At 66.8% G+C, this 115343-nt stretch carries 97 protein-coding genes and 1 pseudogene (2 of these 98 only partly in view); 25 read left to right on the top strand and 73 right to left on the bottom strand.

All coding sequences use genetic code 11. The features are described from left to right. The 4 genes from carA to RI032_RS20050 all read left to right on the top strand — a co-directional run. A protein-coding gene (gene carA, locus RI032_RS20065; RefSeq protein WP_010482524.1) for a glutamine-hydrolyzing carbamoyl-phosphate synthase small subunit crosses the window boundary here: on the top strand, positions 1-61 show its 3' end. It extends 1067 nt beyond the left edge of the window; 61 of the gene's 1128 nt are visible here — the last part of the coding sequence; the start codon falls outside the window, past its left edge; it ends in the stop codon at positions 59-61. A gap of 148 nt (positions 62-209) precedes the next feature. Then, on the top strand, positions 210-3452 hold the full coding sequence (gene carB / locus RI032_RS20060; protein WP_322547610.1) for a carbamoyl-phosphate synthase large subunit: 3243 nt from the start codon (positions 210-212) through the stop codon (positions 3450-3452). 8 nt (positions 3453-3460) lie between these two features. Continuing rightward, the gene (gene greA, locus RI032_RS20055) at positions 3461-3925 is read left to right on the top strand and encodes a transcription elongation factor GreA (RefSeq protein WP_026347191.1); all 465 of its coding nucleotides are present in this window, start codon (positions 3461-3463) and stop codon (positions 3923-3925) included. 4 nt (positions 3926-3929) lie between these two features. After that, positions 3930-4847, top strand: a complete 918-nt coding sequence (locus tag RI032_RS20050; RefSeq protein WP_322547609.1) for a phosphoglycerate mutase — start codon at positions 3930-3932, stop codon at positions 4845-4847. 80 nt (positions 4848-4927) lie between these two features. Here RI032_RS20050 and RI032_RS20045 read toward each other — a convergent pair whose 3' ends face one another. Together RI032_RS20045 and RI032_RS20040 are read right to left on the bottom strand one after the other, a co-directional pair. Continuing rightward, the gene (locus RI032_RS20045) at positions 4928-5986 is read right to left on the bottom strand and encodes a DUF1176 domain-containing protein (protein WP_043398985.1); all 1059 of its coding nucleotides are present in this window, start codon (positions 5984-5986) and stop codon (positions 4928-4930) included. Next, positions 5987-7105: a DUF1176 domain-containing protein gene (locus RI032_RS20040; protein ID WP_322547608.1), complete on the bottom strand. Its 1119-nt coding sequence runs from the start codon at positions 7103-7105 to the stop codon at positions 5987-5989. It abuts the gene before it with no gap. A gap of 46 nt (positions 7106-7151) precedes the next feature. Here RI032_RS20040 and recJ point away from each other — a divergent pair, with 46 nt between their 5' ends. Continuing rightward, positions 7152-8909, top strand: coding sequence for a single-stranded-DNA-specific exonuclease RecJ (gene recJ / locus RI032_RS20035; protein ID WP_134959027.1), 1758 nt, complete (start codon positions 7152-7154; stop codon positions 8907-8909). Positions 8910-9054: 145 nt separating this feature from the next. Then, positions 9055-11964 carry a VIT domain-containing protein gene (locus RI032_RS20030; protein WP_322547607.1) on the top strand — a complete coding sequence of 970 codons (2910 nt, stop codon included), beginning with the start codon at positions 9055-9057 and terminating at the stop codon, positions 11962-11964. Positions 11965-12066: 102 nt separating this feature from the next. Here RI032_RS20030 and RI032_RS20025 read toward each other — a convergent pair whose 3' ends face one another. Then, positions 12067-13266 carry an acyltransferase family protein gene (locus RI032_RS20025; RefSeq protein WP_322547606.1) on the bottom strand — a complete coding sequence of 400 codons (1200 nt, stop codon included), beginning with the start codon at positions 13264-13266 and terminating at the stop codon, positions 12067-12069. 175 nt (positions 13267-13441) lie between these two features. Here RI032_RS20025 and RI032_RS20020 point away from each other — a divergent pair, with 175 nt between their 5' ends. The 8 genes and pseudogenes from RI032_RS20020 (at position 13442) to RI032_RS19985 (ending at position 25917) form a co-directional block, all read left to right on the top strand. Beyond that, positions 13442-14302, top strand: a complete 861-nt coding sequence (locus RI032_RS20020) for a LytTR family DNA-binding domain-containing protein (RefSeq protein ID WP_322547605.1) — start codon at positions 13442-13444, stop codon at positions 14300-14302. Positions 14303-14372: 70 nt separating this feature from the next. Next, positions 14373-15498, top strand: a protein-coding gene (gene prfB / locus RI032_RS20015; RefSeq protein WP_097048047.1) for a peptide chain release factor 2 whose coding sequence is annotated in 2 segments (ribosomal slippage) — positions 14373-14447 and positions 14449-15498 — 1125 coding nt in all. Because the reading frame shifts where the segments join, the coding sequence is not laid out codon by codon here. A gap of 153 nt (positions 15499-15651) precedes the next feature. Beyond that, positions 15652-16434, top strand: a complete 783-nt coding sequence (locus RI032_RS20010) for a helix-turn-helix transcriptional regulator (RefSeq protein ID WP_024958346.1) — start codon at positions 15652-15654, stop codon at positions 16432-16434. A gap of 635 nt (positions 16435-17069) precedes the next feature. Further along, positions 17070-18455, top strand: a complete 1386-nt coding sequence (locus RI032_RS20005) for an NAD-dependent succinate-semialdehyde dehydrogenase (protein WP_322547604.1) — start codon at positions 17070-17072, stop codon at positions 18453-18455. 63 nt (positions 18456-18518) lie between these two features. After that, positions 18519-20159 (top strand): acetolactate synthase large subunit, encoded by a 1641-nt coding sequence (locus RI032_RS20000; RefSeq protein ID WP_322547603.1) that lies wholly within the window; start codon positions 18519-18521, stop codon positions 20157-20159. Between the two features lie 176 nt (positions 20160-20335). Further along, positions 20336-21847 (top strand): lysine--tRNA ligase, encoded by a 1512-nt coding sequence (gene lysS / locus RI032_RS19995; RefSeq protein ID WP_043398964.1) that lies wholly within the window; start codon positions 20336-20338, stop codon positions 21845-21847. Positions 21848-22052: 205 nt separating this feature from the next. Continuing rightward, positions 22053-23186, top strand: a pseudogene (locus RI032_RS19990) (HD domain-containing phosphohydrolase); the annotation flags it as partial. 7 nt (positions 23187-23193) lie between these two features. Next, positions 23194-25917: a response regulator gene (locus RI032_RS19985; RefSeq protein ID WP_260364600.1), complete on the top strand. Its 2724-nt coding sequence runs from the start codon at positions 23194-23196 to the stop codon at positions 25915-25917. 12 nt (positions 25918-25929) lie between these two features. Here RI032_RS19985 and rpfF read toward each other — a convergent pair whose 3' ends face one another. From rpfF to betI, 5 genes are all read right to left on the bottom strand, one after another. Further along, positions 25930-26799, bottom strand: coding sequence for a diffusible signal factor synthase RpfF (rpfF, locus tag RI032_RS19980; RefSeq protein ID WP_241873039.1), 870 nt, complete (start codon positions 26797-26799; stop codon positions 25930-25932). 199 nt (positions 26800-26998) lie between these two features. After that, the gene (locus RI032_RS19975; protein WP_010482498.1) at positions 26999-28675 is read right to left on the bottom strand and encodes a long-chain fatty acid--CoA ligase; all 1677 of its coding nucleotides are present in this window, start codon (positions 28673-28675) and stop codon (positions 26999-27001) included. Between the two features lie 171 nt (positions 28676-28846). Continuing rightward, complete coding sequence (betA, locus tag RI032_RS19970) at positions 28847-30529, bottom strand: choline dehydrogenase (RefSeq protein ID WP_010482497.1); 1683 nt, start codon at positions 30527-30529, stop codon at positions 28847-28849. A 101-nt stretch (positions 30530-30630) separates the two neighbouring features. After that, entirely contained in the window at positions 30631-32103 is a 1473-nt protein-coding gene (gene betB, locus RI032_RS19965; RefSeq protein WP_049413280.1) for a betaine-aldehyde dehydrogenase, read from the bottom strand. Positions 32104-32141: 38 nt separating this feature from the next. Further along, positions 32142-32732 carry a transcriptional regulator BetI gene (gene betI / locus RI032_RS19960; protein WP_005409501.1) on the bottom strand — a complete coding sequence of 197 codons (591 nt, stop codon included), beginning with the start codon at positions 32730-32732 and terminating at the stop codon, positions 32142-32144. A gap of 170 nt (positions 32733-32902) precedes the next feature. On the opposite strand from betI, the gene RI032_RS19955 reads away from it, so the two are divergent. Together RI032_RS19955 and RI032_RS19950 are read left to right on the top strand one after the other, a co-directional pair. Further along, on the top strand, positions 32903-34453 hold the full coding sequence (locus tag RI032_RS19955) for a BCCT family transporter (RefSeq protein WP_049453529.1): 1551 nt from the start codon (positions 32903-32905) through the stop codon (positions 34451-34453). Positions 34454-34545: 92 nt separating this feature from the next. Then, positions 34546-34989, top strand: coding sequence for a hypothetical protein (locus RI032_RS19950; protein ID WP_322547602.1), 444 nt, complete (start codon positions 34546-34548; stop codon positions 34987-34989). A 383-nt stretch (positions 34990-35372) separates the two neighbouring features. On the opposite strand, the gene acnA is transcribed toward RI032_RS19950, so the two are convergent. After that, a complete protein-coding gene (acnA, locus tag RI032_RS19945) occupies positions 35373-38126 on the bottom strand; it encodes an aconitate hydratase AcnA (protein ID WP_322547601.1) in 2754 nt (917 codons plus the stop codon). Positions 38127-38427: 301 nt separating this feature from the next. Between acnA and RI032_RS19940 the strand changes: the two genes are divergently transcribed. From RI032_RS19940 to acnB, 3 genes are read left to right on the top strand one after another with little or no spacing between them, the layout of a single operon-like run. Next, the gene (locus RI032_RS19940) at positions 38428-38652 is read left to right on the top strand and encodes an AbrB/MazE/SpoVT family DNA-binding domain-containing protein (protein ID WP_005409505.1); all 225 of its coding nucleotides are present in this window, start codon (positions 38428-38430) and stop codon (positions 38650-38652) included. Between the two features lie 6 nt (positions 38653-38658). Beyond that, a complete protein-coding gene (locus RI032_RS19935) occupies positions 38659-39057 on the top strand; it encodes a type II toxin-antitoxin system VapC family toxin (protein ID WP_010482492.1) in 399 nt (132 codons plus the stop codon). 40 nt (positions 39058-39097) lie between these two features. Beyond that, positions 39098-41689, top strand: coding sequence for a bifunctional aconitate hydratase 2/2-methylisocitrate dehydratase (gene acnB, locus RI032_RS19930; protein WP_228355300.1), 2592 nt, complete (start codon positions 39098-39100; stop codon positions 41687-41689). 160 nt (positions 41690-41849) lie between these two features. Here acnB and RI032_RS19925 read toward each other — a convergent pair whose 3' ends face one another. From RI032_RS19925 to RI032_RS19910, 4 genes are read right to left on the bottom strand one after another with little or no spacing between them, the layout of a single operon-like run. Beyond that, positions 41850-42923, bottom strand: coding sequence for a protein-glutamate methylesterase/protein-glutamine glutaminase (locus tag RI032_RS19925; protein WP_322547600.1), 1074 nt, complete (start codon positions 42921-42923; stop codon positions 41850-41852). After that, the gene (gene cheD, locus RI032_RS19920) at positions 42920-43516 is read right to left on the bottom strand and encodes a chemoreceptor glutamine deamidase CheD (RefSeq protein ID WP_322547599.1); all 597 of its coding nucleotides are present in this window, start codon (positions 43514-43516) and stop codon (positions 42920-42922) included. Before cheD ends, RI032_RS19925 begins: the two co-directional genes overlap by 4 nt. Next, the gene (locus RI032_RS19915; RefSeq protein ID WP_019338555.1) at positions 43513-44382 is read right to left on the bottom strand and encodes a CheR family methyltransferase; all 870 of its coding nucleotides are present in this window, start codon (positions 44380-44382) and stop codon (positions 43513-43515) included. The genes cheD and RI032_RS19915 overlap by 4 nt, the downstream gene beginning before the upstream one ends. A 37-nt stretch (positions 44383-44419) precedes the next feature. Next, positions 44420-46696, bottom strand: coding sequence for a methyl-accepting chemotaxis protein (locus tag RI032_RS19910; protein WP_322547598.1), 2277 nt, complete (start codon positions 46694-46696; stop codon positions 44420-44422). A 631-nt stretch (positions 46697-47327) separates the two neighbouring features. On the opposite strand from RI032_RS19910, the gene RI032_RS20670 reads away from it, so the two are divergent. Together RI032_RS20670 and RI032_RS19905 are read left to right on the top strand one after the other, a co-directional pair. Continuing rightward, on the top strand, positions 47328-47621 hold the full coding sequence (locus tag RI032_RS20670; RefSeq protein ID WP_019338990.1) for a transposase: 294 nt from the start codon (positions 47328-47330) through the stop codon (positions 47619-47621). After that, positions 47618-48451: an IS3 family transposase gene (locus RI032_RS19905; RefSeq protein ID WP_043397638.1), complete on the top strand. Its 834-nt coding sequence runs from the start codon at positions 47618-47620 to the stop codon at positions 48449-48451. Before RI032_RS20670 ends, RI032_RS19905 begins: the two co-directional genes overlap by 4 nt. A gap of 210 nt (positions 48452-48661) precedes the next feature. On the opposite strand, the gene RI032_RS19900 is transcribed toward RI032_RS19905, so the two are convergent. The 58 genes from RI032_RS19900 to RI032_RS19615 all read right to left on the bottom strand — a co-directional run bounded on the left by RI032_RS19900 (position 48662) and on the right by RI032_RS19615 (position 109714). Beyond that, on the bottom strand, positions 48662-51040 hold the full coding sequence (locus tag RI032_RS19900; protein ID WP_071306166.1) for a methyl-accepting chemotaxis protein: 2379 nt from the start codon (positions 51038-51040) through the stop codon (positions 48662-48664). Positions 51041-51141: 101 nt separating this feature from the next. Then, positions 51142-51525 (bottom strand): hypothetical protein, encoded by a 384-nt coding sequence (locus RI032_RS19895; RefSeq protein ID WP_010482470.1) that lies wholly within the window; start codon positions 51523-51525, stop codon positions 51142-51144. Positions 51526-51661: 136 nt separating this feature from the next. Next, on the bottom strand, positions 51662-52153 hold the full coding sequence (locus RI032_RS19890) for a chemotaxis protein CheW (protein WP_010482468.1): 492 nt from the start codon (positions 52151-52153) through the stop codon (positions 51662-51664). Positions 52154-52286: 133 nt separating this feature from the next. Then, complete coding sequence (locus RI032_RS19885; RefSeq protein ID WP_029550863.1) at positions 52287-53060, bottom strand: flagellar brake protein; 774 nt, start codon at positions 53058-53060, stop codon at positions 52287-52289. A 158-nt stretch (positions 53061-53218) separates the two neighbouring features. Continuing rightward, positions 53219-55468, bottom strand: coding sequence for a methyl-accepting chemotaxis protein (locus RI032_RS19880; RefSeq protein ID WP_322547597.1), 2250 nt, complete (start codon positions 55466-55468; stop codon positions 53219-53221). Between the two features lie 386 nt (positions 55469-55854). Then, complete coding sequence (locus RI032_RS19875) at positions 55855-57846, bottom strand: chemotaxis protein CheA (RefSeq protein WP_322547596.1); 1992 nt, start codon at positions 57844-57846, stop codon at positions 55855-55857. Between the two features lie 45 nt (positions 57847-57891). Continuing rightward, a complete protein-coding gene (locus tag RI032_RS19870) occupies positions 57892-58257 on the bottom strand; it encodes a response regulator (RefSeq protein ID WP_005409521.1) in 366 nt (121 codons plus the stop codon). Next, positions 58254-58562, bottom strand: a complete 309-nt coding sequence (locus RI032_RS19865; RefSeq protein WP_014037092.1) for an STAS domain-containing protein — start codon at positions 58560-58562, stop codon at positions 58254-58256. The genes RI032_RS19870 and RI032_RS19865 overlap by 4 nt, the downstream gene beginning before the upstream one ends. A gap of 112 nt (positions 58563-58674) precedes the next feature. Then, positions 58675-59880 carry a chemotaxis protein CheW gene (locus RI032_RS19860; protein ID WP_322547595.1) on the bottom strand — a complete coding sequence of 402 codons (1206 nt, stop codon included), beginning with the start codon at positions 59878-59880 and terminating at the stop codon, positions 58675-58677. Further along, positions 59877-60659: a ParA family protein gene (locus tag RI032_RS19855; protein WP_019338560.1), complete on the bottom strand. Its 783-nt coding sequence runs from the start codon at positions 60657-60659 to the stop codon at positions 59877-59879. The genes RI032_RS19860 and RI032_RS19855 overlap by 4 nt, the downstream gene beginning before the upstream one ends. A 4-nt stretch (positions 60660-60663) precedes the next feature. Next, on the bottom strand, positions 60664-61680 hold the full coding sequence (motD, locus tag RI032_RS19850; protein ID WP_019338561.1) for a flagellar motor protein MotD: 1017 nt from the start codon (positions 61678-61680) through the stop codon (positions 60664-60666). Position 61681: 1 nt separating this feature from the next. Further along, the gene (locus tag RI032_RS19845; protein ID WP_010482457.1) at positions 61682-62422 is read right to left on the bottom strand and encodes a flagellar motor protein; all 741 of its coding nucleotides are present in this window, start codon (positions 62420-62422) and stop codon (positions 61682-61684) included. A gap of 101 nt (positions 62423-62523) precedes the next feature. After that, a complete protein-coding gene (locus tag RI032_RS19840) occupies positions 62524-64356 on the bottom strand; it encodes a chemotaxis protein CheA (RefSeq protein WP_010482456.1) in 1833 nt (610 codons plus the stop codon). 2 nt (positions 64357-64358) lie between these two features. Next, positions 64359-64964, bottom strand: a complete 606-nt coding sequence (locus tag RI032_RS19835) for a protein phosphatase CheZ (RefSeq protein WP_010482455.1) — start codon at positions 64962-64964, stop codon at positions 64359-64361. Next, a complete protein-coding gene (gene cheY / locus RI032_RS19830; RefSeq protein WP_006365466.1) occupies positions 64964-65356 on the bottom strand; it encodes a chemotaxis response regulator CheY in 393 nt (130 codons plus the stop codon). The genes RI032_RS19835 and cheY overlap by 1 nt, the downstream gene beginning before the upstream one ends. A 57-nt stretch (positions 65357-65413) precedes the next feature. Then, complete coding sequence (locus RI032_RS19825; RefSeq protein WP_010482450.1) at positions 65414-66157, bottom strand: RNA polymerase sigma factor FliA; 744 nt, start codon at positions 66155-66157, stop codon at positions 65414-65416. Further along, positions 66154-67041 carry a MinD/ParA family ATP-binding protein gene (locus tag RI032_RS19820; protein WP_010482449.1) on the bottom strand — a complete coding sequence of 296 codons (888 nt, stop codon included), beginning with the start codon at positions 67039-67041 and terminating at the stop codon, positions 66154-66156. Before RI032_RS19820 ends, RI032_RS19825 begins: the two co-directional genes overlap by 4 nt. Next, complete coding sequence (gene flhF / locus RI032_RS19815; protein ID WP_049412716.1) at positions 67028-68656, bottom strand: flagellar biosynthesis GTPase FlhF; 1629 nt, start codon at positions 68654-68656, stop codon at positions 67028-67030. Before flhF ends, RI032_RS19820 begins: the two co-directional genes overlap by 14 nt. A gap of 145 nt (positions 68657-68801) precedes the next feature. Beyond that, positions 68802-70862: a flagellar biosynthesis protein FlhA gene (gene flhA / locus RI032_RS19810; RefSeq protein ID WP_197656317.1), complete on the bottom strand. Its 2061-nt coding sequence runs from the start codon at positions 70860-70862 to the stop codon at positions 68802-68804. Between the two features lie 44 nt (positions 70863-70906). Beyond that, entirely contained in the window at positions 70907-72037 is a 1131-nt protein-coding gene (gene flhB, locus RI032_RS19805) for a flagellar biosynthesis protein FlhB (RefSeq protein WP_057504315.1), read from the bottom strand. Between the two features lie 158 nt (positions 72038-72195). Further along, on the bottom strand, positions 72196-74331 hold the full coding sequence (locus RI032_RS19800) for a putative bifunctional diguanylate cyclase/phosphodiesterase (protein ID WP_322547594.1): 2136 nt from the start codon (positions 74329-74331) through the stop codon (positions 72196-72198). 275 nt (positions 74332-74606) lie between these two features. Beyond that, positions 74607-75398: a flagellar biosynthetic protein FliR gene (fliR, locus tag RI032_RS19795; protein WP_057504317.1), complete on the bottom strand. Its 792-nt coding sequence runs from the start codon at positions 75396-75398 to the stop codon at positions 74607-74609. Positions 75399-75411: 13 nt separating this feature from the next. Beyond that, on the bottom strand, positions 75412-75681 hold the full coding sequence (locus RI032_RS19790; RefSeq protein ID WP_005413254.1) for a flagellar biosynthetic protein FliQ: 270 nt from the start codon (positions 75679-75681) through the stop codon (positions 75412-75414). A gap of 51 nt (positions 75682-75732) precedes the next feature. Further along, complete coding sequence (fliP, locus tag RI032_RS19785) at positions 75733-76512, bottom strand: flagellar type III secretion system pore protein FliP (protein ID WP_010482439.1); 780 nt, start codon at positions 76510-76512, stop codon at positions 75733-75735. A 1-nt stretch (position 76513) separates the two neighbouring features. Further along, positions 76514-76933 (bottom strand): flagellar biosynthetic protein FliO, encoded by a 420-nt coding sequence (gene fliO / locus RI032_RS19780; protein ID WP_010482437.1) that lies wholly within the window; start codon positions 76931-76933, stop codon positions 76514-76516. Then, complete coding sequence (gene fliN, locus RI032_RS19775) at positions 76930-77265, bottom strand: flagellar motor switch protein FliN (protein ID WP_005409543.1); 336 nt, start codon at positions 77263-77265, stop codon at positions 76930-76932. Before fliN ends, fliO begins: the two co-directional genes overlap by 4 nt. Then, positions 77262-78266: a flagellar motor switch protein FliM gene (gene fliM / locus RI032_RS19770; RefSeq protein WP_010482429.1), complete on the bottom strand. Its 1005-nt coding sequence runs from the start codon at positions 78264-78266 to the stop codon at positions 77262-77264. Before fliM ends, fliN begins: the two co-directional genes overlap by 4 nt. A gap of 10 nt (positions 78267-78276) precedes the next feature. Continuing rightward, positions 78277-78792 (bottom strand): flagellar basal body-associated FliL family protein, encoded by a 516-nt coding sequence (locus RI032_RS19765; protein ID WP_057504318.1) that lies wholly within the window; start codon positions 78790-78792, stop codon positions 78277-78279. 173 nt (positions 78793-78965) lie between these two features. Continuing rightward, positions 78966-80111: a flagellar hook-length control protein FliK gene (locus tag RI032_RS19760; RefSeq protein WP_322547593.1), complete on the bottom strand. Its 1146-nt coding sequence runs from the start codon at positions 80109-80111 to the stop codon at positions 78966-78968. Further along, entirely contained in the window at positions 80111-80578 is a 468-nt protein-coding gene (fliJ, locus tag RI032_RS19755) for a flagellar export protein FliJ (protein ID WP_010485935.1), read from the bottom strand. The genes RI032_RS19760 and fliJ overlap by 1 nt, the downstream gene beginning before the upstream one ends. Before the next feature lie 3 nt (positions 80579-80581). Next, a complete protein-coding gene (locus tag RI032_RS19750; protein WP_322547592.1) occupies positions 80582-81967 on the bottom strand; it encodes a FliI/YscN family ATPase in 1386 nt (461 codons plus the stop codon). After that, positions 81964-82605 (bottom strand): FliH/SctL family protein, encoded by a 642-nt coding sequence (locus RI032_RS19745; protein WP_010485931.1) that lies wholly within the window; start codon positions 82603-82605, stop codon positions 81964-81966. Before RI032_RS19745 ends, RI032_RS19750 begins: the two co-directional genes overlap by 4 nt. Next, positions 82602-83588: a flagellar motor switch protein FliG gene (gene fliG, locus RI032_RS19740; RefSeq protein WP_024958226.1), complete on the bottom strand. Its 987-nt coding sequence runs from the start codon at positions 83586-83588 to the stop codon at positions 82602-82604. The genes RI032_RS19745 and fliG overlap by 4 nt, the downstream gene beginning before the upstream one ends. Positions 83589-83595: 7 nt before the next feature. Then, the gene (fliF, locus tag RI032_RS19735; protein WP_010485928.1) at positions 83596-85242 is read right to left on the bottom strand and encodes a flagellar basal-body MS-ring/collar protein FliF; all 1647 of its coding nucleotides are present in this window, start codon (positions 85240-85242) and stop codon (positions 83596-83598) included. A gap of 13 nt (positions 85243-85255) precedes the next feature. After that, the gene (gene fliE, locus RI032_RS19730) at positions 85256-85621 is read right to left on the bottom strand and encodes a flagellar hook-basal body complex protein FliE (protein ID WP_164192053.1); all 366 of its coding nucleotides are present in this window, start codon (positions 85619-85621) and stop codon (positions 85256-85258) included. Positions 85622-86190: 569 nt separating this feature from the next. Next, positions 86191-87696 carry a sigma-54 dependent transcriptional regulator gene (locus RI032_RS19725; protein WP_322547591.1) on the bottom strand — a complete coding sequence of 502 codons (1506 nt, stop codon included), beginning with the start codon at positions 87694-87696 and terminating at the stop codon, positions 86191-86193. Beyond that, positions 87693-88070, bottom strand: a complete 378-nt coding sequence (locus RI032_RS19720; RefSeq protein ID WP_010485922.1) for a response regulator — start codon at positions 88068-88070, stop codon at positions 87693-87695. The genes RI032_RS19725 and RI032_RS19720 overlap by 4 nt, the downstream gene beginning before the upstream one ends. 14 nt (positions 88071-88084) lie before the next feature. Further along, positions 88085-89494, bottom strand: a complete 1410-nt coding sequence (gene rpoN, locus RI032_RS19715; protein WP_322547590.1) for an RNA polymerase factor sigma-54 — start codon at positions 89492-89494, stop codon at positions 88085-88087. Positions 89495-89816: 322 nt separating this feature from the next. Then, the gene (locus RI032_RS19710; protein ID WP_322548283.1) at positions 89817-90449 is read right to left on the bottom strand and encodes a response regulator transcription factor; all 633 of its coding nucleotides are present in this window, start codon (positions 90447-90449) and stop codon (positions 89817-89819) included. Positions 90450-90540: 91 nt separating this feature from the next. Next, positions 90541-91119: a PilZ domain-containing protein gene (locus tag RI032_RS19705; protein WP_322547589.1), complete on the bottom strand. Its 579-nt coding sequence runs from the start codon at positions 91117-91119 to the stop codon at positions 90541-90543. Then, positions 91116-91409, bottom strand: a complete 294-nt coding sequence (locus RI032_RS19700; protein WP_049453785.1) for a hypothetical protein — start codon at positions 91407-91409, stop codon at positions 91116-91118. The genes RI032_RS19705 and RI032_RS19700 overlap by 4 nt, the downstream gene beginning before the upstream one ends. Beyond that, positions 91406-91822 (bottom strand): flagellar export chaperone FliS, encoded by a 417-nt coding sequence (fliS, locus tag RI032_RS19695; RefSeq protein ID WP_005409561.1) that lies wholly within the window; start codon positions 91820-91822, stop codon positions 91406-91408. Before fliS ends, RI032_RS19700 begins: the two co-directional genes overlap by 4 nt. A 128-nt stretch (positions 91823-91950) precedes the next feature. Beyond that, complete coding sequence (fliD, locus tag RI032_RS19690) at positions 91951-93369, bottom strand: flagellar filament capping protein FliD (protein WP_054171704.1); 1419 nt, start codon at positions 93367-93369, stop codon at positions 91951-91953. A 441-nt stretch (positions 93370-93810) separates the two neighbouring features. Then, positions 93811-95046 carry a flagellin gene (locus tag RI032_RS19685; protein WP_054171705.1) on the bottom strand — a complete coding sequence of 412 codons (1236 nt, stop codon included), beginning with the start codon at positions 95044-95046 and terminating at the stop codon, positions 93811-93813. An 86-nt stretch (positions 95047-95132) separates the two neighbouring features. Further along, positions 95133-96365 carry a flagellin gene (locus RI032_RS19680; RefSeq protein WP_235650473.1) on the bottom strand — a complete coding sequence of 411 codons (1233 nt, stop codon included), beginning with the start codon at positions 96363-96365 and terminating at the stop codon, positions 95133-95135. A gap of 72 nt (positions 96366-96437) precedes the next feature. After that, on the bottom strand, positions 96438-97643 hold the full coding sequence (locus tag RI032_RS19675; protein WP_235650474.1) for a flagellin: 1206 nt from the start codon (positions 97641-97643) through the stop codon (positions 96438-96440). 396 nt (positions 97644-98039) lie between these two features. Next, positions 98040-99242: a flagellar hook-associated protein FlgL gene (flgL, locus tag RI032_RS19670; protein WP_322547588.1), complete on the bottom strand. Its 1203-nt coding sequence runs from the start codon at positions 99240-99242 to the stop codon at positions 98040-98042. Beyond that, complete coding sequence (flgK, locus tag RI032_RS19665; protein ID WP_322547587.1) at positions 99239-101119, bottom strand: flagellar hook-associated protein FlgK; 1881 nt, start codon at positions 101117-101119, stop codon at positions 99239-99241. Before flgK ends, flgL begins: the two co-directional genes overlap by 4 nt. An 8-nt stretch (positions 101120-101127) precedes the next feature. After that, entirely contained in the window at positions 101128-102327 is a 1200-nt protein-coding gene (gene flgJ, locus RI032_RS19660) for a flagellar assembly peptidoglycan hydrolase FlgJ (RefSeq protein WP_322547586.1), read from the bottom strand. A gap of 1 nt (position 102328) precedes the next feature. Beyond that, positions 102329-103459 carry a flagellar basal body P-ring protein FlgI gene (locus RI032_RS19655; RefSeq protein ID WP_202909906.1) on the bottom strand — a complete coding sequence of 377 codons (1131 nt, stop codon included), beginning with the start codon at positions 103457-103459 and terminating at the stop codon, positions 102329-102331. A gap of 8 nt (positions 103460-103467) precedes the next feature. Next, on the bottom strand, positions 103468-104160 hold the full coding sequence (gene flgH / locus RI032_RS19650; protein WP_010485899.1) for a flagellar basal body L-ring protein FlgH: 693 nt from the start codon (positions 104158-104160) through the stop codon (positions 103468-103470). A gap of 22 nt (positions 104161-104182) precedes the next feature. Further along, positions 104183-104968: a flagellar basal-body rod protein FlgG gene (gene flgG / locus RI032_RS19645; protein ID WP_005409571.1), complete on the bottom strand. Its 786-nt coding sequence runs from the start codon at positions 104966-104968 to the stop codon at positions 104183-104185. 102 nt (positions 104969-105070) lie between these two features. Beyond that, complete coding sequence (locus RI032_RS19640) at positions 105071-105820, bottom strand: flagellar basal body rod protein FlgF (protein ID WP_019337418.1); 750 nt, start codon at positions 105818-105820, stop codon at positions 105071-105073. 32 nt (positions 105821-105852) lie between these two features. Then, entirely contained in the window at positions 105853-107076 is a 1224-nt protein-coding gene (flgE, locus tag RI032_RS19635) for a flagellar hook protein FlgE (RefSeq protein ID WP_049436368.1), read from the bottom strand. 32 nt (positions 107077-107108) lie between these two features. Next, the gene (locus RI032_RS19630; protein ID WP_010485894.1) at positions 107109-107792 is read right to left on the bottom strand and encodes a flagellar hook assembly protein FlgD; all 684 of its coding nucleotides are present in this window, start codon (positions 107790-107792) and stop codon (positions 107109-107111) included. A 23-nt stretch (positions 107793-107815) separates the two neighbouring features. Next, positions 107816-108223 carry a flagellar basal body rod protein FlgC gene (gene flgC / locus RI032_RS19625; protein ID WP_010485892.1) on the bottom strand — a complete coding sequence of 136 codons (408 nt, stop codon included), beginning with the start codon at positions 108221-108223 and terminating at the stop codon, positions 107816-107818. 3 nt (positions 108224-108226) lie between these two features. Beyond that, positions 108227-108622, bottom strand: a complete 396-nt coding sequence (gene flgB, locus RI032_RS19620) for a flagellar basal body rod protein FlgB (protein WP_010485889.1) — start codon at positions 108620-108622, stop codon at positions 108227-108229. A 147-nt stretch (positions 108623-108769) separates the two neighbouring features. Further along, a complete protein-coding gene (locus RI032_RS19615; protein ID WP_010485887.1) occupies positions 108770-109714 on the bottom strand; it encodes a chemotaxis protein in 945 nt (314 codons plus the stop codon). Positions 109715-109894: 180 nt separating this feature from the next. Here RI032_RS19615 and flgA point away from each other — a divergent pair, with 180 nt between their 5' ends. The 4 genes from flgA (at position 109895) to RI032_RS19595 (ending at position 112579) form a co-directional block, all read left to right on the top strand. Continuing rightward, positions 109895-110551, top strand: coding sequence for a flagellar basal body P-ring formation chaperone FlgA (gene flgA, locus RI032_RS19610; protein WP_010485884.1), 657 nt, complete (start codon positions 109895-109897; stop codon positions 110549-110551). 75 nt (positions 110552-110626) lie between these two features. Beyond that, the gene (gene flgM, locus RI032_RS19605) at positions 110627-110932 is read left to right on the top strand and encodes a flagellar biosynthesis anti-sigma factor FlgM (protein ID WP_019337421.1); all 306 of its coding nucleotides are present in this window, start codon (positions 110627-110629) and stop codon (positions 110930-110932) included. Then, positions 110929-111267: a flagella protein gene (locus RI032_RS19600; protein WP_010485882.1), complete on the top strand. Its 339-nt coding sequence runs from the start codon at positions 110929-110931 to the stop codon at positions 111265-111267. Before flgM ends, RI032_RS19600 begins: the two co-directional genes overlap by 4 nt. Before the next feature lie 91 nt (positions 111268-111358). Then, entirely contained in the window at positions 111359-112579 is a 1221-nt protein-coding gene (locus RI032_RS19595) for an ATP-binding protein (protein WP_010485880.1), read from the top strand. Positions 112580-112596: 17 nt separating this feature from the next. Here RI032_RS19595 and RI032_RS19590 read toward each other — a convergent pair whose 3' ends face one another. After that, complete coding sequence (locus tag RI032_RS19590; protein ID WP_134958116.1) at positions 112597-114369, bottom strand: EAL domain-containing protein; 1773 nt, start codon at positions 114367-114369, stop codon at positions 112597-112599. A gap of 4 nt (positions 114370-114373) precedes the next feature. Beyond that, a protein-coding gene (locus RI032_RS19585; RefSeq protein WP_043395617.1) for a sensor histidine kinase crosses the window boundary here: on the bottom strand, positions 114374-115343 show its 3' end. It continues 1133 nt past the right edge of the window; 970 of the gene's 2103 nt are visible here — the last part of the coding sequence; its start codon lies off the right edge, out of view; the stop codon is at positions 114374-114376.

Genomic DNA, 115343 nt, shown 5'->3' with positions numbered 1-115343 from the left:
GACCGACGTCGGTCCGTTGTTCGACCGCTTCGTGGTGCTGATGGAGCAGGCCAAGGCGTGATCAGTACGCCGCCGGCCCCCCGGTGGCGTCGCGATGGACCGTAAACCCCGCATCGCTGCTGCCCACGGCGCGGCGCTGCGGATCAAGATTCCTGATCGACAGCGTGCGATCACCCCCCTTGTCACGCTGTACTGACTTAGAGAAGAAAATGCCCAAGCGCACTGACCTCAAGACCATCCTCATCATCGGTGCTGGCCCGATCGTCATCGGCCAGGCCTGCGAGTTCGACTACTCCGGCGCCCAGGCCTGCAAGGCCCTGCGTGACGAGGGTTACCGCGTGGTGCTGGTCAACAGCAACCCGGCCACGATCATGACCGACCCGGAGATGGCCGACGCCGTCTACATCGAGCCGATCAACTGGCAGACGGTCGAGAAGATCATCGCCAAGGAAAAGCCCGACGCGCTGCTGCCGACCATGGGTGGCCAGACCGCACTGAACTGCGCGCTGGACCTGGCCGACAACGGCGTGCTGGAGAAGTACAACGTCGAACTGATCGGCGCCAAGCGCGAAGCGATCCGCATGGCCGAAGACCGCGAGCTGTTCCGCGTGGCCATGGGTGAGATCGGCCTGGAATGCCCGACCGCCGCCGTCGCCCACACCCTGGACGAAGCGCTGGAGATCCAGACCCGCGTCGGCTACCCGACCATCATCCGCCCCAGCTTCACCCTGGGCGGCAGCGGTGGCGGCATTGCCTACAACCGCGAAGAGCTGGTCGAGATCGTCAGCCGCGGCCTGGAACTGTCGCCGACCACCGAAGTGCTGGTGGAAGAGTCGGTGCTGGGCTGGAAGGAATTCGAGATGGAAGTGGTCCGCGATACTGCGGACAACTGCATCATCGTCTGCTCGATCGAAAACCTGGACCCGATGGGCGTGCACACCGGTGACTCGATCACTGTGGCGCCGGCGCAGACCCTGACCGACAAGGAATACCAGCGCCTGCGCGATGCCTCCATCGCCGTGCTGCGCAAGATCGGCGTCGATACCGGTGGCTCGAACGTGCAGTTCGGTATCAACCCGAAGACCGGCCGTGTGGTCGTCATCGAGATGAATCCGCGTGTGTCGCGTTCCTCGGCGCTGGCTTCCAAGGCCACCGGCTTCCCGATCGCCAAGGTCGCCGCGAAGCTGGCCGTGGGCTACACCCTGGACGAACTGAAGAACGAGATCACCGGCGGCCTGACCCCGGCCTCGTTCGAGCCGTCCATCGACTACGTCGTCACCAAGATCCCGCGTTTCGCCTTCGAGAAGTTCCCGGCCGCCGACGCCCGCCTGACCACCCAGATGAAGTCGGTGGGCGAGGTGATGGCGATGGGCCGCACTTTCCAGGAGTCGGTGCAGAAGGCCCTGCGTGGCCTGGAAACCGGCAAGGTCGGCTTCGACCCGACCGGCCTGGACCTGGCCAACGAAGAAGACCTGCAGACCCTGCGCCGCGAGCTGAAGGCGCCGGGCCCGGAGCGCCTGTTCTTCGTCGCCGATGCGTTCCGCGCCGGCATGAGCGTGGAAGAGATCTACGCACTGTCGTTCATCGATCACTGGTTCCTGGACCAGATCGAGGAAATCATCGCGGCGGAAGCTGAAGTCACTGCCGGTGGCATCGATGCGCTGGACGCTGCACGCCTGCGCAAGCTGAAGCGCGCTGGCTTCTCCGACGCGCGCCTGGCGCAGCTGACCGGTACCAACGAAGCCGCCATCCGCGCGCTGCGTCGTGCGCACAAGGTACGCCCGGTCTACAAGCGCGTGGACTCCTGTGCCGGTGAGTTCTCCACCGGTACCGCCTACCTTTACTCGACCTACGAGGACGAGTGCGAGGCCGCGCCGACCAACCGCGACAAGATCATGATCCTGGGCGGTGGCCCGAACCGCATCGGCCAGGGCATCGAGTTCGACTACTGCTGCGTGCACGCGGCACTGGCGCTGCGCGAGGATGGTTATGAAACCATCATGGTCAACTGCAACCCGGAAACCGTGTCGACCGACTACGACACCTCCGACCGCCTGTACTTCGAACCGCTGACCCTGGAAGACGTGCTGGAAATCGTCGAGCTGGAACAGCCGAAGGGCGTGATCGTGCAGTACGGCGGCCAGACGCCGCTGAAGCTGGCGCGCGCGCTGGAAGCCAACGGCGTGCCGGTGATCGGCACCAGCCCGGACTCGATCGACCTGGCCGAAGACCGTGAGCGCTTCCAGCAGCTGGTCGACAAGCTGGGCCTGAAGCAGCCGCCGAACCGCATCGCCCGCAACGACCAGGAAGCCCTGCTGCTGGCCCGCGAGATCGGCTACCCGCTGGTGGTGCGTCCGAGCTACGTGCTGGGTGGCCGCGCGATGGAAATCGTCTACGGCGAAGCCGATCTGGCCCGCTACGTGCGCGACGCGGTGAAGGTGTCCAACGATTCGCCGGTGCTGCTGGATCGCTTCCTCGACAACGCCGTCGAGTGCGACGTCGACATCATCGCCGACAAGGATGGCAACGTCCTGATCGGTGGCGTGATGGAGCACATCGAAGAAGCTGGCGTGCACTCGGGCGATTCCTCCTGCTCGCTGCCGCCGTACTCGCTGTCGGCTGAAACCCAGGCCGAACTGCGCCGCCAGGTGGTGGAGCTGGCCAAGGCCCTGAACGTGGTCGGCCTGATGAACACCCAGTTCGCGATCCAGACCAGCGACGAAGGTGCCGACACCATCTACCTGCTGGAAGTGAACCCGCGTGCCTCACGCACCGTGCCGTTCGTGTCCAAGGCCACCGGCATGCCGCTGGCCAAGATCGCCGCCCGCTGCATGGCCGGCAAGACGCTGGCCGAGCAGGGCGCGACCAAGGAAATCGTGCCGGACTACTACTCGGTGAAGGAAGCGATCTTCCCGTTCGCCAAGTTCCAGGGCGTCGATCCGATCCTCGGGCCGGAGATGCGCTCCACCGGTGAAGTGATGGGCGTAGGCCGCACCTTCAACGCCGCCTTCGCACGTGCGCAGGAAGCGGGCGGCATCAAGACCCCGCCGATCGGCAAGGCCTTCGTGTCGGTGCGCGATCCGGACAAGAAGCGCGTGCTGCCGGTGGCCAAGGCCCTGCTGGCGCGTGGTTACAGCCTGGTCGCCACCCGTGGCACCGCCGCGTGGCTGCAGCAGCACGGCATGGACTGCGAGATCATCAACAAGGTGGTCGAAGGCCGTCCGCACATCGTCGACTCGATCAAGAACGGCGAGATCGTCTACATCGTCAACACGACCGAAGGTCGTTCGGCGATCAACGACTCGTTCTCGATCCGTCGCGAGGCGCTGCAGCATCGCGTCACCTACTCGACCACCATTGCCGGCGCCAAGGCGCTGGTGGATTCACTGGAATTCCGCGGCACCGGCCCCGTCTGGTCGCTGCAGGAGCTGCACAAGGAGTTGAATGCATGAGAGCCCCCATCACCATGAAGGGCGCGCAGAAGCTGCGCGACGAACTGGATCACCTGAAGTCGGTCAAGCGCCCGAAGGTCATCGCGGCCATCGCCGAAGCGCGTGAGCATGGCGACCTGAAGGAGAATGCCGAGTACCACGCCGCGCGCGAGGAACAGGGCTTCATCGAAGGCCGCATCAAGCAGCTGGAAGGTGAGCTGTCGCACGCCGAGATCATCGACGTGAGCAAGCTCAATGCCGGCTCCAAGGTGGTGTTCGGCGCCAGCGTGACGCTGGCCGACGTGGAAACCGACGAAGAGAAGAAGTACCAGATCGTTGGTGACCTGGAAGCGGACATCAAGCTGGGCCTGATCGCGATTTCCTCGCCGGTGGCGCGCGCGATGATCGGCAAGCTGGAAGGCGATTCGATCGTGATCGACGCCCCGGCCGGCCAGCGCGAGTACGAGATCGTCAGCGTCAGCTACGTGGACTGACCACGTGGCGACGGCGACCCTGCTGTTGCCTGCACGCAGCCGCTTTGCCGCGGCTGCGCTGCCGGACGATGTGGCGCGTGCGCTCGGCCGTGCCACGACGGTGCAGGTCGCACCGGGGGAACGCGCACAACTGACGCGCCATTTCACGGTTGCCGCGCCGCACTGGCCGGTGGCCGCGTTGACCCGCCAGCGCGACGTCGGCGATGCAGCCGGCGCCAGCTGGCTGCGTGCCGACCCGGCCTGCATGGTGCCGGACATGCACGGCGCGCGGATGATGGCCTACGGCGAGACGCTGCGGCCGACCTTGGCGGACTGCCTGGCCCTGTTGCCGGTGCTGCAGCCGCTGTTTGCCGATGCCGGATTCGTGCTCGACGCACCGGACCCGTCGCGCTGGTACCTGCGGCTTCCGATCGACCTGGCCCTGCCGGACTTCGACAGTCCGGACGAGGTGCTGGGCGATGACCTGTTCTCTCACCTGCCCGAAGGCGAGGGCGGCCGCCGCTGGCGGGCGCTGATGACCGAAGCGCAGGTACTGCTGCACAACCATTCCTGGAACCAGCAGCGCGCCGCGCAGGGACAACAGCCGATCAATTCGCTGTGGTTCTGGGGCGGTGGCGTGATGCCGGTGTCGGTCAGCACGCCGCACGCACAGGTGCGTAGCCGCGATGCCCTGTTGCAGGGCCTGGCCCTGGCGGCTGGCGTCGCCGTGGACGGCGAGCAGGCGGTGGATGCATTGGTGGATCTGCGCCAGCTGCGTTCCCTGCAGCAGCTCGGCAATGAAGCGATCCGTCCGCTGCTGGCCGCGCTGAAGCGTGGTGAGCTGCAGCGGCTGGTGCTGGATTTCGAAGACGGCCTGCAGTTCCAGCTGGACCGTGGACAGCGCTGGCAGTTCTGGAAGAAGCCGCGCCAGCTGCACGATTGAAGCCGACGCTGCGCGCTGCCGCACAGCCACCGGTGCTGCTGATTCCCCCTGTAGCGCCGAGCCCATGCTCGGCTTCATCACTACTGGACTTCTGTAACGTAGGTCGGCAATGACCAGTGCCTGCGGCTCCGGGTTGAGCAGTATTCACCCAGATACGTCGCGCTCAGGACAAGGCGCGAGCCATCCCAGGCCCAGTGCCGGTTCGTGCCGCAGGGATCGGTGTCGGTCACAGAACCTTCTTCAAGGAATACGGCATACGGATAGAGCGGAAACAGCGTGCTCGCGGTGATCAGCGTGGGCGAAAACGGTGGGCGGTCGCGGATCAGCCATGCACCTGCGGACACGATGTAGCGGTCGGTTGCGCAATTCAACAGCGCCAGGACATGGTTGGTATCTACCCGTTCGATACGGAGTTGGCGCGACGACATCCGGTCGCACGCATTTCCCGCAGCGGCCACCGGTTGCAGCTGCTGCAGCAGATCCGACCGCTCGGCCAGCTGCGCGTCGCCTTCCTGTGCTTCGACCAGAAGCGGCGGTGCCTTCAGGGGTGGCGCGGTAACCGCAGCCGGGACCTTCGATTCCGGCTGTGAGCCCTTGCGCACCAGCGCGCCAGGCGTATCCAGCCGACCCTGTACTTCGTCCATCTTCAGCAGCAGCGTGTGGATGCCCCGGTCGGACAGCGGCCACGCGTTGCCCGAAGCGTCGCTCATCTCGACGCGCTTGCCCGCCAGCAGGGCCTCGATCATGGCGGTCACGTAGTGCGTGGGCAGCTCCAGGCCAGAGTCGAGTGCTTCGCTGTGGCCGATGGCACCGAGGTCCTCTCCGTCCACGTGCAGGTGCAACGTTCCTTCGGGTGCTACCGCCGCAGGGGTTGGTGGCACGTCCTCGCCGCCTTCGGCCATCGACAGCCGGGCGGTGACCGCCGCGCTTGGCCCGCCGCTGCGCCCGATCAGCGCGCTCAGCATCAGCGGCGCCAATGGACCGTAGGCTGCCAGCCGGCAGGTGCGGGTGTTGTCGCAGGCCATCACGCCGTCGCCTTCCACGAACGATATGCCAACCGGCTCTGTGGCCGTTGCCGTCGATGCCAGTGTCAGCAACGCCAACAGGAGTGGCGTGCGTAACAGTGAAGATGCGTGCATTCAACGCACCTCGCTGATCAGGGTTGGCAGCATCCAGTGTCCGCCCGGTATGCCGCGACACAGGCCCGTACTGAAAGCGCTGCTGGGCTGGAATCTGCGGCCGTCCCATACCCAGTCCGAGCCGGAAACACAGTCGCCAATGCCACGGCCCTTGTAGCGTGCGTAGAGCGTGCGTTCGGCGCGCGAGAAGCCCTCTGCCTCCAGCGTGATCGTCTGCGGGGCAAACGGCGGCTGATCACGCGCGATCCAGAAGCCATTGCTGTAGTTGTACGCCCCCATCTGGCACAGCGCCTGCACCAGTACATGGTGCTCGTCCAGCCGCTCGATCACCATTTCCGGGGTGCCCGTGTACTCGATCAGGCGCGGACAGTCGTCACTGTCGCCGAGCGTGGCGATCACGGCATCGCGCAGCGCTTCGCTGCTTCCCAGTTCGCTGTCTCCGGAACGTGGCGCCACCAGCGTCGCGCTCACGATCACCGGCTTGGCGTATGCAGCCGGCACTCTGGTTTCGGCGCGCGTGCCACGCCGCACCAGGGCGCCGGGTGTACCGATCCTTCCCTGTGTCTCGTCCATTTTCAGCAGTACGGCGGCAGCCCCACGGTCGGAAATCGGCCAGCGTGTGCCGTTGTTGTCGATGACCTCGATGCGGGCCCGGCCGGGCAGGGCGGCGAGCAGTGCTTCAACCTGCGCGGGACGCAGCGTCACGGCCTCGTCGGCGCCGGTGTCCTGCACCGGGCCCAGATCACGGTCGTTCACCAGCAGGCGCATCGCTCCTTCAGGCATTGCGCTTTCGCCATCCTCGCCCACCCGCAGCCGCGCCTTCACCGGCGTGCCGGGTCCGCCGGCACGTTCCAGCATCAGTCCCAGGGGGCCGTCGGCGCTCTCCGGGCCATAACCCGCGGCACGGCAGGTGCCGGTGTTGTCGCAGGCCAGGAACCAGTCGTGGTGCACGAACTCGATACCGGGTGTGGCCGTCGTGTTTCCGGCATCGGGGGCGAGCGGCAGCAGCAGGCCTACAATCAGTGCGCTCAGCGGGCGGTACATGGCGAATTCCGTTTCAGAAGCGAACAAGCATGGGCGATGGCCGCGCCTGCGCCAAGCCCGGGAAGAGCCGGGCACGCCGAGCGGGTATCATGCGCGGGTCTTCCGTCACCCGGCGATGCCGATGTCCCTTGCCGCCGATGCTGTGCATTCATCCCCTGATACGCCGACGATCCGCCGCCGCGATGCGGTCGCGCCCGGAAGCTGGCCGGAGGGCACGCTGCCGCTGCTGGCGCGCCTGTACGCTGCACGCGGCGCGCATACCCCGGAGCTCGCGCAGCCGAAACTGGGCAATCTGCACGCCCCCGAGCTGCTGACCGGCATCGACGATGCAGTGGGCCTGCTGGTCGAGGCCATCGCCAATGACAAGCGCATCCTCGTGGTCGGCGATTTCGACTGCGATGGCGCCACCGCCTGTGCGGTCGGTGTGCGCGGCCTGCGCATGCTCGGCGCGCAACACGTCTTCCACGCGGTGCCGAACCGCATGGTGCATGGCTATGGCCTGTCGCCGTCGCTGGTGGAGGAGCTGGCCGCGCTGCAGCCGGACCTGCTGGTCACAGTCGACCACGGCATTGCCTGCCATGCCGGCGTGACTGCGGCCAAGGCACGTGGCTGGCAGGTACTGGTCACCGACCACCATCTGCCGGGCCCGCAGCTGCCGCCGGCCGACGTCATCGTCGATCCGAATCTGGACGGCGACGCCTTCCCCAGTAAATCGCTGGCCGGTGTCGGCGTGATCTTCTACGTGCTGATGGCGCTGCGCCGGCAGATGCGCGAAGCCGGTGTCTTTGCCGATGGCAAGGGACCTGACCTGACCACGCTGCTGGACCTGGTGGCGGTCGGCACCGTCGCCGACCTGGTGGCGCTGGACCCGAACAATCGGGCGCTGGTCAGCGCGGGCCTGCGCCGTCTGCGCGCAGGGCAGGGTTGTGTCGGCCTGCGTGCGTTGATCGAAGCCAGTGGCCGTGACGCCACGCGACTGACGGCCACCGATATTGGCTTCGCACTCGGCCCACGCCTGAACGCGGCGGGCCGGCTGGAAGACATGGCGCTGGGCATCGCGCTGCTGCTGACCGAAGACCCACGGCAGGCGCGCGAGATCGCGCAGACGCTGGAGCAGATCAATGCGGAACGGCGCGCCGTGCAGCAGTCGATGACCGACGACGCCGAGCAGGCGTTGACCCGTGTGGTGCTGGACATGGCCGGCCAGCGCCCGGTGGCTGCCTGCCTGTTCGACGCGGACTGGCATCCGGGCGTGGTCGGTCTGGTTGCATCGAAGATGAAGGATCGCCTGCATCGCCCGGTGATCGCCTTCGCGCCGGCCGAACCGGGCGCCGACACCCTGCGTGGCTCGGCGCGCTCGATCCCCGGCCTGCACATCCGTGACGCACTGGCGCTGGTCGATGCGCGCCATCCGGGTCTGATCGAACGCTTCGGTGGGCATGCCATGGCGGCTGGACTGAGCATGCGCCTGGATCACGTCGATGACTTCAAGGCCGCCTTTGTGGCCGTGGTGCTGGAAATGCTCGATCCGGCGGCACTGCAGCAGCAGGTTCTCAGCGACGGCGAACTGGCCGCCGACGAGCTCGATCATCGCCACGCCGTCGCGTTGCGCCTGGCCGGACCGTGGGGCCAGGGCTTCCCCGAACCGTTGTTCGACGGCTACTTCGAAGTGGCCAACTGGCGCGTGCTGAAGGAGCGCCACCTCAAGCTGGAGCTGCGCCTGCCGGGCGTACCCGGCACGATCAACGCGATCCATTTCGGCGGCTGGCACGGCAACGCACCGGGCCGCCACGTGCATCTCGCTTACCGGCTCGCCTGCGATGACTATCGCGGCGGCAGCGCCATCCAGCTGATTGTGGAGCACAGCCTCCCCGCTTGAAGAAAAAGGGACGGAGGGGATCAAGTCGTTCTTGCCTTGTTTGCCATTGCGACTTGATCCCCTCCGTCCCCTTTTTTGGGACCCCGCCAACCCCGTTCCGGCAGCTCGTGCGTTCAACGGTCTAAGATCCCACTGGAGTCCGGTCATGGTCTTCGCCCGATGCTGCACTGTGTTGTTGCTGGCCCTTGTGGCCTGGCCCGCTGGCGCGCAGTCGCCGCCGATCTCCCGGCCGCAGGCCGCCACGCCGCTGCTGATCGCGCCGGCCGCCGAACAACCGGTGCAGCTGCAGCGCGCACGCATCGAGGGCGAAGTCCAGGCGGGCATCGCCCAGACCCGGATCACCCTGGAATTCCATAACCCGAACCGGCGCGTGCTGGAAGGTGAGCTGCAGTTCCCGCTGGGCGACGGTCAGCAGATCAGCGGCTTCGCGCTGGATATCAACGGCGAGATGCGTGACGCGGTGCCGGTGCCCAAGGACCGCGGTCGTCAGGTATTCGAGGAGATTGCCCGCCGCGGCGTCGACCCGGGCCTGCTGGAACAGACCGCTGGCAACCAGTTCCGCCTGCGCATCTACCCGCTACCTGCCGGCGGCAGTCGGCGCGTGCAGCTGGTGATGCGTGAGCCGTTGGCCTTCGACGGCCACGGTTGGCAGTGGACGCTGCCGCTGCAGTTCGCCGCCGGTGCGGCCTCGGTTGAACTGAAGCTGCAGGCGCCTGCCACGACCAGTGCAGGTGCGGCTCCGTTCCGCATCAGCACGGGCCAGCTGCACTGGCAGGGCAAGGGCGCGCAGCTACCGGCGCAGCTGCAGTGGAGCCTGCCCGCAGCACGTCAGGCACAAGTCCAGGTGGCGCCCTGGCAGGACGGCCACTACCTGCTGGCGCAGCTGCCCGTGCCGGTCAGCCCCACGCCACGCGCGATGCCCAGCGAGGTCGGGTTGCTGTGGGATGGCTCCGGCTCAGCGGGCCAGCGCGACCGCACGCGTGAGTTCGCCCTGCTGGATCGGTACTTCGCCGCAATGGGTGACGGCACGGTGGCACTGACCGTGCTGCGCGACCGCGCCGAACCGCTACGGCGCTTCCGTATCCGCGCAGGCAACTGGAGCGAGCTGCGCGCGGCACTGCAGGCGGTGCGCCCGGACGGTGCCAGCGCGCTGGCCCAGTGGCAGCCGCAGCCGAGTGTGAAGGAATACCTGCTGGTCAGTGATGGCCTGCTGACCTATGGGCCGGAGCAATTGCCGACGCTGGCACCGGATCAGCGCCTGTTCGCGATCAGCAGCGCCGGTGCCCGCACCGACAGCACGCGCCTGCGCGGCTGGAGCGAATCCCATGGCGGTCGCTTCGTCGCGCTGGGCAAGGATGTGGGGGCAGCTGCCAGCGCGTTGCTGTCGTCGCCGTTGGACGTGCAGGTCGATGCGGGGCGTGGCGTGCAGGACGTGGTGATCGATCGTCGCAGTGAAGCCCAGGGCTGGCTGTGGCTGCACGCACGACTAGCGGCCGACGGTGTGCCGATGCGGGTGCGCGTGGGTGGCGGCGAATGGCAGGCGCTGCCGGCCACGCAGAAAAGCGATGACGGCGAACTGCTGGCCGGCCTGTGGGCGCAGGCGCGCCTGCAGCAACTGGCCGTCGACCGCCGCAGCAACCGTGAGGCCATGCAGCGCCTGTCCCAGCAGTTTGGCCTGGTGGGGCCGGATACCTCGTTGATTGTGCTGGAGACACTGGAGGACTACCTGCGCTATGCGATCCGTCCGTCTGGCACGCTCCGCACCGAGTACGATGCCCGCTTCGCGAGGCAGGTGAGCGATCGCGCCGCTGCAGATCGCCAGCGCCTGGATGAAGTGGCGGCACACTGGAAGGAGCGCCAGCAATGGTGGAACCGCAGCTGGCCGAAGGGAATGCCGCCGCAGCCGAAGGGCGGGGCACTGGAAGTGGCCTCCGCGGACTACGCGATGGAATCGGCGCCGGTGGCGATGCTCGCCGCGCCTGCCCCTGCGGCACCGCACGCCCCGGCACCGATGGCCGCCGCCGAGCAGCGCATGGAAGCCAGCAGCGCGCGTGCACGTCGCTCGGCGCCTGCATCCAACAAGGCCCTGGATTCAATCACGGTCACGGGTGGCCGTGTCGCTGCGCCCGCTGCCGCCAACGAGGGCGAGCTCGGCATCCAGCTGGCGGCCTGGCAGCCGGACTCGACCATCGCCCGGCGCCTGCGCCAGGGCCCGGCGTCGCAACTGTATGACCGCTACCTGGCCGAGCGCGATGCCCATGCCGACAGCAGCGCATTCTTCCTTGATGTGGCCGACCTGCTGCTGGCGCAGGGTCAGCGCGACCTGGCGCTGCGTGTGTTGTCGAACCTGGCCGAGATGGACCTGGACAACCGCCACCTGCTGCGCGTGCTCGGTTACCGACTGATGCAGGCCGATGCTCCCGCGCTGGCGGTGCCGGTGTTCGAGCAGGTGCTGGCGATGGGCCAGGAGGAACCGCAGAGCTTCCGCGACCTCGGCCTGGCACTGGCGGCGGCCGGCAAGCCGCAGCAGGCGCTGGCGCCGCTGTACCAGGTGGTGGTGCGGCCGTGGGACAGCCGCTTCGATGGCATCGCCCTGATCGCACTGGATGAACTGACCAACCTGGTGGCCCGCAGCACGCCCCGCCTGGATACCACCAGCATCGACCCGCGCCTGCTGCAGGCGATGCCGCTGGACCTGCGGGTGGTGCTGTCGTGGGATGCCGACAACAGCGACATGGACCTGTGGGTGACCGACCCGAACGGCGAGCGCGCCTACTACGGCAACCGCCTGACCTACCAGGGCGGGCAGATGTCGCAGGATTTCACCGGCGGCTATGGTCCCGAGCAGTTCTCGCTACGCAATGCCAAGCCGGGCAAGTACAAGGTGGAGGCGAACTACTTCGGCAGCCGCCAGCAGCTGGTGACCGGGGCGACGACGCTGATGCTGCGCCTGACCACCCACTGGGGCACGCCGAAGCAGAAGGACCAGATGGTCACGATGCGGTTGAAGGACCGCGCCGAAACCGTGCTGGTGGGCGAGTTCGAGGTGCATTGACCGCTCGCACGCCCGTATGGAGTCGAGCGCGCTCGACCACGTTGGTGTAGAGCCGAGCCCATGCTCGGCTCATGGCAGAGGCAGCCGAGCGTCGGCTCGGCTCTACAACTGCGCAGCGTGTGCAGCCGGCGATGCTGGCGGATTCGCACGCAGGCCGAACAGCGGCCGCAGCCAGCGCACGCGTCGGATCAGCAGTTCGTGGATCAGCAGGCAGCCGCCGACGGTGCCGCCCAGCAGTAGCGACGGCTCCAGCCAAGGACCCAGTTGCAATGGCTTGAGCCAGAACAACAGCACGATGATCAGGCTCTGGTGCAGCATGTACCAGGGATAGATGGCCTCGGTGCAGTACGGCAGCCAGCCGAACGGGCGATCGAGGAAGACCTTGCCCCAGCCGAGGATGGCCAGCAGCGCGGTCCAGACATACACCGACTGGCTGGTCCTGCCCTGCAGGTCCCAGAACGTTTCAGGCCATTGCCGCAGCGAGGAGTCAGCCGGCAGCACCTGGCCGAGGATGCGCAACCCCAGATACCAGCCAACCGCCGCCAGCGCCAGCCACAGCGTGGTGCGGCGCAGGGAGACCACGCGCTGCCAGAACACCGGCTCGCGACCGAGCAGGTAGCCGGCCAGGAACACTGTCGCGTACTTCGCGTGCTGGTACCAGTCGCCAAGCAGGGTATTGGTGGACGGATAGACCGGCTCCAGCCAGATCATCCAGGCCAGCAGCAGCGCAGACGGAATTCCGATCAGCAGTATCGGCGAGGCGGCGCAGAACGCGATCGCATGGCGCACCACGGCCGTTCCCAGCAATGGCATCAGCAGGGCCAGGGCCAGCGTGTAGTTCCACAGATAGGCCAGGTACCACAGGTGGTTCCAGGTGATGCCGTATTGCCAGCCGGCGAAACTGCCTTCCGGCCACGGCCGCACCTGCCAGTAGCGCAGCAGGAAATGCCCGAAGCCGGGCGCAACATGACCGTTGGCCACGCCCTCGCAGTAGGGCTGGATCGGCACGATCACGAACATGCCGAACAGCAGGGGCAGCAGCAGCCGCCACGTGCGCAGGCCGGCAAAGCGCAGCAGCCTGCCTTCCGGCCGCATCAGCGCGATGGCGATGCCTGAAATCAGGAACAGCAGCGACATCCGCCAGCGGTTGACGAACAGCATCGGCCACTGCAGCCATTCGGCGGTATGCACGCTCTTGAGGTGGAAGCCCCAGTCGTCCACATAGGCCATGGCGGTGTGGTAGAGGATCAGCAGGGCGAAGGCGAACACGCGCAGGGCGTCGATGTCGTGGCGTCGGGTCATGGTGGAGGTGTGCCGGAAGGTCGAGCCAACGTGACGCCGTCCGGCCTGTGCAGCCACTGCCAAGGGGCCGCCGGAACCCGCGCAGTGACCAATGGCGGGGGTGGCGGGACCAATGGAGCGGCTACCTTTGGTCTCTTGAGGCAGGCTGGAGCACCGCAACAACATGGATGCAGCAATGACCCAGGGCCGACCATCGCGCTGGCGTACTCCAACGCGCCTGCTGGTATGGGCGACCATCCTGTCGGCTTCAGCAGTGACCAATGCGCTGGTGGAAGTGATGGACGCCAGTCGCCGCGGCGCCGATCTCGGCCTGTGGGAACCGATGATCTGGGAGTTCAGCAGCCTCGCCCTGATCCTGCTGACCCTGCCGCTGCTGTGGTGGGGCTGTGAGCGCTGGCCGCTGCATGCCGATACCTGGAAGCGGCGGTTGCCACTGTATCTGCTGGCCAGCGTGGGCTGGTCGCTGCTGCACGTGGTGGGGATGATGGTGCTGCGGCACCTGGCCTATGCGTCGATGGGCTACCGCTACCAGGACGATGCAGGATGGCTGGAGCGTCTTGCCTACGAATACCTGAAGGATATCCGCACCTTCGCGATGTTCGTGGCACTGGAGCACTTCGCCAGCTGGTTCGGGCGGCGCAGGCAGGGTGAGGCGAGCCTGCTGGCCGAGCCTGACGTCGGCCCGCCGGTGGAACCGGTCGAGCGCCCGCAGCACTTCCTGGTGCGCAAGCTGGGCAAGGAGTTCCTGGTCGCCACCGCCGACGTGGAGTACGCCCAGGCGGCGGGGAACTACGTGAACCTGCGGGTACGCGGCCACGACTACCCGCTGCGGATCACCATGGCGGTGCTGGAGCAGCGGCTGGACCCGGGTGAGTTCCTGCGCCCCCACCGCAGCTGGCTGATCCATCGCGGCCAGCTGCGCTCGATCGAGCCGCTGGAGGGGGGCGAGGCCCTGCTGCACATGGCCGACGGGGCGAAGGTGCCCTGCAGCCGGCGCCAGCTGCCGCTGCTGCGGCAGGCGTTGGGGGCCGGATGAGGCCCTCATTCCGGGCATCCCCGGCCTGCGGTATCATTACCAGTCATCTTTTGAATGCATAACCGCCGACATGATCGAACTGAATCCTGTCCGCCAGCGCATCACCGATCTGACCGATCGCGTGCTGTCGCTTCGGGGGTATCTTTGACTACGACGCCAAGAAAGAGCGTCTTGAAGAAGTAACGCGGGAGCTGGAAAGCCCCGACGTCTGGAACAACGCCGAGTACGCCCAGAATCTGGGCCGCGAGCGCTCCAGCCTGGAAAAGACCGTGGGCGGCATCGCTTCGGTGCTCGACGGCTTGGCTGATGCCACCGAACTGCTTGAGCTGGCCGAGTCCGAGCAGGACGAGGACACCGCGCTGGCCGTGGTCGCCGACCTGGACAAGCACCAGTCGCACGTCGAGAAGCTGGAATTCCAGCGCATGTTCTCCGGCGAGATGGACAATGCGGCCGCATTCGTCGACATCCAGGCCGGTGCCGGTGGCACCGAAGCCCAGGACTGGGCCGAGATCCTGCTGCGCATGTACCTGCGCTGGTGTGAATCGCGCGGCTGGAAGACCGAGCTGATGGAAGTCTCCGGTGGCGACGTCGCCGGCATCAAGTCGGCCACCCTGCGCGTGGAAGGCGACTACGCCTATGGCTGGCTGAAGACCGAGACCGGCGTGCACCGCCTGGTGCGCAAGTCGCCGTTCGACTCGGACAACCGCCGCCACACCAGCTTCACCTCGGTGTTCGTGTCGCCGGAAATCGATGACAACATCGACATCACCATCAACCCGGCCGACCTGCGTACCGACGTGTACCGTTCGTCCGGTGCTGGTGGCCAGCACGTGAACAAGACCGAGTCGGCAGTGCGTATCACCCACATCCCGACCAACATCGTTGTGGCCTGTCAGACCGGCCGCAGCCAGCACCAGAACCGCGACAACGCGATGAAGATGCTGGCCGCCAAGCTGTACGAGCTGGAGATCCAGAAGCGCAACGCCGAGAAGGACGCCGTGGAAGCGACCAAGTCCGACATCGGCTGGGGCAGCCAGATCCGCAACTACGTGCTCGACCAGAGCCGTATCAAGGACCTGCGTACCGGCATCGAACGCTCGGATACGCAGAAGGTGCTCGACGGCGACCTGGACGAGTTCGTCGAGGCCAGCCTGAAGGCCGGCCTGGCCGTGGGCTCCAAGCGCGTCGATGCCTGATCGGCGCGCCTGCGCGGATGTCGTCACCCTCGTGCGCAACGCCGAGGGTGGTCGATCACGCGTCCTGTAGAGCTGAGCCATGCTCAGCTGCTTTTCGCGGGGTAGCAGATGCGTCGAGCATGGCTCGACGCTACAACGGGTACGGCGGTAGCGATGATGCGCAGCGAAAGTGAACGCAAGGAACTCGGCGGCTTCCTCAAGGCCTGCCGCGCCCGTGTCGACCCTGCCACGCTCGGCCTGCCGGCCGGGCGCCGGCGCACCCCGGGCCTGAAGCGCGAGGAAGTGGCGCTGGCCATCGGCGTAAGCGTCAGCTGGTACACCTGGATCGAGCAGGGCCGCGAAGTGCGTGCCTCGCCCGAGGTGCTTGAGCGCCTGGCGCAGGTGCTGCGCATGAGCGACGACGAACGCGCCTATGCGTTCGCGTTGTCCGGCTATGGCGTGCCACTGGAATCACCGGACGAAAGCGTGACCGATGGCCTGCGCCAGCTGGTGGAGGCGATGCAGCCGATCCCTGCGTATGTGCGCAATACCCGCTTCGACATCCTGGCCTGGAACCCGGCCATCGCCGAGCTGTTCGTGGACTACAGCCAGCTGGCGCCGCATGAACGCAACACGCTGCGGCTGATGTTCCTGTACCCGCCGTACCGTACGCTGATTCTCAACTGGGAAGAAATGACCCGCGGCCTGCTGGCAGGTTTCCGTGCGGCGATGGCGCAGGCGCCGGACAAGGCGCCGTTCCTGGCGTTGGTGGAGGACATTGCCGCGCACAGCGAGGAATTCCGTCAGTGGTGGCCGGAGCACGACGTGCGGCGGTTCGATGAAGGTGCGAAGAAGTTGAACCATCCCACGCGCGGGTTGCTGGACCTGCAGTACGTGGCGCTGGTGCCGGAGAGCCGGCACGATCTTTCCTTGGTTACTTACCTGCCGCGTAGGTAGGTTGGTCGGCAGGGCTGCGCCCTGCACCCGCAGAGGCCGAAGCAACGGCAACAGCAAAGGCGGGCATTCCGTGGGATGGCGGGGCGGCGTGGGTTGGCAGGACACGCCGTAAACCCATCCATGGGGGCTCGATGGCGCCATCCATGGCGCCAACGGTCCTGCCAACCCACACCGCCCCACCTCTGACAGATTTCGCGCGGCTGTTGGTAGGTGCCTACCTTGGTCGACACATCTGTCAGATATCGAAAGAAATTTCGGGGTCAGATCCGTTTTCCATAGGAAAACGGATCTGACCCCAAGAGTATTTCCGACAGATCGCGGAAAACTGTCGAAGGCGGGGTGGGTCCGGTTGCGGGGGCGTGAGCGCCATGGATGGCGCGACCGAGGCTACATGGACGTATTCACGCCGTCCCCCGCAACCGGACCCACCCCGCCATCCCACGGAATGCAGGCCTTTGACCTTGACGTTGCCCTAGCCTCTGCGGGTGCAGGGCGCAGCCCTGCCGATAACCCCATTCAGGCAGGTAAGTGCAGGTCACAGGATAAGCAGACGCCTTGTTGCTTCCGCCAATCGGGTCCACATTCCTGTGCAGGAGACGGGCCACCGCCCGTTGTCGAGACAACAGGAGCCCTGCATGTCCGCTGCCCCCACCACTGCCATTTCCCGCGATCCGGCCACCGGCCAGCAGATCGCCAGCCACCCCTTCGCTACCGACGCCGAACTGGACGCCATCCTCGATCGCGGCCAGGTTGGCTTCGCCGCCTGGAGCACGAGGAGCCTCGAACAGCGTGCAGACGTATTGCGTGCGATGGCCGCGGTACTGCGCCGCGACCGTGAAAAGCTGGCTGCGCTGGCTACTGCCGAAATGGGCAAGGTCCAGGCCGAATCCCTGGCCGAAATCGAGAAGTGCGCCGTGCTGTGCGACTGGTATGCCGACCACGGTGCGCAGTTCCTGCGCGACGAGCCGACCCAGGTGCCCGACGACAAGGCTTACGTGTCCTACCTGCCGCTGGGCGTGGTGCTGGGCATCATGCCGTGGAACTTCCCGTACTGGCAGGTGATGCGCGCGGCGGTGCCGATCCTGATGGGCGGCAACGGCTTCCTGCTGAAGCCGGCCGAGAACATCGTCGGTACCGCGCAGCTGCTCGATGCCGCCTGGCGCGACGCTGGGTTGCCGGAAGGCACTTTCATCGCCGCCAACATCAGCCGCGACGGCACCAGCCGGGCGATCGCCGATGACCGCATCGCGGCGGTGACCCTGACCGGCAGTGTGGCCGCCGGCCGCAGCATTGCTGCCCAGGCCGGGCAGGCGCTGAAGAAGGTGGTGCTGGAACTGGGCGGCTCGGACCCGTTCATCGTGCTGGCCGACGCCGATCTGGACGCTGCCGTCGATGCGGCGGTGGCCTCACGCTTCCAGAACACCGGGCAGGTCTGCATCGCCGGCAAGCGCATCATCGTTGAAGACGCGGTATACGACCGTTTCGTGGCGCAGTTCTGCCAGAAGGTGCAGGCGCTGACCATCGGCGATGGTCGTGAAGCGGGTAATCGCATTGGTCCGATGGCACGCCAGGACCTGCTGGAACAGCTGGATGCGCAGGTACGCGCCTCGGTGGACGCGGGCGCGAAGCTGCTGGTCGGTGGCCATCAGCTGGATCGCCCGGGCGCGTTCTACGCACCCACCGTGCTGGCCGACGTGGAGCCGGGCATGCAGGCCTTCGATACCGAGACCTTCGGTCCGGTGGCCTCGATCAGCCGCGCTCGTGATGCCGACCATGCGGTGGAGCTGGCCAACCAGAGCGAGTTCGGTCTCAGCGGCAACCTGTGGACCGGCGACCGTGCCCGTGCGATGCAGCTTGCGCGCCGGCTGCAGACCGGCGGCGTGTTCGTCAACGGATTCTCTGCTTCGGACCCGCGCGTGCCGATCGGGGGCGTGAAGAAGAGCGGCTTCGGCCGCGAGCTCTCCCACTTCGGCATCCGCGAGTTCGTCAACGCGCAGACGGTCTGGTTCGACAAGCGTTGACGCGCAGCTTCCATCCTTCCTGCAACGATCCATCATCAGTCCAGCGAAAAGGACGGCATTCCAATGTCCAAGGGTTCAGATCTGCTTGTCGCCGCACTTGAGAACGAAGGCGTCGAGCGCATTTTCGGTATCCCCGGCGAAGAGAATCTCGACGTGGTCGAGTCGCTGCGCCATTCCAGCATCGAGCTGGTCATCACCCGCCACGAGCAGGCAGCGGTATTCATGGCGGCCACCTATGGCCGCCTGACCGGCAAGCCCGGGGTGTGCCTGGCCACGCTGGGGCCGGGCGCGCTGAACTTCACCACCGGCGCCGCCTACGCGCTGCTCGGTGCGTGGCCGGTCATCATGATCACTGGCCAGAAGGGCATCGTGGCCAGCAAGCAGGCACGCTTCCAGATCGTCGACATCGTCAGCACGATGAAGCCACTGACCAAGCAGGCGCGGCAGATCGTCTCGGCGCGCACCATCCCGACGATCGTGCGCGAGGCATTCCGCACCGCGCTGGAAGAGCGCCCGGGCCCGGTGCTGCTGGAGCTGCCCGAAGACATCGCGGCCGATGAGGTCGGGGACGTGGCGCTGATTCCGCCGCACGCGGTGGATCGTCCCATCGCCAGTCCGGAAGCACTGGACCGTGCGGCGGAGATCATCCGCAATGCCAAGCGACCGTTGCTGATGATCGCTTCGGCGGCGTCGCGGCCGCAGTCCAGCGAGGCGCTGTCGGCGTTCGTGCTGCGTGCCGGCATCCCGTTTTTCACCACGCAGATGGGCAAGGGCGCGGTGGCCGGTGGTTCGGGCCTGTACATGGGCACCGCGGCGCTGACCGAGCGCGACTACGTGCACATGGCCATCGACCAGGCCGATGTGATCGTGACCATCGGCCATGAGGTCACCGAGAAGCCGCCGTTCGTGATGCGTCCGGGTGGGCCGACCGTGATCCATATCGGCTATTCGCAGGCGGCCGTGGAGCAGGTGTACTTCCCGCAGGTGGAAGTGATCGGCGATATCGGCCGCTCGCTGACCCAGCTGGCCGACCGCATCGAAGGCGCGGTGCCGAACGCCGATGCGCTGCTGCCGTTGCGCGCGACCATCCTGGAGCACCTGGCCGCCCGTGCCGAGGAGGCCGGTTTCACGCCTCAGCGGCTGGTGCATGACGTGCGCCAGGTGATGCCGCCGGACGGCATCGTGGCGCTGGACAACGGCATGTACAAGATCTGGTTTGCGCGTAACTACCGCACCCAGGTGGCCAACACGCTGCTGCTGGACAACGCGCTGGCGACCATGGGTGCGGGCCTGCCGTCGGCGATCATGGCTTCGATCCTGTATCCGCAGCGCCGGGTGCTGGCGGTATGTGGCGATGGCGGCTTCATGATGAACAGCCAGGAGCTGGAGACCGCCCGACGGCTGGGCCTGAACCTGGTGGTGCTGATCCTCAACGATGGGGCCTACGGCATGATCCGCTGGAAGCAGGCGGTGGATGGCTTCACCGACTACGGCATGACCTTCAGCAATCCCGATTTCGTGAAGTACGCCGAGGCCTATGGCTGCAAGGGGCATGAGGTGACCGCGATCGAGCAGTTCATCCCGACACTGGAGGCGGCGTTCAACGAGGGAGGCGTGCACCTGGTGTCGGTGCCGATCGATTACTCGGAGAACCAGCGGGTGCTGGTGGACGAGCTGCGGCAGGCGTTTCCCGGGAACGGCTGAGGCCGGGCCAGGCGCTGCAGTGGGCGTCCACCTTGGTCGACACACGGACCGCCAACCGAGGTTGGCGGCCATCCGGGCGGGCCCGGCCCGGGGCCGGGGCGGGGCGGTTTTGGTATGCTGTCCAACCGGCTTTGCCGGCGCAGCATCCCCCCTCACTACACGATTCCCGCAGATCCATGAGCGAAGCCACCGATACCCCCCCCGTTGACGAAAACAAGTTGATCGCCGAGCGCCGCGAGAAACTCAAAACGCTGCGTGGGCAGGGCATCGCGTACCCGAACGACTTCCGTCGCGAGGACTTCGCCGGCCGCCTGCAGGAAGAGTTCGCCGATGCCGAACAGTGGACCGCCGAGGCCCTGGAAGGTAACGGCCGCCAGGTGAAGATGGCCGGCCGCCTGATGGCCAAGCGCATCATGGGCAAGGCCAGTTTCGCGCAGATCCAGGACGAGTCCGGTCGCATCCAGCTGTTCCTGCAGGGCACGGTGCTGGGCGATGCCTATACCGCCTTCAAGGGTTGGGACGTGGGCGACATCATCGCCGTCGAAGGCGGCCTGACCCGTACCAAGACCGGCGAGCTGTCGGTCAAGGCCGAATCGATCCGCCTGCTGACCAAGTCGCTGCGCCCGCTGCCGGACAAGTGGCATGGCCTGGCCGACGTCGAGCAGCGCTATCGCCAGCGTTACGTCGACCTGATCGTGACCCCGGAATCGCGCGCGGTCTTCATCAAGCGCTCGAAGATCATCCGCGCCATGCGCGCGTGGCTGGACAACCGCGACTTCCTGGAAGTCGAGACGCCGATGATGCATTACATCCCCGGCGGCGCGGCGGCCAAGCCGTTCACCACCCACCACAACGCGCTGGACCTGGACCTGTACCTGCGCGTGGCGCCGGAGCTGTACCTCAAGCGCCTGACCGTGGGTGGCCTGGAGCGCGTGTACGAGATCAACCGCAACTTCCGCAACGAAGGCGTCAGCACCCGCCACAACCCGGAATTCACCATGATGGAGCTGTACGAGGCCTATGCCACGTACAACGAGATCATGGACCTGACCGAAGGCGTCATCCGTGACGTGGCCAAGGCGGTCAACGGCGGCACCGAGGTGGAGTGGGACGGTGCGAAGATCGACCTGGGCCCGGCGTTCCGCCGCTGGCGCATGGACGAGGCGGTGCGTCACCACAACCCGGAAATCTCCGCGGCCGACTGCACCGATCGCGACGCCCTGCTGCGCCATTGCGAGCGCTTGAAGATCCGCGTCAAGCCGTCCTACGGCTGGGGCAAGCTGCTGCTGGAGATCTTCGAGGCCACTGTCGAGCACACGCTGATCCAGCCGACCTTCATCACCGACCACCCGGTGGAAGTCTCGCCGCTGGCCCGCGCCAACGACAACGATCCGGGCTACACCGACCGCTTCGAGCTGTTCGTCAACGGCAAGGAGCTGGCCAACGGCTTCTCCGAGTTGAACGACCCGGAAGACCAGGCCCAGCGCTTCCAGGCCCAGGTGGCGGCGAAGGAGGGTGGCGACGACGAGGCCATGCACTACGACGCCGACTACATCCGTGCGTTGGAGTACGGCATGGCCCCGACCGGCGGCCTCGGCATCGGCGTTGATCGCCTGGTGATGCTGCTGACCGGCAGCAGCTCGATCCGGGACGTGCTGCTGTTCCCGTACATGCGTCCGGAGCAGTAAGTCGTCTTTTTGACTCCTGTTTGTGCGCGCCGTCGCGAAATGAGACGGCGCGATTGACGCCTCCCGCACTCGGCGTATCGTTAATGCACTACCTTGACGTCTGTTATGGCTTGATCGGCGCCAGGGGGAGTACGCATTGTGGAGAGTCCGCTTCACAATGTGATGACGATCATGAACCGGGACGCATGACACGGGAGTCAGGCCGATGCAGGGTGCGAGCGTTCGCAGCGGCAGGGTATCCTCGCCTGCTGATGATCCAGCATGGTCGAGAAACCAGGCAGAGTACGCGTTGAACATCGTCATTGTTGACGACCAGACGTCCGCCCGGACGATGCTGCGTCACGTCATCGAGGACATCGCGCCCGAACTGAGCGTGTATGACTTCGGTGATCCGCTGACCGCATTGGCCTGGTGCGAGGCGCATCCGGTCGACCTGCTGCTGCTCGATTACCGCATGCCGGAGATGGACGGGCTGGAGTTCGCCCGCCGTTTCCGCCGCCTGCCCAAGCATCGCGACATTCCGGTGATCCTGATCACCGTGGTCGGCGACGAGCCGATTCGTCAGGCGGCGCTGGAAGCGGGGGTCATCGATTTCCTGGTCAAGCCGATCCGCCCGCGCGAACTGCGCGCGCGCTGCTACAACCTGCTGCAGCTGCGCCAGCAGACCGAGAACGTGAAGCAACGCGCGTTGTCGCTGGAACAGCGCTTGCTGGCGAGCATGCACGAGGTCGAGGAACGCGAACGCGAGACCCTGTCGCGATTGGCGCGGGCGATCGAGTTCCGTGATGCCGGCACCAGTGCCTACCTCGAGCGCATGGCGCGTGTGGCAGGGCTGATCGCCGAGCAGCTGGGCCTGCCCGAAGACGACGTGCGCCTGATCGAGATGGCGGCGCCGCTGCATGACATGGGCAAGATCGCCATTCCCGATGCCGTGCTGCTCAAGCAGGGCAAGCTCAACGACGAGGAGCTGGCGATCATGCGCCGGCACCCGCGCATCGGCCATGAACTGCTCAGCGGCAGCCAGAACCGCTTCATCCAGGTCGGCGCATTGATCGCGCTGCGCCACCACGAACGATACGACGGCAGCGGCTACCCGGATGGGCTGGTCGGTGAGGCGATTCCGCTGGAAGCGCGCATCGTCGCCGTGGCCGATGTCTTCGACGCACTCATCTCACCCCGTCCGTACAAGGAAGCATGGACCATGGAAGCCACACTGGCTTATCTGTACGCCCAGCGTGGCCGACTGTTCGACCCGCGCTGCGTGGATGCGCTGATGCGCGGTCACCAGCAGTTGATGGATATCTGCGCCCAGCACTCGACGGCATCGACGCGACCGGGTGGGGGACATGCAGGACCTGTTCGCACGCGTGAGGCGTCGGCTGGCGCAGCGTCCGGATTCGGAACATGGCCAGGCGATCGTGCGGGTGGTGCTGATCTCGCTGATCCTGGTCTATGTACTGTTGTCCGGTGCCCGCCTGCACCGGCTGGACCAGTACCAGGGCGTGCTGGCAACGGTGCTGACCGGGCTGGGCCTGTCGCTACTGCTGTGCGGTTGGCTGCTGTGGAAGCCCGAGCGCTCGGACCCGCGGCGGGTGGCCGGGATGCTGGCCGATTACGGCCTGATCGCGGTCGGCATGATCCAGATGGGCGAGCCACTGGCGTGGGTGTACGCGGTGGTGATGTGGGTCACGGTGGGCAACGGCCTGCGCTTCGGGCCGCGCTACCTGGCCGCTGCCATCGTGCTGGCGATGGTCAGTTTCGGCACCACCGTGCTGTTGACCCCTTACTGGCAGGCCAACCTGGGCCTGGCCATTTCCCTGTGGTTGGGGTTGCTGGCAGTACCGTTGTGCTGCTCCTCCCTGCTGCGCCGAAGGATGCGACATCCGACCATGGATACGACGCCCGCCGCTGGCTCCGACAAGCGCTCGCTGCTGGCCCGCTTCAAGCAGCGCCTGTCCGGGCGCGAGGACAGCGAGCACGCGCAGAACCTGATCCGCATCATCATCACGGCGCTGTTCATCAGCTATCTCGGCTGGCGTTCGCTGAGCGGTGGCGGTGAAGCGCTGACGACGACGTGGCTGATCCTCGCCTTCGAGCTGACCATTTCCGCCGGCCTGCTGACCGCGATCCTGGTCAATCCGGGTGTGTCGCATGTGCGCAGGGTGATCGGCATGCTGACCGACTACACCTGCATGGCCTGGATCATGACGATCCAGGGCGAGCCGGCGGCACCGCTGTATGCGGTGATGCTGTGGGTCACGATCGGCAACGGCATGCGCTACGGCAGCACCTACCTGCGCGTGGCCACTGCCATGGGCTGCCTGGCCTTCCTGTGCACGGTGATGCTGTCGCCATACTGGCGCGGCCACGACTATCTGGGCTGGGGCCTGCTGCTGGGCCTGGGCGCGATTCCGCTGTACTTCGATTCGCTGCTGCATGCCTTGACCCGGGCGGTGGCCGAGGCGCGCCAGGCCAATGAAGCCAAGAGCCGCTTCCTGGCCAACATGAGCCATGAATTCCGCACGCCGTTGAACGGGCTGGCCGGCATGACCGAGGTGCTGGCCACCACCCGCCTGGACGATGAACAGCGCGAGTGCCTGAACACCATCCAGGCCTCGACGCGCAGCCTGCTGGCGCTGGTGGAAGAAGTGCTGGACATCTCCGCGATCGAAGCCGGCAAGGTGCGCGTGGAGTGGCACGAGTTCGCGCTGGCCGATGTGCTGCAGGCGATCAACCTGATCCTCACCCCGCAGACCCGCTCCAAATCGCTGGACTATCGCGTGCAGGTGGACGACAACGTGCCGCCGCGCCTGCTGGGTGATGCCGGGCATCTGCAGCAGATCCTGCTGAACCTGATGGGCAACGCGGTCAAGTTCACCGACAGCGGCTACGTGCATCTGCGCGTGTCCAGCCCCGATGCGCTGGGCAGCGAGCGGATGCGCCTGCGATTCGAGATCGTCGATACCGGCATCGGCGTGCCGATGGCGTTGCGCGGGCGCCTGTTCAATGCCTTCGAGCAGGGCGATGTCGGCCTGGCCCGTCGCCATGAAGGCACCGGTCTGGGCACGGCCATTGCCAAGGGCCTGGTCGAGTCGATGGGCGGGCAGGTCGGCTATGCGCCGAACAGCCCGTGCGGCAGCGTGTTCTGGGTCGAGATCACGCTGGACGTCGCAGACACCTCATCAGCCCCGGCGGTTCCGTCCGAGGTGGCTGAAGCTGGGAATGTCATCGCGTTTTCCAATCCCTTCCTGCGCCATCGTGCACGGGTGCGCAGCCTGCGGGTCCTGGTGGCCGACGACCACGAAGCCAACCGCATGGTGCTGCAGCGGTTGCTGGAGAAGGCCGGCCACAAGGTCACCTGCGTCAATGGCGGCGCCGAAGTGCTGGATGCGTTGGAGCAGGCCAGTTACGACGCAGCGATCGTCGACCTGCACATGCCCGGCATGAGCGGACTGGACCTGCTCAAGCAGTTGCGGGTGATGCAGGCCAGTGGCATGCCTTACGTTCCCGTCATGGTGCTGAGCGCGGACGTCACCCCCGAGTCCATCCTGCGTTGCGAGCAGGCCGGTGCCCGCGCCTTCCTTGCCAAGCCCGTGGTGGCCACCCGCCTGCTTGAAGTGCTGGCCGATGTCGCCGCCAACACCCGCGCCGAGTCCGGCATCCAGTCGGTGCCGGCATTGCCGGTCGGTGACGGCGTGCTCGATACCGCAGTACTGGACGAGCTGGCGTCGCTGGGCATGGGCGATGGCTTCGAACGCAAGTTCATCGACCAATGCCTGGCGGACGTCGACGCGAGCATGGGCCAGCTGCAGGGCTGCGGCGAGCGCCAGGCCTGGGAGGATTTCCGCGAGCATGCACACGCGCTGCGCGGTGTGGCGAGCAACCTGGGGCTTGTCCAGGTTGCCGCCTCCAGTGGCGAAATCATGCGCATGGCGGACTGGCAGCTGAAGGGTGAATGGAGCGCCCGCCTTGGCAGCCTGGCGACCGCCCTGCGCAACGGCAGGAATGCGTTGGCTGCCCGTAGCGCGGGGGCACCGCACCGCGACGACAGCGAGCGCAGCCCGTCCTGACCCGCCAGACGCTCAGGCCGGGTCGCCATTGCGCCGGGCCTGCGCCCGTACCAGCCGATCCATGGTGCGCAGGGACTTCTCGCCGAGCTGCATGGCGGTGTCCACCCAGATCTCGGTGATCCGCATCATTTCATGCAGCGGCACCATGGTGGCGATTTCGTTGACCTCACGCATCGCTGCCCATGCGTGCGGAATGCGTCGGCTTTCCTTGATCACCTGTTCGACCGCGGCAACACCTTCGCCCACCGGCACCACGATGTCGACCAGGCCCATCTCCTTCAGCTGGTTGGCGGTGTAGAGGTTGCCTTCCAGCATGATCTTCTCGGCCAGGCGCGGGCTGATCCGCTGGCACAGGAAGGAGTAGGCGCCCATGCCCGGGAACAGGTCGAACAGCACCTCGGGCAGGCCCATCAGCACGCCTTCCTCGGCGACGATGGTGTGGCAGCTGAGTGCGGCCTCGAAGCCGCCACCCAGTGCATTGCCCTGGACCAGGGCGATGCTGTGGGCACGGGTACCCAGGCCGGCATGGAAGGCATGCACGCCGCGCACGCAGCGCTGGGCATAGTCGAGCAGGCGGGCGCGGTCGCCTTCACGGATCAGGCGGCAGAACAGTTCGAGGTCGCCCCCCAGGTTGAACACGTCGCTGTCCGAGGCAAGAACGACATGGGGTGACAGGGCGTGCGAGGCGCTGAGGCGGTCGCCCAGGTCGCGCTGGTAGTCGACGATGTCATCGACCAGGCGCGAGGCGAAGCACGGCCGGCCTGGCTGGTTGACCAGGTTGGCGTGCATGTGGATCCAGTAGACATCCCGCTCGGGCTCCTCGGTGATACGCAGGGTAGGGTGCTGCGAGGGGCGGGTGATGATGGGGCGTACTGCGGACATGGGAGTTCTCCGTGTGACCGTCCGGCCAACCGCAGAGCGGACGGAGAGGAGTGAGGGGGCGGGCTGAACGTGCGGCGGCGACTGATTCTATGCACCCGTCGTGAACCGCCCGCAAGCGCTGTACCGGCCATGTTCCGGTAACAGAAAGACCCCGCCGTCTCCGGCGGGGTCCCTGTATTGTCCCGTTGCCCGGAAACCCTTACTGGGCGGGCGTATCACGCAGCTCGCGACGGAGAATCTTGCCGACATTGGTCTTCGGCAGCTCTTTTCGGAATTCTACGATTCTGGGGTGCTTGTAACCGGTCAGGTTTGCCCGCGCATGTTCCTTGACCATTTCCGCGGTCAGGTTCGGGTCCTTCTTCACGATCACGACCTTGACCACTTCGCCGGACTTCTCGTCCGGGACACCGACGGCGGCGACTTCCAGCACGCCCGGCATCATCGCGATGACGTCTTCGACCTCATTCGGGTACACGTTGAAGCCGGACACCAGGATCATGTCCTTCTTGCGGTCCACGATGTAGAAGAAGCCCTTTTCGTCCATCTTCGCCATGTCGCCGGTGTGCAGCCAGCCGTCGGCGTCGATGGCGGTGGCGGTTTCTTCCGGCCGCTGCCAGTAGCCCTTCATCACCTGCGGGCCCTTGATGCACAGCTCGCCCACTTCGCCCAGCGCCAGGATATTGCCGTTGTCGTCCTTGATGCAGGCATCGGTGGACGGGATCGGCAGGCCAATGGCACCGTTGTACTCGGGCAGGGTGAGCGGGTTGATGCAGGCTGCCGGCGAGGTCTCGGTCAGGCCGTAGGCTTCGACCAGGGTCACGCCGGTGACCTTCTTCCAGCGTTCGGCCACGGCACGTTGCACCGCCATGCCGCCGCCCAGAGTGAACTTGACCGAAGAGAAGTCGATCTCGTCGAAGCCCGGGGTGTTGAGCAGGCCGTTGAACAGCGTGTTGACGCCGGTGATGGCAGTGAAGCGGGTGCCCTTGAGCTCCTTGACGAAGCCCTTCATGTCGCGCGGGTTGGTGATCAGGTGATTGCAGCCACCGAACTTCATGAAGACCAGGCCGTTCGCGGTCAGCGCGAAGATGTGGTACAGCGGCAGGGCAGTGATGATCACTTCCTTGCCCGGCTCGATGCCCGAGGTGGACAGCCACGCCGACGCCTGCTGCATGTTGGCGATCAGGTTGCGGTTGGTCAGCATCGCACCCTTGGCCACGCCGGTGGTACCACCGGTGTACTGCAGGAAGGCGATGTCGTCGTGGTCGATCTCGACCGGCGGAAGCGCGTGGCGGCTGCCCAGCTTGAGCGCCTGCTTGAAGCGGACGGCGCCCTTGATGTGGTAGTTGGGCACCATCTTCTTGACGTACTTCAGCACGAAGTTGACGATCGCGCCCTTGGCGCCGAGCAGGTCGCCCAGGCCGGTGGTGACCACGTGCCTGACCGGCGTGTCGGCGATGACCTGCTCGACGGTGTCGCCGAAGTTGTCGACCACCACCAGCGCACTGACGCCCGCGTCGACCAGCTGGTGCTTGAGTTCGCGCGCGGTGTACAGCGGGTTGACGTTGACCACGGTCAGTCCGGCGCGCAGCACGCCGAAGGTGGCCACCGGGTACTGCAGGCAGTTGGGCATCATCAGGGCGACGCGGTCACCCTTCTTGAGCTTGAGCTCACCCAGCAGGTAGGCGGCGAACTGGGTGACCAGCGCATCCGTCTCACCATAGGTGAGGACCTTGCCGAAGCTGGAGTAGGCGGGACGGTCGCGGAATTTCGCGACGGAAGCGTCGAAGACCGAGGCGACCGAATGGAATTCGTTGACGTCGATTTCGGCGGGAACGCCTTTCGGATAGCTCTGCAGCCAGGGACGATCCAGACTCATATTCCCCCTCCAGGAATCGTGATGTATTAGGTTCGGCCCTGAGCGTAGCGACAATGGCCGTTCATTGCAGCATACCCCGCCGTAGGGAAAACGCGAAGAGGCCCCGAAGGGCCTCTTTGCTGGGTAGTGCCGGCCGCTGGCCGGCATCTGCGCTCGATCGGGCCGCTTGCGTCAGCCCTGCTTGCGCACCGGTGCGCCGTTGGCCTTGTAGTACGGCGCGGTGCTGCGGGCCAGCGGGGTGCGGCCGCGGATCACGTCGGCCAGCTTCTCGGCCATCATGATGGTCGGCGCGTTGAGGTTGCCGGTCACCACCTGCGGCATGATCGAGGCATCGACGATGCGCAGGCCTTCCAGGCCGTGCACGCGGCCCTGGCCATCGACCACCGCCATCGGGTCATCGGCATGGCCCATCTTGTTTGAGCACGACGGGTGGTAGGCGGTCTCGGCATGCTCGCGCACGAATGCGTCGATCTGCGCGTCGGTCTGCAGCGCGCTGCCCGGCGAGATCTCCCGGCCGCTGTACGGTGCCAGCGCCGGCTGCGCGAAGATCTCGCGGGTGATGCGGATCGCCGCGCGGAACTCACGCCAGTCCTGCTCGTGCGACATGTAGTTGAACAGGATGCTCGGATGTTCGCGCGGATCCTTCGAACGCACATGGATGCGGCCGCGGCTGGGCGAGCGCATCGAACCGACGTGCATCTGGAAGCTGTGCGCCTTGATCGGGTTGGAGCCGTTGTAATTGATCGCCACCGGCAGGAAGTGGTACTGCAGGTTCGGCCAGTCGAATTCGGCATCGCTGCGGATGAAGCCACCGGCCTCGAACTGGTTGCTGGCGCCGATGCCGGTGCCCAGGAACAGCCACTCGGCACCGATCGCCGGCTGGTTGTACAGCTTCAGTGCCGGCGCCAGCGACACCGGCTTCTTGCATTCGTACTGCAGGTACATCTCCAGGTGATCCTGCAGGTTGGCGCCGACGCCTGGCAGGTGGTGCACCAGGTCGATGTCCAGGCTGCGCAGCAGGTCGGCCGGGCCGACGCCCGAGCGCTGCAGGATCTGCGGCGAGGCGATGGCGCCACCGCACAGCAGCACTTCGCGGCGCGCAGTGGCACGCTGCGGCTGGTCGTTGTGCAGCCACTGCACGCCCACCGCACGCTTGCCCGAGAACAGGATGCGGTCGGTCAGTGCGTGGGTGACGATGGTCAGGTTCGGACGCGGCTTGGCCAGGTCCAGGTAGCCGCGGGCAGTGCTGGAGCGACGGCCCTTCGGGGTCACCGTGCGGTCCATCGGGCCGAAGCCTTCCTGCTGGTAGCCGTTGAGGTCGTCGGTGCGCGGATAGCCAGCCTGCACGCCGGCTTCGACCATCGCCGCGAACAGCTCGTTGTTGCCGGCCTTCGGCGTGGTCACGCGCAGGGGGCCGTCGCCACCGTGGTAGTCATTGGGGCCGATGTCGCGGGTTTCGGCCTTGCGGAAGTACGGCAGGCAGTCCAGGTAGGTCCAGTCTTCCAGGCCCGGCATGCTGGCCCAGTTGTCGTAGTCCATCGCGTTGCCGCGGATGTAGCACATGCCGTTGATCAGCGACGAGCCGCCCAGGCCCTTGCCGCGGCCGCAGTCCATGCGGCGGTTGTTCATGAAGGGCTCGGGATCGGTCTTGTACGCCCAGTTGTAGCGCTTGCCCTGCAGCGGGAAGGCCAGTGCCGCCGGCATCTGGGTACGGAAGTCGAGCCGGTAGTCCGGGCCACCGGCTTCCAGCAGCAGCACGCTGACATCGGCATCTTCGGTGAGGCGGGTGGCCAGCACGTTGCCGGCCGAACCGGCGCCGATGATGATGTAGTCGTACTCGTTATGGGTGCTCATGGGTGTCTCCTGCAGGCCGGGGCGCGCTGCATGCAGGCGTCCCGGCGGAATGTCGGATCGGCGCGGTGGCCGGACGAGAGGGCGTGCTCGGGGCGCGCCGGTCAGAACACGCTGGCGTAGTCGCCCAGTTCGACCTGCACCGACTTGATGCGGGTGTAGTGGCCGAGGGTGGAGATGCCGTTCTCGCGGCCGACGCCGGATTCCTTGTAGCCGCCGACCGGCATTTCGGCCGGCGATTCGCCCCAGGTGTTGATCCAGCAGATGCCGGCTTCCAGGCGGTGGATGATGCGGTGGGCGCGGCTGACGTCCTTGCTGACCACGCCGGCGGCCAGGCCGAAGGTGGTGTCGTTGGCGCGGCGCACCACTTCGTCCTCGTCGTCGTAGGCGAGGATGCTCATCACCGGCCCGAAGATCTCTTCCTTGACGATGGTCATGTCATCGCGGCAGTCGGAGAACACGGTCGGCAGCACGTAGGCGCCATTGGCCAGCGCGCCTTCGGTGGCGCGGCCGCCGCCGGTCAGCAGGCGGGCGCCTTCGGTCTTGCCGCTTTCGATGTAGCGCAGCACGTTTTCCATGTGCGGGAAGCTGGTCAGCGGGCCGAAGTTGGTCTCGGCGGCCATCGGGTCGCCGATGCGGATGCGCTTGACGCGCTCGACAACAGCGGCTTCGAACGCGGCCAGCATGCTGCGCGGCACGAACACGCGGGTACCGTTGGTGCAGACCTGGCCGGAGCTGAAGAAGTTGGCCATCACCGCGATGTCGGCGGCACGGTCCAGATCGGCGTCATCGCAGATCACCAGCGGCGACTTGCCGCCCAGCTCCATGGTCACTTCCTTCAGCGACGAGGACGCGGCGCTGGCCATGACCTTCTTGCCGGTGGCGACGCCGCCGGTGAAGGAGATCTTCTCGATCACCGGGTGCTCGGTCAGCCACTGGCCGATCTCGCGGCCCGGGCCCTGCACCACGTTGAACACGCCGGCGGGCACGCCGGCTTCGGTGTAGATCTCGGCCAGCCGGATCGCGGTCAGAGGGGTCACTTCGGACGGCTTGAACACCATCGCGTTGCCCGCGGCCAGCGCCGGGGCCGACTTCCACATGGCGATCTGGATCGGGTAGTTCCAGGCACCGATGCCGGCGACCACGCCCAGCGGTTCGCGTCGGGTATAGAAGAAGCTCGATTCGCGCAGCGGCAGCTGGATACCTTCGATGGCGGTGGCCAGGCCGGCGTAGTACTCGACCACGTCGGCGCCGGTGACGATGTCCACGGTGGTGGTTTCGGCCAGCGCCTTGCCGGTGTCCAGGGTTTCCAGGTGGGCCAGTTCGTCGTTGCGCTCGCGCAGGAGCTCGACGGCACGGCGCAGGATGCGCGAACGCTCCATGGCCGTCATCGCGGCCCACACCTTCTGGCCTTCGGCTGCGCTCTGCACGGCACGTTCGACGTCGGCCTGGCTGGCGACCTGCACTTCAGCGATCACCTCGCCGGTGGCCGGGTTGATGGTCTTGAAGGTCTTGCCGCTGGTGGCATCGACGCGCTGGCCGTGGATGTAGAGCTGTTGGACGGGCAGGGTGGTCATGGGGCGTACTCCTTGGAAGGGGGCGGGTGCTGAAGCGCTTATAGCGCGACAGCCTGCAACTGGAAGTCGATATAGCCGTAAGCGATGCGCCGGGACTTCTCGGCATTGAACTGGCCGCCGACCAGGCTGCCGCGCAGCCACAGGCCGTCAATCATCGCGGCCAGGCCGCGGGCGGCCAGGCGGGCCTGCGGGTGGGGCAGCAGGCGGTTGAACTGGTGGCACAGGTTGGAGAACAGGCGCTGGTCGTTGGCGCGCTGCAGCCGGGCCAGTTCCGGCTGGTGCATGCTCGCGGCCCAGAAGGTGAGCCAGACGCGCATGGCGGTGCCGTTGATCTGGCTGTCGTCGAAGTTGCCATCGACGATGGCGCGCAGCTGCTCGCGCGGGTCGTCGCTGGCGTCGGCGCGGTAGCGGGCGACCGCGTCCTTCAGTTCGCGCAGGATCTGCCGCATTGCAGCATTGAGCAGGCCGTCCTTGTCGCCGAAGTAGTGGGCGACGATGCCGCTGGACAGCCCGGCCTTCTTCGCGATGGTGGCGACGGTCGCATCGGCCATGCCGATCTCGTCGATGGTCTGGAAAGTGGCCCGGATCAGCTGCTCGCGCCGTACCGGTTCCACGCCTTTCTTCGGCATTGTCTCTCCACGGATTGCGACCCGAAGGATCGGGCTGCCCGCCATTATGCTTTTTATTGATTGAACGTTCAATCAATAAACCATAGGATGCGCTCGCGCCCCACGCCATGGGCCCGGTTTACCGGTCCGGCCCCGCCCATGTGCTCCCTCGGACTTGATGAGACGACCCCATGTCTTCCCTGGCTCATCCCAAGCGTTCGCCCCTGCGCTTGAACCGTTTTGTGTTCTTCAGTTCCTCGGTGTCGATCGGCATCCTCGGGCTGCTCACCGTTCTCTATCCCGAAGGCAGCGAGCACTGGCTGCAATGGGCGCAGGCCGAAGTGTCGGCCGCGTTCGGCTGGTGGTACATGCTGCTGATCGTGCTGTGCCTCGGCTTCGTGCTGTGGCTGGCGTTCTCGCCGTATGGCCGCATCCGCCTGGGCCACAACGAGGAATCACCGGCCTTCGGCTACGTCGCATGGGTGTCGATGCTGTTCTCGGCCGGCATCGGCATCGCGCTGCTGTACTACGGTGCCTACGAACCGCTGGACCATTTCCTCAATCCGCCCGGGCAGCCCGGCGGGACTGTGGCCGCCGGCCGCGAGGCGATGGTGCTGACCTTCCTGCACTGGGGCCTGCACGGCTGGGCGCTGTACGCGCTGGTCGGCGTGGCGCTGGGCTACTTCGCCTACCGCCGCGACCTGCCGCTGGCGTTGCGCTCGGCGCTGTACCCGATCTTCGGTGAGCGCATCCATGGCCGCATCGGCGACATGGTGGATGGTTTCGGTATCCTGGCTACGCTGATCTCGATGGTGACCAACCTCGGCATCGGTGCGCTGGTGGTGCAGTCCGGCCTGGTCTATCTGTTCCACATCCCGGATACGCCGCAGGTGCTGGTGGCGATCGTGCTGGTGATGATGGTGGTGGCCACCATCGGTGTGGTGGCTGGCGTGGAAAAGGGCATTGCCTGGCTCTCCAACCTCAACGTGCGTCTGCTGTGCGGTCTGCTGCTGTTCGTGCTGGTCACCGGCCCGACTCTGCACCTGTTCGACGGCCTGATCCAGAACACCGGCGATTACCTCGGCGCGTTCGTGCGCAAGAGCTTCGACATGTACCTCAACGACCCGAAGGGCCGTGAGTGGATGGGTTCGTGGACACTGTTCTACTGGGCCTGGTGGATCGCCTGGGCGCCGTTTGTCGGCCTTTTCGTGGCGCGCATCTCGCGTGGCCGCACCATCCGTGAAGTGATCATGGGCGTGCTGCTGATCCCGCTCGGCTTCACCCTGGCCTGGCTGTCGATCTTCGGCAACACCGCCATCGACCTGGTGCTCAACCATGGGCAGGCGATCCTGGGTGAGGTGGCCCAGCACGATGCGGCGATGACGCTGTTCAAGCTGCTGGAATACCTGCCCGCCGCGCCGTATGTAGCCGGTGCCGCGGTGGTGATCGGTTTCGTGCTGTTCCTGACCCCGGTCGATTCGGGCACGCTGATGATCGCCAATCTGTGCACCCGTCGTGTCGATGACGGCGTCGAGGACGGTCACGACGCACCGATCTGGCTGCGCGTGTTCTGGGCGGCCGGCATCACCGTGGCCAGCGTCGGCCTGCTGCTGGCCGGCAACTTCAGTGCGATGCAGACCGCAGTGGTGCTGTGCGGCCTGCCGTTCTCGTTCACCCTGGCGTTCTACATGTGGGGCCTGCTGAAGGCGCTGCGTACCGACCCGGACGCGCCGCGGCGCTGAGGTCAGGAGGTCGCGATTTCGTTGTTGTCTGAAAGACAGCTGCGCCTGCCGGCTGCAATCATCGCTCGACATTTCGCTGCTGGAGTCGAGTGATGATTCGCACGCTGGGTCTTTCTTTGCTGTTGTCCCTTTCCTGCCTGCCTGCGGCGTTGGCCGCACCTCCGGTGCAGCTTGATTTCCCGGTGCTGGCGCTGGGCGAAACCGCGCCGGTACGCCTGCAACTGGCTCCGCATGCGGGCGGGCTGGCTGCCTACTCGATCCACATGAACAGCAGGTACAGCGCAGTAGTCAGTGGCTACGAGGTGACCAGTGTGCAGTGCCCGCCGGGCTTCCAGTCCAACCTGTATGGCGAAGGCCGCGGCGCGGTCTGCTATCGCACCGAGGACGTGCCGCATGCTGGAGGCGTGATGGTGGTGCAGGTCGTCAACGTCGACGCACCCGATGGACACACCGCCTGGGAAGAGGGGCTGGGCTTCCTGGATGCCCAGGGTCCGCTCCAGAATGCTCCGTGGCATCTCTTTGGTGTGCGACCTTGAGCGTGTAAAGCAGACGGCCGGATCCTTGGATCCGGCCGTCTGGGTAATGCAGGTGGTCGCAGTGGAGCGAGCTCGACTCTACTTGGCTGCCAGCTGGCGTAGCACGTACTGCAGCAGGCCGCCGCGGTGGGCGAGGAGGCGCGCTTGCGAACCACTGGTTCGCGCGTCTCCGCAGCGCCCCCGCGCTGGCGCGGGGGCCGGGCTTCCGCCCGTTGGCACCGGGGGAAGGCTCAGCGACCTGCCAGCTGGCGCAGCACGTACTGCAGCAGGCCGCCGTGGTGGGCGAGGAGGCGCGCTTGCGAACCACTGGTTCGCGCGTCTCCGCAGCGCCCCCGCGCTGGCGCGGGGGCCGGGCTTCCGCCCGTTGGTACCCGTGGGCTGGCTCAGCGACCTGCCAACTGGCGCAGCACGTACTGCAGCAGGCCGCCGTGGCGGAAGTACTCGACTTCCTTCGGGGTCAGCAGCATCACCGACACCTCGAAGGTCTTCTTCGTGCCGTCGGCCTTGGTGGCGGTGACCGTGGCGCGCTTGCTGGCGCCGTCCTGCAGGCCGGTGATGTCGATCACTTCCGAGCCGTCCAGGCCCAGCGACTGCGCGTTTTCGCCGTTGCGGAACTGCAGCGGCAGCACGCCCATGCCGACCAGGTTGGAGCGGTGGATGCGCTCGAAGCTCTCGGCGATGACCGCCTTCACCCCCAGCAGCAGGGTGCCCTTGGCCGCCCAGTCGCGCGACGAGCCGGTGCCGTATTCCTTGCCGGCCAGCACCACCAGCGGCACCTTGTCGGCCTTGTACTTCATGGCCGCATCGTAGATCGCCAGCTTCTCCGGCTGGCCACCACCGGCCGGGTAGTACAGGGTGTTGCCGCCTTCCTCGCCACCGAACATCAGGTTCTTGATGCGGATGTTGGCGAAGGTGCCGCGGACCATCACGTCATCGTTGCCGCGGCGGCTGCCGTAGCTGTTGAAGTCGGCCGGCTGCACGCCGCGTTCCTGCAGGAAGCGGCCTGCCGGCGAGTCCTTCTTGATGTTGCCGGCCGGGGAGATGTGGTCGGTGGTGATCGAATCGCCGAACAGGCCCATCACGCGTGCACCGTGCACGTCGTCGATGCTGCCGGTCTGCATGGTCATGCCATCGAAGTACGGCGGGTTCTTGATGTAGGTGGAGGCGTCGCTCCACGCGTACAGGTTGCCGTCCGGCGAGGCGATGGTGTTCCAGCGGGTGTCACCCTTGAACACATCGGCGTAGTTCTGCTTGAACATCTCCGGGCCGATGGTGGCGGCGATGACATCGCCGATTTCCTTGTTGCTCGGCCAGATGTCGCGTAGGAACACCGGCTGGCCATCGCTGCCGGTCCCCAGCGGCTGGGTGGTCAGGTCGATGTCGGTGGTGCCGGCGATGGCGTAGGCCACCACCAGCGGCGGGCTGGCCAGGTAGTTCATCTTCACTTCGGGGTGCACGCGGCCCTCGAAGTTGCGGTTGCCCGACAGCACCGAGGTGACCACCAGATCGCCGGTGGCGATGCCGGCGCTGACTTCGGTCGGCAGCGGGCCGGAGTTGCCGATGCAGGTGGTGCAGCCGTAGCCGACCACGTAGAAGCCGATCTTCTCCAGCTCCTTCAGTACGCCAGCTTTTTCCAGGTAGTCGGTGACCACGCGCGAGCCTGGGCCGAGCGAGGTCTTGACCCACGGTTGGCGGTTCAGGCCCTTGGCGGCCGCGTTGCGGGCCAGCAGACCGGCACCGATCATCACCGCCGGGTTGGAGGTGTTGGTGCAGGAGGTGATGGCCGCGATCACCACCGCGCCATCCTTCAGCCGGACCTTGCGGCCTTCGGTTTCGATATCGGCGTAGCCCTTGGCCAGCTGCTCGTTGCCGACCGCGGCGCCGCCGCCTTCATTGACGAAGGAGGAGACGTCGTCGCTGCGCTTGTCACGGTTGGCGGTCATGCCGACCAGCGCTTCGCGGTAGTTCTTCTGCACGTCTTCCAGCAGCACGCGGTCCTGCGGACGCTTGGGGCCGGCCAGCGACGGCTTCACCGTGCCCATGTCCAGTTCCAGCGTGGTGCTGTACTGCGCATGTGCACTGTTGGCGTCGTGCCACAGACCCTGCGCCTTGGCGTAGGCTTCGACCAGATCGATCTGCTCTTCGCTGCGGCCGGACAGGCGCAGGTAGTTCAGCGATTCGGCGTCGATCGGGAAGATACCGCAGGTGGCGCCGTATTCCGGGGCCATGTTGCCGATGGTGGCGCGGTCGGCCAGTGGCAGATGCTGCAGGCCGTCACCGTAGAACTCGACGAACTTGCCGACCACGCCCAGCTTGCGCAGCATCTGGGTGACGGTCAGCACCAGGTCGGTGGCGGTGGCGCCTTCGGGCAGCTTGCCGGTCAGCTTGAAGCCGACCACCTGCGGGATCAGCATCGACGACGGCTGGCCGAGCATGGCGGCCTCCGCTTCGATGCCGCCCACGCCCCAGCCCAGCACGCCGATGCCATTGATCATGGTGGTGTGGCTGTCGGTGCCGAACACGGTATCCGGGTAGGCCACGGCCTTGCCGTCCTTGTCCGCGGTCATCACCACGCGGGCGAGGTTTTCCAGGTTCACCTGGTGGACGATGCCGGTGTTGGGCGGCACCACCTTGAAGTTATCGAAGGCCTTCTGGCCCCAGCGCAGGAAGCCGTAGCGTTCCTGGTTGCGCTGGAATTCGATCTTGCCGTTGAGGTCCAGCGCGTCGGGCTTGCCGAACACATCGACCTGCACCGAGTGGTCGATGACCAGTTCGGAGGGAATCTGCGGGTTGATCTGCTCCGGCTTGCCGCCGAGCTTGACCACCGCATCGCGCATCGCGGCCAGGTCGACCACGCAGGGCACGCCGGTGAAGTCCTGCAGGACCACGCGCGCCGGCATGAAGGCGATCTCGGTGTCCGGCTCGGCCGCCGGATTCCAGCGGGCCACCGCTTCGATGTGGTCCTTGCCGACGGTGATGCCGCCGTCCTCGTGCCGGAGCAGGTTCTCCAGCAGGATCTTCATCGAGTAGGGCAGGTGGGAGATATCGAAGCGCTGGCCCAGCGTGGGCAGGCTGAAGTAGTCGTAGGTCTTGCCGCCGACGTTCAGCTGGCTGCGGGTGGAGAACGAATCGCTCATGCGGGGTAACTCCTTCTTGCGGATGGCTTGCAGTGGCCCGCGCATGGGCGGACCTGCTTGCGGTCGCCGCGGGCCTGGTGGCCCCGGAGGTTCCAGTATGAACCCGAAACTGAATGGATTCACCCGGGCCGGGTCCGGCCTGCGGCATCGGTTCCAGACTACAGGGGAAGGTGTATGGCGTATGTCACGTTTGTGGCCGATCCTTTGCGAGGCAAGGGCTGGCGGGTCGCCGGTCCTGTTCAGGGTGGAAGTATGCCCGGGGAAGTATGTATAATTTGTGCATACTCTGGAGGGCCTACCGATGGAAGCCACTGTTGCAGAACGCGGACAGATCACCCTGCCCAAGGCGGTGCGTGATGCCCTCGGCCTGACCAAGGGCACGCTGCTGAAGGTCGAGCTGGACGGTAGCCGTATCATCCTGCGCAAGAGTGTTGACGATGCCATTTCACGGGCGCGCGGCAAGTTCGCGCTGGACGGCTTCGAATCGTCCGACGCAGCCGTACGCGCGGTGCGTGACGAGGAATAAGCCGTGATGATCGCCGTCGATTCACCGGTGCTGGTCGAGCTGCTCAGCAATGGTCCGCAGGCCGATGCGGTGGAAGCCATCCTCCGGCAGAGCCTGGTCGGTGGCCGCGTGGTGGTCTGTGGCGCGACCCTGGCCGAGGTCTGCGCATCGCTGCGCGGCGGCGCCGAGGTGCTCGAAGCGCTGGAAGAAATGGGCGTGCACTTCAACCCGATGGAAGCCAAGTCGGCGTTGCGCGCGGGCGAGATGCACCGCCGCCACCGCCAGCGCAGTGGCAGCCGCCGCAGCCTGGACGAATTCATGGTCGGCGCCCACGCACTGCTGCAGTGCGATGGCCTGATCACCTGGAACGACACGTTTTACCGCGACTACTTCAAGGGCCTGAAGCTGATCGTGCCGCACGCCTGAGCCCACTTTTTTTCAACCTACGCATTACCCGGGAGTTGTCATGTTGGAAGCCTACCGCCACCACGTCGCCGAGCGCGCTGCGCTTGGCATCCCGCCGCTGCCGCTGAGCGCGCAGCAGACGGCCGATGTCATCGAACTGCTGAAGAACCCGCCGCAGGGCGAGGCCGAGTTCCTGCTCGACCTGCTGACCCACCGCGTGCCGGCCGGCGTCGATGACGCCGCCAAGGTCAAGGCCTCGTACCTGGCCGCGATCGCGCTGGGCAGCGAGCAGAACGCGCTGATCAGCCGCGAGCGCGCCACCGAACTGCTGGGCACCATGCTCGGCGGTTACAACGTCGCTCCGCTGGTGCAGCTGCTGGACGACGCCAGCGTCGGCACCATCGCCGCCAACGGCCTGAAGAAGACCCTGCTGGTGTTCGACGCCTTCCACGACGTGCAGGAAAAGGCCAAGGCCGGCAACGCCAACGCCCAGGCCGTGCTGCAGAGCTGGGCTGAGGCCGAGTGGTTCACTGGCAACCCGGAAGTGCCGCAGAGCCTGACCGTCACCGTGTTCAAGGTGCCGGGCGAGACCAACACCGACGACCTGTCGCCGGCGCCGGACGCGACCACCCGCCCGGACATCCCGATGCACGCCCTGGCGATGCTGAAGAACAAGCGCGACGACGCGCCGTTCACCCCGGAAGAAGACGGCAAGCGCGGCCCGATCCAGCAGATCCTCGACCTGAAGGACAAGGGCCACCTGGTTGCCTACGTCGGCGACGTGGTCGGCACCGGCTCCTCGCGCAAGTCGGCCACCAACAGCGTGCTGTGGTGGACCGGCGATGACATTCCGTACATCCCGAACAAGCGCGCCGGTGGCGTGTGCCTGGGCGGCAAGATCGCGCCGATCTTCTACAACACCATGGAAGATGCCGGTGCGCTGCCGATCGAGCTGGACGTGTCGAAGATGGAGCACGGCGACGTCATCGAGCTGCGCCCGTACGAAGGCAAGGCGCTGAAGAACGGCGAGGTGATCGCCGAATTCCAGGTCAAGTCCGACGTGCTGTTCGACGAAGTGCGTGCCGGTGGCCGCATCCCGCTGATCATCGGCCGTGGCCTGACCGGCAAGGCGCGCGAAGCGCTGGGCCTGGCCCCGACCGACCTGTTCCGCCTGCCGGTGCAGCCGGCCGACACCGGCAAGGGCTTCTCGCTGGCACAGAAGATGGTCGGCCGCGCGTGTGGCCTGCCGGAAGGCCAGGGCATGCGCCCGGGCACCTACTGCGAACCGAAGATGACCTCGGTCGGCTCGCAGGACACCACCGGCCCGATGACCCGTGACGAGCTGAAGGACCTGGCGTGCCTGGGCTTCTCGGCCGACCTGGTGATGCAGTCGTTCTGCCACACCGCCGCCTACCCGAAGCCGGTGGACGTGAAGACCCACCACACCCTGCCGGAGTTCATCTCCACCCGTGGCGGCGTCTCGCTGCGCCCGGGCGACGGCGTGATCCACAGCTGGCTCAACCGCATGCTGCTGCCGGACACCGTCGGTACCGGTGGTGACTCGCACACCCGTTTCCCGGTGGGCATTTCGTTCCCGGCCGGTTCGGGCCTGGTCGCCTTCGCCGCGGCCACCGGCGTGATGCCGCTGGACATGCCGGAGTCGGTGCTGGTGCGCTTCAAGGGCAAGATGCAGCCGGGCGTGACCCTGCGTGACCTGGTCAACGCGATTCCGCTGTACGCGATCAAGTCGGGCCTGCTGACCGTGGCCAAGGCTGGCAAGAAGAACATCTTCTCCGGCCGTATCCTGGAAATCGAAGGCCTGCCGGAGCTGAAGGTCGAGCAGGCGTTCGAACTGTCCGACGCCTCGGCCGAGCGTTCGGCCGCCGGTTGCTCGGTGCGCCTGAACAAGGAACCGATCATCGAGTACCTGACCAGCAACATCACGCTGCTGAAGTGGATGATTGCCGAGGGTTACCAGGATCCGCGTTCGTTGCAGCGCCGTATCGAGAAGATGGAAGCGTGGCTGGCCAACCCGGAGCTGCTGGAGCCGGATGCCGATGCCGAATACGCTGCCGTCATCGAGATCGACCTGGCCGACATCCACGAGCCGATCGTGGCCTGCCCGAACGATCCGGACGACGTGAAGACCCTGTCCGAAGTCGCTGGCGCCAAGATCGACGAAGTGTTCATCGGTTCGTGCATGACCAACATCGGTCACTTCCGTGCCGCTGCGAAGCTGCTGGAAGGCAAGCGTGACCTGCCGACCCGCCTGTGGGTGGCCCCGCCGACCAAGATGGATGCCTCCGAGCTGACCAAGGAAGGCGTGTACGGCACCTTCGGCGCCACCGGCGCGCGCATGGAAATGCCGGGCTGCTCGCTGTGCATGGGCAACCAGGCGCAGATCCGCGAAGGCTCCACCGCGATGTCGACCTCGACCCGCAACTTCCCGAACCGCCTGGGCCGCAACACCAACGTGTACCTGGGTTCGGCGGAGCTGGCGGCGATCTGCTCGCGCCTGGGCCGCATCCCGACCAAGGAGGAGTACATGGCCGATGTGGGCGTGATCGCCGCCAGCGGCGCGGAGATCTACCGCTACATGAACTTCGACCAGATCGAGGAATACCAGGACGTGGCCAAGACGGTCGCTGCCTGATGCGGTAACTGAAAACCCCCGGCTCGCGCCGGGGGTTTTTGTTTGCGGGATGCCCTGTGGCGCCGAATCCATGCCCGGCTGCTGTTCGCGCGATCCGCGATGAGTCGAGCGTGGCTCGACTCTACAAAGGCATCCACGCATGGCGTGGATCCACTTCGCGTCAGCTGCGGGCGAGGGCGAGCAGGCGTTCCGCTATGCGTTCCAGTGGTACCTGTTCGTCCGCGGCGCCGAGCTTGAACGCTGCACCGGGCATGCCCCAGACCACACTGGTGGCCTCGTCCTGCACCAGTGTCGGCGCGCCGGCCTGGCGCATCTCCAGCAGGCCGCGTGCGCCGTCATCGCCCATCCCGGTGAGTATGGCACCGATGGCGTTGCTGCCGGCGGTCTGCGCGACCGAACGGAACAGCACGTCCACCGCGGGCTTGTGCCGGTTCACTGCCGGGCCGTCATCGACGCGGCAGCGCCAGCGCGCACCATCGCGGATGATGCGCAGGTGCTTGCCGCCGGGTGGGAGGTAGGCGTGGCCGGGCAGCACCGCTTCGCCGTCGCTGGCCTCGCGCACGGCCATCGCCGAGTGTCGGTCCAGGCGTTCGGCAAAGGCGCTGCTGAAGCTGGCCGGCAGGTGCTGGGTCATCACCACGGCGGGCGCGTCGGCGGGCATGCCTTCCAGCACCACGCGCAGCGCTTCGGTGCCACCGGCTGACGAGCCGATCGCGATCAGGCGATCGGTGGTACGGAACTGCGGTGAGACGGGGCGCATCGAGGGGGCTGCGTCCAGCATGAGTTTCGGGACTGCAGCGCGCACCAGCGGGCGCACCCGCGAGCGCGCCGCCATCTTGACCTTGGCGATGATCTCGTCGGCGTAGCCCTGCAGGCCGCGTGCGACGTCCAGCTTGGGCTTGGAGACGAAGTCCACCGCGCCCAGCGCCAGCGCCTGCAGCGTAGTGTCGGCGCCGCGTTCGGTCAGCGACGAGATCATCACCACCGGCAGCGGGTGCAGGCGCATCAGGTTTTCCAGGAACGCCAGCCCGTCCATGCGCGGCATTTCCACGTCCAGGGTGATCACGTCCGGGGCCAGGCGCTTGATCTTCTCGCGCGCCAGCAACGGGTCGGCGGCGGTGCCGACCACGTCGATGGACGGATCGCTGGACAGGATCTCGGTGAGCATCTGGCGCACGACGGCGGAGTCGTCGACGATGAGGACCCGGCAGGGGGCGTTGCCGGTCAGGGTCATTCGAACAGCTCCACGCCGCCGGTGACCGGGGTCTTGGACAGGCGTGCACGCACCGCCGATTCGGTCGCGGCCACCTCTGCTTCATGGGCGTGCGGCAGGCGCTGCACCACCACGCGGCCGGTATCGGCGAAGAACCAGATCTTGCGCGGATGGATGCCGCACAGGTCCTCGGCGATGATCGGAATATGCTCGGCCTGCAGGTACTGGCGCACGAACTCGGCGTTGCGCGTGCCGACCGGATTGCTGGTGAAGCCCTTGAGCACGTTGGCGCCGCCGAACACCTTGGCTTCGATGCGCTTGCGGTGGGCGCCGCGCTTGAGCATGTCGTTGATCAGCAGTTCCATCGCGTAGCTGCCGTAACGCGCGGGCGCGCCGTCGCCGGCATTGCCCTCGGGCAGCAGGAAGTGGTTCATGCCGCCGATCTTCAGTACCGGGTCGCGCAGGCACGCGGCCACGCAGGAACCCAGCGTGGTGGTCAGCGCGGTGGTGTCGTCCACCACCAGGTACTGGGTCGGCAGCAGCTTGGCCGCGATGGTCTGGAAGCGCGCATCCTGGTAGCGCATCACATCGTCGGTACGCAGCGAGGCGTTCATGCGCCGGCCTTTGCCGCACGGCGATACAGCGTACGGCCGCAGGGCTGGATCAGGTCGGCGGCGTGCAGGTAGTTCTCCGAGTGTCCGGTGTAAAGCAGGCCGTCATCGGCCAGGTGCTGCACCAGGCGGCCGAGGATGGCACGCTGGGTCGGCTTGTCGAAATAGATCATCACATTGCGGCAGAACAGCGCGTCGAATGGTCCGCCGACGTCGTAGCGCGGGGCGAGCAGATTCAATGGGCGGAACTCGATCAGCTCGCGTAGTGCCGGCAGCACGCGGCACTGGCCCTCATTGGGGCCGCTGCCACGCTGGAAATAGCGCCGGCGCAGATCCGGGTCGAGATTGGTGACCCGGTCGATGTTGTAGACGCCACGGCCGGCGGTGGCCAGTACCTGGGTATCAACATCGGTCGCGACGATGCGCACCGGCGGCTTCAGCGTACCGAAGGCCTCACAGGCGGTGATCGCCATCGAATAGGGTTCTTCACCGGTGGACGCCGCGCATGACCACAGCAGCAGCGGCGTGCGGCTGGAGCGCTGCTGCAGTTCCTCGCGCAGCTTGTCGAAGTGGTGCGGCTCGCGGAAGAACGAGGTCAGGTTGGTGGTCAGGGCGTTGGTAAACGCCTGCCACTCGTCGCCGTCTTCCTGCTCCAGATGGTCCAGATACTGCTGGAAGCTGCGCATGCCCAGCGTGCGCAAGCGGCGCGACAGGCGGCCATAGACCATGTCGCGCTTTGCCGGGGCAAGGGCGATGCCCACGCGCTGGTAGATCAAGTCGCAGACGCGGCGGAAATCACGGTCGGCGAACTCGAATTCGCGCGGGCCGGTGACGATGGGAGTGGGACTTTGCACGGGGGACGTGTCCATCGGCAGAGGCGGCGGCCGAAGCCGCCGCGGGTGGGTCTCAGAATTCCTGCCAGTCGCTGTCGCTGGCGACGAAGGTGCTGGCGTTGCTGCCGGCGCGGCGGACCGGTGCCGGCGTTGGAACCGGCTGCGGGCGCGCCACGGCGGCGGCAACACGGACCGGCTCGACACGCGCGGCCACCGCCTTCATTGCGGCGGAGACCTGGTTGTCCAGGCGGAAGATCGCCACGGCGTCGGCCAGCTGGCCAGCCTGTTCTTCCATCGCGCGCGCGGCAGCGGTGGCTTCCTCCACCAGCGCGGCGTTCTGCTGGGTCGTCTCGTCCATCTGTACCACGGTCTGGTTGACCTGCTCGATGCCGGCGCTCTGTTCCTGCGAGGCGGCGGAGATCTCGGCCATGATGTCGGTCACGCGCTGCACCGAGGCGACGATCTCGCCCATGGTGCTGCCGGCCTGGTGGACCAGGCTGGAGCCTTCGGCAACCTTGCCGACCGAATCATCGATCAGGCCCTTGATCTCCTTGGCGGCGGCGGCCGAGCGCTGGGCGAGGGTGCGCACCTCGCTGGCGACCACGGCGAAGCCGCGGCCCTGTTCACCGGCACGTGCGGCTTCCACTGCAGCGTTCAGCGCCAGGATGTTGGTCTGGAAGGCGATCCCGTCGATGACCGAAATGATCTCGGCGATCTTCTTCGACGAGGCTTCGATGGCCGACATGGTGTTGACCACCTGGCCAACCACGCTGCCGCCTTGAGAGGCAACACCCTGCGCGCCGATCGCGAGCTGGTTGGCTTGGCGGGCATGCTCGGCGTTCTGGCGTACGGTGGAGGTCAGTTCCTCCATCGAGGCAGCGGTTTCTTCCAGGTTCGCAGCCTGCTGTTCGGTACGGCGCGACAGATCGCTGTTTCCCGAAGCAATCTCACCGGCGGCCAGGGTGATGCTGGAGGCACTGGCCTGGATCTGGCCGACGATCTGGGTCAGCTGCGCGACGGTTGTGTTGGCGTCGTCACGCATGCGGGCGAACACGCCCTGGTAGTCACCCTGCATGCGCGCGGTCAGATCACCTTCGGCGATGGCCGACAGCAGCTGCGAGAGCTTGCCGAGGTTGTCATCGCTGACCGCCATCATCGCGTTGAGGTTTTCCAGCATCAGGCGAAAATCGTGATCGAAGCGCTGCGCATCGCCACGGCGGCTGAAGTCGCCGGCAGCGGCGGCACTGGCCAGCTGCTTGATTTCGGCGTTGATGCGGCCGAGATTGGCCTTGACGGTGTCGACGGTGGTGGTCATCGCCGCCTTTTCGCCGGGGTAGCGGGCGATGTCGCGGCTCAGGTCGCCGACCGCGTACTGCTGTACCACGTCCAGCACGTCATGCAGGGTCTGCACGTGGCCGCCTACCAGGGCGTTGGTTTCCTGCACCATCAGCCCGTACTCGCCGGGGAAGGCACTGGCGTCGATGCGATAGCTCAGTTCGCCGGCATCGTGGCGGCGGGCCATTTCGCGCTGGCCGCCGATCACTGCGTGCAGCTGCTGCTGCATGCCGGACATGGCGTCCAGCAGGCGACCGGGTTCGTCATGCGCCTGCGGACCGATGTGGCTGTCCAGCTTGCCGCGGGCGATACCCTCGGCGACGGCCGTTGCCTGCTTCAGCGGCACGGCGATGCGGTTGCCGATGAGCCAGCTCAGGGCCAGCACGATCAGTACCAGCACGCCACCGGAGACGGCCATGATGGCGGTGAACACCAGCGCCTGCTTCTGCACGTCGTCCATGTAGACGCCGCTGCTGACCACCCAGTTCCAGGGCGCGAACAGGCCGGCGTAGGCGACCTTCTCGACCTCGCCCTTGCTGCCGGGCTTGGCCCAGCGATAGTTGACGAAGCCACCGCCGGCCTTGGCTGCTTCGACCTGGTCGTAGTAGATGCGCACGCCGTCGTCGGTGCGGAAGTCCTTCATGTCCTTGCCGACCAGATCCTTGCGGAACGGGTGCATCAGCAGGCGGTAGCCGGTGTCGTAGATGTTGAAGTAGTAGGCATCGTTCTCGGCGCGCATCACTTCCAGCGCCTGCAATGCCGCGCTCTTGGCAGCGTCCTCGCTGAGCTCGCCGGTACCGGCCAGCCGGTGATAATGCTGGAGGATGCCGTAACTGAGTTCGACCTGGGTCTTCAGCGCGGTCTTGCGGGTCTCGGTGAGGTCCAGGTACTGCATGCGGGCGGCGATCACCGAGAGCGCGATCACGCCGAGCGCGATGAGCAGCGTCAGCAGGTTGAGCTTGCGCCGGACGGAGAGGTTGCTGAAGTAGTGTTGCCAGCGATGCAGGAGATTCATCGAGCAGGACCAGGTCGAAGCGGGCGGGCGGCGCCGAGCCGGTCAGCGGCGGGACAAGCCGTGACAACCCCGTTATCGGCCGATGGGGCGGGGGATTGAGGCGCAGTGTCCGAACGTATTCAGGTTTCCTTGCAGCGGCGGCTGCGGCGCTGCCTGCGGCAGGCTGGTTTTGAAGCAACAGCAACAGCAACAGCAACAGCGGCTGGTCGGCGCTGGATTGTCAGTAAGTGGCTGGGCCGGGGTGGGCAGGCAGGACACGCCATAAACCCGTCCATGGGGGCTCGATGGCGCCATCCATGGCGCCAACGGTCCTGCCTGCCCACCCCGGCCCAGCCCTCCTGGCATTTTGGTGTCGGACGGCAAGAGCGTTGGGTTTCCAGGTGGAAAGAGGGGTCAGATCCGTTTTCCTGCGGAAAACGGATCTGACCCCGGAAGCAATACGGCTGTTGCTCTTGCTCTTCTTTCTTCAATCCGGGGTGGACGCGCACGGAAAATGTCTGTGGCCGGGAGGGTGGGTTGCGCAGGGGTGTCCGCGGCATGGATGCCGCGGCCAAGCCCCCAGGGACGGGTTGTGGTGGTCTAATCAACTTGGACACTCGATAGGATCAATTTCAAGCATCGAGGTAGACCCATGGCAAAGCAGATCACTCAGGGCATGAGGGACGAGGCGGTTCGCCTTGTGGTTGTGGAGGGGCAGACAGTCAGGGACGTCTGCCAGCTGATGGATGTCGGCCCGACGGCGCTGAGGCGCTGGATCGAGCAATGGCGTCGAAAACATGACCCGCAGGCCGAGGCACCGCCCGTAGATGCCCAGGTCAGAATCGCCGAGCTGGAGGCCCAGAATCGCAGGCTCAAGGAGGAGCGCGACCTACTAAAAAAATCCATCGCCTTCTTCATTCGGGACAGCGATCACCGGAACAGGTGATCCAGGAATTGGGGAAGGTCGCTCCGATCCGGTTGGTGTGTCAGTTGATGGACTATCCCCGTAGCAGCTACTACGCCTGGCTGCACCGGGAGCCCCGGATTGACCGGGAACTGCTGGCCCAGGTTGATCTGGTTCGTCGCATTCATCAGTCCCACCGGGGGAGCTGTGGCTCTCGCAAGATGGCCAGGGAGCTGACCAATCGCGGCCTGCCAGTGGGTCGCTACCGCGCCCGGACGCTGATGCGCCGGGCCGGCGTCAGGGCGCGGCAGCACCGGCGGCACAAGTACCACAGTCTGGGGCCGCAGGCACTGACCGCGCCCAACGTGTTGGAACGCCAATTCAACCCGGAGGCACCCGACCAAGTCTGGGCAGGGGATATCACCTACATCCCGACCCAGCAAGGCTGGCTCTATCTGGCCATCGTGGTGGATCTGTTTGCCCGACGGATCGTGGGCTGGGCCCACTCTCACGAAGGGGATGCCTGGCTGGCCGTCAGAGCCCTGCGTGGGGCTCTGAAACAGCGTCGTCCCAACGGGCGACTACTTTTCCACTCGGATCAAGGTCGGCAGTACACCAGCCATGCCATGGCCGAAATTCTGCGTGACAACGGCATCACCCAAAGCATGAGCAGGAAGGGCAACTGCTGGGACAACGCGGTGGTGGAACGGGTTTTCGCCACCCTCAAAGGGGAATGGCTTTACTCAAAATACCCCACTCGACAGGAGGCTGCAGCAGACATCGAGCAATTCGTGGACTGGTACAACCACCGTCGGCCGCACAGTGCCAACGGCCTTGTGCCACCTGCGCTTTGTGAAGAGCAGGTGGCCTGAACTCCCTTTGGGAGTGTCCAAAAATACTTGACCACCACAGGTTTACGGCGCCCCCTGCGCAACCCACCCTCCCGGCCAGCCCTCAGTAGCCAAGCGCTCTCCGCGACCACCCCGAGGGGCTTCGCCGTTGGCTGGATATCCAGATACCCCGTAAACGAAAACGCCCCGGCGCAGGGCCAGGGCGTCTTCGTGGATCAGGTCAGGCTGGAATCAGAACTCCTGCCAGTCTCCGTCGGCCAGTTCGGTGGCCATCGGGCGACCACCCGCGGTGCGCCGGGCCGGCGGTGCGACCGGTGCCGGAGCGACCGGCGCCGTGGCGCGCGGGGCAGGGGCAGCGACGACGCGCGGGGCGGCCACGACCTCGGCTTCGTCCACCACGAAGATCGACACGGCCTCGCTGAGGTGGCCGGCCTGTTCTTCCATCGCGCGGGCGGCGGCGGTGGCTTCTTCCACCAGTGCAGCGTTCTGCTGGGTGGTCTCGTCCATCTGCACCACGGTCTGGTTGACCTGCTCGATGCCGGCGCTCTGTTCCTGCGAAGCCGCAGAGATCTCGGCCATGATGTCGGTCACGCGCTGCACCGAGGCGACGATCTCGCCCATGGTGGCGCCGGCCTTGTGTACCAGGGCCGAGCCGTCGTTGACCTTGCCAACGGAGTCGTCGATCAGGCCCTTGATCTCCTTGGCGGCAGCGGCCGAGCGCTGGGCGAGGGTGCGCACCTCGCTGGCGACCACGGCGAAACCACGTCCCTGTTCACCGGCACGTGCGGCTTCCACGGCGGCGTTCAGTGCCAGGATGTTGGTCTGGAACGCGATGCCGTCGATGACCGAGATGATCTCGGCGATCTTCTTCGACGAGGCTTCGATCGCCGACATGGTGGTGACCACCTGGCCGACCACTTCACCGCCCTGCGAGGCGACGCCATGCGCGCCGATCGCGAGCTGGTTGGCCTGGCGGGCGTGTTCGGCGTTCTGGCGCACGGTGGAGGTCAGTTCCTCCATCGAGGCAGCGGTTTCTTCCAGGTTGGCAGCCTGCTGTTCGGTACGGCGCGACAGGTCGCTGTTGCCCGAGGCGATTTCGCCGGCGGCCGAGCTGATCGCACGGCTGGACTGCTTGATGCGGGTGACGATCTCGCTCAGCTGCGCGGCCGTGGCGTTGGCGTCGTCGCGCATGCGGGCGAACACGCCCTGGTAGTCGCCATGCATGCGCACGGTCAGGTCACCCTGCGACAGCGCGGCGAGCAGGCCGGAGATCTGTTCGATGCTGCCGGCATTGGCGTCCAGCAGGCCGTTGATCTGCTGGGCCAGCTGCAGGAAGAAGCCTTCCTTGTCGCTGGAATCGATGCGGCCGGACAGGTCGCCGGCGGCTGCCTGGGCGATCACGCGCGCCACTTCGGCTTCCACCTGCGCTTCCTGGGTACGGTCGCGCCATTCCACCACGTAGCCGACGGTGTCGCCGCCTTCATTGCGGATGGTCGAGACCACCTGGGCGAACTGGGCATCGCCGTACTGCATCGGGCGACGGGCCACGCCGTGTGCCTTCAGGTTACCCAGCAGGGTCTGGTCCATTTCACCGCGGTGTTCAAGCACGGTGACCGGCTTGCCGATCAGCGAGGCCTGGGCATCGAAGTCCGGCAGGTCGCGGCGAACTTCGTCCTGGTACTGGCTCAGGGTCTGCTGCAGGGCGCGGTTGCTGTAGACGATGGTGTTGCTGGTGTCGGTCAGGTACACGCCGGTCGAGCTGTAATCCAGCGCCGTGCGGATGCGCAGGTTCTCGCGCGCCACGGCCTGGTCGGTTTCGATGCGCTCGCGCAGGTCGCGCTGCATGCGCTGCATGGCCTGCATCAGTTCGCCCACTTCATCCTGGCGGCTGACGTCGATGTGGCCATCGAGCTTGCCGCCGGCCACGTCGTTGGCAACCGACACGGCGCCGCGCACGCTGCCGACCAGGGCGCGGGCGAACAGCCAGACCAGCACCAGGCCGAGCGCGGCGCCGCCCAGCAGGGCGATCACGGTCAGCACGGCCGAGGCGGAATACGTGGAGGCGGCCTGTTCGCGCGACGCGCGGGCGAGGCGGTTGTCTTCGGCGATCAGCGCTTCCAGCGCCGAGGCGGCCTTGCGGTGCTTGGTGCGGGTTTCGCCGACGAAGGTATCGATGGCGTCGTCCGGCAGGTCCAGTTCCAGCATCTCGGTGACGCTGTCATAGGAGGCCAGGGCGTCCTTCCACTCCTTGGCGAAGGTGTCGAACAGCTTCTTCTGCTGCGCGTTGTCGACCAGGGTCGGATACTCCTTGATCGACTTGTCCATGCTCGCGCGCAGCTCGACGCCCTGCTTGCGTGCATCCGCCTTGACGTCGTCGCTGGCGCGGATCAGCTGCTGGTAGGCGGCGTTGCGGTATTCACCCAGCATGCCGCGCATCTCGCCGGCCATGCGGATGCTCTCCATGCGAGAACCCGCCAGCTCGGTGGTGACATTGTTCAGCGAATGCAGGCCACGATAGGCGACGATGCCCTGCAGCAACATCACCAGCAGGAGGACGCCGAAGGTCAGCAGCAGCTTCGGCATCAGTTTGAGGTTGTTGATCCACGGCATGGGCGTTGCGATCTCCTAAGGCAGACGCGTCCGGGCGTCGGGCCCGGTTGCAGCAGAAACCACGCCGGCACCAGGTCCGGCGTGGTTCGACGGACAGCGGATTACTTGATGTTGGCCAGCTTCAGGCCGGCCGGCGAGCTGACTTCGATTTCCGCGCGCGAGGCGTCGCGCTGGATCTTGCCGATCACGCAGACGGTCTTGCCTTCCAGGGTTTCCAGCGGGAAGGAGAACTTGCCGCGATTCTCGCCGGCGATGCGGGCCGAGAAGGTGTGGCGCGGGAAGGCGCCGCCCATGTACAGGAAGGTCGGCTGGCCTTCGGAACCTTCTGCGTAGCGGGCCTTCTCGACCTTGCCGCAGACCATGCCGTCCTTGCCGACCGAGCGCGGTGCCAGTTCCGGCGGGATCATGTCGGCCGACTGGGCAAACGCGGCGGAAGCGGTGGTGGCCAGGACAGCGGCCGAAACGAACGCAAGCAGGGACTTCATCGAGGTGTATCTCCGGGGATGGTGATGGTCGTTCCGGTTCTGCGCGCTCCTGCGCGACCGGCTTCTGTCCCCCTATCGGCACTGCTGGAGGGAACTGAAGGGTTGTGTGACCAGAACGTGAAGCAGGTCCGCTTGATCAGGCGGCGGCGTCTTCAACGACGTTGGCCTGGCCCATGTCGGCGCTGTCCAGCAGGGTCTCGATGTCGAGCAGGATCAGCATGCGGTCGTCCTGCGTGCCGATGCCGGAGATGAAGCGGGTATCGACGGCGGCGCCGAATTCCGGGGTCGGGCGGATCTGCTCTGCCGACAGCGGGATCACGTCCGAGACGCTGTCGACCACGATGCCGACCACTCGGTCGTCGACGTTCAGCACGATCATCACGGTGAAGGCGTCGTAGCGGGCGTCGTCCAGGCGCAGCTTCAGGCGCAGGTCGATGACCGGGACGATGGTGCCGCGCAGGTTGATCACGCCCTTGATGTAGTCCGGTGCATCCGGCACCCGGGTGACCGCGTCATAGCCGCGGATTTCCTGCACCTTGAGGATGTCCACGCCGTAGTGCTCGGCACCGAGGGTGAAGCTGAGGAATTCGCCACCGGCGCTGGCGGTGGAGCTGGTCTTGTCGTTCATCGAGGGGTCCTGGTTCTGCCGGAAGTCCCGGTGTCAGGCTCGATATCGGCCCCTCGTCGGGGGACTTTAGGTGTGGGCCCCGCGTTGTCGCGAGGTTGCCGGCCAGCGGCCGGCACTACCGGTTGGACGAGCCCTACAGCTCGCCGTTGCGGCGCGCCTTGCGCTGGCGGTCGATGCGGAAGATATAGCGTTGGATGGCGCTGTCGGCGCCACGTGGCAGGATGTCGAAGCGCATGCCCACGCGCTTGATCTCGATGCCGTTGGGTTGGCGCTGCGGCAGCAGGTTGCAGACGACCAGCTCGATCTCCAGGTCCGGGCCGTCGGGCAGCGACAGCACCGCCGGGTAGCGCTTCTGCAGGCTGAACACCGCGCAGTCGGTAGGCACGGCCACCGCCAGGCCGCCACCACTGATGTCAACCACCCGCATCGACAGCGCTTCGGCACGGCTCTCGCCGGCAGGGACCAGCAGCTGGGGCGAATCGGTGACGGGCGTCTCCAGCCGGTACATCTCACGTCGCTGCAGATGGACCAGCTCGTCCGGCAGAGGGGCGCGGAAGGCGACGTGGCCGTCGTTGTCCACACGCTGCAGTGCCTGCAGGCGGAACCGCACCAGCACGCGTTCGAGCTGGGCGAAGCACAGCAGATGATCGGCCTGTTCGGCGGCGCGGTTGGACGCCTCCTGCGGGCTGCCATCGAGCAGCAGGGTGTCTTCGTCCTCGTCGAGCTCAAGCAGCGCGGTCGGGAACGAGCGGTCGCGGCCGTCGATATGCGCATTGATCAGTGATCGCTGGTCGATCAGCGATCGCAGCAGCTGCCGCAGCTGGCGCGGATTGCGGACCAGGAAACGTTCGTCAGCGGCATCAGCCGCGTGGACATCATGCACTGCAGTGTCGTTGCCGTCGGACATGGAATCTACGGTCAGGGGCGGGCGCCAGCACGCGTTGGCGCGAGGCTCGATGGGGATATCGGCCACTGTGCCGGATTATGAAGTGAGAATTGCATCACTTTCCATGCGTCCGGGGTCGGATCCCCTTTCCGAAGGAAAGGGATCCGACCCCGGGTACATCAGAACTCCTGCCAGTCGCCGTCTGCGGCCAGCGCCGGCTGGGCTGTCGCGGTGCGCAGCGTACGCGCCGGGACCGGCTTTGCGGTCGGTGCGGCGGCTGCAACCTGGCGCGGTACCGGTGCCGCCAGCGGGCGTGCCGGGATGGCCGTCGTGCCCTGTGATGCCAGCCGGAAGCGGGCCACGGCTTCACCCAGCTGCACGGCCTGGTCTTCCATTGCACGCGCGGCGGCGGTGGCTTCCTCCACCAGCGCGGCGTTCTGCTGGGTGGTTTCGTCCATCTGCACCACGGTCTGGTTGACCTGCTCAATGCCGGCCGACTGTTCCTGCGAAGCAGCGGAAATCTCGGCCATGATGTCGGTCACGCGCTGCACCGAGGCGACGATCTCGCCCATGGTGCTGCCGGCCTGGTGGACCAGGCTCGAGCCCTCGGCAACCTTGCCGACCGAATCATCGATCAGGCCCTTGATCTCCTTGGCGGCAGCCGCCGAGCGCTGGGCGAGGGTGCGCACTTCGCTGGCGACCACGGCGAAGCCGCGGCCCTGTTCACCGGCACGCGCGGCTTCCACGGCGGCATTCAGCGCCAGGATGTTGGTCTGGAACGCAATGCCGTCGATGACGCTGATGATCTCGGCGATCTTCTTCGACGAGGCTTCGATGGCGGACATGGTGGTGACCACTTGGCCGACGACTTCACCGCCCTGCGAGGCGACGCCATGGGCACCGATGGCGAGCTGGTTGGCCTGGCGGGCGTGCTCGGCGTTCTGACGCACAGTGGAGGTCAGTTCCTCCATCGACGCCGCGGTTTCTTCCAGGTTGGCGGCCTGCTGTTCGGTACGGCGCGACAGGTCGCTGTTGCCCGAAGCAATCTCACCGGCGGCCAGGGTGATGCTGCCGGCGCTGGCCTGGATCTGGCCGACGATCTGGGTCAGCTGTGCAACGGTGGTGTTGGCATCGTCACGCATGCGCGCGAACACGCCGTTGAACTGGCCGTCCATGCGTGCGGTCAGGTCGCCGGCGGCGATCGACTGCAGCAGCTGCGAGAGCTGGCCGAGGTTGCCGTCGGCCACCTGCATCATGCTGTTGAGCTGCTCGATCATCACGCGGAAATCGTGATCGAAACGCTGCGCATCACCGCGCTGGCTGAAGTCGCCGGCGGCGGCGGCCGAGGCCAGCTGCTGGATCTGCGTGTTGATGGCCAGCAGGCTCGCCTTGGCCGCATCCATCGACTCGTGCAGGATCGCGCGGCTGCCGGGCAGGCGGCGTGCATCCGGGGTCAGATTGCCGATGGCATATTGGTTGAGTACTTCAATGGCATCGACGATCGCATCGAGGTGTTCGAAGATCACCGTGTTGATGCCGTTGGCCAGCTGGCCATAGACGCCCGGGAAATCTTCCGGAATGCGGTGGCTGATGTCCGGGCCGGCATGCATCTGGGCCATCAGCTGGGTCTGCTCGCTGAAGCGGCGCAGCATCGCGGTCATCTCCGCGGTGGCGGCCAGCATCTTGCCGGCCTCGTCCTTGCTGGTGGCCTGGGTGCTGACGCTGAGGTCGCCGCGGGAAACGGCCTGGATGGCATGCACGGCCTTGCCCAGCGGACCGGTGACCGCACGCGAGATGACGATGGCCAGCGCGGCGGCCACCAGTGACAGCAGTACGATGCAGCCGATGATGGCGATCATACTGTTGCGATGGGTGGCGTTGGCGTCGGCGATCTTGCCGTCCATCTGCCCGGCGATGTGGGTGCCCAGTGCCTTCATTGCAGCGAACAGGTCGCGACGTGCCGGGCGCGACTGCTCGTCGGAGATCTGCTGCGCCAGGGCGCCGTCACCGGCGGTCACGGCGTCGCGCATCGCCTTGTTGGCGGCGAAGTAGCGATCCAGCTGCGTTCTGGCCGCGCGATAGAGTTCGCGCTCCTTCTCCAGCGCCGGCAGCGCCGAGTACGCCGCCAGTTCGTCATGCACGGCTTTGGCGGTGTCGTCCATGCGCTTGTTGTAGTCGGCGACCTTCTCCGGCTGGTCCAGCATGCTCAGCTGGGCCAGTTCGTAGGTACGGAACTCACCGAGCTGCGAGCGCGCCTCGCCCAGGTGCTGGACGGAGGGGATATCGTTGCCGGCCATCTCGCGCAGCTGCGCGTTGGCTTCGCTCAGGCGCAGCAGGGCGAACGCGCCGAGGACCAGGGTCATCAACGTGGTGAGGGTGAACCCCACGGCCAGCTTGCGGGCGATGGGCAGATCGTGGAACCACTTCATGCAGGGTGCTCCAGGTGGGCAGAGTGCTGGCGTCTGTGCGCCGGTTTGGGGGTGGTTGCAGAGCGAACGGTGGTGCCCGGTGGGGGTTCGGTGACGGCCGTCAAAGCGAAATAGCGGCGCAGTCCGGATGGACTTTATGGACGCAGATCACATTCGGTTGCGTAGGGATGACGGCGCGAAAGCGTTGCAGCGACGCGGCTTCGCTTGGATGAAGTGATTACGCCCGCAGCCATCGTGTCGACGCAGTTCACGATTTGGTATCGGGGTGCCGTCCCGCGATCAGATCCCTTTCCTGCGGAATGGAATCTGATCCCACTGGCAGGGCGAACACAAACAGAAACCGCCGCCCGGAAGGGCGGCGGTCCAGTACACGCCTGCAACGTGGATCAGGCGGCCTGCGGCATCCGCAGCGAACGCACCAGCCCGCCGATGTCGACGATCAGGGCCACGCGGCCATCGCCGAGGATGGTGGCACCGGACACCCCGCCGATGCGGCGGTAGTTGTTCTCGATGTTCTTCACCACGACCTGTTGCTGGCCGACCAGTTCGTCCACTTCCAGCGCGATCTTCTGGCCATCGCCTTCGACCACCACCACCAGCGATTCGCTGCGCGGCGCACGGTTGCCGTAGCCGTAGTATTCGCTCAGCGACAGGATCGGCAGGTACTCGCCACGTACGCGCAGCACGCGGCCTTCGCCGGCCATGCTGCGGATGTCCTCGGCCTGCGGCTGCAGGGCCTCAAGCACATAGGCCAGCGGCAGGATCAGGGTTTCGCCCGCGACTGCCACGGTCATGCCATCGAGGATGGCCAGGGTCAGCGGCAGGCGGATCAGCGTGCGGGTGCCGTTACCAAGGCTGCTTTCGATCTGCACCTCGCCACCCAGCGCCTGGATGTTGCGGCGGACCACATCCATGCCGACGCCACGGCCGGACAGGTCGGTGACTGCATCGGCGGTGGAGAAACCAGGCTGGAAGATCAGGTCCCAGACCTGCGAATCGGTAGGGTTGTCCGGCACTGCCAGGCCGCGTTCGTGGGCTTTGGCCAGGATCTTGGTGCGGTCCAGGCCGCGGCCGTCGTCGCTGACTTCGATGACGATGTGGCCGCCCTGATGCGAGGCTGCCAGGGTGATGGTGCCGGTTTCGTCCTTGCCCGCGCCGCGACGCACGTCCGGCATCTCCAGGCCGTGGTCGATCGAGTTGCGCACCAGGTGCACCAGCGGGTCGGCGATCTTTTCGATCAGGCCCTTGTCCAGTTCCGTGCCTTCACCGACGGTGCGCAGGCGGACCTGCTTGCCAAGGCGGCTGGACAGGTCGCGGACCAGGCGCGGGAAGCGGCGGAACACCGCATCGACCGGCAGCATGCGCACGCCGATCACGGCTTCCTGCAGGTCGCGGGTGTTGCGTTCCAGCTGGTCCAGGCCGGCGAACAGGCTCTCGGCGTGGACCGGGTCCAGTGCGTGCGAGACCTGCTTGAGCATGGCCTGGGTGATGACCAGTTCGCCGACCAGGTTGATCAGCGCATCGACCTTGTCGACGCTGACGCGGATCGAGGTTTCGGCTTCCTGGCTGGCGCCGCCGCTGGTGGCGGGCGCAGCAGGCGCCGCCGGTACGACGGCAGCCGGTGTGGAAGGGGCGGTTGCAATGGGCGCCTGTGTAGCCAGGCTCGGCGGTGGGGCCGGACGGATGTCCAGTTCGCAGTCGTCCAGTACCCAGGCGAAGGTGTCTTCGATCTTGCTGCGCGGCACCTTGCCGACCAGGCCCAGATCCCACGCCAGATGGGCCTCGAGCGGGTCGAGCTGGGCGAAGCCCGGCAGGCGTTCCATGCGCGCGGCGACCTGCAGCGAACCGAGATGCTCCAGTTCGCGGATGATGCGCAGCGGGTCGTTGCCGCTCATGAACAGCGACGGTGCCGGGGTGAAGCCGATCTGCCAGGCTTCCGGCGTATCGTCCACCTTGGCCGCGACGGCAGCGGGGGCGCTCGGTGCGGCCTGGCCGGAAAGGACCGCTTCCAGGCGCGCCTTCACCGCAGCGACTGCAGCCGGATCGGCAGCCTGGCCGTGTTCGGCTTCGCGAAGCAGGGCGCGCAGCACGTCCACCGAGGACAGCATGGCGTCGACCGCGTGGCCTTCCAGCGCCCGCTTGCCGGCACGCAGTTCATCGAGCAGCGTTTCCAGCACGTGGGTCAGGCCGGCGATCGTATCGAAGCCGAAGGTGCCGGCGCCGCCCTTGATCGAGTGGGCGGCGCGGAACACCGAATTGATGATCTCCGCGTCCTGCTGCCCCGATTCCAGGGCCAGCAGGCCAGCCTCCATCGCGTCGAGGCCTTCGCGGCTCTCCTCGAAGAAGGTGGCGTGGAAGCGTTGCAGGTCCATGCTCATGGCAGTGGTGGTCCGGAAGCGAAGAGGGGGAGCGGTGGCGGGCGATCAGCCCAGCACTTTCTGCACGGTGGCGACCAGCTGTTCGGGATTGAACGGCTTGACCAGCCAGCCGGTGGCGCCGGCGGCCTTGCCTTCGGACTTCTTGTCGGCGGCCGATTCGGTGGTCAGCATCAGCAGCGGGGTGAACTTGTAGTCCGGCAGCTGGCGCAGTTCGCGAATCAGCGCGATGCCGTCCATGTTCGGCATGTTGACGTCGGTGACCACCGCATTGAAGCGCTGGCCCTTGGCGCGACCGAGCGCGACCGCGCCGTCTTCGGCTTCTTCGACGGCAAAACCGGCCGAGGTGAGGGCGAAGGAAACCATCTGGCGCATCGACGCCGAATCGTCCACCACCAAGATACGTGCGCTCATGCAGCGTTCTCCACAGATTTCAGGTTGTCATGGGTTACGTCCAGGCCCAGGGCCTGGGTGACGCCCAGCAGGCGCGCGGCGTCACGGAAGGTTGCAGTGCAACCGTGGAAGCCGGTGCCGAGACCTGCCTCGCGGCGGGCCTGCACGAACGCACACAGCACCTGCACGGCGGCCGTGTGGATGCGGGCGACCTGGCTTGCATCCAGGGTCAGCTCGCCTGCCTGCGCCACCAGCGGGGCGAGGCGGTTCTTGAGCTCGGTGGTGCTCTCGATGCCGAGATCCCCACCCAGTTCGACAGTGCTCATCGTTGCTCCGGACAAACGGTTCCGTGATCCATAACGGCACCCCGGCGGGGTTCTTTAGGGGAATCGACGCGGTGCGTCCCCGACAGGCAACGCGTCGGCGCAAAGCGCCGACTCAGCTCAACAGCCGCGTGGCATCCAGCAGGATCATCGGGCGCTGGCTGACCCGGGCGACGCCGCGGAACAGGTCGTTGGAGATCTGGCAGATGCGCGCGGTATCGGGCGGTTCGATCTGCGAATCGGTGAGGTTGGCGACATCTTCCACCGCAGACACGCGCAGGCCGATGGTCTCGCCGTCTTCTTCCAGGACCACGATACGGGTCTGTGAGTCGTCTTCGGCGGCCGCGGCTCCAAGGTGCAGGCCCAGATCCATCACCGGCACCACCTGGCCGCGCAGGTTCATGATGCCGAGCATGGCCGGTGCGGTGCCGCGCAACGGCAGCAGCGGCACCGGCAGCACCACTTCCTGCACCTTCAGCAGTTCCAGTGCATAGGCCTGGGTGCCGCAGCGCATGCGCAGCCAGCGCGAGGTGCGCTCGCCGGCGCGTCGGTTCTGCGGATGCGGACTGCTGGCGGGCCGATGTGCCTGTGCCTGCAGTTCCTGCCAGCTGTTCGGACGGTTGCCTGCTGGCGCGTCCACGGCCACGCGCGGTGGCGGCGCGGCATCGGTGCGTGCCGCTGGAGCGGGTGCTGCGACTACGGCCGGTGGTGGCGCAGGAACGTCCTCGCCGCCTGCTGCGGCCTCGAATGCAGCCTGCAGGCCGGGGCTGTCGGTGTGGGCGAGGCGATGGCTGTCGGCCGTATCGGTCTCGTAGATCACTTCGTCCGGCAGATCGTCCCAGGTGGGTTCCGGACCTGCCTTGGCGGCAGCCGGAGCAGGGGGCGTCTCGTGGATCACCTCGTCAGGCAGGTCATCCCAGGTCGGTTCGCGCTCGGGAGCGGCGACAGGCATTGCGGCGGCCTCGAAGGCGGCTTCCAGTGCTGCGTCGTCCTCTGCCGGGGCAGCAGCAACAGTCTCCGTTTCGTAGATTACCTCGGCCGGCAGGTCGTCCCAGGTCGGCTCGCGCTCGGGCGCGCCAGCAGCGGCCTCGAATGCAGCTTCCAGCGCAGCGTCGTCCTCAATCGGTGTGGTGGCCGCGGTGTCGGTCTCGTAGATCACTTCGGCCGGAAGATCGTCCCAGGTCGGCTCGCGTTCGGCGTCCGCTGCAATCGCCGGGCACGCTTCGTCGCTTGCCGGCGGCGGTGCAGCCGGTGGCGCCACGGCGATCGCTTCGCCCAGCAGTTCGTCCAGATAGTCGTCCAGTACGCCGGTGCTGTTCATGCGGCCTGCTCCAGGGCGCGGGCATCCTCGCCGAGGATCCAGTTCAGGGCGCGGCGGTAGGCCGCCAGGCCGCGGCCCGGGTAGTCCTCACCAACGCTTGGCAGGGTCAGGCCGGCGGCGTTGCTGATGCGGGTGTCGATGGGAATGGCGTCTTCCCACACGCGGGTGCCGTGACGATCCTGCATCGTGCGCAGCGATTCGTTGCCGGCGCGGGTGCGGCGGTCGAACAGGGTGGGCAGAATCGAGATCGGCAGCGGGCGGCGGCGCGAGCGCTCGACCATCTCGCCGGTGCGGACCATCCCCTCCAGGCCATGCAGAGCCAGCGGCTCGGCCTGGGTGGGAATGATCAGGCGGTCGGCCGCGGCCAGTGCGTTGATCATCAACAGACCGAGGGTGGGTGCGCAGTCCAGCAGGATGTAGTCGTGCTGCCCCTGATGGCGGGCAAGCGCGTTCTGCAGGGCCAGGCCGAGGCCGGGCTGGTTGGCGCTGCGGCGTTCCAATGTGGCCAGCGCGGATTGTGCACAGACATAGTCCAGGCCGTGGATGCTGCTGGCATGGCACAGGCTGGAAAGATCGGCCGGCGGTGCGCCGAACAGTTCCAGCACGCCGGCCGGCGGCGGATCGACCGGCACGCCGAAGGCGCGGCTGAGCGAGGCGTGCGGATCGAGGTCGATCAGCAGCACGCGATGGCCAAGCGCGGCCAGGCCACGGCCGAGGGCGAGGGTGGTGGTGGTCTTGCCGACTCCGCCCTTCTGGTTGGCGACTGCCCAGATGCGCATCGGTTTACTCCTTCATTGCCGGGGGAACGGCGGCGCCGACGCGGCTGCCAGCCGGCACCGGCGGCAACTTCACCGGTGCGATGGGGGAGGTGGGGGCGCTGGCCGGAGTTGCGGCGGCCTGTTCGGTAGCGGTGCTGTCGGTGGCGCCGGTGGCTGCGTTCAGGCGCTGGCCGAGCGGGTCCACCGAATGCGAGGTGTCGGCCAGGATGATGACCATCACCCGACGGTTGCGGTTGCGGCCCTGCGCGCTGTCGTTCTCTTCGCGCGGGCGGAACTGGCCGTAGCCGACCATCGCCAGCCGCGACGGCTGCACGCCCTGGTCGGCGAACAGATGCACCACGCTGGCGGCGCGTCCGGCCGACAGCTCCCAGTTCGAGGGGAAGGTGGCGGTGGCGATCGGCACGTTGTCGGTGTGCCCTTCCACGCGCACGCTGTTGGGCACGTCACGCAGCACCTCGGCCAGGCTGGCCAGGGTCTGCCGCGCATGCACGTCCAGCGCGGCCGAGCCGGTCGGGAACAGGATGTCGCTGTTGATCTCGACTTCGATCCACAGCTCGGTGCGGCGCACGCTGATCATGCCGCGGTCGATCAGCGGCGCCAGTGCGGCGGTGAGGCGGTCGGCGATGCTGTTGAGCTGGCGCTCGGCGCGCGCGATCTGCTCCTGGTTGTGCACCGACACCGGCATGCGCATCTGCGAGGCCATCGACGGCAGCAGGGTCGGGTCGTGCGACGGTGCAGGCGCGGAGGGCCCGATCTTGGTGCCGGACTTGATCACCGAGGGGCTGTCCCAGCCGCCACCCTGCACCTGTTTGTTACCCACCTGCACCGGATTGATGGTGCGCGGTGCGCCACCGAAGGCATCGGTGAGTGCGTCGGCCATGATCCGGTACTTGCCCTCGTTGACCGAGGAGATCGCGTACATGACCACGAAGAAGGCGAGCAGCAGCGTCATCAGGTCGGCATAGGGGATCGCCCATGCTTCGTGGTTGGCGTGCTCTTCGTGGTGCTTGCGGCGGGCCATGTCAGTGCAGGAAGCCGGAGAGGTTGGTTTCAATGTTGCGCGGGTTCTCGCCTTGGGCGATCGAGATCAGGCCTTCGATGACCATTTCGCGGTCGCGGGTGTTGTGCGAGATGACACTCTTGAGCTTGGCGGCCACCGGCAGGAACAGCAGGTTGGCCGAGGCGATGCCGTAGATGGTGGCGGTGAACGCGGCAGCGATGCCGTGGCCGAGCTTGCTCGGGTCGGCCAGGTTCTTCATCACCGCGATCAGGCCGAGCACGGCGCCGATGATGCCGAGGGTCGGTGCGTAGATGCCCATCGCTTCAAAGACCTTGGCGCCGGCCTGGTCCTGATGCTCCTGGCTGCCCAGTTCGATTTCCAGCATGTGCCGCATCGATTCGGGTTCAACGCCATCGACCAGCAGCTGCAGGCCCTTGCGCAGGAACGGGTCCTGCTGCGCTTCCACCTGCGACTCCAGGCCCAGCAGGCCCTGGCGGCGGGCGATGTTGCTCCACTCGACGATCTGCTGGATCAGTTCGCGGCGATCGCTGTGCGGTGGGCGCACGACCCAGCGCACGATCTTGAACGCATGCTTGAACACTGCCGGCGAGGTATGCAGCAGGATCGCGGCGACGGTGCCGACGATGACGATCACGAACGCGGCAGGCGACCACAACGACGCCAGGCCGGCGCCCTTGAGGATGCTGCCACCGACCAGCGAGGCCAGGGCGAGAAAGAGTCCAATGAGGCTGAGTCTATCCATGGTTCCGGTATCGGCGTGTATGAATGGGACTTGAGACACCGGTAGATCGCGTACAGACGGTAGTCACAGTTTTCGGGTCGCCGGGCAGGGCCCGGCGAGGGTCATCGCAGCCCGTCCACATCCAGGATCAAGGCCATGCGACCATCGCCGATCAAGGTTGCACCGGCATAACCGCGCAGGCCGCGCAGGGCTTTCGGCAGCGGCTTGATGACCACTTCCTCCCGCCCGCGCACCTGGTCCACGACCAGCCCGAAGCGCGCTTCGCCGGCCTGCAGCACCACGATGGTCAGCAGGGGCGAGGCGGCGGGCGTCACATCCAGCCACTGGCGCAGATCGACCAGCGGCAGGGTGTGCGAGCGCCGATCGAGCACGGCACGGCCATCGAACCAGCCCAGCGACGTGCGCGGTGCGTGCAGCACTTCCATCACGCGCGCCAGCGGTAGCGCGTAGACGTCCTCACCGGCCTGAACCAGCAGGGTCGGCAGGATCGCCAGGGTCAGCGGCACGCGGATCAGGAAGCGGCTGCCACGGCCCAGCTCCGACTGGATCTGGATCTGGCCGCTCAGTTCGCGGATGCGTGACTGCACCACGTCCATGCCGACGCCGCGGCCGGAGATGTCGGTGACCTGCTGCTTGGTCGAGAAGCCGGGCAGGAACACCAGGTGCAGGCATTCCTCGCTGCTCAGGCGCGCGGCCGCCTCCGGATCGATCAGGCCCTTCTCGCGTGCCTTGGCACGCAGCTTTTCGGGGTCGATGCCGGCGCCATCGTCCTGCACCTCGATGCTGACGTAGTCACCTTCCTGCTGCGCCGACAGCCGCACGTGGCCCATCCGCGGCTTGCCCTGCGCCTCGCGCAGGTCGGGCATTTCCACGCCATGGTCGATGGCGTTGCGGACCAGGTGCACCAGCGGGTCGGCCAGCGCTTCGACCAGGTTGCGGTCGAGCTCGGTCTCGGCGCCGATCAGTTCCAGGTCCACTTCCTTCTTCAGCGAGCGGGCGACGTCGCGGGCCACCTTGGGGAAGCGGGAGAAGACCTTGCCCACCGGCTGCATGCGGGTACGCATCACCGCCGACTGCAGGCGGGCCGTGGCGATGTCCAGGGTGGACACGGCGCGGTCCAATTCTTCATCGCGCAGGCGTGCACGCAGGGTCTTGAGCCGATTGCGTGACAGCACCAGTTCGCCGATCAGGTTGACGATCGCGTCCAGGCGCTTGGTGTCTACGCGTACGGTATGTTCGGCCTCGGCCAACGGCTTGGCGGCCGGCTTTGCCACCGGTGCCGGTGCGGCGACCGGGCGCGGGGCTGCAGCCGGCGCCGGTGCCATGGCGGCAGCAGGCTTGGTGCCCGGTGCGGCGCCACCGTGCAGCTGGTCGAGCAGGGCTTCGAACTCGTCTTCGCTGATCAGTCCGTCGTCGGCCTTCTTCGCCGGTGCAACCGCGGTCGGCGCGTTGCCACCATGCAGCTGGTCGAGCAGGGCCTCGAATTCGTCGTCGGTGATCAGGTCGCTGCCACCCGCGGCGGGTGCTGCTGCGGCGGCGGGTGCCGCCACGGCACCGCCGTGTACGTCGAACTGGGCGATCAGGTCCGGCGGTGCATAGCCCGGCTCGGTGCCGGAGGAAACTGCATCCAGCATCGACTGCAGGTAGTCCAGCGATTGCTGGGCCGCGTCGAAGTGATGGGCCTGCAGCACCGCCTGGCCGGCACGCGCGGCGCCCAGCGCTTCTTCAGCGGCATGGCACAGCTCGACCATGGCGGTGACGCCGAGGAATCCGGCGCCGCCCTTGAGCGTGTGATAGCCGCGGAACACCGCGTTGAGCTGATCGCTGTCCTGCGGTGCCTGCTCCAGCGACACCAGCTGTTCGCCGAGGCGATCCAGGATTTCCTGTGCCTCGATGATGAAATCGGCAGTGATGTCGTCGGATACCGCGCTCATGCTTACAGCCCCAGATCCGACAACAGGTCGTCGGCGTCGTTCTGCGAGACCGCGTGGCGGTCCAGTCCCTTCAGTGCCGGCCCGGCCAGTTCCGGGTCGGTGCGATGCTGTTCCGGTGGCAGGCCGAGTGCGCCGAAGCCTTCGTGCACGCGGCGGACGATACCCACCACGCGACGGATGATCTGCCCGGTCAGGTCCTGGTAGCTCTGGGTCAGGGCGATCTCGGTCAGGTTGTGGCGGATGCGCTCGAGCTGCGCGTCCTGGCCCGGCTGCAGGCCTTCGGCGCGCAGCTGTTCGGTCAGGCTGCGGCATTCCTCGGCCAGGTCCAGGGTGCGGTGCGTGGCCTGCTCGGTCATCGCCACCACGTGGTCCAGGCGCGCGCAGGCATCGTCCAGTTCCCCGGCTTCGCTCGGCACGGTCGGCAGTTCACCCAGCGCCTGCCCCAGTTCGCGGGCCAGCCGCGAGAGCCCACTCATCATCGGCTGCGTGCGCAGCGCGACCAGTCCGTCGATGCGCTGCCGCCAGGCGGCTTCGTCACCGGACTCGAGTGCGTCCAGGGCCTCCTGCAGGCGCAGGGCGAGGGCGCTCTTGTCGACCGTGGTATCCATCAGGCGCTGGCCGCCAGGCGTTCGAAGATCTTGCCGAGCTTCTCTTCCAGCGTCTGCGCGGTGAACGGCTTGATGATGTAGCCGTTCACGCCGCTCTGGGCGGCTTCGATGATCTGTTCACGCTTGGCTTCCGCGGTGACCATCAGCACCGGCAGGGTCTTCAGCTTGGCATCGGCACGGATCGCCTTGAGCAGCTCGATGCCGGTCATCACCGGCATGTTCCAGTCGGTGACCACGAAATCGAACGGCTGGCTCTGCAGCAGCGACAGCGCGGCATGCCCGTCCTCGGCTTCGGCGGTATTGGTGAAGCCCAGATCGCCCAGCAGGTTCTTGACGATTCGACGCATGGTCGAGAAGTCGTCGACGATCAGGATGCGCATGTTCTTGTTCAAAGCAGAATTCCTTTGTTGTTCATTCCGGACGGCCGGGGGCAGCCGCCTCGGGGATGTTCATTCTTCGAGGCCGGCGTCGGCGGCCTCGAACAGCTTCAGCCGGCCACGCAGGCGCAGTACCGCCTGGCCGTGGATCTGGCAGACCCGCGACTCACTCACGCCGAGCACCGCGCCGATCTCCTTCAGGTTCAGTTCCTGCTCGTAGTACAGCGAGAGCACCAGCTGTTCGCGCTCGGGCAGGTGGCCGATGGCCTTGCCCAGCTCGCGGCCGAACTCGCCGCGCTCCAGCACCTGCTGCGGGGTCGGGCCGCCTTGGGCCACGGTGTCCAGCTCGCCCTGGTCCTCGATGCGCGATTCAAGACTCAGCACCTGGCCACGGGCAGCGTCTTCCATCAGCCGCAGGTACTCGGGCAATGGCATCTCCATCGCGGCGGCCACTTCGGTGGCGCTGGCGGCACGGCCACTGCTCTGTTCCAGGCGGCGGATGGTGGCGGCGGCATCACGTGCACGGCGGTGCACCGAGCGCGGCACCCAGTCGCCACGGCGGATCTCATCGATCATCGAACCGCGGATGCGGATCGAGGCGTAGGTCTCGAACGAAGCCCCCTGGTCGGCGTCATAGCTGCGCGAGGCTTCGATCAGTCCCATCATGCCGGCCTGGATCAGGTCGTCGACCTCGACGCTCGCCGGCAGGCGTGCGGCCAGGTGGTGGGCGATGCGCCGCACCAGGTCCGAATGCTGGGCGATGACCTCGTTGGCCGCCGTGCGCTGGACTTCCCGGTACTGGGCTGCGCCTTTCATGCGGCCACCCCGCGCTGCTTGAGGATGCGTTCGAGGAAGAACTCAACGCCGCCGCGCGGTTCGGTCGGCGCCTGCCAGCGTGCGGTGCGACGGGCAATCTCGGTGATCGCCAGCGCGGCCGGGCTGGACGGGTAGGCCTTTACCACTGGCTGCTGGCGCTGCACCGACAGGCGCAGCCAGTCATCCTGCGGCACACAGCCCAGATAGTTCAGCGAGACATCGGCGAGGAATTTCTCGCAGACCCGGGTCAGCTTTTCGTACAGCACGCGGCCCTCGTTGGGGTCGCGCACCATGTTGGCCACCACCTGGATGCGGTCCACGCCGCGTTCGCGCGACAGCACCTTGATCAGCGCGTAGGCGTCGGTGATCGAGGCCGGCTCGTCACAGACCACCACCACGGTGTCCTGCGCGGCCTGGCAGAAGGTCAGCACGCCATCGGTGATGCCGGCGGCGGTGTCCACCACCATGATGTCCAGTTCGCGTTCCAGTTCGGAGAACACGTTGACCAGGCCGACGTGCTCGGCCGGGGCCAGCTCGGCCATGTGGCGGCGACCGGACGCGGCCGGGACCACCAGCACGCCGTTCGGGCCTTCGACGATGACGTCATCCAGCGTGCAGCGGCCGGCGACCAGATCGGCCAGGGTAAAGGTGGGGTTCAGGCCCAGGATCACGTCGATGTTGGCAAGGCCAAGGTCGGCGTCCAGCAGCAGCGTGCGCTTGCCCATGCCGGCCAGCGCCACGGCCAGGTTGGCCGAAACGTTGGTCTTGCCCACGCCGCCCTTGCCGCCAGTGACGGCAATGGTGCGCACAGGGCCGAGCGGCTCGCTGCGGGTGGCCGACAGCGGGAAGGTCTTGGTCAGCTTGGCGTACTCACGCGACGGCATGGTTCAACTCCGGGTTGCAGGGCATATCGGCCGCGCGGCGCAAATCTTCAAGGCGAAGTACGAGATTGGCCGCACTGGCCCGGTGCAGGTCCTCCGGAACGTCCTGGCCATCGGTCACCCAGGTGATCGGCAGGGCATGGTCCACGGCCACCGACAGGGCGTTGCCGAAGCGGCCGGTCTCGTCCAGCTTGCTCAGCACCAGACCCTGCAGGTTGGCGGCACCGAAGCGGCGGACCACCTCGTCCATGTCGCCGAAGCTGGTATTGGCCGGCAGCACCAGCAGGGTGCGCACCTGGCGGGCGGCACGCAGCCACTGCAGCTGGGCGGCCAGCGCGCGGTCGCGCGGGCCCAAGCCGGCGGTGTCGATCAGCACCAGCTTGTAGTCCTTCAAGCGTTCCAGCAGCTGGTCCAGGTCGGTGCCACTGTTGGCCTCGTGCACCGCGATGCCGAGCTGGCGGCCGTAACCGTACAGCTGCTCGCGGGCGCCGATGCGGGTGGTGTCGGTGGTGACCAGGGCCACATCACGCGGCGCGTGCTTCTCGGCGAAGCGCGAGGCCAGCTTGGCGATGGTGGTGGTCTTGCCGGCGCCGGTCGGGCCAACCAGGGCGATCACGCCGCCTTCTTCCAGCGGGTCGACCGGGGCGATCGGCAGCTTGCGCGAAATCAGCCCCAGCATCAGGCCGCGGCCACGGTGGGCTTCGGTCTCCAGCGGGATCTGCATGGCTACGTCGCGGGCCAGGCCGGCGTCGAAACCGTACTCGTCCATCAGGTCCAGCGCGGTGGCGCGCACCGGGCAGCCACGCAGGCGCTCGTCGGTGAAGCGGTTCATCTCGCGCTCGATCACCTGGCGCATGCCGGCCACTTCCTGGCGCAGCTGGCGGATCTCGGCGTCGTCCTGGGCGACCACGGTCAGCACCGGGGCCGGGGCGAGGGTGGGCTCCGGCGAGGTTTCGATGACGGCGTCGGCCACTGCCGGTTCGCTGGCGGCGATCTCCGGCTGTGCTTCGGTCGGAGCCGCGCCCGGCAGCGGCGGCGGCTGCACGGCGGGGGCCGCGCTTTCGTGATGCATCTCGTGCGGCGGGTCGATCTGGAAGCGGGCACGGTTGGCTGGCGCGCTGGCGGCCGGTGCCGGTGCCGGTGCAACGATGGCCTCGGCGAACGGGGCGAAGATCTGTTCGGGCAGCGCCGGTTCGTTGACGGCAGCGCGGGCCAGGGTCGCGGCGAAGCCGGTGCTGCCGCGGGTCGGCACGATCTCGTCGGCGCTGTCCAGGGTACGGCCGGTGGCACCGACCGCGGCGCGGGCGAGGGCGGCCACGGCCGAGGTGGTCGCGGCAACCGGTTCCGGAGCGGGGGTGTTGCTGCGACGGCGGGTGACTGCGGCAATGACGGCATCGGCGGCGGTGCGCGGCTTCGGTGCCGGCGGCGGTGCCACGTCACGGCGCGAGGCTTCCAGTGCACGCTGCACGGCGCTCTCGTCATAGTTCGCGGCGGCGACGATCTCGATGCCTTCCTCGATCCGGCGGTTGGACAGGATCACGGCGTCAGGACCATGTTCCTTGCGCACCAGGTTCATGGCCGAGCGCATGTCGGCGGCGACGAATCGTTTGATTTTCATGCTGTGGTCACGGGACGAAGACGGCGGGGTGGCGGTCGGAGAACTCGGGTGGTCGGTGGTCTGCACGGTGCGGGTTCCCCTTGGTGTCTGTCTGTTGCGTTGGTTCGAAAGTGGTGTCTGTTTTCTGGCGCATCGGTGGGCGGCGTCAGCTGATCGTTCCGACCAGCTTCAGTCGCTTGTCCTCCGGCACCTCGCTGTAGGCCAGGACCGACAGCGACGGGACGCTGTGGCGGACCAGACGCGCCAGCGCGGCGCGCACCGGGCCCGGTACCAGCACGACCGCCGGCTCGTTTCGCGCTTCCTGCTTGCTGACACATTCGGCCAGGCTCTGGTGCAGTCGCTCTGCGAGTCCGGGTTCCAGCGCGGCGCCGTTGCCCTGCGTGGACTCCTGCAAGACACGTTCCAATTGCGGGTTGAGGGTGAACACCGGCAGCTCCGCCGACATTCCGGCGATCTCCTGCACGATGAAACGGCCCAGTGCGGTGCGCACGGCGGCGGTCAGCACGGCCGGGTCCTGGCTGTTCGGCGCGTGTTCGACCAGTGCTTCGGCGATCTTGCGCAGCTGGCGGATCGGAATGCGTTCGACCAGCAGGTTCTGCAGCACGCGCACCACCGCCGACAGCGGTAGCGCCTTCGGCGTCAGATCTTCGACGAGCTTGGGCGCGCTCTTGGCCAGGTTGGCGAGCAGGTGCTGCACTTCCTCGTGGCCGAGCAGTTCTGGCGCGTGTTCGCGGATCAGGTGCGAGAGGTGGGTGGCAACCACGGTGGCCGGGTCGACCACGGTGTAGCCCAGCGTTTCGGCCTGGGCACGCTGGTGCGGTTGGATCCAGGTGGCATCCAGGCCGAACGCGGGGTCCTTGCCGGCGATGCCTTCCAGCGCGCCGAGGGCGCTGCCCGGGTCCAGGGCCAGTTCGCGGTCGGGGTGGATCTCGGCGGTGGCCACCGGCACGCCGTGCACCAGCACGCGATAGCCGTTGGCCGGCAGTTCCAGGTTGTCGCGGATATGCACCGACGGGATCAGGAAGCCGACGTCCTGGGTCAGCTTGCGGCGCACGCCCTTGATGCGCGCCATCAGTTCGCCGCCCTGGTTGGCGTCCACCAGCGGAATCAACCGATAGCCGACCTCCAGGCCCAGTGGATCGACCGGGCGCAGCTCGTCCCAGCTCAGTTCGGCGGTGGGCGCCGGTGCAGCCGGGCGACCCAGTGCGTTGAGCGCGGCGGCGTCATTGCCTGCGGCTGCCGGGTCGGTGGCCGCGGCCTTGCCCTTGCGGTAGACCTTCCAGGCGATGAAGCCGAGGATCGCGGACAGCGTCAGGAAAGCGACGTTGGGCATGCCCGGCACCAGGCCGACCACGCCGATGATGCCGGCGGTGATCGCCAGCGCACGGTACTGGCCGAACACCTGGCCGGTCATGGCCTGGGCCATGTCCTGCGAGCGCGAGGCGCGGGTGACCAGCATCGCCACCGCGCTGGAGACCAGCAGCGCCGGCAGCTGCGCCACCAGGCCGTCACCGATGGAGAGCAGGGTGTAGGTGGCGGCGGCGTCGCCGAACGGCATGCCATGCTGCAGCACGCCCACGGCCAGGCCGCCAAGCATGTTGATGAACAGGATCAGGATACCGGCGATGGCGTCGCCGCGGATGAACTTGCTGGCGCCGTCCATTGCGCCGTAGAAGTCGGCTTCCTCGCGGACTTCTTCACGGCGCAGCTTGGCTTCTTCACGCGTCAGCAAACCGGCGTTGAGGTCGGCGTCGATCGCCATCTGCTTGCCGGGCATCGCGTCGAGGATGAAGCGCGCGGTCACTTCCGAGACGCGGCCGGCGCCCTTGGTGATCACCACGAAGTTGATGATGGTGAGGATCGCGAACACCACGATGCCGACCGCGTAGTTGCCGCCGATCACGAATTCGCCGAAGGCGGCGATCACCTTACCTGCGGCGTCGTGGCCGTTCTGGCCGTTGAGCAGGATCACGCGGGTCGAGGCCACGTTCAGCGCCAGCCGCAGCATGGTGGTGATCAGCAGCACGATCGGGAAGATGGTGAAGTCCAGCGGGCGCTTCACGTAGACCACCGCCAGCAGCACCATCAGCGAGATGGCGATGTTGAAGGTGAACAGCGCATCGAGCACCGGTGCGGCCAGCGGGACCACAACCATGGCCAGCAGGGCCAGCACGATCAGTGGCGCGCCAAGGCCCTGGCGGATCATTTCCAGGGCGCGGCGGGTGTTGAAACCGGTGGAGGGCTGGGCGCTCACGGGCGGCCTCCCTTGCCGAATTCATCCACCTGGATGTGCGGGGCGTCCGGCATCGGGCCAGTGCGCCAGGCGCGCAGCTGGTAGACGTAGGACAGGACCTGGGCGACGGCCGAATACAGTCTCACGGGGATTTCCTTTCCGAGTTGGCCTTCCCGATACAAGGCGCGTGCCAAAGGCGGGGCAGAGACGATCGCGACCTTGTTGCCGTCGGCCACTTCACGGATGCGCAGGGCGGTCTCGTCCACGCCCAGCGCGACCACGGTCGGGGCGTTCATGGCACCACCTTCGTACTTCAGGGCCACCGCGTAGTGGGTGGGGTTGACCACCACCACGTCGGCGGTGGGTACCGCCTCCATCATCCGGCGGTTGGCCATCTGCTGCTGCAGCTGGCGGATGCGGCCCTTCACCTCGGGGCTGCCCTCGCTTTCCTTCATTTCCCGGCGCAGCTCTTCACGGGTCATCTTCAGCTTGCGCATCCAGTTCCAGCGCTGGTACGGCGCGTCGATGGCGGCCAGCACCAGCATCGCACCGGCGGTGGCCAGCAGCAGGCGCAGGGTGAAGCCGAGGCCGTCGGTGATGGCCGTCTCCAGCGGGTGGTGGATCAGCCCGCGCAGGGTGTCGAAGCCGGTCCAGACCACCATCCCGGCGGCGACACCGACGAAGGCCACGCGCAGCAGCGATTTGGTGAACTCGGCGATGGCCTCCGGGCCATACAGGCGCTTGAGCCCGCTCATCGGGTTCATGCGGTTGATGTCGGGCAGCAACGCCTTCTGCGACCAGCGCAGGCCACCCATCACCAGAGGTGCGACGAAACTGGCCAGCAGGCAGACCAGCACCAGCGGCGCGATCACCAGCATGAACTGCAGGAGCAGGTCGCCGAAGTGGCCGAACAGTTCCTTCGGGTTCTGCCGCAGGCTCTGTTCCGGGCTGAGCGCCTGCTTCATCCAGGCCGTGGCGCCGCGGCCGATCGAGCCGCTCATGGCCATCACCGCCAGCACGCCGGCGCCGAACACGGCGGCGGTGCCGAGTTCGCGCGAGCGCGGCAGGTTGCCCTGTTCACGGGCGTCGCGCAGGCGTTTTTCGGTAGGTTGTTCGGTCTTTTCGCCGGCGGATTCGTTCTCGGACATCACGGGCACTGCGGCAGGGGTTGCCGGGATGCGTGCAAGAACTGTTCCGTGATGGGGTGTTGCCTATCCACGCACGGCGTGGATCTATTTGCAGAGCCGAGCCCATGCTCGGCTATGTTTGGATCAAGCGCGAAGAGCAGCCGAGCGCAGGCTCGGCTCTACAGGGGAGCGTTGTCGCTGGGCGGTGGGCTCTGCGCCAGCTCCACCCGCGGCCGGGGCAGGTCGTGCAGCTGCATGAAGCGCGCCGCATCGACCGGGCGGCCGAGCAGGTAGCCCTGCAGGTAATCGCATCCCAGCCGCTCCAGGTAGGCGCGCTGGGCGGCGGTTTCCACGCCTTCGGCCACGATGTCCATGTCCAGCGCATGGCCCAGCGCCACGATGGCCGAGACGATCACCACATCCTCGGCGCTGTGCTCCAGATCGCGCACGAAGGCATGGTCGATCTTGATCTCGGTAGCCGGCAGCCGCTTCAGGTACAGCAGGCTGGAGTAGCCGGTGCCGAAGTCGTCGATGGAAATGCCCACGCCCAGCGCCGACAGCGCCTGCAGCAGGCGCAGGCTGGTATCGGTATCGCGCATCACCGTGCTTTCGGTGATCTCCAGCACCAGGTGGCGCGGGGCAATGCCATGGCGTTCGATCACTTCGCGCACATCCTGCAGCAGGTGCGGCGAACTGAACTGCACCGGCGACAGGTTCACCGACATCGACCAGCCTTCGTGACCGGCGTCATGCCAGCGGCGCAGCTGCAGGCAGGCCTGGTCCAGCGCCCAGCGCCCGATGTCGTTGATCGCGCCGCTGCGCTCGGCCAGCCGGATGAAGCGGTCCGGCGGGATCAGGCCATGCTCCGGATGGCGCCAGCGGATCAACGCTTCGGCACCGGCCACCTTCTGCGTGGCTACCTGGATCTTCGGTTGGTAGTGCAGGAACAGCTGCTCGCTGCCAATGGCCCGGCGCAGGTCGGCCAGCAGCCGGAACTGTTGTTCGGCGCTGTCATTCATCCAGTCGGCGAACAGCACGAAGGCGTTGCGTCCGGATTCCTTGGCCTGGTACATCGCTGCATCGGCGAAGGCCATCAGCTGCCGCTCGCTGGCAGCGTGGTCCGGGCAGATCGCCACGCCGATGCTGGCGGTCACCTGCAGTTCGTTGTCGGCCAGCAACGGCCCGCTGCCTACCGCCTGCAGGATGCGGCGGGCCAGGGTCGGAAGGTCCTCGTCGTGCTCGATGCGCACCACCAGAACGAATTCGTCCCCGCCCAGACGGGCCAGCATGTCGTGGGGACGAAGCAGCTGGCGGGTGCGTTCGGCCACCGCCACCAGCAGTGCATCACCGGCCTGATGGCCATAGGCATCGTTGACCTGCTTGAAGCCATCCAGGTCCATGAACATCACCGCGAAACGGCTGCCGCCCTGTTCGGCCTCGGCCAGTGCCTGCACGATCCGACGCTGCAGCAGCAGGCGGTTGGGCAAGCGGGTGAGCGGGTCGTGTAGCGCGGCCTGGGTCAGTTCCTGCTGCGCGTCGGTGAGCGAGGTGCTCAACAGGGAATTGCGCAGGCGCAGCAGCTGCGCCTCCACCCGCTGGTCCATCCAGGACACCACCAGCACCACGGCCAGGATCGACACAGTGAGCATCACCACCAGCATGGCCAGCCATTCGCTCTGCAGGCCATCGCCTACGGCTGCGCCGCAGATGCTGCCTTCCGGAAAGCGTGCGGCGGCCATGCCCGTGTAGTGCATGCCGACGATCGCCAGCCCGAGCAGGCCGGCAGCGGCCAGCCGGTCGCCGACACGGGTGCGCTGCGCACGCAGGCGGAATGCAACGTACAGGGCCGTCCACGAAGCAGCGACCGCCACCATCAGCGAAAACAGCAGCCAGCCCGGGTCGTAGTCGATGCCTGGCTGCATGCGCATTGCGGCCATGCCAACGTAATGCATGCCGGCGATACCGGTGCCCATCAGCAGGGCGCCGACGGCCAGGCGCGGATGCGGCAGGGTGCGCAGCGAGACCAGCCACAGTGCGAACACTGACGAGGCGATGGCCAGGGCCAGGGAGAGCAGGGTGATGGGCAGGTCGTAGCCGAGCGGAATGGGCAGGTCGAAGGCGAGCATGCCGATGAAATGCATCGACCAGATGCCCAGGCCCATGGCGAAGCCACCACCGAGGCGCCACCACCATGCCGCGCCCTTGCCGGGTGCGGTGACCGTGCGCCCGGCCATTGCCAGCGCAGTGTACGAAGCCATCACGGCAACCAGCAGCGAGATCGCCACCAGCCACGGGTTGTACGTGCCTACCAGCATTCGTCAGTCTCCCGGACCTGCCTGTCGACGGAAACCACGGTGGGGCATGCATGAGGCAGGCCGACGCAGGGCGGCGGCCACGTGCGGCATCCCCCCGGTTGCCGCGCATTCACTCTAACGCGCGGACCCGGGGGAAGGGCAAGCAGTAAAACGTGAAATTGCGCCCTTGTAGAGCCGAGCCCATGCTCGGCTGCCGCTCCTGCCGAAGACAGCCGAGCATGGGCTCGGCTCTACAGAAACAAAGGCATGGCAAGCAGTAAAACGTGATGATCGGGTCAGTGTGTGACCGCGTCCGCAGCCTGGATGGCGGCGTCGAACAGGCGCTGTACCGGCGGGCCCATTTCCCCGGCCAGCAACGCCAGCAGGAACAGGCCCAGCAGCAGCGAGACCGGCAGGCCCAGCTGGATCGGGTTCAGTGCCGGGGCCGCACGGGCCAGCACGCCGAACGCCAGATTCACTGCCAGCATCGCCACGGTCAGCGGGATCGCCAGGGTCAATGCGCCGCGCAGTACGGTCAGCAGGAAGGTCGGGGCGATGCTGAAGAAGGCGTGCGGGTCGGGCAGCGGCGCGCCGATCGGCAGCGCCCGGTAGCTGTCCACCACCAGTGAGATCAGCGCCAGGTGCCCGTTGGCGGTGAAGAACAGCAGGCCGAACAGCAGATAGAACCACTGGCCGATCACGCCCGAGGTGCCGCCACGCAGTGGGTCACTCATCTGCGCGAAGGCCAGGCCGGTGCCCTGGGCAATCAGTTCGCCGGCCATCGCCCCGGCCTCGAACACCAGCCGTAGCAGGAAGCCGATGGACACGCCGATGGCCAGTTCGCGGGCGATGGTCAGGACCGTGGCGGCATCGAAGCCCGTCCAGTCCGGTACTGGCGGCAGCAGCGGCGCCAGCGCGATGGCCAGGGTCCCGGCCAGCACGACGCGCACCCGCGCGGGAACGGCACGGGTGCCGACCATCGGCATGGCCATGGCCACGGCACCGATGCGCAGCATGGTCCACAGCACGGTGCCGATCATGCCGAAGGCCTGCAGGCCGTCGGCTGCCATCTGGGTGGCGGCGTCCATCGAAGCGCGTGTCCTAGCCGATCAGGTGTGGAATGCGCTGGAACAGCAGCGTGGTGAACTCCACCAGGTGGCCGATCAGCAGGCTGCCCAGCGCGAACAGCACCGCGGTCAGCGCCGCCGCCTTGGCGACGAAGGCGATGGTCGGTTCGTTGAGCTGGGTCGCGGCCTGCACCACGCCCACCACCACGCCCACCACCAGCACGGTGAGCAGCAGCGGGCCAGCCACCCACAATACGGTGATCAGGCCGCCACGCAGTTCGGTCAAGGCAAGTTCGGGAGACATTCGGATTCCATCTGCTTATGTAGAGTCGAGCCAGGCTCGACTGCCTTTCGATCACGCCGGATTGAAGCTCGCCGCCAACGTGCCCACGGTCAGCACCCAGCCATCCACCAGCACGAACAGCAGGATCTTGAACGGTGCCGACACCAGCATCGGCGACAGCATCATCATGCCCATCGACATCAGCACGCTGGCCACGACCAGGTCGATGATCACGAACGGGATGAAGATCAGGAATCCGATTTCGAAGGCGGTCTTCAGTTCGCTGGTGACGAACGAGGCGACCAGCACCGGGAACGGGATCGCATCGGGGCTGGCGTAGGTGCCGTGCCCGGCGATGCCGGCGAAGGTCATCAGGTCGGTCTCGCGGATCTGCGCAAGCATGAAGGCGCGCAGCGGCGAGGTGGTCAGCGTCCAGGCGGTCTGGAAGTCGATCTCGCCATTGAGATAGGGCGCCATGCCGGTGCTCCAGGCCTTGTCCCAGGTCGGCAGCATGATCATTGCGGTCAGGAACAGCGCCAGGCCCAGCAGCACCTGGTTGGACGGCGTCTGGCCGGTGCCCAATGCCTGGCGCAGCAGGCCCAGCACGATGATGATGCGGGTGAACGAGGTCAGCACCAGCAGCATCGACGGGATCAGGGTGATCGCCGTCATCAGCAGCAGGGTCTGCAGCGGCAGGCTGACCGGCGCACCGCCGATTTTGCCGACGTTGATGTCCGGCAGCGGCGTGGTCGGGGCGCCCGGGGCGGCCAAGGCCAGTGCCGGCAACAGGCACAGGGCAAGCATCAGCAGCCACGGCATCAGGGTGGCAAGACGGGTACGGGTGACACGCATGTCAGGGGTCCTTGCGCAGCCGCTGCTGCAGCAGCTGGGCGAAATTCGGCAGGTTCTTGAAGTCCGGCACGCGCACCGGTGCCGGCGGCGGCAGCGGTTCGGGCAGGGTATGCAGGGTGTTGATGCCGCCGGCGGTGACGCCCAGCAGCAGTTGCTGGCCATTGACCTCGACCACCACCACGCGTTCCTTGGCGCCGACACTGAGGCTGGCCACCAGCTTCATGCCTTCGGCCGGGCGGAAGCCGCTGCCGGGCATGCGCTTGAGCAGCCAGCCCAGGCCGACGACCAGGGCCAGCACGGCCAGCAGCGCCAGCACCGCACCGAACAGGCTGGGTGCGGCGGCCGCATGCTGGCCGACCTGCGGGCCAACCGGGGCGGCGGTCTTGCCGACCGCCAGCAGGGTGGAGGCCAGCAGGCTCAACGCAGTCTCCGGATCCGCTCGCTCGGGCTGACCACATCGGTCAGGCGCACGCCGAAGCGGTCATTGATCACCACGACTTCGCCATGGGCGATCAGGGTGCCGTTGACGAACACATCCAGCGATTCGCCGGCGCCGCGTTCCAGTTCCACCACCGAACCCTGGTTGAGCTGTAGCAGGTTGCGGATCGGCAGGCGGGCGCGACCGACTTCCAGCGACAGGGTCACCGGCACGTCCAGGATCACGTCCAGGTTCAGGTCAGGACCGTTCGCCTCATCGGCCTGCAGGCTGCTGAACTGGGCCGGGGTCGGTTCGAGGGCGTCGATATCGTTCATTGCGGGTCTTCCTGGATGACGGGTGCGCGCGGGCGGGTGCCCGGCGGATGGGTAGCGGTGATCTTCACGGCGTTCATGCCGTTGGCGATGCCGAACTCGCCGGTGAACACGGGAATGTTCTCCACGCACAGCGGCACCTGCGGGCTGAGTTCGATCGGCAGGATGTCGCCGACCTTCAGCTGGGTCAGGTCGCGCAGGGTCATGCGCTTGCTGGCCAGTACGCTGGACAGGGTCACCTCGGCGATGTTGAGCTGTTCGCGCAGGGTCTGGCCCCAGCTCTCGTCGCGGTCATTGCGGTCGCTCTGGATGCCGGCGTCGAGCAGCTCGCGGATCGGCTCCAGCATCGAGTACGGCAGGGTCACGTGGATGTCGCCGCCACCGCCGTCGAGCTCGACGTGTAGGCGGCACACCACCACGTACTCGCGCGGCGTCACGATGTTGGCGAAGTGCGGGTTGATTTCCGAGTTGATGTACTCGAAGTCGACATCCATCACCGGTGCCCAGGCTTCGCGAAGGTCGGCGAAGGTCTGCTTCAGCAGCAGGTGGATCACCCGCATTTCGGTGGCGGTGAACTCGCGGCCTTCGATGCGGGTGGGGTAGCGCCCGTCGCCGCCGAAGAAGTTGTCGACGATGGCGAACACCAGGGTCGGTTCGAACACGATCAGGCCGGTACCGCGCAGCGGCTTGAAGCGGATCAGGTTCAGGTTGGTCGGCACATACAGCGAGTGCATGTAGTCGTTGAACTTGATCAGCTCGATGCCGCGCACCGACAGTTCGGCCGAACGGCGGATCAGATTGAACAGGCCGATCCGCCACAGCCGCGCGAAGCGCTCGTGGACCATTTCCAGGGTCGGCATGCGACCACGGATGATGCGGTCCTGGCTGGCGAAGTCGTACGAACGCGCTTCGCCGGACGGCGGTTCCGGATCGGTCTCGACCGCACCACTGTCCACGCCGTGGAGCAGGGCATCAATCTCGTCCTGGGACAGCAGGTCATTCATCGGTGGGCCCTTACTGGGTCACGAAGCTGGTGAACAGCAGATCGTCGGCGCCGTTGCTGCCGGTCTCGGCCTTGAGCACCTTCTGCACTTCGGCCAGCGAGGCGGCCTGCAGCTTCTGCTTGCCGGCGACATCGGCGATCTGGTCCGGGCTGACCTGCGAGAACAGCATCAGCAGGCGCGCGCGGATGGCCGGTGCGTGGGTCTTGATCGCTTCCAGCGCGGCCGGGTCGCGGGTCATCAGCTGCACTTCCAGCTGCAGGTAGCGCGGGCCGTCAATGGGGCCGTTGAGGTTGACCACGAAGGCTGGGTCCAGCGCGAAGTACTGCGCCGGTGCCGGGGTGGCGGACTTCTTCGGGGCCTGAGCGGTCTTCTCTTCCGGCTTGGACTGGGTGAAGAACCAGACGCCGCCACCGGCGGCTGCGGCGGCCAGCACGGCCACCAGGGCGGTGATCAGGATCGGACTGCGCGGCTTGGCGGCCTTGTCCTTCTCGGCGGTCTTCTTGGTTTTGTCAGCGGCTGCGGCCACGGGGTGAAGCTCCTGAGGGTTGCTTCACCGGGATATGCAAGGGGTGTGCCGGAGCCGGGGCGGAGGGATGCGACGGAATTCCGTCGGGGTGCCTGTATCGGTAGCGCCGGGCCATGCCCGGCGGAGGGGGGGGCTCCGCCGGGCATGGCCCGGCGCTACCCGCTCGCGCGGTGTCAGGCGTATGCGTCCAGCAACCCGCGCTGGCGGATCAACTGCGCGGACGACACACTGCCATCGCCCGGCGACGGTTCTCCGTCACCGGCCATGCCGGCGGCGCCGGATTGCCCCGTCGCATTGCCGTCACCGCCGGGGGCCTGGTGGCCGACATCGGCATGAGCAAGCTGGAAGCCCTGTTCGCCCAGCAGTTCACGCAGGCGTGGCAGGCTGCTTTCCAGTGCCTGGCGCACGTCCACATGCGGGCTGCTGAAGCTGGCGTGCACCTTGTCGCCGTTCAACTGCAGGCGCACGTCGACCGGACCCATGTCGTCCGGACTCAGCCGGATGTGGGCATGGCCGATCTTCTGGTCGGCCAGCCAACCCAGGCGCGCACCGATTGCCTGGTCGAAACCATCGTCGCCGAGCACCGGCTTCGGTGTCGGTTCGCCATTGAAGATGGCATTGCCCGTGGCCAGCGCGGCCTTCAGATCCTGCACAGCCGCGTTGCCCGGTGCATGCAGCAGCGGCGCCGTGGCGCGGTCGCCGATGAGGGTTGCGTCGCTGCCTTCACCGCGCTCGCCGCGCTTGCCGGGCAGCACCAGCTCAGGTAACGGCAGAGTGGTCGCCTGGTCGGCCCCATTGGGGGCTTCGCCTTCGGCGGTGGCCGTAGCGGTCGCCGCTGCTGTGGAGGGCAGGGCTGCTGCGACCGGCAGTGCAGCGGGCGAGGGCAGTGCGTTGCCGTCTGCATCGGTGGCCGTCGCCACCGCTGGCAGAGCGGCGGCAGGATCGGCAGGTGTCGGTACCGCCAGTACCAGTCCTGCCAGGCCGAGCGGCGGCCATGGGGCTTCCTCGGTCGTCGCCGAGGCGTCCTTTTCGGCAGCGGGCCTGGCTTGCGCCGGGGGCACCGTCGCTGCGGCCTCTTCAGGTGCGGCAGCGCTGTCCGGCCTGCGCTCGGCGCTGGACTGGCCATTGCTGTCGGATGCCGGCCCCTGTGCAGGCGACGTGGGCATGTTCGAGGGCCTGGAGGATCCATCGGCGCCCGGCGCACCACCCTGCAGCAGCTGGCTGAAATCCTTGCTGCCGTCACCGCGTGGCGCGCGCGTTGCGCTGCTGCCGGAATTCTGCGGCTGCGCGTTGGCGCTGCCGGCCAATGGCGCGGGCATCACGAGCGGCCTCCCTGCTCGGCGCCGTCCTGGTCTTCGATCTGTACCAGGCGGGCGCGGCGGGCACCGATGTCATCCATCTCGCGCTGGTCGCGGCGGTCCGTCACCACCTTCTCCTGTGCGCGGTAGCTGGCGGCCAGTTGTTCCAGCACGGCCTTGTCACGGCTGGCCAGGATCAGCCGGGCGCGCTCGGCTTCCACCTTCTCGCGGTTGCCATTGACCGTGGCCTGCTGCTGTTCGACCGCACTGTCGAGGCGGTCGAGAAACGCGCGCCGGTTCAGCAGCTGCGCCGGGCTGGTCGCCGCCATCTGCGCATTCGCATACTCCTCGGCGTAGCGGCGCAGTTCGTCCAGTCGCGACAGATGGGTATCGAGCACGCGCTGGCGTTCGGCCAGATCGCGGGCCACCGCGTCCTCGTGTTCCTGGGCCCGCTTCAGAAGGGGGTCGATGCGCTTGGACTGGTTCATGGCTTAACTCTCTTGTTCCACCAGGCGCTGCAGCGCCGCCTGGCTGTGCGGGAGATCTGCGGCCTTGGCAACGTCCTGGCCGAGGAACTCCATGATTTCCGGCCAGCGTTCCAGGGCTTCGTCGGTGGCCGCGTCGTTGCCGCGCTGGTAGGCACCGATGGCGATCAGGTCGCGGTTGGCCGAGTAGGCCGAGACCAGTCGCTTCAACTTGCGAATGCGCAGGCGCCACGGCTCGTCGGCGATTTCCGTGACCACACGGCTGACCGACGATTCGACGTCGATGGCCGGGTAAAGGCCGCTGTCGGCCACGCGCCGCGAGAGCAGGATGTGGCCGTCGAGGATCGCGCGCGCTGCATCGGCGATCGGATCCTGCGGATCATCGCCTTCGGTCAGCACCGTATAGAACGCGGTGATCGAGCCACGGCCCTTGGCGCCGTTGCCGGCGCGTTCGACCAGTGCCGGCAGCTTGGCGAACACCGACGGTGGGTAACCGCGGGTGGTCGGCGGCTCGCCGACCGACAGGCCGATCTCGCGCTGCGCCTGGGCGAAGCGGGTCAGTGAGTCCATCAGCAGCAGCACGTTCAGGCCCTGGTCGCGGAACCATTCGGCGATGGCGGTGGCACGGTAGGCGCCGTGCAGGCGCGCCAGTGGCGGTCGGTCGGCGGGGCTGGCCACCACCACGGCGCGGCGCAGTCCTTCTTCGCCCAGCGTGGTCTCGACGAAATCGCGGACTTCGCGGCCACGTTCACCGATCAGGCCGACCACGATCACGTCGGCGGCGGTGTAGCGGGTCATCATGCCCAGCAGCGTCGACTTACCGACGCCAGAACCAGCGAACAGGCCGACACGCTGGCCGCGGCCGATCGGCAGCAGCGCGTTGATCGCACGCACGCCCACGTCCAGCGGCTGGGTGATCGGTTCACGTGCCAGCGGATTGATCGACACGCCGGCCATGCCGACATGGCCCTCGGCGCGGATCGGGCCCTTGCCGTCCAGCGGCACGCCGTCGCTGTCGATGACGCGGCCGAGCAGGCCTTCGCCCACTTCAACGCCGCCACGGCGTGCGGACGGCACCACCCGCGCATTGGGCAGCAGGCCGTGCAGTTCCGCGCTCGGCATCAGGTAAGTGCGCTCGCCGGCGAAGCCGACCACTTCGGCATCGACCCAGCCACCATCGACCACTTCCACCTTGCAGCTGGCACCCAGCGGCGCTTCGCAGCCGACCGCTTCCAGGGTCAGTCCGACCGCGCGGCGCAGCACGCCTTCGCGGATCAGGCCACGGCCATGGGCGGTATCCACGCGCAGGCCATCGAGCCGACGGGCCAGGCGCAGGTTGCGGGCGATGGCCCAGTCGGCCGGTGGCGGCGTCGGCTGCGGATAGGGGGTCATGCATTGGCTCCGGTCTGGCGGATCACCGCGTCCAGCGCGCCTCGCAGGCGGGCTTCCAGGGTGCCGTCGATGCGCACGGCTTCGGCGTGCACGCGAAGATCGCCGCGGCTGAGGCTGGTGTCTGGCACCAGGCGCTGTTGTGGCGGCAGGCTCAACAGCGGGGCGAGGGCGGCGATGTCGTCCGGGTGCAGTCGCACTTCGACCTCGCGGGTGCTGCCGCCCACCGCGTCGATCGCCTCACCGACCAGCTGTGCCAGCAGTGCCGGGTCAGCTTCGTAGGCGCGTCCGACCAGCGCGCCAGCGATGCGTACCGCCAGTTCGCCCAGTGCGCCGACGACTTCGTTCTCCAGCCGCACCAGCGGTCGGCTGAAGTTGTCGAGGATGCCTTCGATCTGCGCGGCGAGGCGACGCACTTCCGCCTGTCCCTGGCCGTAACCTTCGCTATGGCCGTGCTGGAAGCCTTCCTTCTCGGCGCTGTCCTGGATGGCCTGGATTTCCTCCAGGGTCGGCAGCTGCAGCGGTGGCTCGGGTTCGTGTTCCGGGTCCGGCTCGGTGAGTTCGAACGCATCCTCCTGATCCAGCACCGGGTCGGGCTGGGCCAGCAGGTCCGGGGCAAGCCAGCGCACGACGTTGCTCACAGCATGGCCTCCGCGCTGCCACCAATGGTGACGGTGCCTTCATCGGCCATGCGCTTGACGATGGCCAGGATCTCGCGCTGCGCGCCTTCCACGTCGGACAGGCGCACCGGGCCACGGGCTTCCATGTCTTCCAGCAGGATCTCGGCCGCGCGCTGCGACATGTTGCGGGTGATCTTGTCGCGCACCTTGATGTCGGCACCGCGCAGGGCCAGGCCCAGGCGCTCGCCGCTCACTTCGCGCAGCACCAGCTGCATCTCGCGGTCGTCCAGGTCCACCAGGTCGTCGAACACGAACATCAGGTCCTGGATGCGGTTGCTCAACGGCGCATCGATGCGGGCGATTTCGCCCAGGATCGCCTGGTCCTGGCCGCTGTCCATGAAGTTCAGGATGTTGGCCGCGCACTGCACGCCGCCGATGTTGGACGACTTCAGGTTCTGGTTGCCGGCGAACTGGCGCTCCATGATCTCGTTGAGTTCATTGAGTGCGTTCGGCGGAATGCCGTCGAGCGTGGCGATGCGCAGCAGCACGTCCACGCGGGTGCGGTCCGGCAGCAGCTTCAGCGCGTCGGCGGCCTGGTCGGTTTCCAGGTGCGCCATCACGATGGCGATGATCTGCGGGTGCTCGTTGCGCACCAGATCGGCCACCGCGCGCGGGTCCATCCACTTCAGCGCGTCCAGCCCGGTGGTGTTGCGGCCGAGCAGGATGCGGTCGATCAGGTTGCCGGCCTTCTCGCTGCCCAGCGCCTGCACCAGCATGTTGCGGATGTAGTCGTCCGAGCCCACGCCCAGCGAGGTCTTCGAGCCCAGTTCCTGGCCGAACTGGTCCATCACCCGTTCCACCTGTTCGCGGGTGATGTCGGTCATGGTGGCCATGGCGATGCCGATCTTCTGCACCTCCTTGGGTTCCATGTGGCGCAGCACTTCGGCTGCATCCAGCTCACCCAGGGACAGCAGCAGCACGGCCGCGCGCTGCACGCCGGTCAGTTGTGCCTCAGTCATTGGCCACCCAGCCCTTGACCACCTGGGCCACGCGCTTGGAGTCGGTCTTCACGGCTTCACGCGCCATCCGCAGTCGTTCCTCATATGAATCCACCGGCAGGGCCAGTGCATCCGGCCCGCCCAGGCTGGCCCGGTCGGCGCCCAGCGCCGGCAGCGGCATGCCATCGTCATCGACCAGCTGCACGTCCGCGGTGTGCGGTTCCAGTGCCTGTTCGTCGTTCTTCCTGTTCTGGCCGGTGATCGCACGCAATGCCGGGCGCAGCACGCCGAACAGCAATGCCAGCACCACCACGGCGCCCAGCAGCATGCGGCCGGCATCGTGCACCCACGGCAGCTCCCACCAGGCCGGGCCTTCGACCGGCGTGGTATCACGCACGAACGGGGCATTCATCACCGATACGGTGTCGCCACGCTCGGCATTGAAACCGACGGCCTGCTTGACCAGTGCCTCGACGCGGGTCAGTTCGGCGGCCGACAACGGCTGCGGGCTGACCTTGCCGTTGGCACCGGCGCGCGGCACGTTGTCCACCAGGACCGCCACCGAGACGCGCTTGATGCGGCCCGCCGGCTGACGGGTGTGCTGCAGGGTGCGGTCCAGCTCGTAGTTGCGGGTCGCGTTCTTGCTGCTTTCGGTCGGCGCCTGCGCGGTGGCCGGTGCGGCCTGCTGGCCCGGCGGGCTGTTGCTGGTCGCGCCCGGCACGCCCTGCGGGCCCGGGGTGCTGGTGGTGTTCTCGCTCATCTGCTCGCTGCGCAGCTTCTGCGGTTCGCCGTTGTAGAGCTCACGGGCTTCCTCGGTTACCGAGAAATCCATGTCCACGCTCACTTCCGGGTTGACGCGGCCGGGGCCGGTCATCGGTTCCAGCAGCTCGCGGATGCGCTGGTTGAACGAGGTTTCCTGGCGGCGCACCTGTTCGAACTGGGCAGCGTTGACCGCCGCCTCACTGTTCGGGTCGCTGACGCTGAGCATGCGCCCGCTCTGGTCGACCACGGTCACCCGTTCCGGGGCGAGATCCGGGATGCTGGCCGCGACCATGTGCACGATGGCGTCCACCTGGCTGCGTTCCAGCTGCTGGCCGCCACGCAGTTCCAGGGTCACCGAGGCGCTGGCCACGTCACGCTGGCGGGTGAAGGCGCTGGGCTTGGGAATGGCCAGGTGCACGCGCGAATCGCGCACCGGGCGCAGCGTGTTGATGGTGCGCGACAGCTCGGTTTCCAGCGCATGCTGGTAGCGCGCGCTTTCGACGAACTGGCTGACGCCGAAGCCCGGGTCGCGCTCCATCAGCTCGAAGCCGAGCTTGCCGCTGTCGGTCAGGCCGGAGCCGGCCAGCTTCAGGCGCGCGTCGTGCAGGTTCTTTTCCGGCACGGTGATGCCACCGGTGGCCGGGTCGAGCGCGAACGGAATCTGCGCGGCGCGCAGCAGGTCGGTCGCTTCAGCGGTCGCCTTCTGGTCCAGGCCGGTGTACAGCGGGACCATGCCCGGCTTCTGCGACCAGAAGAACACGGACAGGCCTGCCGCCACCGCCACCGCGATCATCGCCATCAGGCCCAGCCGACGGGTGATCTGCAGACTCTGCAGGCGGTCGAACCATTGCCCGGCCTTTTCGGCGTTCAGGCTGTCCTTGGAGAGCGTCAGTGCCATGCGTCTCTATTCCTTACAGCGGCATGTTCATCACGTCCTGGTAAGCCTGGACGAGACGGTTGCGGACTTCCACGGTGGCGCGGAAGGCGATCTGGGACTGCTGCGAGGCGACCATCACCTTGGCGAGGTCGGCGCTGGGGTCGCCCATTTCGAAGGCTTTGGCGAGGGCGCCGGATTTCTGTTGCGCATCGTTGACGCCGGCAATCGCACCACGCAGGGTTTCGGTGAAGCTGGCCGGCTGGGCCTGCGGTGCGTCCAGCACCGTGCCCGGCAGGGCGTTGCTGCGCGGCGTTTCGCTCAGCGGGTTGAGCGCCGGCTGTCCCATCTGGGTCTGATAGGAGCGGATCTGCGAAAGGATCGAAGTGACGGAGTGGGACATCTGCAACGGTTCCAGAAACAGGGATGGGGTTGTCTGCTGGAGCCAGTGCAAGTGCCGTGCCGAAACCGGTTTTCGATTCAGTGAAGTGAGGAGATTGGGTGTGCTGGCAGGGCTGCGCCCTGCACCCGCCGAAGCAACGTCAACGTCAACGTCAAAGGCGGGGCATCTGTGGGGTGGCGGGGTGGGTCCGGTTGCGGGGGACGCCGTAAACCCGTCCTTGGGGGCTTGGCCGCGGCATCCATGCCGCGGACACCCCCGCAACCAGACCCACCCCGCCTCCGACAGTTGGCCGCTGCTGTTGGTAGGTGCCGACCGTTGGTCGGCATGCTGCTCCTGGTGGGTGTCGACCTTGGTCGACACGCTTGATCCACGGCATGGATAGATAGATGGCGCGTTTCTTGGCTGTGACGCGCCATTTAACCGGCGTCGGTTTTCTGGCCTACGGCTGCGGTGTCCAGCGGCCGGCGTTCCGGCGCTGTAGATGCGCAGGGCTCCGACCCCGGGTTCTGGAAACACGAACGCCCGGGCAAGCCCAGGCGTTCGTGCCCCCTTCATGCTGGTAGCGCGCTTCAGCCGGCCAGTTCGGCCTGCTCGCGTTCGATGCCGTACTTGCGCAGCTTTTCCACCAGGGTGGTGCGGCGCAGGCCGAGCAGCTGGGCGGCGTGGGCGACCACGCCCTGGGTGCGTTCCAGGGCTTCGTTGATCAGGCCCAGTTCGATGTTGGCCATGTGGTTGCGCAGGTCCATGCCTTCGTCAGGCAGCGCCGCCGGTGCCGCCGGGCGATTGACGGCGATGCCGTGCTCCAGTGCCGGCTGGTTGCCGCTGCCTGGGGTGTGGAACGAGAAGCTGCGCAGGTTCAGGCGTTCTTCGTTGGCAACCGTAGCTGCCGGTGCCGGTGCAGCCACCGCCGCCAGTGCGGTGTCGCCACGGTAGCGGGCCGGCAGGTCCTGCACGCGTACTGAACCGCCCGGATGCAGCACCGCCAGGCGCTCGACCAGGTTGGTCAGTTCGCGCACATTGCCCGGCCATTCGTAGCCGGCCAGGGCCTGCAGGGCTTCCGGGGTGAAGCGCACTTCGCCACGACCGGTGCGCGCCAACTGTGCGGCGATGGTTTCCACCAGCGCCGGCAGGTCTTCGCGACGCTCGCGCAGGGCGGGCACGTCGATCGGGAACACGTTGAGGCGGTAGAACAGATCCTCGCGGAACTTGCCTTCGGCGATGCGCGTTTCCAGATCGCGGTGGGTCGCGGCCACGACGCGCACGTTGCAGCGGATGGTCTGGTTGCCGCCGACGCGCTCGAAGCTGCGTTCCTGCAGCACGCGCAGCAGCTTTACCTGCATCGGCAGGCTCATGTCGCCGATTTCGTCGAGCAGCAGGGTGCCGCCCTCGGCCATTTCGAAACGCCCCTTGCGGGCGGTCAGTGCGCCGGTGAACGCACCCTTTTCGTGGCCGAACAGTTCGCTTTCCAGCAGGTCCGGCGGAATGGCGCCGCAGTTGATCGCCACGAACGGGCCATCACGGCGCGGCGAGCGCTGGTGGATCGCACGCGACACGACTTCCTTGCCGGTACCGGATTCGCCCAGCACCAGTACGGTGGTATCGAACGCAGCGACCTGCTCGATCATGGTGCGCAACGCAGTCACCGCCGGGCCGTTGCCGGTCGGGCCTTGATCCTGCGCGGCACCGGCCTGGTGCTCGGCGTCCAGGCGCTTGAGGCTGGCGCGGCGCAGCAGGGCTTCCATCTGCGCATGGCGCAGCGGCGTTTCCAGCGGCCAGATGTTGGCTTCGTGCAGGCCGTGCTGGCGGGCAAACGTTACCCCGTCACCATCGGCCAGCAGCACCGGCGGCGGCAGGCTGCTGCCACCCAGCCAGTTGTAGAGTGCGGTGCTGGCGGCGTTGTCGTCCAGGCTGCCGACGATCACCGCCATCCAATCGTTCTGGCGCTGGCGACCCAGGTCGAAGTCGGCCGCGTCGGACACCCAGCGCGGGTTGAAGTCCATGAATTCCAGCAGGGCAACGGTGCGCTCTGCGCGCACGGCGTCGTTGTCCAGCACCAGGATGCGCGATTCGCTCACGATCGATCCTCCCTGAGGCCTTCCAGGATCGGCATGACTTCCTGGATGTAGGACAGCTTGCTGACGAAATTGTCGGCGCCGGCGCGCAGCGCGTGCTCGCGGTGCTCGGCGTCGTCGAAGTGGCTGGCGATCACGATGTACGGTGCATCGTCCTGCGACTTGATCAGGCGGGTGGCCTGCAGGCCACCCATCTCCGGCATGGCCAGATCCATCAATACGACCTGCGGGCGCAGCGTTTCCGAACGCTCGATCGCTTCCAGGCCATTGCCGGCGCTGCCGACGATCTGCAGCCAGTCGATCTTGCGGAAATGGCGCATCGCCGCATTGATGAAGCCCTCGTGGTCATCGACCAACAGGACCGTGAGCTTGTTCATGTCCAACATCCTTTTCAGCCCACCCGGGCCAGCTGCGGTTGCCTGGCGCCAAGCCGGCGCCGTTCACGGGCCGGGGCGATGTCCAGTTGTTCTCGGTATTTTGCGACGGTTCGGCGGGCAATGTTCACCCCCTGGCGCGACAGCAGGCCGGCGATGGCCTCGTCGGCCAGCGGCCGGCCGGCCGGTTCGGCGTCGATCAGGCGGCGGACCATGGCCTTCACGGCCTGGCCGGAGACGCTGGCGCCTTCCAGGCGCACGGCGAAGAAGTGCTTCAGTTCGAAGGTGCCGCGCGGGGTCTGCAGGAACTTGCCGGTGGTGATGCGCGAGACGGTGGACTCGTGCATGCCGATTTCCTCGGCCACTTCCTTCAGGGTCAGCGGCGCCATGGCCTCTTCGCCACGCACCAGGAACGCGGCCTGGCGCTCGACGATCACCCGCGCGGTGCGCAGCAGGGTGTCGTAGCGCATCGACAGGCCGCGGCTGAACCAGCGCGCTTCCTGCAGCATTTCGCGCAGTGCCGGTGCGGCCTCGCTGGTCTCGGCCAAGGCCTGTTCGTACTGGCTGTTGATCGAGACCCGGCGGCTGGTGGCCGGGTTGAGGGCAACTTTCCACTGGCCGTCGGCGTGCCAGGCGACCACGTCCGGTACCACCACGGCATTGCGTTCGGGCAGCAGGCTGTCACCCGGGCGCGGCTGCAGCGACAGGATCAGGCGCACGGCTTCGCGCACGTCGTCGATCTCGGCGTCGTGCAGGCGGGCGAGGGCGGGGTAGTCGTGTGCGGCCAGTGCTTCGAGTGCGCCGTGGAGAATGCGGGTGGCCAGATGGCGGGCGGGAACTGCGCCATGCAGGCTGCGCAGCTGCGCCTGCAGGCCTTCGCGCAGGTCCTGCGCAGCCATGCCGGCGGGCTCGCCGTGCAGCAGCTGCTGGCGGATGGCTTCGACGCCGTTGGCGGCGATATCGAACTGGGCGCTGGCCAGCAACTGCAGCTGGCCCAGCGGTGCCTGCAGGTAGCCGGCCTCGTCGCAGTGATCGAGCCAGAACGCGGCCACCGCCAGTTCGCGGTCGTCCATGTCCAGCGACAGGCGCTGAAGCACACGCAGCTGCGGGTCGGTCGATTCGCCGGCGGCGATGCGCGCCATGCGGTCGTCGTCGCCGTCCTGCCAGCTGGCGCCGGCCACGTCCCACATCGAAGACTCCGGCAGCTCGTCGAAGGCGGCGGTGTCCATCGTCGTGGCGCTGGCCTCGGTGGCATCGGCTGCGGGCGCTTCGGCCTCTTCGATCTCCAGCAACGGATTGGAGTCCAGCAGGCGCTGGATTTCCTGTTCCAGGTGCAGCCCATCGAGCTGCAGCAGCCGGATCGACTGCAGCAACTGCGGGGTAAGGTGAAGTTGTTGGCCCAGCTGGGTCGAGAGTGCAGCCTTCATCGTGGTTCCCCGGCACCGCTCCCCGGCGCCTTGTGGAACGCATCTTGCTTTTGATCCGGCGGGGGCGGAATCAGGGGGTTCCTGAGGGGCTTCGTGAATGTCCTGACAGGATGTAGGGGTATTCCCTACATCGGCGCGGAATGTTGACGATGATCGCGCCTAAGTTGCTGATTTTCTGTGTGGTTGCCGGGTTGACCGGGCTGCGCCGTGTACGGGTTCCTGTCGGAGCGTGTCAGGGTGACGGGAATTCGTCGTCAGTGTGGGCCTTGCACGGGTCAGATCCTCTTCCCGCGGAAAGGGATCCGACCCTCTTCTCAGAGGATCATCCCAGCTCGTGCTGGTGGCGCGCGGCGAGCAGCAGCAGATCGTTGGCGCGGCGGCAGCCGAGCGACTCCATCATGCGTGCGCGGTGGGTCTCGACCGTTTTGACGCTGATGCCGAGGTCGGCGGCGATCTCCTTGTTGCTCTCACCCTTGCCGATGCGGCGCAGGATCTCGCGTTGTCGTGGCGACAGCGCGGCGATGCCGGTGGGTTTCTCGCGGCCGAGCATCGGTGCCAGCATCTTGGCGGAGATCTGCGGGCTCAGGAACACCTGTCCGGCGTGCGCCGCACGCAGCGCCAGTTCCAGCTCCTGCGGCGCCGCATCCTTGACCAGGAACCCGACCGCGCCGCGATCGAGTGCATCGCGCACGTGCGCGGCGTCGTCGTGCATGGTCATCATCACCACCCGCGTGCCGGGAGCGCGCAGGCGAATGTCACTGAGGGCTTCCAGGCCGGTGCGGCCGGGGAGTGACAGGTCCATCAGGACCACGTCCGGGGCGTGCTGCAGGGCCAGCTGCAGTGCCTGCTCGGCATTGCTGGCCTCAGCGACGAGCTGCACGTCGGCAAACCCCTGCAGCAGCCGCGCCAGGCCGGCGCGGACCAGGGTGTGATCGTCGACGATGAGAACTCGCACAGGCACGTTGGAGGTCCGTGAGGGGAGTCCACCTTAACTTAGCTGAACGGGCGCGCCAAGGCTTGTCCATCCGCCGCCATGGTGGCAGGTTTCAGCGGGCGCGGCGTGCTTCGGCCACCTGGCGGCGATGCAGGCGGAACAGATGCCGCTCCATCGCCATCTCCAGTCCATCGCCAAGACGCTGGAAACGCAGCCACAGGTAGTGACCGCCGCCACCGTCCGCCGCTTCGGCGATCACTTCCACGGGCAGGTCGATATGGTCGGGCAGCCAGTCGCTGGGCTGCAGGCGTACCACGCCGGCCTGGCCGGCACTGGCACCGCTGCGCGGACCCAGTTGCAGGCGGATGCCGCGGCGTGACCAGCGTACGGGGCGCAGGGTCAGGTCCTGGCCCTGCTGGCGTACCAGCCGGCCCAGCAGCACCATCGCCAGATCCAGCTTGGCTTCCAGCCGCTGCAGCTGCAGGCTGGCTTCATTGCGGTCGTCATGTTCGTCAACGCGGCTGTCTTCAACCAGCGCCAGGCTGCGCAGCAGGCCTTCGGCGCTGCTGGTGCGACCGGCCGCGCTGCCTGCCTGGAACTCGGCCGGCAGGGCCAGCTCGCAGCTGAGCGTCTCGTCGAACAGCTCGCTTTCGGCAGGATGGTGCAGCGAGGTGGTCGGCAGCTGGGTCATGCCAGTGACTCTGCCTGCAGGTAGGCATGCGCCGCGCGAAGGGAGCGCTGGCCGTCGTTCATCAGCGCGGCGACGGCATCACGGCGCTGGCGCAGCAGGCCGAGCAGGTTCTGCTGGCGTTCGAACAGCGCGGTCAGCGGCGCGTGGTCGGCGGTGGTCAGCGGCTGGCTGAGCAGCGCATGCAGCGTGCTGTCGTGGCCGTCGAGCAGGCTGTCGGCCTGGTCAAGGGATTCTTCGCCCAGGGCCTTCTCGAAGGCGTCCAGCTGGGCGTGCAGTTCGTGCAGGCTCATGGCGCCACCGCGGCCGGGCGGCGCTGTTCCTGCGGGATCGCATTCCAGGCGCTGTCGATCTCGCCCAGCAGCTGCAGCGACTCGTCCAGCGCGGCGCGGTCGTTGTGCAGATTGGCCTCGGTCAGGCGCTGCAGCACATAGTCATACAATGCCGACAGATTTCCGGCGATCTCGCCGCCGGCTTCATGATCCAGCGAGCCGTTGAGGTGGCCGACGATCGCGCAGACCTCGCCGATCGCCTTGCCCTTGCCGGCCTGGTCGCCACGCTCGAGGCTGGCCAGGGCACGCCGCACGCGCTCCAGCGCGCCGGCCAGCAGCATCGCCACCAGCTTGTGCGGATCGGCGTCGGCGACCGCACTGGTCACTCCCACCTGGCGGTACTGCTCGGCATATTGACGGCTGGAACCGTACATTCGTGATTCTCCTTGCGCGGGGTGCCGCCGGGCGATCGTGGGGACCGCTGCCGACGGCGCGGCGATGATTGCTGTTGCGTCCGTTATCGGTGCGTTACACGCCAAACTTGAGCGTCGCACGCAGTCCTTTAGCGGTTCAGCTGTGCCAGCTGTTGCTGCAATGCGGTGTTGCTCTGCTGCAGTTTGCCCATCAGGCTGTCCAATGCCAGGAACTGCTTCTTGTAGCGTTCCTCGACACCCTTCATGCGAACGTCCAGCGCCTTGCGCCGCTTGTCGATGCCATCAAGCGTGTTGTTCAGGCCCTTGGTGCGGGCGACGAATGCGCCTTCCTTGCCGACCGTGGTGCTGACATAGCCGTCGACCAGCGAGTACAGCTCCCCTGCGCCGCCCTTGTCACCGGTGATGGCCTGCCGGATGTGTTCCGGCTGGCTGGCCAGAGCCGCTGCGAACTTGGTGCCATCCAGGACCAGGGTGCCATCCGCGTTTGGATAGCCTCGGGTCTGCAGCCCAATCGCCTTGGCATCCAGACTGTCGCCCGCCAGCGCCTTGAGCACGCCGGACATGACCGAGCGCAACTGGCTGGTAGCGCCACGCATCTGCGCGTCTCCGGTCAGCGTCGACGCTTCCTTGGTCTTGGGGTCGTACTTGGTCTCGTTGTTGATCGCCGCGAGTGCGGCGTTGTATGCAGTCACGAAGTCCTGCATCACCTTGGTGGCTGCGGCCGTGTCGGTGCTGATCACCACCGTGCTCTTGCCGGTCGTCTTCAGATTAAGGGTCAGGCCCGGAACTGCGTCGGCCACGGTGTTGCTGGCGCTGACCACCTTCACGCCGTCGATGGTCAACTCGGCATCGGCGGCTGGTGAATTCTGTTTCAGGCTTCCGACAAGTGCGCCCAGCTTCGGGTCGCTGCCGCCATATTCCAGCTTGATCGCGCTGGCCGCGCCGGTCTTCTCCTGCGCGATGGAAAGGTACTGGTTGTCACCTGAACTGATCAGCGTGGCCTGCACGCCTTCCTTGCGACCGACTGCGTCGAGCTTGTTGCGGATGGTGGTCAGCGTGTCGCCCGCTTCCACCTCCACATTGAGGGTCTTGGCCTTGTCACCGACGCCAACGGTCAGCGTCAAGGTTCCGGCACCGAACGTATCGGTCTTGGGGAACGAGGTGTCAGCGATGAGCTTGTGGGCGGTGGCCAGCGAAGTAACGTCGACAATGTGCGTACCGTTGGCAGCCGCCCCTTTGGACGTGCCGAGGTCGTACAGTGCCACCGATGCCGTCAGCACATCTTCGGTGTTGGCGGGCTGTGCCTTGCCGGTGGCAGTCACCGTCCGGGTGTCGAAGGCCGTGGTGGCCTTCAGCGCAGTCAGCGCGGTTTTCAGCTTGTCGAACGCGGCCGTGACCGTGCCGATCGACGACAGCTGCAACTTGGTCTTGGACTGCTGCAGGTTCAGCGCATTGTCGGCGGGCTTGCGGTCGGCCGCGACCAGCTGGTTGACGATGTCCGAGATATTCAGTCCCGAGCCAATGCCACCGTATCCAAAGTCTGCCACGTCGTTTCTCCTGGTATTCGGGCCCAGCCGCCGTGCGGTGGCCCGTCGTCAACGAAAATAGCGGCCTGCGCCGCTGGGTCTTGAGGACTTCGTTGATGCATGCGCCGTGCCAGAGCCTCGGGAGCGGGTTTGGCACGCAGGTTGCAGGAGGGTTGGGGCAGGGTGCGGGGACGTTCACCGCGGACTGCCGGAGGTCTGCAAAAGACCCTCCCCCAATGCAGGGGAGGGATCAGGCTACTGACAATCGGGGGGAGACGAAGCCGCCCGGTACGTACAGTCAAAGGTACAGCGCTGAAAGAGAGGTCCGCAGGAGCGGGCGATGCCGAGCCGGTTCGGGAGTGTTCCCGGGCCGGGCATGGCCCGCGCCTTCGTGCACCGTGGCTTCCGGGTTGCCGCTGCCGCCGAATTCAACCGGCGGCAGCGGAACCTTCTTGCCGTGGATCAGCGCAGCAGGCTGAGCACGCCCTGCGGCACCTGGTTGGCCTGGGCCAGCATGGCCGTACCGGCCTGCTGCAGGATCTGGGTGCGGGTCAGCTCGGCGGTTTCCTTGGCGAAATCGGTATCCTTGATGCGGCTACGCGAGGCCGAGAGGTTTTCCGTCGAGGTCTGCAGGTTGGCGACGACCGAAGTGAAGCGGTTCTGGATCGCGCCGAGGTCTGCACGGGTGTTGTTGATCGAGCTGAGTGCCTTGTCGACGATCTCCAGTGCCTGCTGAGCGCCTGCAACGGTGGACACGTCCACGTTGTCCAGCTTGCTGGAGGTGGCGCCGGTCAGCGTGCCGCCGTTGGTGCTGGTCTGGGTCAGGCCCACGGCCGCTTCGTTGGCAGCGGTCGCGTAGGACAGGCTGAAGGTCTGGCCGGCCTTGACCGAGGTCAGGTTGATGGTCGCGTCATCGACCGAAGCCTGGACGCCGGTTTCGCCGATCTTGGCGTTGATGGCGGCGGCCGTGCTCTTGGTGATCGACTCACCGGCCTTGATCGTGAAGGCACCCACGGTGACGTCGGTTGCCTTGCCATCGGCGTCGGTCACCTTCACGGTGATCTTGTCGATGCTCATGTCAGCGGTGGCCTTGTCGGTGTCGACTGCCGGAACCGGCGGCGGACCCGGCTGCGCCGGAGTGACGCCCAGCTTGGTGCCCTTGTAGACATTGGCAAAGGTGGCGTCGCCCAGCGAGCTGGTCTTGGCATCGACGACCTTGTCGATCGCGATGGCCTGGCCGGCATTGGCGCCGACCTGGAACAGCTGGCTGGAGAACGAACCGTCCAGCAGCTTGGTGCCGTTGAACTCGGACTGCTTGGCGACGCGATCGATTTCCGACTTCAGCTGGGTCACTTCGGCCTGCAGCGCCTTGCGGTCGCTGGCCGAGTTGGTGGCGTTGGACGACTGCACCGACAGCTCACGGATGCGCTGCAGGTTGTTGCCGATTTCCGACAGCGAACCTTCGGCAACCTGGGCCAGCGAAATGCCGTCGTTGGCATTGCGGATGGCGACGTCGGTACCGCGGATCTGGGTGCCGAAGCGCTCGGAGATCGCCAGGCCGGCGGCGTCGTCCTTGGCGCTGTTGATGCGCGAACCGGAGGACAGGCGCTGGATGGTGGTAGCCAGCGAGCTGCCGCTGGTGCTCAGGTTGCGCTGAGCGTTGAGCGACATCGTGTTGGTGTTGATGACTTGTGCCATGGTGCTTTTCCTTTGGCGAAGGTGGTACGTATTTCAGGAGCCGGGCGGCAGCTCAGCCGCCGCCCGGTGGTCGATCAAGGTGCAGATCAGCGCAGCAGGCTGAGCACGCCCTGCGGCACCTGGTTGGCCTGGGCCAGCATGGCCGTACCGGCCTGCTGCAGGATCTGGGTGCGGGTCAGCTCGGCGGTTTCCTTGGCGAAATCGGTATCCTTGATGCGGCTACGCGAGGCCGACAGGTTTTCCGTCGAGGTCTGCAGGTTGGCGACGACCGAGGTGAAGCGGTTCTGGATCGCACCCAGGTCAGCGCGGGTGTTGTTGATCGAACCCAGCGCCTTGTCGACCACTTCCAGCGCCTGCTGGGCGCCCTTCACGGTGCTGATGTCGACGTCCTTCAGCAGCTTGCCCGGCGTGGCGGCGGTATTGGCGGCGACGACAGCGCTGTCGAAGCCGGTGATGCCCGCGCTGGTGCCCGCAGTAGCGGTCATGCCGCTGAACTTGCCGTCCTTGTCGACGCTTTCCTTGACCGAGGTCAGGTTGATCTGGCCGGCGGTGGTGCCGTCGATCTCGGCGTACACGCCGGTTTCGCCGATCTTGGCGTTGATCGCGGTGACCGCGGCCGAAACCAGGGCAGCGCGGTCCTTGGTGGCGTCGCCGGTCGAGGTGACCTTGACGTCAGCGATCTTGACCGGTGCTGCCAGGCTGCCGCCGCCGATGGACAGGCCGGAGTAGGTGATTTCCTTGCCAGCGTCGGCTGCGGCCACGGTGCCAGCGGCGATGGTCACCTTGTTGGCATCGAAGGTGGCATTGCCCAGCGCGTCAGCCTTGGCGTCGACCACCTTGTCGATGGCGATGGCCTGGCCAGCGTTGGCGCCGACCTGGAACAGCTGGCTGGAGAACGAGCCGTCCAGCAGCTTGGTGCCGTTGAACTCGGACTGCTTGGCTACGCGGTCGATTTCCGAGACCAGCTGGGTCACTTCGGCCTGCAGGGCCTTGCGGTCGCTGGCCGAGTTGGTGGCGTTGGCGGCCTGCACCGACAGCTCGCGGACGCGCTGCAGGTTGTTGCCGATTTCCGACAGCGAACCTTCGGCGACCTGGGCCAGCGAAATGCCGTCGTTGGCATTGCGGATGGCCACGTCGGTACCGCGGATCTGGGTGCCGAAGCGCTCGGAGATCGCCAGGCCAGCGGCGTCGTCCTTGGCGCTGTTGATGCGCGAACCGGAGGACAGGCGCTGGATGGTGGTGGCCAGCGAGCTGCCGCTGGTGCTCAGGTTACGCTGAGCATTCAACGACATCGTGTTGGTGTTGATGACTTGTGCCATGAGGAGAGGTCCTTGAGCGGTTGCACGTGAGTTGGGTTAGACGCCCCCGACGTGCCCCGGGGGCGGCTCATGTCAGCGCTGCAACAGGCTGAGCACGTTCTGCGGTACCTGGTTGGCCTGGGCCAGCATGGCCGTACCGGCCTGCTGCAGGATCTGGGTGCGGGTCAGTTCGGCGGTTTCCTTGGCGAAGTCGGTATCGCGGATGCGGCTGCGCGAGGCCGACAGGTTCTCCGAGGAGGTCTGCAGGTTGGCCACCACCGAGGTGAAGCGGTTCTGGATCGCGCCGAGGTCGGCGCGCACGCTGTTGACCGATTCCAGAGCCTTGTCGACGATTTCCAGCGCCTGCTGGGCGCCGGCAACCGAGTCGATCTTGATGTCTGCGACATGCGCGGCAGTGGTGCCGGCGGCCGGGGTGTTGAGGTTGGCCGGGGTGGCGCCTGCCTGGACGGTCACGCTGGCCAGAGTGTTTTCGTCCTTGACCGAGGTCAGGGTGATCTCACCAGCGGTGGCGGACACCGCGGCATGCAGGCCGGTCTCGCCGATCTTGCCGTTCAGGGCTGCAGCCAATGCCTTGGTGGCGTTGTCCTGGTTGGACTTCTGGATCGCGGCCAGCGCCGGGCCGGTTGCAGCGCCCGGGGCGGTGTAGTCGAAAGACACGTCACCGACGTTGATCGCGCCGACCTTGACGCCGACGATCTTGCCGGCGGCGGCATCCACTGCGGCGTTGTCCAGGGTGATCTTGCCGGCATCGACGAAGGTGGTGGCACCCAGCGATTCAGCCTTAGCATCCACCACGCTGTTGATCGCAATGGCCTGGCCCGCATTGGCGCCGACCTGGAACAGCTGGCTGGTGAACGAGCCGTCCAGCAGCTTGGTACCGTTGAAGTCGCTCTGCTTGGCGACGCGATCGATTTCGCTGACCAGCTGGGTCACTTCGGCCTGCAGGGCCTTGCGGTCGCTGCTGGAGTTGGTGGCGTTGGAGGCCTGCACGGCCAGTTCGCGGATGCGCTGCAGGTTGTTGCCGACTTCGCTCAGCGAGCCTTCGGCGACCTGGGCCAGCGAGATGCCGTCGTTGGCGTTGCGGATGGCCACGTCCAGGCCGCGGATCTGGGTGCTGAAGCGCTCCGAGATCGCCAGGCCGGCGGCGTCGTCCTTCGCGCTGTTGATGCGCAGGCCGGACGAGAGGCGCTGGATGGTGGTGGCCAGCGAGTTGCCGCTGGTGCTCAGGTTGCGCTGAGCATTGAGCGACATCGTATTGGTGTTGATTACCTGTGCCATGGGGTCGTCTCCTCTTATATGGAACCCGTTGGTGAATGAAACGAAGCGCCGCCTGTTTTTTTGTGTGGCTGTGTGCTTCGTTGTTGCCAAATGAATAACGGCGCTTTGTCAACAACCTTTAGCCGTGAATTCCGCTGAAGCCGTAATTCGTTGCCGGAGGCTGTTTTTCCGGGGTTTTCCAGCCCTGGAGGGGCGTGAAGGCGACCCGGGAAGGGGCGGCTGGGCAAGCCCAGCCAGCGCTGATGAAGGTATCGGCGGGGGCCAGCCGGGCTTGATGGGCAATCACGGAAAATCCGCGGGAGGTAGGTCGGCGCGCCCGGCGGCAACGGGCCACAGAAACGAGAAAGGCCGCGATGCAGGGCATCGCGGCCTTTCAGGGGTGACGCAGGAGATGCGTCAGCGGATCTTGTTGAACAACGACATCGACTGCATCTGCGAGAAGATCGTCTGCGCCGCCTGCAGTGCGGTGCTCTGCAGCTGGTACTGGCTCAGTGCGTCGGCGTAGTCCAGGTCGCGCATCTGCGACAGCGTGGTCTTCAGCGTCACGCTGTTGGCTTCACGCATGTCGGCGGCATTGTCCAATGCCTTCAGCTGCGCGCCACCCGCCGCACGTGAATCGATCATCCGCTCCGATGCGCGCGCGATGTCACGCAACGCGCTCTGCAGTTCGTTCTGCTGCGCGCTCATCTTCGCGGTGGTACCGGTGTCGGCATCCAGCGCGGTGATCAGCTTGTCCATCGTGTCGAAGATGTCACGGCTGCTCGCCGGCTTCACGTTGAAGCTGTCGCCTGCGGCAGGCGCACCGGTGATCTGCAGGCGTACGCCGTTCACTTCCAGATCATCACCGGCCTTGTAGGTGCCGGTGCCGGTCACATTGCCGGCACCATCCAGCACTTCGTACTGGTTGGCGGCGGTGAAGCGGACGCTGAAGCTCTGGCCGTTCCAGCTGTCGCTGCCATCGCGGGTGATGTTGGTCAGCACGCCGTTGCCGGTGTTGCCGGCGGCGGCACCGCCATCGACGAAGCCATCGCCGGTGGGGATGCGCATGAAGATCTCGCTACCGGGCAGGGCATCGCGGACGTAGGTATCGGGGCCGACCTCGATCTGGCGCTGGGTCTGGTCACCGCGGTAGACCACCTTGCCGTTGATCTTGGCGAACGGAGGATCACCATCGTTGGTGCCGCCGAACACATAGCGACCGGTGCCGTCCTCGGCGTTGGCCAGCGACAGCAGGCCGTCGCGGATCTGGTTCAGCTCGGTGATCAGTGTTTTCTTGTCGGTCGCGCTCAACGCGGGGTTGCTGGCCTGGATGGTCAGGTCGTTGACCCGCCCCATCAGATCGTTCACCTGTGCCAGGGTGTTTTCCTGCACACCCAGCCGGTTCTGCACGTTGCCGGCGTTGAGCTTCATGCGGTCCAGTGCGGCCAGGCTGCGGTCCAGTCCGACCGCAGCGCCGGCGCCGACCGGATCGTCCTTGGCGGTGACGATCTTGCTGCCGGTGGCGATCTGCTGCTCCAGGTGGCTGAGCTTGGCCTGCTTGGCCATCATCAGCGACACCGACTGGTTGTACATCATGCTGGTGGAGATGCGGCTGCTCATCGGCGGACGGCTCCCAGGATGGTCTGGAACATGCTGTCAGCGGTGGAGATCAGCTGCGAGGCCGCCTGGTAGGCCTGTTGCAGGCGCAGCATGTCGGCGGCTTCCTCGTCCAGGTTGACGCCGGACACTTCATCGCGCGCTTCCTGCGCCTTGTCGTTGATCACCAGCTGGGCGTCCAGCGAGTACTCGGCCGAACGGGCCGCGGCGCCCACCTGGGTGGTGAGGCCGCCCAGCGCGCCGTTCAGCGTCACCGTGCCGGCGTTGAAGGCCTTGGCGCTCTCGACCTTGGCCAGCTTGGCGGCATTGCTGTTGTCAGAGGACCCGGCCGGGGTCGGGGTGATGTTGAAGGTGTCGCCGACCTTCGGAGCGCCGTCCAGCACGAAGCTCCAACCATTGGCACTGATGGTCTGGCCGGGGGTGTAGGTCTGCGGCGGGCCACCGTCGATGGTGTAGGTGGTGGCCGAGGTGAACACGATGGCCGCCGGGTTGCGCAGGTTGGTGTTGCTCGCATCGGTCACGGTCACGCCGCTCAGCTTGCCGGTACCGGTGTTGGCGGTCGCGGCCGCACCCTTGACCGCAGCTGCGGCGGCAATACGCGACGGATCGGTGATGGCCATCTCCATGCTGCCGGCCACGCCTGCGGTGGGCTGCAGCAGGAAGCGGTCGTTGGCCGATGGCGTGCCGCCGACCACCAGCTTGACGCCGTTGATCATCAACGGGTCGGCAGCGGTGCCCGAACCGGTCAGCGGCACGCTGGCGCCGGTGTCGGCCCGGCTGGCCTTCCAGTTGTTGCCATCGAACTGCAGCACCACGTTCTGCGCGTCCAGCTTGCCTAGGTCGCCATAGGTCGCGCTGAGGCTGGCAGTGCCGGTATTGCTGTTGTTGGCGGTGACGCGCGGGTTGCCGATGTTGAAGAAATCGCCGCCCATCTTGCCGTACAGGTCAACACCCTGGTGGTGGGCCTGGTTGAAGGTCTCGGCCAGGCCCACGGCCAGCTTGCCCAGTTCGGCCTGGGCCGGGGTCAGCACGGTGTCGCGGAACTCCATCAGGCCACCGACCTGGCCACCGACGGCCTTCGGATCGAGGCGGATGGTGTTGCCCTGGGTTTCCAGGGCCAGCTGCAGGCGTTCGGGCTGGTAAGGGTCGGCCACGGTGGTGACCTTGGTCGCCGTGGTGCCCACAACCAGCGCGTTGCCGCCGGCGGTGTAGACATTCATGATGCCGCCGTCCTGGATCACCGCCGTGCCACCGGTGTAGCCGATCAGCTGGGTGATCAGCTGGTCACGGCGGTCGAGCAGGTCGGGTGCGGCCGTGGCGATGTTGGTGCCGATGGCGCCGTTGATCTGCGCGATCTCCTGCGCCAGTCGGTTGATCTCGGTGGCACCGGCCAGCAGGCCGTTGTTGACCTCGCTGTTGAGGTTGTTCAGGTGGGTGTTGAGCTGCACGAAGCGGTTGGCCAGGGCCTTGCCGCCGTCGAGCATGTTCTGGCGATCGGCGGTGCCGGAGGCATTGGAGGACAGGCCGCTGACCGAATCGAAGAAGTTCGACCAGACGCCGGAGACGTTGGTGGCGGGATCGGATACCAGCGCGTTGACGCGGTCTGCCATGCTGGAAAGCTGCTTCAGGCGCGCCAGTTCACCGCTGCTGTCGAGCAGCCGCGAGATCGCCAGCTGGTCGGCGGTGCGGCGGATGTCGGTGATACGGGTGCCGTTGCCGACCGTGCCATAGCCGTAGTTCTGCGGATCGGCGGTGGCGAAGTTGACCTTCTGCCGGCTGTAGCCGGGTGTATTGAGGTTGGCCACGTTGTGGCTGGTGGTCGCCAACGCACGCTGGAAGGCGAGCAGGGCACCGGTACCGGTGGAAAGTACGCTGGACATGGGGTTCCTCAACGACGAGTGATACCCAGCGCCGCGGTTGCGGTGCTGGCGAAGGTCTGGCCAAGGCGCGAGCCGGCATCGGCGACGGCGCTGACGGCGCGCTCGATGGTCGGTCCGCCGGCGATCGCGGCGATCTTGGCCGCATAGCGCGGATCGGTGGCATAGCCGGCGCGCTGCAGGCCGCGGGCGAAGCCCTGCACGTCGGTGCCGGCCTGCAGGGCCTGCTGGTAACGCGGGCTGGTCTTCAGCAGGCGCACGTAGTCGGCGAAGCTCTCGGCCGGCGAACTGTAGGCGCGGAAGCTGGCGGTCTCGTTGCGGCGCACGCCATCGACATATTCGTGGGTGCCGGCCGTGGCGCGCTGGCCGTTCCAGCCGTTGGCCTTGATGCCGAACAGGTTGTGCGAGGTGCTGCCGTCGGCATGCTTGATGTGGCGCTTGCCCCAGCCGGTCTCCAGCGCCGCCTGGGCGACCAGGGCGCGGGCGTCCACGCCCAACTCCTTGGCCGCACTCTGCGCGTGCTGCCAGATGCTGGCGACGAAGCCTTCCGGGGTGTGTTCGCCCAGCTGGGCGACGGCGGTGCGGGTAGCCATCGCATCGGCCGGGCTGATCGTGGTGCCGCGGTTGCTGGCGGTGGCCGCCCACTGGTCGCTGCTGGCGGCCCAGTCCTCGCCCTGCAGGCTGCCGATGTACGGATCCTCGGTGCCCAGCGAGCGGTGCATGCTGCTGCTCTCACGGCCGGCGATCAGGTCCAGCGCCTGTTCCATCGGCGCAACCGCCGCGTGTGCGCCCGACTGGGCGCCGGCGGCCATCTGCTGCAGCAGGCGCACCGCTTGGCTGCCATCTTCCAATGGCAGCGACGGTGCCGGCTTGGCCGGTGCATTGAGCTGGTAGGCGCGGCTGGCCTTGGCCGGATCCACGCGGGTATCCAGCGCCGGACCCTCGGCGGCCTGCCCGGCCAGCTGGCGGCTGATCATGCCGGACAGGCCCAGGCCCTTGCCGCGGGTCATCGCCTCGGCAATCTTCTGGTCGTACATGTCGCGGAACATCTTGTTTTCGCCGGGGAACAGCGAGTCGCCGAAGCTGGCGTCACGCATGCTCTTGACCAGCATCTGCGCGAACTGGCCTTCCAGTTGGCGCGCGACCTTGTCGATCTTGGCCGGATCGTTCTGTTGCGCCGGGTGCAGATCGAATGCGGGATTGATGCGCATATCAGATCACCTCGAGCTCGGCACTCAGGGCGCCGGCCTGCTTCAGGGCTTCCAGGATCGCGATGAGATCGCCTGGTGCTGCACCCACGGCGTTCACCGCGTGCACGATCTCGTCCAGGGTGGTGCCGCCGCTGAACTTGAACATGCGGCTGCCGTCGTTGGTGGCGGTGATGGTCGACTGCGGGCTGGCCACGGTGCGGCCGCCGGACAGCGCATTGGGCTGGCTGACGTTGGTGTTTTCCTGGATGGTCACGGTCAGCGAACCATGCGAGATCGCAGCCGGTCCCACGCGCACCTGCTGGCCGATGACCACGGTGCCGGTGCGCGAATTGACCACCACCTTGGCCGGGGCGCTGCCGGGGGTCAGTTCCAGGTTCTCGATGCGCGCCAGTAGGCCGATGCGTGCGCCCGGATCGGTCGGCGCGGTGACCGCCACGGTCACGCCGTCGACCGCACGCGCTGCGCCTTCGCCGAAGGCATTGTTGAGTGCAGCGACCATGCGCGAGACCGTGGTGAAGTCATTGTTGTGCAGGTTCAGGGTGATGTCGCCGCCGTTGGCCAGCGGATCGGGCAGGGCGCGTTCAACCGTGGCACCGTTGGGAATGCGGCCGACGCTGGGCACGTTCACCGAGACACGGGAACCATCCTTGCCCTGCGCACCAAAGCCGCCGACGATCAGGTTGCCCTGGGCGATGGCGTAGATCTGGCCGTCGGCACCACGCAGCGGCGCCATCAGCAGCGAACCGCCACGCAGCGAGACCGCATTGCCGATGGAGGACACGGTGATGTCGATCGGCTGGCCCGGCTTGGCGAACGGCGGCAGTTCGGCGTGGATCGCCACGGCGGCCACGTTCTTCAGCTGCGGGTTGACGTTCGGCGGTACGTTGACGCCCAGCTCGCCGAGCAGGTTCTTCAGGCTCTGCACGGTGAAGGGAGCCTGGCTGGTGCGGTCGCCGCTGCCATCCAGGCCGACCACCAGGCCATAGCCCACCAGCGCGTTGCCGCGAACGCCGCCGACCTGGGCCAGGTCCTTGATGCGCTCGGCACTGGCGGGCGCCGTCACGGCCAGCAGCATCAGCGCGGCGAACGACGCCACGCGGCGCTGCCAGGAGGAAGTGAGAAAGAGTTTCATGGCCATACTCAGAACGGCGTCAGGCCGGAGTTGAAGAAGCGGCTCAGCCAGCCCATCGCGTTGGACTGCGCGACCGGGCCGCGGCCGCCATAGACGATGCGGGCTTCGGCCACGCGGCTGGACGGAATGGTGTTGTCCTGGCTGATGTCGCCCGGGCGGACGATGCCCTGCACCTGCACCAGTTCATCGCCCTGGTTCAGCCGCAGGTTCTTCTGTCCCTGTACCACCAGGTTGCCGTTGGGCAGGCGTTGGACCACGGTGACCGTGACGCTGCCCTGCAGGCGGTTGCTCTGCGCGCTGTTGCCCTTGCCGGTGAAGTCGCGCGCGCCCTTGGCCGTGGCACTCAGGATGTCCTTGCCGCCGAGGGTGACCGGAGCGCCGAGAATGGACGGTGTGCCCAGGCTCAGGTTGGATTCCTTGTTGGTGGCCGTGTTGGCACTGGTCTGCGCGGTGGTGTTTTCCAGCAGGGTGATGGTCAGCAGGTCGCCAACATCGCGTGCGCGGCGGTCCGAATACAGCTGCAGGGTCGGGCCGGCGGCATAGATGGCACCCGCGGTCGGCTGGGCCTGCGGCGGCATGATCGGCTGGATCGGCGCCATCGTCGGGTAGGGACGCACGTCGCCGGCGATCACGCAGCCACCGAGCAGGGCGGCCACGGCGCAGGCGAGGGCAGTGCGGGCGAAGTTGGAAATGGGCGACATGGCGGTTTCCCGGTTTGGCCGGTCAGAGCTTGTTGTTGAGGTAGCCGAGCATCGAATCGGTGGTGGAGATCGCCTTGGCGTTCATTTCGTAGGCGCGCTGGGTTTCGATCATCGACACCAGCTCTTCCACCACGTTGACGTTGCTGCCTTCCAGCGCGCCCTGCACCACAGTGCCGAGGCCGTTGAGTCCGGGGTTGCCGTTCTGTGCCGGACCAGAAGCGGTGGTCTCCAGGAACAGGTTCTCGCCGCGGGCCTGCAGGCCAGCCGGATTGACGAAGTCGGTCAGGGTCAGCGCACCCACTTCCACCGACGCCGCACCGTCGGCCATCTTCACGCTGATGGTGCCGTCGGTACCGATGGTCACCGACTGCGCGCCTTCGGGAATCTGGATGCCGGGCTGCACCGGATAGCCGCTGTTGGTGACCAGCTCGCTGTCCTGGTTGATCTTGAACGAGCCATCACGGGTATAGGCCGAGCTGCCGTCGGGCATCTGCACTTCAAAGAAGCCACGGCCGTTGACCATCACGTCCAGCGCGCGGCCGGTCTGCTGCTGGCCCCCCTGTTCGAAGTTCTTGGCGGTGGCGACCACGCGCACGCCGGTACCCAGCTGCAGGCCAGTCGGCAGCTGCGTCTGTGCCGACGAGGAACCGCCCGGCTGGCGCACCTGCTGGTACAGCAGGTCCTCGAAACTGGCACGGTCCTGCTTGAAGCCGGTGGTGTTGGTGTTGGCGAGGTTGTTGGAAACCACCGACATGCGCATCTGCTGCGCATCCAGTCCGGTTTTCGCGATCCACAATGCCTGGTTCATCTTCGGTGTCCTGTCTGGTGAAGCCGGCCGCGTGGTGCGGCCCTTGAATGCGGGTGTGCAAGCGGTGTGCCAGCGCCGGCATCAGCCGGCGCCGGAATTCCGTCAGCTGCCCAGGCGCAGCATGCTGTTGGCGCTGCGCGCGTTCTCGTCGCCGTGCTTGATCACCTGCACCTGCATTTCGTACTGGCGCTGCAGCTGGATCATCTGTACCAGCGCGCCAGCGGCGTCCACGTTGCTGCCTTCCAGCTGGCCGCTGTGCACGGCCGTGCCCTGTGCCGGTGCGAACGGCTGGCGTGGGTCGGTGTTGCGGAACAGGCCATCCAGGCCACGCTCCAGGCGTTCATCCGGTGCCTGCACCACTTTGATGCGACCGATCTGTGCCATGGTCTGCGGGCCTTCGCCCTGCGGGATGATCGAGAGCGTGCCGTCGGCACCGATCTCCATCGCCTGGTAGGGCGGGATGGCGATCGGGTTGTTGTTGTCATCCAGTACCGGACGGCCGCTGGAGGTCACCAGCTGGCCGTTCGGTGTCACCGACAGCGCTGCGCCGCGCGTGTAGGCCTCGCTGCCGTCACTGGACTGCACGGCCAGCCAGGTGCCGGTCTGCAGGGACAGATCCAGCGGCTTGCCAGTGATGTGCTGCGAGCCGGGCGTGCGGTTGAATCCGGCGTCGACATGCAGCGCATCCACCCGCGAGGCAAAGCCCGGGCCACGGATCGGGAAGGCTTCGGTATTGGCCAGCGCTTCCTTGAAGCCGGGGGTGTCGGAGTTGGCGAGGTTGTGGCTGAGCGTGCCCTGCGCCTGCAGGGAGGCGCGGGCACCGGTCATCGCCACGTAAAGGGCTTTATCCATGCGGGGAGTTCCGTGACAGGGTCAGCGCGTCATCAACGGATGTTGATGACGGTCTGGGTGATCTGGTCCTGGGTGGTGATCATCTGCGCGTTGGCCTGGAAGTTGCGCTGCGCGGTGATCATGTTGACCAGCTGCTCGGTGAGGTCGACGGTGGACGCTTCCAGCGAGCCTGCCTGGATCTTGCCGAGGTTGGAGGTGTCCGGCATGCCGGTGCGCGGCGTGCCCGAGCTGAAGGTATCCACCCACAGGTTGTTGCCCTTCGATTCCAGGCCTTGCGGATTGTTGAAGGTGGTCAGCGCGACCTGGCCCAACGGCTTGTCGGCACCGTTGGAGTAACGGGCGTAGACCACGCCGGTTTCCGACACGGTGATCTCGTTGAGCTTGCCGGCGGCGTAGCCGTCCTGCTGGGTGTTGCGCAGGGCGAACTTCTCGCCGTACTGGGTCGAGCCGCTCACATCCAGCGTCATGTTCAGCACGCCCGCACCGGTGGTCGGGGTGAAGGTGCCGAGGCTGACCTTGCCGTTGGCTGGCGCGGTGAGCTTGCCGCTGTTGTCGAAGGTGACCGGGGTCGGCGCGCCGGCCGGCTGGCCATCCACGTAGTTGCGCACAGTCCACTCGTTCGGGTTGGCACCCTTCACGAAGTACGAGACCTGGATGTGGCTGACGCCCAGCGAATCGTATACGGTGATGCCGCCGCTGGAGTGGTTGTAGCTGTTCGAATCGGTCGGATCGAAGGTGGTGACCGTCGGCTGCTTGGCGTTGGCCGGCAGGGTGAAGCCGACCTTTACTTCGCTGGTCTGCTTCGGCGGGCTGTCGGTGGTCAACAGCTGCAGGTCGACCATGCGGCCGGCATCGAAGTTGGTGCCGTCTGCATTCGGCGCGAACACCTGCAGGCGTGCGCCCTGCGGGTTGACCACGTAACCGGACGGATCGGTCTGGAAGTTGCCGGCGCGCGAGTACACGCGGCTGCCGTTCATGTTCATGGTGAAGAAGCCTTCACCGGAAATGGCCATATCCAGGCTGCGGCCGGTCTGTTCGTTGTGGCCCTGCTTGAACTGCTGGGCAACGTTGGAGACGCGCACACCGGAACCGACCGCGTTCTTCGACAGGCCGTAGCCGGTGGCCGAGAACAGGTCGGCGAACTCGGCGCGCGATTCCTTGAAGCCGGTGGTATTGACGTTGGCGACGTTGTTGGCAGTGACGCTCAGGTCGGAATTGGCGGCATTGATGCCGGACAGCGAGACATTGAAGCCCATGGGATGCTCCTGGTAAGTACGGGGTGTGCGGCTCAGCTGACGCGGAGCACGTAGTCGATCGGGGCCGTGCCCAGGCCCTTGAGGTTCAGGTACAGGCCGTCGGAACCGACGGTCACGCTCTCCACCGGTGCCTGTACGTAGGTGGACAGCTTGGTGCTCTTGCCGGCGGTGTCGACGTGGTTGGCGACGACCGAGTACTTGCCCGGTTCCATGCGCTTGCCGTTCGCATCCTTGCCGTCCCACTGGAAGGCGGTTTCGCCGGCGGCTTTGGCTTCCACGCTCAGCGACGTGACCTTGGCGCCGTTGGCGTCAGTGATGTCCACGGTGATGATGCCGGCCGACGGCGCAGCCACCGTGCCTTCGACGCTGCCTTCCTTCTCAAGCACCAGCTTTTCCGAAGGCACCAGCACCTGGTGGCCGACCAGTGCCGCACCACGCAGCACCTGGTCGCTGGCCATCGATTCCTGGAAGCCCTTCACCGTCTTGTTCAGATCGGTGATGCCCTGCACGGTGGACATCTGCGCCATCTGCGCGACCATCTGCGTGTTGTCCATCGGCTTCAGCGGATCCTGGTGCTGCAGCTGCTCGGTCATCAGGCGCAGGAAATCGGCCTGGTCCAGCGTGTTCTTCTTCTTGGTGGCGTTGCTGTTCGGGGCGTTCAGGCCCAGCGCGGAATAGACGTCCTGGCTGGTCTGGTTGTTGACGGCGGTGGTCATGGCGGTATCCGGTGCTGCGGGGCTCAGCGGCCCATGGTCAGGGTGGCCAGGGCCAGTTCCTTGGCGGTGGTCAACATCTCCACGCCGGCCTGGTAATTGCGCGAGGTCGAGATCAGGTTGACCATCTGTGCCACCGGATCGACGTCGGGCTGGTAGATGTAGCCATCGCCATCGGCCAGCGGGTGGCCCGGCTCATAGCGCTTGATCGGCGCGGCCTCGCTCTGGGTGATCTCCTTGACCTTCACCGAGGTGATGTTCGGATCGTTCTTGCTGGTCACGGCCTGGAAGATCGGCTCCAGCGGCTTGTACACGGCGTCGGCGGAACCGGCGACGGTGTCGGCGTTGGAGAGGTTGGAGGCGATGGTGCTCATGCGCACCGACTGCGCCTGCAGCGCGGAGCCGGCGATATCGAAGATCGGCAGGTTGCTCATGGCTTATTGCCCCGTGATCGCGGTCAGCATGGAACGCACCTTGCTCTCGACGAAGCTGAGCGAAGCGCGGTATTCGAGTGCGGCGCGGCCATAGGCGGCACGCTCGGCATCGGGATCGACGGTGTTGCCGTCCAGGCTGGGCTGTACGCCGTCGCGCGCGATCTGGAACGGATTCAGGCCACTACTGATTTCGTAGTGCTGCTCGTTGGTGGTGGTCATCAGGCCGTTGGCATCCTGCCCCTGGGCATGGCGCAGGGCGGCATCGAAGTCCAGGTCCTGGGCCTTGTAGCCGGGCGTGTCGGCATTGCCGAGGTTGCTGGCGATCAGCTTCATCCGCTGTTCGCGCAACGGCATGGCCTGGGCGTGGACGCCCAGGTAGTCGGTAATCAGGTTGCGCACGGTGCACTCCCACAGGAACGTTGCCCGGGAAGCTGCAAGGGGTGTGCCAAAGCACGGTGCGTCCTGGTAGAGCCGAGCCGTGCTCGGCTGCATTTCGTTCAGGCGCCGCACAAGCCGAGCATGGGCCCGGCTCTACAGGACAGGGCCCTACGCCGCCATCGCGACCTTGCGCAGGCGGTCCAGCACGAAGTCAGCCAGTTCGTGAGGCGAGTATTTGGCGACGAAGGCGTTGGCGCCGACGCGCTCGACCATCGCATTGTTGAATACGCCCGACAGCGAGGTGTGCAGCAGCACGTACAGGCCGGCCAGGCCCGGATGGCGCCGGATTTCCGTCGTCAGCGTATAGCCGTCCATGGCCGGCATCTCGATGTCCGAGATGACCATGGCGTAGCGCTCGGCCGGGTTCTCGCCGGAGGCATGGATCTGCAGCAGGTGGTCCAGTGCCTGCTTGCCATCGGAAAGCAGGGTGGCGCCCACCCCCAGCTGGTCCAGCACGCTGCGGATCTGCTGGCGGGCTACGCGCGAGTCGTCCACCACCAGCACCTGCAGCTGCGGGCCGTCGGCCGGCATTGCCATGGTCGGGTCCAGCACCGCTTCGCCACGGACCTGGGCGATGTCGGCCAGTACGCTTTCCACGTCGATCACCTGGATCAGCTCGCCCTGGAAGCGGGTCACCGCGGTCAGGTAGCTCGATTCGGCGCCCAGTTCCGGCGGCGGGTGGATGTCTTCCACCGCGATGTTGACGATGCGCTCCACGCCGCTGACCAGGAAGCCCTGGATCGAACGGTTGAATTCGGTGACGACCAGATAGCCGGGCGAGGTGTCCGCATCGGGCTCGCGCTCGGGATGGCCGATCGCCAGCCCGAGGTCCAGCACCGGCACCGAACGGCCGCGCACGTCGGCCACGCCGGAGAACTGGCTGGGCAGCCCGGGCACCTGGAACAGCTCCGGGCGCCGCAGGACCTCCTGCACCTTGAAGACATTGACGCCAAAAAGCTGACGTCCGCCGAGACGGAACAGCAGCAGCGCCAGGCGGTTGTGGCCGGCCAGACGGGTCCGCTGGTCGATCCGGTTGAGCAGGTCATGGGACATGGCTGCTGTATCGGCGCCGCAGTGGCAGAACTTGAGGGCGCCCTGCCGCCCGCGTGGTCCGCACCGCAATTGTGGCGTCGCGCCATGTTCGACCGAGGCTCGACTCTACAAAAGGCAGCTCTGCCCTTCTGGCACACCCCTTGCACGCACCAGGGCCAGATCCCATCGACAGGAGGCGCCATGCGCCGGGTCACATCTCTATTCGCCATCGCGCTGGCGCTGGCCTCGCCGTGGGCGGTTGCCGCCGACTGGCAGCCGGTGGCCAGTATTCGCGCCGCGGCGTTGTCGACGTTGCCGGCCGGCAGCGAGGGCGAGGCCCAGGTGGCCGATGCGCTGCGCCTGCCCAGGTGTGGTGGCGCACTGCAGGTGCAGCCCACCGCCAACACCACGGTCGAAGTCAGCTGCCCCGATGCCGGTGGCTGGCGCCTGTTCGTGCCCGTAAAGGTGCGGCGCAACCAGACTGTGCTGGTGCTCAATCGTGGAATCGGCACTGGAGAAACCCTCACCGCCGCCGATATCACTACTGCCCAGCGTGACGCCGCCCGGATTGCCGGTGCAGTGCTGGCCGATCCCAACGCGGCGATCGGCCGCATCGCCCGCCGTCCGTTGCAGGCCGGAGCCCTGCTGTCGAACAACGATCTGGTGGTGCAGCGTCTCATCAAGCGGGGAGACAATGTGGCCCTGGTATCGCGTCGCGGCTCGGTCGAGGTCCGCATTGCCGGTCGCGCGATGGGCGATGCCGGTGAAAACGAACGGGTCTCGGTAGAGAACCTGTCCTCGCGGCGGATCGTGCAGGGCACGGTCGATGCCGCCGGTGACGTAATCGTGGCGCGTTGATTTACCGCGAAATATCCCTAAAGATCACGGCCCTGCGGCCGTTATCCCTTGTGAACGGCAACTCCAGGACACCCCATGAGCCAGAAAATCGACGGCAACCTGCAGGTCCCCCAGGCACTGCGCAGCGTGACGACCCCGGCCAACAAGCCCGGCGTCAGCACCGATGCGGCAGCACGTCCGGTCGAAGCGGCCGACAGCCTGCGCCTGACCGGCGAGGCCACCAATCTGCAGGCCATCGAGCGTGAGCTGACCACCGCCCCGGCGATCGACGCCCAGCGCGTGGCCGCCGTGCGCGAATCGCTGCAGAACGGCACCTACAAGATCAATCCGGACGCGATCGCATCGCGCATGCTCGAGCTGGACCAGCAGCTGCACGGATGACCGCGGCGATGAGCGAGCCGCTGCAGCGCCTTGCCCAGGCCCTGGACGTTGAACGCCAGGCCCTGGTCGAGCACGACGTGCACGCCCTGATCCGGGCTACCGGCGCCAAGCTGGAAGCGCTGCGTGCGCTGGAAGGCGCGCCGCCGGTGGGCGAGGGCGAACAGCTGCAGGAACTGGCCGAGCGCAACCGCGCCAACGGCGTACTGCTGTCGCGCCGCCGCCGCGAGGTCAACTGGGCATTGCGCCAGCTCGGCCGCACCGAAGATGCCTCGGCCTACGATGCCAAGGGCCAGGCGCACACCGTCACTGCGCGCCGTCCACTCGCCGTCGCCTGACGCGACGGCGGTCGCACAACCCATTCCCGCGGGCTGAAGCCCGCTGCGTGACCGCGTATATTGGGCGCCTGTTCGAATGCCCCGAGTCGCCGTGTCCGCTGCCAACGCCCTGGTTACCGCCCCCCTTCCGCCACAGCCGGTGCTGCAGGCCCTGCTTGAGCGCCTGCGCGAAGGGCTGCTGCTGTTCACCGACGACGGGCAGGTGGCCCTGGCCAATCCGGCTGCGCAGAACCTGCTGGCCAGTGGTGAGGGTGGCGGTCTGCCACCACCGCAGCGCCTGCGTGAACTGCTGCCGCCCGATGCCCTGGAACAGGCGCGCCAGCATGGTCACTGGAATGGCAGCCTGCCGCTGGGCGAGGGCGTGGTCATCGCCCATCTGTATCACCACGGCCCGGTGGGCCAGGGGCACTTCCTGGCGTTGTTCCGCCATATCGAGGGGCAGGAAGACTACGAACGCGAACTGCAGCAGCGCCATGCCGAGCTGCGCCAGGCCTACCTGCGCCTGAACGGCACCCAGGAAAAGCTACTGCAGTCCGAGAAGATGGCCTCGATCGGCCAGCTCGCCGCCGGCGTCGCGCACGAGATCAACAACCCGATCGGCTACGTGCACTCCAACCTGGGCAGCCTGCAGGAATACCTGCGCAGCCTGTTCACGGTGATCGAAGCCTACGAACGCGCCCTGCGCGCGCCGGACCCGAAGGCGTTGATTCCGGAAATCGACGATATCCGTGACCGTCTGGACATCGATTTCATCAGCCGTGACCTGCCGCAGCTGATGGCTGAATCGCGCGAAGGCATCGAGCGGGTCACCCGCATCGTGCGTGACCTGAAGGACTTCTCGTATTCCGGCCGCGACGAATCGTGGAAGCTGGTCGACCTGCACGCAGGCCTGGAATCGACCATCAACATCATCTGGAACGAGCTGAAGTACAAGGTCACCCTGGTGCGGGAGTTCGGCCAGCTACCGCTGGTGGAATGCCTGCCGTCGGAGTTGAACCAGGTCTACATGAACCTGCTGCTCAACGCCGGCCATGCCATCGCCGAGCGCGGCACGATCACGGTGCGCACCGGCGTTGATGGCGATCACGTGTGGGTCGAATTCGAGGACACCGGCGGCGGCATCTCGCCGGAACTGCGCCAGCGCATCTTCGATCCGTTCTTCACCACCAAGCCCGTTGGCAGCGGCACCGGCCTGGGCCTGTCGATCTCCTACAGCATCATCAACAAGCACCACGGCCGCATCGACCTGGACAGCACCCCGGGCGTGGGCTCGCGCTTCCGCGTGGTGCTGCCGGTGAAGCAGCCGCGCTGACCGACTCTACATGTGGGTCACCGCAGCGGGCGATCCTCACCGCCATCTCCGCTCTCCACCGGCGCCGGACCGGCGTTGCTGCGGCGTTGCTCCTCATAGGTGCGGAACGCCTGGTGGATGTGCTTGCGCAGCTCGTCATCGTTCCACGGCTTGGTCAGGAAGCGATAGATCGCACCGCGGTTGATCGCGTCGGTGACCGTGTTCAGATCGGTGTAGCCCGACAGCACCAGGCGGATCGTGTCCGGGTACAGCATCTTCACCCGGCCCAGGAACTCGGTGCCGCTCATGTCACTCATGCGCTGGTCGGACAGGATCACCTGCACGTCGTTGATCGCCAGCAGGTCGAACGCATCGCGCACGTTGCCGGCCGCAAGGATGCGGTAGCCATCGCGACGGAACAGGCGCACCAGCGAGCGCAGCACGTTCTCCTCGTCGTCCAGCAACAGCAGCGTGCGGTCGGGACGGGTCTCGGCAAAGGCCTCCGGGCGCAGGTAGCGGCGGCGCAGGGTCATGCCGGCGGCATCGGCCGACATCGGTTCGCCGAACAGGTAGCCCTGGAACACGTCGCAGTCGTTGCGGCGCAGGAAGCCCAGCTGCGCCTGCGATTCCACGCCGTTGGCGATCACGGTCATGCCCAGCTGGTGGCCCATGGCGATGATCGCACGAGCGATGGCCGCTTCGCGGTTACCGGCCGGCGCACTCTTGATGAAGCTGCGGTCGATCTTCAGCTTGTCCACCGGGTAGCGCACCAGCGCACTCAGGCTGGAATCGCCGGTGCCGAAATTGTCCAGGCTCAGGCTGATGCCTTCGTTGCGCAGGTTGGCCAGCGTCTCGTGCACGAAGTTGACGTTGTTGGTCAGCGCGCTTTCGTTGATCTCCAGCGTCAGCATCTGCGCCGGCACGCCCGCCGCCTGGATCAGGCCCATGACTTCTGCGAAGAAGTTGGGCCGCAGCAACTGCAGGGTGGAGACGTTCACGGCGATGGTGAAGTCGTCGAAGCCCTGGTCGCGCCACAGGCGGGCCTGCTTCAGCGCGCCCTCCAGCACCCAGGTGCCGATCTGCACGATGATGCCCAGCCGTTCGGCGGTGCGCATGAAGCGCTCCGGCACCAGCATGCCCAGCGTCGGCGACTGCCAGCGCAGCAGCGCCTCCATGCCCACCACGTGGCCGTCGCGGGCACTGACCAGCGGCTGGTAGCGAAGCTTCAGCTCGCCATTGGGGATCGCGTCGACGATCTGGCGCGCGATGATGCTCTCGCTGTGCGCGCTCGGCGGCGTGTCCACGGCGTGGATGCGCACCGCGTTGCCGCCTTCGCGGGCCGCCTGGTACAGCGCATCCTCGGCATGATCGAGCAGGCGCGAGGCGCTGCTTGCATGGTCCGGGCACAGGCTCACGCCCAGCTTGCCGGTCATGAACAACGTATACGGCAGCACCGACAGGGGCAGCTCCATCTGCTGCCGGATCTCCTCGGCAAAGTCCTCCGGCAGCGGCACGTCGGCCGTGCGTGGCACGGCGATCAGGAACTCATCGCTGCCGTGGCGCCACAGCTTGCCGCGCCCGCGCAGGTAGGACTGCAACCGCTGCGCCACCAGCACCAGGGCCTGGTCACCCACCTCGGCGCTCATGTTTTCGTTGACCGAAGCGAAGTGGTCGATGTCGACATGCATCAGCATCAGTGCGGTGCCGCCCGAGGCCGCCTCGGCGACCATTACCTGCAGCTCGGGGTTGCCGGCGCCAAGGCGGTCAGGCGCATCATCGATGCTGACCGGGGGCTGGTTGGGATTCCACATAGGCTCAGTATTCCGGTGACTCAACGGCGGCCATGCTGGCCGCCTGGTAGGGGAGGTGGACGTCGATCAGCGTGCCTTCGCCGTGCGCGGATTCGATCCGCACATGGCCACCGACGCTCTGCGCGCGCTCACGCATCACGATCAGGCCCAGCCCGCGCGGACCATCGGGGTCGAAACCCTCGCCATCGTCGCGGATCTGTAGGTGCAGGCCGCGCTGGCCGACATCGCGCAGCTGCAGCTGCACCTGGCTGGCACGGGCGTGGCGCAATACGTTGGTCAGGCTTTCCTGCGCGATACGGAAGCAGGCCTGCTCGATGCTGTTGTCGGGACGGTGCGGCAGGGGCTCGATCTCGGCCAGCAGTTCCACCGGCGACGAACGGAACAGTACCCGTGCCTGCCAGCTCAAGGCTGCTTCCAGGCCCAGCGCGTCGAGCTGCGGCGGGCGCAGCAGGGTAGAGATGTCGCGCAGCTTGGCCACCGTGGTATCGGCCAGACTGACGATCTGCGCCAGATCCTCGGCGCGGCGCTGCGGATCATCTTCGTCCTGTGCTGCGTAGGCGGACAACTTGATCGCCGTGATCGCCTGGCCGATGTCGTCGTGCAGATCGCGCGAGATCGCGCGGCGTTCATCCTCCTGCAGCGAGAACAGGCGGCCGGCCATCGCCTGCAGTTCACGGTTGCTGGTTTCCAACGCACTGCGCGTCCGTTCGGAATCGCTCAGGTCACGCACGATCAGCAGCTTGCAGTCGCGGCCGCCGTAGCGCACTTCACCTACCGCCAGGCCGGCATGGAAGCTGCGGCCATCAGCGCGCTGCATCGCCACCACGCTGCTGTGACCGGGCCCCAGATGGGGCTGGCCGGCACGCAGCTGGCTGCGTACGCGGGACAGATCGGCGTTGTCCACCAGTGCCGACAGCGGCTCGCCCAGCAGGGTGTGGCTGCCATAGCCGAACAGGCTGGCGGCCCAGGCATTG

This window comes from Stenotrophomonas geniculata (assembly GCF_034508895.1).
Lineage (GTDB): Bacteria > Pseudomonadota > Gammaproteobacteria > Xanthomonadales > Xanthomonadaceae > Stenotrophomonas > Stenotrophomonas geniculata.
Note: the sequence above shows the minus strand (reverse complement) of the source record. Positions and strands in the feature narration are given on the sequence as shown.

Bases quoted from the DNA above. Each gene is read 5' to 3' on its own strand.
- flhF (WP_049412716.1), bottom strand. From the start codon at position 68,656: ATGAAAATCAAACGATTCGTCGCCGCCGACATGCGCTCGGCCATGAAC.
- RI032_RS19800 (WP_322547594.1), bottom strand. From the start codon at position 74,331: ATGCTGGTAGGCACGTACAACCCGTGGCTGGTGGCGATCTCGCTGCTG.
- RI032_RS19685 (WP_054171705.1), bottom strand. From the start codon at position 95,046: ATGGCACAAGTCATCAACACCAACACGATGTCGCTCAACGCTCAGCGC.
- RI032_RS19895 (WP_010482470.1), bottom strand. From the start codon at position 51,525: ATGAAGTCCCTGCTTGCGTTCGTTTCGGCCGCTGTCCTGGCCACCACC.
- RI032_RS20020 (WP_322547605.1), top strand. From the start codon at position 13,442: ATGACCCAGGGCCGACCATCGCGCTGGCGTACTCCAACGCGCCTGCTG.
- RI032_RS19985 (WP_260364600.1), top strand. From the start codon at position 23,194: ATGCAGGACCTGTTCGCACGCGTGAGGCGTCGGCTGGCGCAGCGTCCG.
- RI032_RS19700 (WP_049453785.1), bottom strand. From the start codon at position 91,409: ATGAGCCTGCACGAACTGCACGCCCAGCTGGACGCCTTCGAGAAGGCC.
- RI032_RS19720 (WP_010485922.1), bottom strand. From the start codon at position 88,070: ATGAACAAGCTCACGGTCCTGTTGGTCGATGACCACGAGGGCTTCATC.
- flgK (WP_322547587.1), bottom strand. From the start codon at position 101,119: ATGTCCAGCGTACTTTCCACCGGTACCGGTGCCCTGCTCGCCTTCCAG.
- fliN (WP_005409543.1), bottom strand. From the start codon at position 77,265: ATGAACGATATCGACGCCCTCGAACCGACCCCGGCCCAGTTCAGCAGC.
- RI032_RS19705 (WP_322547589.1), bottom strand. From the start codon at position 91,119: ATGACCCAGCTGCCGACCACCTCGCTGCACCATCCTGCCGAAAGCGAG.
- RI032_RS19600 (WP_010485882.1), top strand. From the start codon at position 110,929: ATGACCGCGGCGATGAGCGAGCCGCTGCAGCGCCTTGCCCAGGCCCTG.
- flgG (WP_005409571.1), bottom strand. From the start codon at position 104,968: ATGAACCAGGCATTGTGGATCGCGAAAACCGGACTGGATGCGCAGCAG.
- RI032_RS19630 (WP_010485894.1), bottom strand. From the start codon at position 107,792: ATGACCACCGCCGTCAACAACCAGACCAGCCAGGACGTCTATTCCGCG.
- rpoN (WP_322547590.1), bottom strand. From the start codon at position 89,494: ATGAAGGCTGCACTCTCGACCCAGCTGGGCCAACAACTTCACCTTACC.
- motD (WP_019338561.1), bottom strand. From the start codon at position 61,680: ATGGCCCGCCGCAAGCACCACGAAGAGCACGCCAACCACGAAGCATGG.
- fliP (WP_010482439.1), bottom strand. From the start codon at position 76,512: ATGCGTGTCACCCGTACCCGTCTTGCCACCCTGATGCCGTGGCTGCTG.
- rpfF (WP_241873039.1), bottom strand. From the start codon at position 26,799: ATGTCCGCAGTACGCCCCATCATCACCCGCCCCTCGCAGCACCCTACC.
- RI032_RS19840 (WP_010482456.1), bottom strand. From the start codon at position 64,356: ATGAGCGCGGTATCCGACGACATCACTGCCGATTTCATCATCGAGGCA.
- RI032_RS19845 (WP_010482457.1), bottom strand. From the start codon at position 62,422: ATGGATAGACTCAGCCTCATTGGACTCTTTCTCGCCCTGGCCTCGCTG.
- RI032_RS19855 (WP_019338560.1), bottom strand. From the start codon at position 60,659: ATGCGCATCTGGGCAGTCGCCAACCAGAAGGGCGGAGTCGGCAAGACC.
- flgE (WP_049436368.1), bottom strand. From the start codon at position 107,076: ATGGGCTTCAATGTCTCGCTGTCCGGCATCAATGCCGCCAATTCCGAC.
- RI032_RS20030 (WP_322547607.1), top strand. From the start codon at position 9,055: ATGGTCTTCGCCCGATGCTGCACTGTGTTGTTGCTGGCCCTTGTGGCC.
- RI032_RS19950 (WP_322547602.1), top strand. From the start codon at position 34,546: ATGATTCGCACGCTGGGTCTTTCTTTGCTGTTGTCCCTTTCCTGCCTG.
- acnA (WP_322547601.1), bottom strand. From the start codon at position 38,126: ATGAGCGATTCGTTCTCCACCCGCAGCCAGCTGAACGTCGGCGGCAAG.
- flgA (WP_010485884.1), top strand. From the start codon at position 109,895: ATGCGCCGGGTCACATCTCTATTCGCCATCGCGCTGGCGCTGGCCTCG.
- RI032_RS20005 (WP_322547604.1), top strand. From the start codon at position 17,070: ATGTCCGCTGCCCCCACCACTGCCATTTCCCGCGATCCGGCCACCGGC.
- RI032_RS20670 (WP_019338990.1), top strand. From the start codon at position 47,328: ATGGCAAAGCAGATCACTCAGGGCATGAGGGACGAGGCGGTTCGCCTT.
- RI032_RS19760 (WP_322547593.1), bottom strand. From the start codon at position 80,111: ATGCCCGCGCCATTGGCCGGCAGCGCCAACGCGCAGCCGCAGAATTCC.
- flgJ (WP_322547586.1), bottom strand. From the start codon at position 102,327: ATGCGCATCAATCCCGCATTCGATCTGCACCCGGCGCAACAGAACGAT.
- fliM (WP_010482429.1), bottom strand. From the start codon at position 78,266: ATGAATGACCTGCTGTCCCAGGACGAGATTGATGCCCTGCTCCACGGC.
- acnB (WP_228355300.1), top strand. From the start codon at position 39,098: ATGTTGGAAGCCTACCGCCACCACGTCGCCGAGCGCGCTGCGCTTGGC.
- betI (WP_005409501.1), bottom strand. From the start codon at position 32,732: ATGCCGAAGAAAGGCGTGGAACCGGTACGGCGCGAGCAGCTGATCCGG.
- RI032_RS19870 (WP_005409521.1), bottom strand. From the start codon at position 58,257: ATGAGCGCACGTATCTTGGTGGTGGACGATTCGGCGTCGATGCGCCAG.
- RI032_RS19915 (WP_019338555.1), bottom strand. From the start codon at position 44,382: ATGGACACGTCCCCCGTGCAAAGTCCCACTCCCATCGTCACCGGCCCG.
- lysS (WP_043398964.1), top strand. From the start codon at position 20,336: ATGAGCGAAGCCACCGATACCCCCCCCGTTGACGAAAACAAGTTGATC.
- RI032_RS20045 (WP_043398985.1), bottom strand. From the start codon at position 5,986: ATGCACGCATCTTCACTGTTACGCACGCCACTCCTGTTGGCGTTGCTG.
- carB (WP_322547610.1), top strand. From the start codon at position 210: ATGCCCAAGCGCACTGACCTCAAGACCATCCTCATCATCGGTGCTGGC.
- flhB (WP_057504315.1), bottom strand. From the start codon at position 72,037: ATGTCCGAGAACGAATCCGCCGGCGAAAAGACCGAACAACCTACCGAA.
- RI032_RS20010 (WP_024958346.1), top strand. From the start codon at position 15,652: ATGATGCGCAGCGAAAGTGAACGCAAGGAACTCGGCGGCTTCCTCAAG.
- fliJ (WP_010485935.1), bottom strand. From the start codon at position 80,578: ATGAACCAGTCCAAGCGCATCGACCCCCTTCTGAAGCGGGCCCAGGAA.
- fliF (WP_010485928.1), bottom strand. From the start codon at position 85,242: ATGGCACTGACGCTCTCCAAGGACAGCCTGAACGCCGAAAAGGCCGGG.
- RI032_RS19925 (WP_322547600.1), bottom strand. From the start codon at position 42,923: ATGACCCTGACCGGCAACGCCCCCTGCCGGGTCCTCATCGTCGACGAC.
- flgL (WP_322547588.1), bottom strand. From the start codon at position 99,242: ATGAGCAGCCGCATCTCCACCAGCATGATGTACAACCAGTCGGTGTCG.
- RI032_RS19750 (WP_322547592.1), bottom strand. From the start codon at position 81,967: ATGACCCCCTATCCGCAGCCGACGCCGCCACCGGCCGACTGGGCCATC.
- RI032_RS19680 (WP_235650473.1), bottom strand. From the start codon at position 96,365: ATGGCACAAGTCATCAACACCAACACGATGTCGTTGAATGCTCAGCGT.
- betB (WP_049413280.1), bottom strand. From the start codon at position 32,103: ATGACCACCCTGCCCGTCCAACAGCTCTACATCCACGGCCAGCGCGTC.
- RI032_RS19640 (WP_019337418.1), bottom strand. From the start codon at position 105,820: ATGGATAAAGCCCTTTACGTGGCGATGACCGGTGCCCGCGCCTCCCTG.
- RI032_RS19835 (WP_010482455.1), bottom strand. From the start codon at position 64,964: ATGGATACCACGGTCGACAAGAGCGCCCTCGCCCTGCGCCTGCAGGAG.
- RI032_RS19825 (WP_010482450.1), bottom strand. From the start codon at position 66,157: ATGAAAGGCGCAGCCCAGTACCGGGAAGTCCAGCGCACGGCGGCCAAC.
- fliS (WP_005409561.1), bottom strand. From the start codon at position 91,822: ATGTACGGTTCCAGCCGTCAATATGCCGAGCAGTACCGCCAGGTGGGA.
- RI032_RS19900 (WP_071306166.1), bottom strand. From the start codon at position 51,040: ATGCCGTGGATCAACAACCTCAAACTGATGCCGAAGCTGCTGCTGACC.
- cheD (WP_322547599.1), bottom strand. From the start codon at position 43,516: ATGAACGCCTCGCTGCGTACCGACGATGTGATGCGCTACCAGGATGCG.
- RI032_RS19820 (WP_010482449.1), bottom strand. From the start codon at position 67,041: ATGCCGTCGCGTGAGTACGCCAAGCTGACCAAGACCTTCCCGCTGTCG.
- RI032_RS19865 (WP_014037092.1), bottom strand. From the start codon at position 58,562: ATGAGCACTGTCGAACTGGGTGGGGATCTCGGCATCGAGAGCACCACC.
- RI032_RS19910 (WP_322547598.1), bottom strand. From the start codon at position 46,696: ATGAATCTCCTGCATCGCTGGCAACACTACTTCAGCAACCTCTCCGTC.
- RI032_RS19675 (WP_235650474.1), bottom strand. From the start codon at position 97,643: ATGGCACAGGTAATCAACACCAATACGATGTCGCTCAATGCTCAGCGC.
- RI032_RS19955 (WP_049453529.1), top strand. From the start codon at position 32,903: ATGTCTTCCCTGGCTCATCCCAAGCGTTCGCCCCTGCGCTTGAACCGT.
- flhA (WP_197656317.1), bottom strand. From the start codon at position 70,862: ATGATCCGCCAGGGCCTTGGCGCGCCACTGATCGTGCTGGCCCTGCTG.
- betA (WP_010482497.1), bottom strand. From the start codon at position 30,529: ATGAGCACCCATAACGAGTACGACTACATCATCATCGGCGCCGGTTCG.
- RI032_RS19590 (WP_134958116.1), bottom strand. From the start codon at position 114,369: ATGTGGAATCCCAACCAGCCCCCGGTCAGCATCGATGATGCGCCTGAC.
- RI032_RS19860 (WP_322547595.1), bottom strand. From the start codon at position 59,880: ATGAACAGCACCGGCGTACTGGACGACTATCTGGACGAACTGCTGGGC.
- RI032_RS19655 (WP_202909906.1), bottom strand. From the start codon at position 103,459: ATGAAACTCTTTCTCACTTCCTCCTGGCAGCGCCGCGTGGCGTCGTTC.
- RI032_RS19940 (WP_005409505.1), top strand. From the start codon at position 38,428: ATGGAAGCCACTGTTGCAGAACGCGGACAGATCACCCTGCCCAAGGCG.
- RI032_RS19615 (WP_010485887.1), bottom strand. From the start codon at position 109,714: ATGTCCCATGACCTGCTCAACCGGATCGACCAGCGGACCCGTCTGGCC.
- RI032_RS19935 (WP_010482492.1), top strand. From the start codon at position 38,659: ATGATCGCCGTCGATTCACCGGTGCTGGTCGAGCTGCTCAGCAATGGT.
- RI032_RS20000 (WP_322547603.1), top strand. From the start codon at position 18,519: ATGTCCAAGGGTTCAGATCTGCTTGTCGCCGCACTTGAGAACGAAGGC.
- flgM (WP_019337421.1), top strand. From the start codon at position 110,627: ATGAGCCAGAAAATCGACGGCAACCTGCAGGTCCCCCAGGCACTGCGC.
- RI032_RS19885 (WP_029550863.1), bottom strand. From the start codon at position 53,060: ATGTCCGACGGCAACGACACTGCAGTGCATGATGTCCACGCGGCTGAT.
- recJ (WP_134959027.1), top strand. From the start codon at position 7,152: ATGTCCCTTGCCGCCGATGCTGTGCATTCATCCCCTGATACGCCGACG.
- RI032_RS19975 (WP_010482498.1), bottom strand. From the start codon at position 28,675: ATGAGTCTGGATCGTCCCTGGCTGCAGAGCTATCCGAAAGGCGTTCCC.
- flgC (WP_010485892.1), bottom strand. From the start codon at position 108,223: ATGAGCAACCTGCCGATCTTCGATATCGCCGGCTCCGCGCTGCAGGCG.
- RI032_RS19880 (WP_322547597.1), bottom strand. From the start codon at position 55,468: ATGAAGTGGTTCCACGATCTGCCCATCGCCCGCAAGCTGGCCGTGGGG.
- fliR (WP_057504317.1), bottom strand. From the start codon at position 75,398: ATGGACGCCGCCACCCAGATGGCAGCCGACGGCCTGCAGGCCTTCGGC.
- flgH (WP_010485899.1), bottom strand. From the start codon at position 104,160: ATGTCGCCCATTTCCAACTTCGCCCGCACTGCCCTCGCCTGCGCCGTG.
- RI032_RS19875 (WP_322547596.1), bottom strand. From the start codon at position 57,846: ATGAGCATGGACCTGCAACGCTTCCACGCCACCTTCTTCGAGGAGAGC.
- RI032_RS20025 (WP_322547606.1), bottom strand. From the start codon at position 13,266: ATGACCCGACGCCACGACATCGACGCCCTGCGCGTGTTCGCCTTCGCC.
- RI032_RS19890 (WP_010482468.1), bottom strand. From the start codon at position 52,153: ATGAACGACAAGACCAGCTCCACCGCCAGCGCCGGTGGCGAATTCCTC.
- fliE (WP_164192053.1), bottom strand. From the start codon at position 85,621: ATGTCCCACTCCGTCACTTCGATCCTTTCGCAGATCCGCTCCTATCAG.
- RI032_RS19790 (WP_005413254.1), bottom strand. From the start codon at position 75,681: ATGTCTCCCGAACTTGCCTTGACCGAACTGCGTGGCGGCCTGATCACC.